The sequence below is a fragment of the Jutongia hominis genome (assembly GCF_014384965.1).
GTDB classification, from domain to species: domain Bacteria; phylum Bacillota; class Clostridia; order Lachnospirales; family Lachnospiraceae; genus Butyribacter; species Butyribacter hominis.
Genome location: NZ_JACRSW010000001.1, coordinates 230,687 through 334,606 on the forward strand (window position 1 = coordinate 230,687; position 103,920 = coordinate 334,606).

The window sequence follows — 103,920 nt, forward strand, 5'->3', positions numbered from 1 at the left end:
AAAGTCTGTTGTCATCTTTGTAAAGCTGACAAAACCTAAAACTAAAAGCATAACGACACCAACCAATACCACAAACGGCTTCTTTACACTAAATCTTGACATATCTTTTCCTTTCCTGCTGCATGAGCTTTTAATGCATACTTTTTTAATCCCTTTTGATCAAAAGTTTTTGCACTTTCATTTTTACGATACACATAAAAAAGGCAAAGGTCAATAATCCCTTTGCCGCTTTAAGGAAACAGAAAGGATATCTTAATCTTTCCTATCATCTAAGACTGTTTTTTCATATTGTCTTATCATTCTACAGGAAATACTTTCAAATCCTTCTAAACATCAATCAAAAAACCACGTTTCAAAGCGTTCTTTATCTTCAAAAAATCCGATCATCTCTCTTGTCAGGCTGATCCCGTCATCTGCTGCCGGGATCTTTCCTCTTTCATGCCATTCTGCCAAAGAAAGCTCGTTTGGATCAAGCGATATCTTGGCTTCTCCCTTAAGGCTCACAAAAAAGCCATATAAAATGTTACTGTCAATCCCCCATGGCTGGCTTTTATAATATTTCGGCTTTCCAATATGCAAGCCGACTTCTTCAAACACTTCTCTTGCAACGGTTTCTTCCGCTGTCTCACCGAATTCCGTAAAACCGGCAAGCAGAGCATATTTTTTATATTCTCTTCCGGCATATTTGGATAACAATAACCTGTCCCGATCGACAACACCTATGATCACAGCCGGAGCAATCTTGGGATAGATCATATTCCCACATCCGGGACAATATAACATTCGTTCTTTCTGACTATGAATTGTCGTTGTTGCACATCTTCCGCAAAAGCGGTTATCGCGATACCATCCTGCTAAATGCCATGCACTCATTACAGCAAAGCAGATTTCTTTCGAAATCAGCTGACGGATCGTAGAAAGTGCTTCATAACCATATCCCTCAACCTGTTCTTTTTCCTGCATATATTCTGCTTTTTTGATAAAATAACGGGTTTGATCGATTGAAAAAGCATATTGAAACTTTTCTTCCTTTTGCTCTTTTAACTCGCAAAAAGACGGAATGATCAATTCATTTTGATCATTTCGCTGTATCAAAACACTTCTTTCATCAAACAACACCACTTTATCTTTTGCTGTGATCGTGTCAAAACAGATCGGATTATAAAACTTCTTTGGTGCTATATCCTGTATCACAAAAATTCCTCTTTTCCTTGCTTATGTACTATCGAAAATCCAGCCGAAAGAAGCCGTTTAGAGAAGATGCCGAGAGTACATACTTATCTGTATATATATTCTGTTATTTTAAAATTGATACGCAATCTGAATATCATTTTCCTGAACGGTCACATCTGCGAGTACGCCATTGATCATCGGCATCATCGGAGGGATGTGTCCGATATCAAGATCCATGATGATCGGAACGTGATATTTACTTAAAACGCCTGTCACTGCATCGTATTGGTTCAATCCAAACAGTTCCTCACCAAAACATAACGGTCTTCCTACCAGAAAACCTTTTGCCTGTTCAAACCAGCCTGCATGATCAAGCTGCCAGAGTGTTCTTCGAATATCCATCACATTCAGGTCACAGGCTTCAAAATACCAGATAATTCCATCCTTTGCATATTTCTGATTAAATTCTTTTACTTTGTCATAACCGGTTCCGACTAATTTGCCAAGACAGTCCAGACAGCCGCCGAGTATCCTGCCACGCATTTTGCTGTCCTGATCCGGAACCTTGACTAAAATGCGATCCTGTGTCAGATAATAAGGTTCTAACGGATGTTCTTCATCTTTCTTTGATTCTTTTTCCCACTTCGGATATCCCGTAAAAATATGTTTCTTTCCTTCGAGAAGCAGCATCGCATCCTCGACAGAAGCATACCATGGTTCCATACCAAATGCCGGAGCACACGGTCCGTAAACAGATGCCGTATCACAAAGTGTAGTCAGCAAAAAAGTCATATTGGTATTATCAGAAAATCCCATATACCATTTTGGTTCTTCTGATGCAATCTGCTCAAACGCTACATGATCTAATACTTCACACATCAATTCACCGCCACCGCAGGATAAGATCACATCGACATCCTTTTTTGCAAAAAAATCATTCAATTCCGCCCCGCATAACTTTGGTTCATTGCTGATACCGATTCCTTTGCCTTCGTAACAATTCGGGCCGGACAAAAGCCGGTATCCTCTCTGCTTTAATATATCCTGTGCATGATCAAATGCACTTTTATAGGGTTCGATGTTGCATCCATAAGAAGGTGCAACAAAACCGATCGTTCCATTTTCTTTTAAAAACTCCGGTATTCTCATGCCTGTCCTCCTTTGTCAAATCCAAGCTGTTTCTTTGCTGCCCGCAGTCTGCGGTCAAATTCACGATAAAAATCATCATCACTATGTACTGCCTGCTTTTGCAATACAGGATATGGTGCCGCAAAAAACGTCTGTAAAAAGAACATATCCCAGCGTTTCAAAAGATCTTTGGGCATACGTTGAGCCAGAAGCTGAAAATCCCTAATAAAGTAATGCCAATCGGATACGAACTTCTCATATGCATCCAGATTCGATATACCAAGCCACTTTGTGATCTTGACCTTGGTTCGTCTTTCTTTATGGCACTCCTGCGTTTGTAAAATATAGACAAAGCTTTCCTTTTCATATAATCTTCCAAGCGGAAACAACCTGCAAAATCCCGGTCGGAATGCATGGATCAAGCACCTTCCTTCTTCATTTAAGAACGTGCATTTTTCTTCTTTTCCGCTCAGCTTCAAATGAGGAAGGATCATCCCCTGTTCGGAATGCAATTCGATCGAATTGCCGATCATGTCTTCAAAGCTTTGCTGCAAATTCTGTGATAACATATGAATATCCCATGGATCCAATACAATACTTTCTCCCATTCCCTGACAGCACGCACTACATCCATCACAGTCATTGCATCCTAAACGTACCATATCGTTTTTATGGTATTTTTTTCCATCTGTAATTTCTTCTAATGAAACATTTCTTTCCATTTTCGTACCTCGTTACTCAACCCATGATTGGATCAATGCAATCTCTTTTGCATAGCCGTCATCTTCATTTGGTGTCTCTAAAATAAATGGTTTGCCCTGTAATGCCGGATGGCAGGCGATCCGCTTCATGGCTTCTGCCCCGATCTCTCCCTGACCGATCTTTTGATGTCTGTCTTTATGTGCTCCTAACAGATTCATACTATCATTAAAATGAACCGCACAAAGGCGATCCAGACCGATCACACGATCAAACTCGGTCAACACACCATCCAGATCGTTGACAATATCATAACCGCCATCCCATGTATGACAGGTATCAAAACATACACCGACCTTCTCTGATAATACCACACGATCAATGATCTCACGGAGTTCTTCAAAGTTTCTGCCGACCTCGCTTCCTTTGCCTGCCATTGTTTCTAATAAAACGATCGTAGACTGCTCGGCTGTTAACGCTTCATTTAACGTTTCTGCGATCAATTCAATTCCTTTTTCCACTCCCTGTCCGACATGAGAACCCGGATGGAAATTATAATAATTTCCCGGAACATATTCCATTCTCTTCATATCATCAAAAAACATTTCTTTTGAAAAACGACGCACATCTTCTTTTGCCGCACAAAGATTCATTGTATAGGGTGCATGGGCAACTAATTTTCCAAAATTGTGTTCTTTTGCATATGTAAGGAACTTTTCAATATCCTTTTCATCGATTGCTTTTGCTTTTCCTCCTCTTGGATTTCTGGTAAAAAATGCAAATGTATTGCCTCCCAGTTCTACTTCTTTTCTTCCCATTGCAGCAAATCCTTTAGATGCTGATAAATGATTTCCAATATAAAACATATCCTTTTTCCTTCCTTACTCTTATAATAAAACCTGTTTACATAATTCTTCTAATGTATAGATATCTTCAAATAAAAATTCATCTTCAAGATATTCAATATTTACTTCCGAATGCTCTACTTCTTTTGCATAGATCCTTGTAAGATCTACCCGGTCTTCTTTGGTAAAAGTATTCTGCTTTTCTAAATAACGGCACAGACCCATATCCTGCACCAATAAAAAAGCGGCTACGATACACTGGGCTTTTCCCCAGAAATTATTATCATCCAGACAACGGATCAGAAACAAAAATGCATTGTATACGATCCAGTGTTCCTGTTCATATGCTCTTTTATTTTCTTGTAAATCATGCAGGAATATTTCTTTTTCTTCCAGATAAGACTTTTCTATATTTATAGAAGATTGATCTTTTTGAAAACAAACCTTTACTTTTCCAAAGTTTTCTTCCCATTCCCGATCAATACTTTCCATCCCGCCAAACGATTCCATTCTCTTTTGGTAATACGAAAAAGCTTCTTCTGTAGCTGCCATTCGATCTGCTTTCTTTTCGCTTTGAATCTGCTCGCAAAAAGCATCTGCTTTTTGACAGATTGCAAGATAGTCAATCTCAGGAATCGCATCATACGCTTCTTCGTTCATACAAGCTTGCACTTCTTTTGCATAAAATAGAAAAGTAACGATCCTCTGTTCTAACGGATACGTTCGATTCTGAAGAATAGAGATCGAATGATCTCTTGCATAGCGGACATTGTTTGCAATCAAAAGTTCCTCTTTACTTTCATCAAGGTCAATCTCTTCCTCTATCTGTTTTTCCCTGAAAGAAATCTTTTGGGCTGAACCAAATAACAAACGTCCTGCCTCGGCACAGCTTGGGCTCAGCGAAATCTCTCTTGTATGATCATATTCAAAAAAATTTCTTGGCGTATTCGCACAGACATCACAGATCGCATCTTCACCAAGTGTCAGGATCATCTCGCAAAGATTGTCCTGATTCAAAAAAGGACAACGTCTGTCTTCCTTTAAAACGAATCCATGACTTTCATATACGTCTTCATCATCGGTTTCATATTCTCTGATATTTGCCCGTATTTTTTCTCCGAATTCTCCCGGAATCTGCATATATTTTTGATAGCTTTCATCATCAATATCAATTTCCCATCCGGCACAACAGGTATCTTCACACGCTCCTGCAATACAGGCAAATTGTTCATAATATTTAGGATATCGTAATGTTATCATATCGCTTTTCTCTTTTCTTTCGTTACTACGGATCTTTTTTCAAATCTTACCATATCATTCTGTCAAGTACAAGCTTACATATGCATGATCCAATAGATCAAGCCAACAAACCACGAGCTTACAATGCCATATAAAATAACCGGCCCCGCAATCGTAAAAATCTTACAGCCAACGCCAAAAACTTCACCTTCTGTCTGAAACTCAATTGCCGGGGACACAACAGAATTCGCAAAACCCGTGATCGGCACGATACTTCCTGCACCGCCAAACTGTGCCAGCTTTTGATAAATATTAAGTCCTGTCAGAATTATACTGATCGCGATCAAAGTGATCGTTCCGTATAAAGCCGCCAACTCTTTTTCGTTTCCCAGATATTCATAAAAAGAATTCAAGCCCTCTCCGAGCGTACAGATCAGACCACCGACCAAAAAAGCTTTTGCACAATTTGCAAAACAGTTACTTTTGGGTGTCATATTCTCCACATATTGATTATATGCTTCGTTCCTTTTCTTCTGATCTTTGATCGCTAAGATTTCTTCCATCGAAGGTTTTGTACTATCTTTTTCATTCATAACCATATACCGCACGCATCCGCACATTTTAGCGAATGCCATGCTCTCCTTTCTGCATTTCATTGACTGCCAGACCTTTACCACCACACACCACCATTTCCTGAACCATCCTCACAAAAACACTCTTCAACTTCATTGCGTCATATCAGTAGTTTTTTTATTTGTGTTTCTATTTCTTTTGCATTTTGAAGCACTGTTTCGCCTGATAAGAATTTCTAAGATTTTTAGTTTTTTGCCCTGATTATGGGCGCTCTCATCTGATATAGGGGCAAGGCCAGTTCTGATGTACATTGCTGTTGGGGCTCTCTAAGCCCGTCGCCACTTGCACTTCAAAAAACGACTTTCCTTTTGAAGTGCTACGTGTGCGCTACGTGGCTTTGCGAAGCGGGAGCGTGCCCTACACAGCAATGCTACTCAGGCTGAGTCGCCCCTATAGTTATGACCCGCGCCCAATCAGCAAAAAACTAAAAAAATCCAGAAATTCTAATCAGCCGTCGTGTCTATTCAAAATGCAAAAAAGAAATAGAAACACAATTCAAAATTTAACGATATGACGCATTGAAATACTCTTATTTTGTGAGGATGATGATGCAATACGGTGATGTGTTTTGTAAAGATCTGTGCTGTTTATTTTCCGGTGAAGATGAGCTGGTAGAAGCTTCCCAGTGCTTTTCCTAAGGCAAGGGAAAAGATCAGTATCGGAAGACCATGTACCAGTTTCAAACGATGGCACAGGATCGGAATTACTTTTAAAGTCTCCGCCAATGCCATGATCAACGCCCCGGTAAAAATCCCCGAAAAGAAACCGATCACCATACCGCCGATATATCCAATGGGCAAGGGCAGCTGAAAGACAGATACTATCGTTCCTGCGATTCCACCATATGCGATCATATTTTCCAAAGAATACAGATACTTAGCAAGTCCCATCCTCCCGGCAAGTCTTGGCAGTATTCCAAGAATTGAAATAAAGGCAAATACGCCTCCTGCCACACCAACGCCTCCTGCAAAACCAACAACAGCAACGCAGATATTTGCAAACCATTCCATATGCTTTTCCTCCTGCTATTTTTTTGTTTCGTTTTCGCGGTCAGCATTCTTTATGATCGCTTTATTCATCTCTTCCTCATAGTTTCGCATTTCAATATGGATCGGTGTCGGATCATTTTTTAGCTTACTTCCTTTAAAATGATTGTAAAACCCCAGAATGCCGACAAAGATCCCAATACTATAGGCAGTTTCCATGATCGCACTATCCTTTTTATGTCCTAAGATCAGACGGTACAGATTATCAAAAACATCTCCCACACTGACATCGGTATTAAATGTCATGATCGTAAATGCAGATCCGAGAAAAACAATCAAAGATACCAAGATTAATTTGCACCTTTCCATTACTTTTTGGTCAGCTTTTGGCATTTTATATTCCAGAATAAAATCACTCTCTCCGATCGATTCAATCTGTATTCCCGGACATTCTTTTTGTACCTGTCTGATAATCTTCATCACCGAGAATACGATCTTCTCATTTTTATCCCCTTTGACCGTATACAGGATCATATCACCGATACGCTTTGCAAGACAGTCCTCTTCACAATAGATTTCTGCGACATCCTTTAAATAAATTTTTCGATTCACCACCTGTACTTCCTGCGGCAGTTTCAAGTATACAACGTCCATATCTTTCCTCCATCTTTACGATCTTTCCATTTGAATATCTCTTCGGGTCATTTTGTGCTTCTTTCAAAAAACACATAGCTACTAATGTTAATATTCCAAGCACAACAATAAGACATACCTGTTTCTTTTTCGTGATCTGCATCATTTCTCCTTTCTAGTGCAACCTCTGCGCTCCTTTTAAAATTCAAGCAGCTTGTATTACTTTTGATACGATTTACAAACAAGTATGTCTTTTTTTTATTTTTTTATTCTTTTATTCCTTTTTCATTAGGATAACAGTATGAAATATCTCCCATATGCATGAAAAACTACTGCCTCTTATATGCTTTTACACTAACTACCATTTGTTTTATAATTGTGCTTTTTTTCGCATCTGTGTGAGTATCTTTTTTTCCATCCGGCTGACCTGTACCTGGCTGATCCCTAACTGCTTTGCAACCTGCATCTGTGTCATATCATGAAAATAGCGATATTCGATCAATTTGCGGGATGTTGCATCAAGTTCTTTAAGCAGTTGTTCTAACAGCATATGGTTTAACAATTCTTCTTTTTCGTAATCTGCACTAACTCCGTTTTCTCCGATTGTATTTTGCGAGGAAACATTATTTCCGGCATATCCTAAGCTTGTTGTCTTATCAAAAACAACCTGATCTGCCATCGTAACCGCTCTTCCTTCCGACTCAAAGATCGTCCGGTAGATCGAATCTACTTCCGTATTTGCTTCTAAGGCAAGAACTATCTCCTCACGCGATAATTCTGTTGCTGCGGCTACTTCTTCAAGCGTTGCATTTCTGCCATTCTCCTGACTGATCTTTTCTGCCGTCCTTCGGACTTTATAGCTTTGTTCTTTTAATGTCCTGCTGACTTTGATCATGCCATCATCCCTTAGAAAACGTTTGATTTCCCCTGTTATCATTGGTACTGCATAGGTTGAAAATTTCACTTGAAACTGTACATCAAAGCGGTCAATCGCCTTGATCAGACCGATACATCCAATCTGAAAGATGTCTTCCTGGTCATATCCACGTCCTGCAAATCGTTTGACAATACTCCATACCAGCCCGACATTTTCCTCTACTATCTGATTTCTAGACTGCCTGTCCCCTTTTTGTGCCTTTTGTAAAAGTTCCATTATCTCCATAATGCTGCCTTTACAGGGGTTCTACGCTTTCCTGCTCCTTTCCTATTTCTTTATCCATTTCTACTAATGTGCCCTCTCCGACTTTGGAAGTCACTTTCAAATGATCCATAAATGCATCCATAAATGCAAATCCCATCCCGGAACGTTCCCATTCCGGTTTTGTTGTATATAACGGTTCCATTGCTTTGTCAATATCCTCAATACCTATTCCCCAGTCCTGTACCGAAATATGTATCGTTTTCCCTTTAATCGTACAATGGATCTCGATCTTCCCTTTTTCTTTTCCATATCCATGAATGATACTGTTTGTTACCGCTTCGGATACTGCTGTTTTTACATCGGCTAATTCTTCAAATGTCGGATCAAGCCTTGTCATATAAGCTGCTACAACTGTTCTTGCAAAACTTTCATTTTCAGAAATGTTATTGATTATGAGTTTCATACTGCCTTTCCTCCTTTGGTCAATGCTTCCACTGCATCCTTGGCTGTGTCATATTTCTCAATGATCTTATACAAACCGGACAGCCCGAAAATTCTGTTTACCATTTCTCCTACATGGCTGACTGCGGCTTTTCCTCCCAGAAACATTACTTTTTTATAACGCCCCATGATCAGACCAATGCCGGAACTATCCATAAAATCAACATCTGTAAAATCAAACACAATATGCCTTATATTTCCGGCTTCGATCAGACGATCCGAATAATCCCGTAACAATGTTACCGTATGATGATCCAAATCATTTGAGATATAGATCACCAGACAATTTTGTATAACTTCATAATGTACCATTTTGCTATTTTTCTGCATTTTCATACTGCCTCCTGTTCTTTTTAACGTACAACTGTTTTCTATTCCATAAAAAAGTGCAAAGCCAGCGCTTTGCTATGTGTACCGCTACTGTACGAGCATTTTCCTATTCCATAAAAAAGTGCAAAGCCAGCGCTTTGCTATGTGTACCGCTACTGTACGAGCATTTTCCTATTCCATAAAAAAGCGAAAAAAACTGCCAGAGTTTACATATTCTGTATCCTCTGACAGTTTCCTATCATTGTCTCTTTTGTATCTGTTATTGCTAACCTGATCTTTTCTTTTTTCTATGCCATACTGCCTAGTCTGTCCTTTTTCTTTTACTCTCCTAATTCACGTAACCGTCTTTTTGCTTCGCCGGCTCGTGCGGAAGTAGAATAATCATTAATAATCTTATTGTAATATTCTTTTGCTTTATCCTCATCTGATTTTTGCTGGTAACAGCGTCCTAAGAAATACATTGCATCCACATTGGTATCATCATACTCTAATGCCTGCGTTAAGATTTCAATAGCTTTATCATAATCTTTCTTGCCTACATATTCCCCCTGTCCATTATAAGCATCACGTCCCTGTTCAAAAAGTTTTGTGGATGCCTGCTTATATGTGTCGTCCTTCATCGTGTTATACAACTTCTTAAGGGATGCGTTCTCAACACTGTCTACATTGACTTTCTTGAGGCTCTGTGCTGTTTTCAGATAGTCTTTCTTATCATAGAAATAGCGAATTGCCAAAGCTAACGCTTCATAAGAATCCTTTAAGTTTGTTCCGGAGTCTCCGCCTTTTAGCTCGTCATTCTCTTTCTTTAATGTCTCTAACTCTTTTTCCAGCTGTTTCTTTTCATTCTTTATAGTAGAAACATTACTGCTGTTTGTTGCTTTTTCTTCGCTGTATTTGTTGAATTCCGAATTTGCCTGATTCGTCTTCTTTGCCTGAATATGCGGTATGATCAGAAATCCCATTAAAGCGATACCGATCACGACACCAACGATCACATTAATAAACGGAAGTACGGAAGGCTTTTCTTCTTTATATGGTGTGATCGTCTTATATGCATCTACGTCTACCCTTGGAAGCGTCTTTCTCGGCTCCGGTTTCTCTTCTGCTTTCTTAACGATCGGCTCACCTTTCAAATGAACATCGGAAAGTTCCTCCAGGTAACGGATCGTTGTAGTATTCGTCACATCCACCTTTTGAATAGCGGTCAAAAGACGTTTTGCCCGAATACGCTGATCTTTCTTTCCACTCATCATATACAAAAGAGCCAGCAGCTGATGTGCACGCACGAACTTAGGATTCAGGCTGACAACCTTCTTTAACTGAATGATCGCCATATCACCGTCTCCATGCTGTGCGGAATATAATGCAGAATTATACTTTTTGATCGTCTGGTTATACGAGTCTAACTTGTTTGGTGTTGACTGTATAGCATTCATATATTGATCGGCATCATTATTCTTTTCCTGAAAATTCTTGCTGATCACCCACTCACTTAAAGCAGATACGATCTCTCCTTCTTCAAAATAGATCAAACCAAGCAGGTTTCTCGCATTTGTATTCAGTTTGTTAAACTCCAGGCTCTGTTTTAAGGATCGGATCGCACCGGATAAATCTCTTACCTTTGCCTGTTCTAATCCTTTGTTATAATAAATATTAGATAAACTGATAACTTTGCGGTAGGTTTTTAAATCCTGTCCGCAATTATCACATCGGTCTTTCATAAATGCTACTTTTGCATTACATCTTGGACAGTTCATGATTCCTCCACCCACTCTACTGATTTATTTTTCTCTTTTTTCTTTGCTTCTGACAAAATGCTCTGAACCAGGTCCGTTACATCTGTCGTACTGTTTCCATAAATGGCATCCTCTGCCTGTTCAATATCCAAACTTGGCTGAAATTTTGCTAATTCTGCCTCAAAATCCATCTTACTCTACCTCCATAAAATCCTCAACTGTTTTTAATCGCAATGTTCGACATGCGGCATCTCTATCTTAGAAATTAACTGATCTCGATCACATTTCCTTTCACAGTGATCACTGCATCATACGCCTCATCGGAAATAACCGCTTTTACACCATTCATCATAATGCTGGTTCCCGGATATAACGCTTTTTGCACTTTGATCTTTGCCTGCGAACATCTCGCAATCTGATCCATGATCTTCTTATTCTTTTTAAGATTTTCTGTCAATTGTGTTTCTTTTTCTATTTTTCCACGTAAAAGCTTTCTTTTTTGCATCTCTAACTGCCGGTTCTCACCTGCCTGTAATGCTTCATCAACTTTTTTCATAACTGCATTGATCTTATCATATTCCTTTTTCAGATCTTTTTGGTCTTTTTCATTTGCTAACAAAGTTGCATACAGATCAACATCACTTCCGACCTGCAAAATGGTTTTTACTTCTGACATATTGCCAATGATCGTTGCCGTAACCTGACGCTGCGTTCTTATGCATCCGCCAATGATAATACCAAATTTGCCGGATACGACAATATCCTGTACTGCCGTTATATCACTATTCATGATCGCATTCGCATGTACATCCATACCGGATTCGATCGTCACTCTTTCAAAAAACTTTCCCGATACAGAGCCCCCGGCAATAATCTTTCCTTTGCCATTTCCCTGCATACCGTTTTTCATAACAACAGATCCGCCTGCATAAATCTGGCAGGCTTCCACATAACCGTCAACAATGACATCTCCTTTTGCCGAGGCAACAACAACACCTGTCAGCACATTACCGCGAATATGGATATTTCCTGAAAAGTTAATATCTCCGGTAGCAAGTGACACATCACCATCAATCAGCAGCTCATTTTCTACAAGCAGTCTTTCATCTTTGTAAGTCACCCTTCCCTGTGTCTTAGCAAAGTATTCGTTGCCCTCTGCATAAAATCCTTTTCCCTTTAAACGGGCAAGATCTTTTCCTTTTTTGGCAACAATGATCTCATTAGAAAAACTAAGACCATCTTCACCCTGAACTGCCGGATGGTAAATGGCAATCTTTTCTCCTTCGTCTACAAAAGGAACATTACCATATTCCGAATAGTCAACCGATCCATCCTTTAAAATCTTTGGTTTCGTTGATACATCTGTGTCAAAAAGAAATTCAAACCAGCCGTCTTTTCCATCCACAGGCTTTTTACTTTGTGCAACTTTATATCTTTTTGTGGCATCTTTTTCCGCAAGCATTTTATCAATCTCAGCATAATCAATACCTGTTGTAACACCGATATCTTTTAGATATTTCAATACTTTTTCTTTTGAAAATGACATGGTAGGATTTTTTATTGTGACATAAACTTCCGTGTTGTCGTCTGAAAACACAAGTTCAATTCCATTTACTATGCTTTGTGTCTGTATTGTATTCATATGCCTCACCCCTTCCATATCATAAGCATCAACACATCCCAAAAAAGCCCCTCTAAGAAACGACCATAAACCTCTCGCCACTATATCATCATTATATATAAGATTCTTCTATAATGCAAGGACAACAGCAAACTGTACTATTTTTGTACTTTTTCTGCTAAAAAATTGACATAATTTCTTTTTACACTCCAAATATCATCTGGAAAGCAGGTACTTGATTGAAAAGCTGTTTTGCCAAAACAAACCATTGAAAAATGTACTTTTCCTATCTGATTCCTAAAAGATATCGTATCTGCTTTCTATGATCTTTCAAAAATATTTGTATTTCTATTCTTTTCAATAGAAATAACGCATCTGTGTCAAAGCACACAATGTACAGATCGTCTACCAATAATGTGTGCAGAAATGAGGATTACATATGAAATATCAAACTAAAACACTTGCCTGGCTTTTAGCCGGCACACTTTTTCTTTCTGCTGCCGGAAGTTCTTCCGTACCAAATGTAAAAGCAGCAGATATTACACCGGCTACCGGTGCTAATATTGTTTTGAAAGCATCACCGGCAACATTACCGGCAATTGCGGCAACCACTCCGGCGATCAGTGCATCTCCGTCTGTTTCGCCATCAACAACACCCGGTACATCATCCAGCTCTATACCTAGTGCATCTCCAAGCATTACTCCGAGTGCAACACCTAGTGCAAGTCCTTTACTGACCACTCCGACTACTCCGGTTGTCAGTGCGATCCGTGGCGGTTCAAAACGCGTAAAATTATATTGGAACAAGATTAACGGCGTATCCGGATATAACATTTATTACAGCACTTCTCCAAACGGAACCTATACCTTAGCAAAGAAGATTTCCGGAAACAGTACTGTAAAATATGTAAAAACAGGACTGAACCAGAAACAGACATATTATTTTAAAATGACATCTTATGTAACAAATAACGGATATACAACAGAAAGTGCATTTACAAAAGTTTTATCCGCAAAAACCGTATCCGTATCTTCTACTTCAAAAGGTGCAAAAAAATATGCTAATAAGACAAAATTCAAAAAATCTGCTGCTTATAAAAAATACAAAGCATTGTCTTCTTATATGACTTATTCAAAATCTTTTGCGATCCCCGGATTAAAAAATACGAATGTCGCAGGTTTTGCTTCTAAGACAATGATTCCAAAAGCAATCTGCCAGGCAGGTGGATATATGTTAGTATCTGCATACGATTCTACCAAAAAAGATGAATCGGTCATCTATATTCTGAATCGAGCTTCACATTCTTATATCACAACATTAGTTCTTCCAAATAAAGCGAATGTAAGCTGCATGGCATATGATGGTAAGAATATCTGGATCTCAAAAGGAGACAAAGTCGCATACTTCCCATTCTCTGCCATCACAAAAGCAGTTACAAGCGGTGGCAGCTATTCTACATTAAACGCTTATACGCGCTACTTTGCGGTTCAGACAAAAGTCAATATCATGACATATTATAATAATACACTTTGGATCGGTGCGACAAACAATACAGCTTCAAGCAAAATGTATGGTTACAGCATTGTTACCCAGAACAACTTATGTTATCTGACAAGCAAATATACCATGGCAATCCCATCCCGTACAACCGGTGTGGCTTTTGACAAAAACGGCTATATGTATATGACTGTCAGCTACGCAACAAACTCTTCAAAGACTAACTACATTTCTAAACTGTATAAATTCAAACCGGATCTGAATGCACCAAATAAATCCAATCAGATCCTAAAGGGAAGCAAGTTAAAAACTTTAACCCTTCCGCCAAAAGCAGAAAATGTATGTGTCTATGGAAGTTACTTATATACAATCTATTCAGGAAGCATGTATTCTTCTTGCAAATATCCGGTAGACCGTGTTGTGGCAACAAAGCTTTCTTCTTTATAGAAATGATCACAAAGCAGAGTTTTTCCGATAGAAATTTTTTAATCATTCCGTAAAAGAAAAATCAAAACAGACAGATCCTATCATTAAATCGATAAGACCTGTCTGTTTTCTTTTTATACGTTCTGCCATTCCACATCAGAACAATAAACTTTGTTGCTCTACCTGAATCCTTGATGCGATCATTGTGCTTGGTTCTGCTCCACGCATATGATCCCCTTTCAGATATTGCATGCTTTTCCCAAAATTGGCTGTTACCAGATTCAATACATAAATATTATCAAAACAGCTGTAGATTGAATCACCGCCAAGACCGGACAAGCAGATCAATTGCGTATTGGTTTTCTTTGCCATATCCATCAAAGGTTTTAACAGATGTTTGGCATTCGTCTGTGCAAACGGATTATCCATAACTAACACCTTTCCTTCATTGCGGTTTGCAAAAAGGTCGGTATCATCCCATCGCATATACTGTAACAGACTGCTTAAAATGATAAATGCCGACAGGAAACCTTCTCCACCCGAATTTTTCGCAACATCAGACCAGCTGATCTGGTATTCTTTCTGCTCTTCAATCTTGTAAAGGAGAATCTCAACATTTCCGGTACCGACGACCGTATCATACAGATTGTTTGTGTTGATATAAACTCCTGTCATTTCTTCTAAGTTTTCGTTTTTGTCTAATAACGCAAGTCCTTTTTGTGTTACGATAGTCATCAGATCCTCGAGATTGATCCGATAAGCTTCTTCATTCTGTTTCCAATCCGGCAAATGGATCTTTAACATTTTGATTTCTTTGCCATGAATCGTGATCGTTGAATTACGATCGATCTTTCCAAGGTTTTGATGAATATTTTTTACATATTCCAATAAAAGTCCTGCTAAATGTTCGCGTTCTTTCTGAATCATTGCAATATCGATCTTTAACTTTTCCGACAGGCTTTCATAAGACTCTATGATCATTTCAAGCTGTCGCAAGAAAGCAGATGCATCCAAAGTCAGACTACTCAATGCATGCAATGGTTTTGCAAAAAAATCATCCATGAATTCTTTGGTACAAAGCAGAAGATGAAGCTGCTTTGTAATCTGATCACGTGATTCCTGCTCCTTTTTCATACTCTGCATATACTCTTTCCACAATGCACTTCGAAAATCTTCTGTCTGTCTGATTTCCATGGTCAGGAAATCTTCTTTGAAGGTGCATTCCTGACGCATCTTTTTTTCTTTAAAATCAGCAAGTGATTGTATACTGTTTTCGTAAGAAAGCCTTCTTCTTTGCAATTCCTCTTTCTTCCGGTCTAGCAGGATATATTCCTGCCGGTTTTCTTCTTTTCTCTGTTCAAAATTACTGCTTCCTACCTTTTCTTTCGGCAATGGTTCTGTCTGATTACATTTCAGATGAAGTTTCTCTTTCAAATCACTGATACGTGACTTTGCAACCGCAATCTGTGCGACTTCTGTCTGTAAATTTTGTACTAATACATTTTCTTTCTTAGAAAGATCTTCCTGCTTTGCCTCCATCTTTTTTACAAAAGAAGGACGATAGTTTTCCTGTACTTCTTCCTTGGTCAGATGATGTTTCTTTAAAAGCTTCTCTAATGCTTTACTATGTCTTTCCAAACGAATCTTTGCCTTTGCAAGCTGTTCTTCTAACATTGCTTTTTCCTGATGTGAATCCATTCCTAATGCTTCAAAACCGGCTTTGCATTCTGCTAATACATCCTCTGAAAGAAGTGTGACTTCTTCTGTCTCTTTATCATTTTGATAAGAAGAATATTTCTCTTTTTCTTTCTGCAATTTTTCAAGCGAAAGCTCCTGTAAAAAAATCGCCTGCTCTTCTTCTTTGCATTGCTCCCGTAAAGAAAGCAGTTCTTTTTGCTGCTCGCTGTTTTGCTGTGATGACAGATTCAGACGTTCTGACAAAGTATCTTTTTTCTCTCGCTGCTTTTGATAACTTTTATAGGCAGCAAGCCATTCTTGTAATGCCTCTTCCTGTTGCATCGCTAATTGCAATTCTTTTTGTGTTTCTAACAGTTCTTCCTGCTTTGCTTTTTGTTCTTCAAAAAGAGTATTGCTCTTCTTATTCAATAAATGCTCTTCTCCCTGTAAAGCCTCTTCTTTCTTTTTTAATTGCTGCCACTCTTTTTGCACCCGTTTTAAGCTGTCTGCCTCTAATGTCTGTTTGCCGATCATATCTTTTTGTGCAAGATATTTTTCATATTCTTCATTGCGAATCGTCCACTTTTCCTGTATTTTTTTGATCCTTTTGTCATAACTTTTTTCTTTTTCTTCTCTCTCTTCTTTGGTAAGTATGACATCTTCAAAAAAGGTATAAAAATGAATAGAATCTATCGTAGTCAGCCCTTTTTGTGTAGAGAAACGATACTGTTCTAACTTCTCCCACTCCACGATCGGCAGTGGAAAGGCAAGCATTCTTTTTTCTCCTGCCAAAGCAAGCTTTTGTACTTCTTCTTTCTTCATCAAAAGTGCATAAGGCAGAAAAGGATTTTGTGCAAATAATTCTTTTTTCTTTTTACTGTCCGAAATGTTTTGTTCGATCCATTGTGCTGCATAAACAACCGGGATCTCCTGTTGTTCTAAAAAAGAAACAAATTCCTGTGAAAGCGTTGTTGTCACACCTGTTTTCAAGTTTTCTTTTCCCTGTAACAAGACTTCCTTTTCACGTTCTAAGTTTCTTTTGACAGCAGCTGTTTTATCAATCTTTTTTTGAATTTCATCTAACAAAAGACCGGTATCATAAAAAGCAGATTCCGATAATTCTAAATGTTGCAAAATATCTGCCCGGCTTTGATATTCCTGCTCGATATCTTCTCTTTTTGCAGCCGCTCTTTCTATCTGCTTAAAAAGATCTAACTGTCTGCTGCGCAGATCTTCTAACGCACGGCTTGTATGATAAAATGCTTCTTCAGTCTGGTTCTTTTGTTGCAATACAAGTAAGCGTTTTTGCTTCTTATCCTGCTTTTTTTGTGCAATTTCTTCCTGCATCTGACGAACTGCCTGCTCTGAATATTCTCCTAAGATATTTCGAACCAAAGCTTTATCATATTGCTTTGCAAATTGCTCTTCTGCTGTATCAAAAGACCGGATCGCTTCGTTGCATTTTGCGATTTCAAGCTGTATGCTTTGTTGTTCTTTCTTGGCTTCCTCTGTCATATGAGTAAGCTCTTTTTCTTTTTCTACATCCGTAGAATATTCCTTTTTCTGCTGTTCTAACTCTGTTTCTTTTTTCTGTGCCAATGCAAGATATTGCGCAGCCAGAATGGCACCCAGACGCTCTCTTTCGGCATCTTTTTGTGTCCTGTCTTTGTTTGAAAATTCCAAATGACTCGAAAATGTTTTGATATCTTCTCTGGCATCTTTTTGTTCTTTGAACAGCTCATAGGCATCGGATATTGCTTTTTCTTTTTGTACTTTTCTTTGCTCTGTAAAAAGCTGCTCCTGCTCTTTTTGCAATGCTTCTTTTTGTCTTTCATGATCCAAAAGAAGGTCCTGCTGTCGATAGATATCATATGAGATCTGCTCATACAATACCTGTGTCGAACGTTCTTTCAGAGCATCCATCTGTGAGAAAGTCTGCTTTTCCTGTTCCTGTACTTTCTGACAAAGACAGACTAATTCCCGGTAAAATGCAGTCAGTCTGTCCTCTTTGTCATAACGACTTTTTGTCATCGAAAGATATTCTTTTGCATCCTGCTGTAAGGCAGATGCCTCTTTTTGAAACGAAGATACATTTTCTAAACGTTCAATCTTTGTCTGGTTTTCACGGTATTGACGAATATATTTCATCATCAAAGTCTGAAATTCCCGCACGCGGTTAGTCTCTTTGTTTAATTTATTTTCAATCGCATCTAAGAACCACTTTTCCACCAATCCTTTTTCTTCCTTACAATCGGCAAAAAGTTCGGAAAGACCTGATTCTTTGAGATTAATCTTCTTAATGATCCCTTCCCACTCTTTATAATGAATTCCATATTGATGAAGTTGATCAAAGTATTGTCTTGCGCGTGCCGGCTGGCTCATATCATAGACAAAAAACTCTGTTGGAAATTCTTTCTTATAATTTTCAAAAAGCTTCTTACATTGCACAAAACCTTTTAACGTCATATGATCTTCTTTTTTGTCAATGACCGGGAAATGATACAGATCACGCTCACAATTTTCCCTGTAATAGCTGATAAACTGGATGATCTCTAATTTCTCCGGATTTTGTAATTTCGACACATTTTGGTTCTTTCGGACCATCATGCCGGTCAGGACATAGCCTTCTTTTGCATCCAGTTCCCATTCTACGAGAATGAATGTCGGTTTATTAGTCTGAAAGTAACTTTCAAACGGACGATCTTTTGTATCACGATATCTTTTATGTACAAAAGGAGCTGTCATCATCTGTACCAGAACCGTTTTCCCGCCACCATTACGTAAAGATAACAACGTATTTTCTCCATTCATCCGAAATGTCTCATCGGCAATCCGGATCGAATCATTGTTATAATTCAGATTGATCAGACGAATTGCATTGATCTTACTCATTGTCATCCTCCTTCCATACCGCAAGCACTTTTTGTACCCGGTCATAATGGTTCTGGTTCAAAAGATTCCAGTCCATAAAACGGTCTAACTTTTTCGTTGTCATGATCATTTCATCACGTTCTACATAATGGATCAGTCCCTGCTTTTGTAAAAATTGCAGAACATGATAAACAAAGCCTTCTTTTGTGGTACGTGCTTTAGAACCATGCTCATCACTTCGTAATGCGCTATAAGCTTCTAACATATTAATGAAAGCAAGTCCTGTCTTTTCTTCTTCCTCCGGTTCCATATTTTCTCCGGCTTCGACTAAATAATCCGACACAAGATTCAAAAGTTCTCCGACTTTCATATATTCTCTTGATTTACTGCTGCTTCCCTGACCATCATAAAATTCCGTCAACAGCACTAAGATCACAAATTGAGACAGGTAATAATCTTTGTCTGTTGCATTCGAACGACAAAGCTGTGCTTTTAATTCCTGTTTTGTAAATCCTAAATATTCATTTTCTTCTTTAGGGATCAGATAGATCACATCTCCATAACGTTCCACCTGACTTTCGGCTGCCGTCGCCTGACTTTTTACAAGATTCATCACATGATTATTTTGTGTATAGACACGAAAAAGTTCTTTCTCATTTTCTTCTTTGATCTCATGCTCTTTTAACAACAGATAAAAGATTTCCTGACTCTGCTGTATCTCTTCCATTTCATATGCCATAAAATTTTTGCATTCCTTTCTCAAGTTGTAAACGGTAAATCACAAATACAAAGTTTTTTCTCTTTCCATTTTCCGTTCATTCAGGTTGCGATATTGCTTTACACAAAACATTTTTTAATGTCTGTTAAAGTTATGCTATCGTAATACTTACATTCGAGCAGCGTATCGTAGTAAGAGCATTCTCCCGATCCGGTACATTTTCAAAAGTAACTGTTTCCTGTGGTTCCATTCTTTCGACTATAATGTCTGTAGCACTCCAGCCCTGTTCTTTTATAATCTCATAAATCATTTCCTGTAAATGAAATTGCAAAGAATTGTCATCAAAACTTTCCTTTTTCTCCTGCTGTAGTGCAACAAGGTCGATTTCTTTGTTTCGGATCAGTTCTACCATGATTTCTTTAAAAATACCGACCTCACAAACAATCTTTTTCTGAATAGCAGCTTCCCGACCGGCAATCTCTTTTAAGGTAATTGTCTTTTTTATATATGCAAGTTCCAGCATCATTTGCAGGCTTTCTTTATACTTTTGCAGACGTTTTCTTGCTTTTCGTTCTTTCTCGGCTTCAAACTCTTTTGCATCGAATTCGATCAATTCCTGTGTCTCTTCTTCCTTTTCTTTTCGGATCGCTTTTTGCGGTTCGAGACAGCGGTTTAAGTTATAGATCTTCTTAGGATCCTGCATAAAAAGCGGACGAAGAAAATATTCGAGATTGGTAAGCCTTCCCGGATGCTCGATCACTTTGTCAAAAAGTTCTTTGCGCAGAGAAAAACGTTTGATCATAGCCATCTGTGACAACTGTTCTAATTCCCTGGTATATAATTCTTTTAAGTCAAAATGCATTCCGAGGATCTTTTGGTGTTTTGCCAATGCATCTTGCAAATATCGTTCGATCTTTTGTAGATCGGAAAGCTTTTTGGCATCTTCTTTTCCTAATACTTTTACATTGATATTTGCCTGTTCTAACTCCAGTGTGCGCTTGCGAACCAGCTTTGCAAATCCTTCAAATTCATCCTGTGTATGTTCGATCGTTTCCAAGTTTTCTTCCAATAATTTCTGATATTCCGCTACCGAATATTCCAAGGCGTTGCGTCGTATCCTGTTTAATGCTTCCTCGTTCTTTTGAAGGCGGATCTGTAACAGATTAAAGATATGTTTGATCTCTTCTAATGCCCGGTCATAAGTAGAACGTTCCAGATGCATCCGAAAGATCATCTCATGCACACTAAGCTTCATATTTCCTTCCATTTCTAATGTAGAAAGGATTAAGTTATACCCCTGATCGGTCAGCTTATATGAGGTTCTTTTGGTCTGATCTTCCAGATAAACAACTCTGTTTTCGATATAACTGATATACGTATCGATATACTCTTTTTTCTCAAAATCAAAACACGGAAAATACATTGCCCGGCCTTCATCCGATAAGACAACGTTTACAATAAAATCTGCCAATGCATTGCTTTGTTCAAAAGAATACCGCTTTCTGAAAAAATGATTGCATATATCATCCAGATAAGCGGCAATATCATCTATTGTACAGATTTCTTCTTCTAACGACTGCTCCATCATATAGAGTAATACAGAAAAAATGATATTAAGCTGCTCTTCCACAGACTCAATATCAAATGTTTTCCATGTTGTTTTCTGCCAACTGTTTTTCATAAGCATCGCATACATTCCGACGCTGTTCATTCTTTTGGCAAATTGCTGCAAAAAATCATATTCCATTTCTCTTTTTCTTCTCCTGTAGGATCAATACATACCAATAAGAAGGAAAAGCATAAACACTCTATGATCTCCTTTTCTCTGGCGGTATATTTTATGTTTTCTAAGCAGACGGATTCGTTTCATAAAATGCTTTCGTGCCTGTACCATTTCTCTGGCCAGCGCCAAATGCTCTGCCACACGAGCCGTTTGTCCTTCTTTTATCATGTCGAAACTGTCTGTATCAAAGATACGCAAAAATTCTGTAACCTGACGGCTTGCATTATGCTTTTTCTTCTGAAAAAGACGCAGTCTGTCCCAGAATTCATGCAACAAACTGACATTGTTACCCACAGCATTATCTCCATGCTGACGGTATTTGATATGTGGTGTCTCATCATAAACGACACTGCCATAGCAGGTTGCGATCAGATACAGCCACCAGTCATGCATAAAGGTATACTCCGGCAATTCTTTTATAGCCATCTGACGCAGTGTCCGATTAAAGACAGCTGTACAGCCGGTTACAATATTTTCGATCAATGCATTGCCAAACCCTGTACGCATCACAGGCCGCTTGATCTGGGAGTCCAGTTCTTCTAACTTCTCATTGACCGGCATTGGTTTACAGCAATACAGATAAGGTCTGCTGTCTTCTTTTTGCTCTAACTTCTGAATGCTGCTGATACCGGAAGATATCTTGTCAGGCATCCAGAAATCATCCTGATCGGCGAACGCATAATAAGATGCCGTATCGTCTGCTCTTTGCAACAATTCAAAAAAGCTTTGTATCACACCTTTGTTTTCACCCTGATACCATTCTATCTGTGTAGAATACTTCTTGGCATACTCTTCTAATATCTTTTGCGTTCCGTCTTTTGAACCATCATCACGAACAAGCAATGTGCATTCGATCCCTTTATCTTTGCAATCCTGCTCTAGGATCGAATCAAGCTGCTCCTTTAAATATCTTTCCCCATTATACGTTGACATTAATATCTGTATCTTATCCAATGCTTTTTCCATCCTCTGCTTTATTAAAAGTTATTTCCGTTCCAGCCCCAGTTGGCTACTTCTTCATATTTAACATAAATACGGTCTGCCGGAATTTGTAATTCTTCTTCAAAGATCTTACAGATCGCACCTGTCATCCGATCATAGACATCTGCACTTGCCGAGCCAAAGATCTTGACTTCTACAAAAGCGGTTTCCTTGTCCCGGTTTCCTTTAAAATACAGATCATATCCATCTTCAAAACCGACCATCAGCCAGCTTTCCGATTTGCCGGGAATGATCGCGATTGCTTCTCCTAAACGGCTTTTTACTCTTTCTTTTGTTTCCGGTGACATCTTTACGGTTACTTTTGAATTAATAAATGGCATATTATAGTCCTCCTTTTTCTATATACTCTTGAAATCTTCTCGAAACAAATTCTTTCGACTGAATTTTCGACAGACTGCTTCCATTTTTGTATATCAAAAATCCTTCTCAAAATTTTTCATTAAAACGATTCTAAAAATATATTTTTTTAGAATTAACATCCTGTTATACTTTTTACATTCTCTGTCTTTTGTATATCCATATTGTGCTATACTTTTTACCTTTTAAACTTCTTCATAATGTGGTTGCATTCTTTCTGCAAGACTGCCATCACCATATGGTAATGTATCCATCACTTCCTCGATCGTATTACTTTCTTCTAAGCATTGCATGGTCTCTTCATGCGGTGCGACAAAGATTCCGTTGACAAAATATTCGCCTCTCTTTTCATCAGGCAAAAAAGCAAGCTTAGGCTCTCCTTCTGCTTCAAACTGTGCATCAACACCATCTTTGTTGCCACGGGCATCGACAAAGATCCATTCCATATCCAGATAGATCGCATTGAACGCATGCAAACAATACGCATTCTCTCTTCTTGAAAAATGAAGATATTCAAAGCAGATTCCACATGGAATTCCTATACTTCGAAGCATTGCTGCCAACAGATTGGCTTTTGCATGACAGATACCTGTTTTTTCTTTTAAGACCTCTGACGCTTTTACGGTAACAACGTCTGCTCCGATATCAAACGAATGAGAAATCTCATCCCTGACAAATGTAAAAACAGCTTTTGCCGCATCTTTTTGCCATTGCTGAAAACCGGTCTCTACATGCTCCCAGTATTTCTCGCATTCTTTTTTCGTCTTTGGCATTATATCGGCATGTTCTTTTTCCCATTCTTTACGCAGATTGGCAAGCTCTTTTTCTGTCATCATGACCATTTGGGCATATTGTTCCTGAAAAAGCGAGATTCCATCCAGATATTCGCTGTAATTCTTTTGTAATGCTTCATCAATAGGAGCGATCACTTCTTTTGTCTTTTCTATGATCGCAGGATCTGAATGATCGATATGAATCGTTTCCATCAGATAATTTTTGATCTGATCAGTCTCTGGCTTCATCTCCTCTAAAAATTCAATCGATGCATTGGATATCTTTCTTCTGATAAAACTACCAATACAAAAGCCTACAAGCAATCCCAAAAAGAGATAGCTGATAAATTTACCCAGATTATTAAAATCTGCCCAGAATGCATATAGCATACCGATACTCATACCGATATTCATACCAAGTATCGCATGGCTTCCACTCTTGATACTGTGTACACCGGACACTGTTTGCTGTGGCATACCTTTTCCCCTTTCCGCTTACTTCTTCTATTCTTCTAATTATACTAAATCGGATTTTCCTTTGCAATCCAAAGAGAAGAAAAACTGCCACTTTACCGTTTCATGCAAAGCAGCAGTCTTTTAACGTCATCATCACTCGGATGGATTATTTCTTTTTGGTGTTCTCTTCTTCTGTTACTTCGATCGGACGGATTCTCTTTGTACGGATCTCTTCACAGATATCGTTGATAAATACAGAAAGAGCTTTCTGGCCTTCGTCACCGGCAAAACGGCTTCTGACAGACACTTTGCCTTCTTCTTCCTCTTTTGCACCTACTACAAGCATATAAGGAAGTTTATCCAGACGTGCCTCACGGATCTTATAGCCGATCTTTTCAGAACGGTTATCCATTGTTGCATCAATACCGTTTTTCTTTAATTCATCCAATACTTTCTGACCATATTCTGCATATTTTTCAGAAATAGGAAGGACACGTACCTGTTCGGGACATAACCATGTAGGGAACTTTCCGGCATATTTTTCGATCAGCCATGCAAGGGTACGCTCATAACAGCCGATGGATGTTCTATGAATGATATAAGGACGTTTCTTATCACCATTCTGGTCAATATAATACATATCAAAACGCTCTGCAAGGAACATATCAAGCTGGATCGTGATCATTGTATCTTCTTTACCATATACGTTCTTTGCCTGAATATCGAGCTTAGGACCGTAGAAAGCTGCTTCTCCGGCTTCTTCTGTATATTCCAGACCGATCTCATCTAAAATCTCACGCATTGCACCTTCGACACGATCCCATTCCTCGGCACCGCCAAGATATTTATCCGGACTTTCAGGATCCCATTTTGACATACGGTATGTTACATCTTCTTCTAATCCTAATGTCTCTAAGCAATATTTTGCAAGTTTAACACAGTTTTTAAATTCTTCGTCAATCTGTTCCGGCATACAGATCAGATGACCTTCTGAAATCGTAAACTGACGAACACGGGTCAGACCATGCATTTCACCGGAATCTTCATTACGGAATAGCGTAGATGTCTCACCCATACGATATGGAAGATCACGATATGATTTCTGGCTGGCTTTATATACATAATACTGGAACGGACATGTCATAGGACGAAGAGCAAAGATATCTTTTCCTGATACGCTGTTTCCGTTTTCATCTTCATCGTCTTCACCAAGAATGAACATACCGTCTTTGTAATGTCCCCAGTGATCTGAGATCTTGTACAGATCTGATTTTGCCATCAAAGGTGTTTTGGTACGGACATAGCCCCATTCGTTATCCTCTAAATCTTCAATCCAGCGTTGCATTTTCTGAATGATCTTCACACCCTTTGGCATGATCAAAGGAAGTCCCTGACCAATTACATCCACTGTTGTGAAAAGCTCCATCTCACGGCCGAGTTTGTTATGATCTCTCTTTTTGATCTCTTCTAAATGTTCTAAGTAAGCATCCAGATCTGCTTTTTTATTAAATGCAGTACCATAGATTCGGGTCAGCATCTTGTTCTTTTCATCGCCTCTCCAGTATGCACCGGAAGAAGATGTCAGCTTAAATGCTTTGATCGTCTTAGTTGACATCAGATGTGGTCCCGCACAGAACTCAATAAAATCGCCCTGCTGGTAGAATGTCAATGTGTCAGTATCAGGATGTTCTTTGATCATTTCTACTTTATATGGTTCATCACGCTTTGTCATTAATTCGATCGCTTCTTCTTTGGATAACTCGAAACGCTCTAATTTATCGCCTTTCTTGATGATCTTTTTCATCTCTTTTTCGATCGCATCCAAAGCAGCACGATCTAAGCTTTCCATATCAAAATCATAATAGTAACCATTGTCGATCGCAGGTCCGATCGTAAGCTTTGCATCAGGATATAAATTCTTAACCGCCTGGGCAAGCACATGAGCACAGGTATGGCGATATGCTTTCTTTCCTTCCTCAGAATCAAATGTCAAAATATTTAAGGTACAGTCTTTATCAATAATAGTTCGTAAGTCAACTACATTGCCATCTACTTCTGCCACACAGGCAACTCTTGCAAGTCCTTCACTAATGTCTTTTGCTATGTCAATCGCTGCCATAGCCTGATCATACTCTTTAAAAGAGCCATCTTTTAACGTAATCTTCATCTTTTTTTCCTCCATTTCTGTTAAGACAAAATGTAACGTCAATATTTTACGTTTTCAGAATTGCTATAACAATTCCTACTGATGCACCACCACTATACGAGCATTTTCCCATTCCATGAAAAAAGTCCCTTCTGACAAAACTTGCCAGAAGGGACGAATACTCTTCGCGGTTCCACCCTTATTCGATGAAAACAGCTTTTTTCTGCATCATCGCAACTTCACAGACGATAACGGTGTCTTCCGGGCTGGATTGGAGCCACTCCGAGGTAGTCTTCAATTATTTTGTGCTAAGATGCTCACAGCAAGCCATGTTCTGACTGCATCTCTCTCTAAAGCCACGCATATAATCTACTCTTCTCATCAACGCATTGTAGTTATCTTATAGCAGATATTTTTCTTTGTCAAGCGTTTTCTCAACGATTATACAAGCGTTTTCTCAACGATTATACAAACGGCACATTTTCTTTAAAAAACGTATATGATCCGCCGTAAACTGATTTGGTAACATTCTCCATTTCCAGTTGGTACCAACCGTTGACGGGCAGTTCATCCTTGCACTGTTGTCTAATGCTAGGATATCCTGCATCTGGAAAACTGCCGTTTTTGCAATACTGGCATAACCGCAGCGGATCATTGCTCTCGGAAGATCTTCTTTCTTACTGATCCCAAGATATTGCTTTACAAACTTGATCTCTTCGTCGCTTTTTTCTTTATAATATCCGACAATCGTATCATTGTCATGCGTACCGCCATATACAATGCAATTCTCAGATGCATAATTATGTGGCAGATATTCATTTGCTCCATTTTCATCATCAAATGCAAAAAGAAGGATTTTCATACCCGGCCATCCGGTCTTTTGGATCAATGCTCTGACATTTTCCCCGACAACACCAAGATCTTCGGCAATGATCGAAGCTCCTTTCGTTGCTTTTTTGATCACTTTGGTCAGCTTTTTGCCCGGTCCTTTTTTCCATTTACCATTGATTGCAGTCCGGCTGTCTGCCGGGATCGACCAGTAATTTACAATTCCAATAAAATGATCAATGCGGATCACATCGTACAGATTCGCATTCGAACGCATTCTCTGATACCACCATGCAAAACCTGTGTGTTCCATTTTCTTCCAGTTATAGATGGGATTGCCCCACAACTGTCCATCTTCGCTAAAGCAGTCCGGGGGCACTCCGGCTACATGAATCGGCTTCTTTCGCTCGTCTAGTTCAAAAAGCTCTCCATGTGCCCAGACATCCGCACTGTCAAGCGCCATATAAAGAGGAATGTCTCCAATGATCTTAATGTCTTTTTTATTTGCATATTTTTTAAGCTTTTTCCACTGGGAATAAAACTTATACTGACAGAATTTCCAAAAGCCAATCTCACTCTGTAACAGTTTCGTATAATGTGCTACCGCAGATTTTTTGTGCATACGGATCTCATCTTCCCATTGATCCCATTCTATACCGCCAAAATAAAATTTGAGTGCCATATATAAGCTGTAATCTTCCAGCCAGTAGGTATTTTCTTTGACAAATTTGCGATATTCCTTTTCTTTCTGAAAAGAACTTGCTTTGTATGCCTTTTTTAACACCGAGAAACGATTGTTATATATTTTTTCATAATCCACATATGCTAAGGAGTCACCCCAGTCATATGCTTCCATATCCTCTTTTTTTAAAAGTCCTTCTTCTTCTAACATCTCAAGATCAATAAAATACGGATTTCCCGCAAATGCCGAAAAAGACTGGTACGGACTGTCTCCGTAACTGGTCGGTCCTACCGGAAGTACCTGCCAGTACCGCTGGTTTGCTTTTGCTAACTGATCTACAAAATGATACGCTTCTTTTCCTAACGTACCAATTCCATATTTAGAAGGTAAACTACTGATCGCCAGTAACACTCCCGCTGCTCTGTCTTTCATATATCTCCTTTCTTCTATCCTGTCAGACAACTCCTTTATACTGCTTATTTTTTATATCGCATCCTATCCTCATTGTACTGCTGTCTGATTCCTTTTATGATTTTAACAATGATCAGATCCTGTAACCTCGGTTATCTGCATCATCTGAAAGCAACACTTCATTTAATGCACCTTTTCCATATGTTAATCCTGCATAAAGCTGTTGTGTATTTTCCATAACCGGTGCCGAATCGTCTTCTTTTGCGACTTCGATAAATGCATCCTTTAATTTTCCCATTACTTCACGCACTGTATCTGCATGAACCATTTTTCTTCGGATCGCCGAAAAGATCAACTGTTCATAAACATAGCGATACAGATTCATCAGGTTCTGAGCAACCTCATAACGTTTATCTAAGCTTCCCATCAATTCCTGCAAAAAGCCTTCTGCTCTCTTGATCTCTTTGACACCCTCTTCAAGTTTTCCTTTCTTGAATGCCTGCTCTGCTTCATCCATCGCAATAAAAAACAATTCATAAATAATAACTACTAATTCGCTCCGATTCGCCTGTGCGACTCTTGCTGTATATTCTTTTTTCTGTGTCTGTGTCATATCAATCCTCTTTTCCATTTCAATATACTCTCAGATCTTCTATACGAAAATTTTTGAGAGTACATTCTATGCAAAACATCTTATGTCTATCCTATTGCCTGCTGCCGACAAACATTCCGAAAACTCCGGGCATTCTCTGATATAGCAAAGTGCCAAAAGAGAAATGATATCCTCTTTTGACACTTCTGTTTCCAACGCACATTTCCACTTTACAAAGCACCTGCCTCTTTTTATGCAGTAAATGATGCTCCTACCACAGTGGCTATTGCCCGTTCTTTCCTATAATGATCAACCCTGTAACAGACTCATGATCTGCTGTGGACGGTTATTTGCCTGAGCAAGCATAGAAGTAGCTGCCTGTGACAATACCGATGACTGTGTATATTCTGTCATTGCAACTGCCATATCGGTATCCAGAATTCTTGACATCGAATCTGTCATATTCTCACTGCTGACATCCAGGCTGGATACGGTTGTCTCCAAACGATTCTCATATGCCCCCAGGCGGGAACGATATGCAGATATCTGTGCACTTGCATCACTAAATACTGTAATTGCGTTGGATGCTCCCTGCTGTGAGCATACATTTGCCATGTTATCTCCATCTGCTTCTCTTAAGCCAAGTGTAAGACAGGAAAGTTCAGGAAAATCAATCCTGATATCCTGATGTTCATTTGCACCGATCTGTAATTGCATGGAACCGCCATCATAAACATGTAATTCGCTGGTCTGACCTACTGCACCTGCCGGATTGATACGCACTTTCATCTCGAAACCGGAATTATCCGAAATCGTAACCAACTCACCATTACCATGATAAGCAATACCGTCAGTCAAAATATTACCATTCCGGTCTGTCAGTTTTACCTGTGCATCCGTACCGCGTGTCACCTGCGTTTCCGTATCATTAAATGATCTGTATGTGATCGACTGCAACGAACCTGCAGCCTTGGTTGCCAGATTAAATGAATTGGCAGCATTACCTGTCGACACATCAATCTCCATCTTGTTACAAACTGCCAAAACCTTTTCTTTTACATCATCAGAGGTATCGGTTGATTCAATCTCGATTGAAACTCCATTGATCTCAATTGTAGATTTACCATCAGCAGGAATCGTATATTCAATCGATGCAGTTGCATTTGATGCCTGTCCGGTCAGTTCAATATCATAATCAGCTGCCTTAACCTGCTCTGATACGCTGGCTACACTAAAGATATAGTTCGTTGATGTTGTCGCTCTAGAAGAAGATCCGTCAAGCAGACCTTTTCCGTTAAACTCTGTTGTGCTGGCAATACGATCAATCTCATCCATTAAAGAGTTCATTTCTTTTTGCATCGAATCTCTATCATCAATAACATATGTATCACTGGCTGCCTGTACACTTAATTCACGAAGTCTCTGTACTACCTTTTGGATCTCTGCTAACGATCCGTCTACTGTCTGGATGATTGACTCACCATCATCTGCATTACGTGATGCCTGATCCAAAGAACGGATCTGCGCACGCATTTTATTGGAAATTGCCAGACCAACAGAATCATCTGCTGCCTTGTTGATCTTATAACCGGAACTTAAACTTTGTAATGCCGAACTCATTCTGCGGTCTGCACGCTTTAAGTTTGTATTTGCCCATTGTGCTGAAATATTATGGTTGATTCTCATGAAATTTTCCTCCCTGTCACTTTGATGTACTCTCGAAATTTTTCGTTCAGAAACTTCCGAGAGATCATTTTGTTTTCATCGCTGTCACAACAGAACGGACAAGTATCTTTGATACACGATATAAGCTTCCTGTATCTGCCTGTCCCTGTGTTATTTTTTCTTTTAGCATCTCATTTCTTGACTTGAAATCCATTCCATAAGAAATGTCCCTGACTTGGTATCCTGCCTGTATCAGATTATTTTCTAAAGCTTCTCTTTGATCTTTCAGCATTTCAAAGCCCTGTCTCTGATCACATAATATCAATCCCTGCACCGTATCCTGTGATACTTTAAATTCGATTGATATGTCACCAAATACCTCATCTTCCATAGATATCTGAATCTTCCCTGATTCCTTGGCTCCACGGATTATTGTTAGATTTAAAGATGTAATTCCATCCTCTGTACGGATCGGAATATCATAACTTTTTTCCTGACGGATCGCACCGATAAAGTGCATCCCACGACTTAACTGCTTTAACTGTTTTAAGTCCTCAATTGTTATATCGGACTGTTCGTATGATTTCGCAAGGACTTCTTCTATAATTTTTTCTGCTTTTTGGCATTGCGCGTCCAAAACTTCTTCGGAATCCATATGCTCTGTAAAGGAATCCACAGTATCATCGAACTCTTCCTGCTTCTCTTTGTCAAGAATGTTCTTTCTCTTATCTGCTTCGCGGTAAACCGAATATCCGTTTTCTAAAACATTGTCTGCTGCAATGATATTCTCAATCGTATTTTCCACATTCAGATTCGAAACGTATTCCTGCACTTGCTCACTATCTGCAAAAACCTCACGGATCTCCTGTGCCTGCTCTTCAAAATATTCTTTTTTGCTGTCATTACCATGGTTATTCTGTTTGGTCTGTTCCCACATTTGCTCAACAGATGTACCAAGAAATGCTTCCATTTCTCCATCTGTCATTTCCTGCAAAATGTCCGGTGAGATATCCTGTACCATTTCCTGTATCATCGTTTGATAATATGCTGCCTGAACACCTTTATCAATCTGGTCACTGATACTTTCCTTCGTCTTATTTACATCTGTAAATCCATGTTCCTCATCGATCACCTGATCAATGCCATTTCCCTTCTTGATCCTGCCTTGTGTCAAAAGACTGCCAAGCGTCACATCCGAACCCGTTTCAAGAACAGCTCCGATCTGTGCGCCATCCATAGATTGTAATTGGTTCAGCAAACGGTACATGCCGATATAACCGCTTCGTTCTTCCTGTGTGATCTCTCCCTTTTTCTCTAATTGCCAGATAAATCGGGAATATTTTTCTTCTTTTGTCACACCGTTTTCTTCATTGATCCGTTCTAATTCCCGGTTCAATTCATCAATCGGCATATCGAGCGGATTCTTTCCTTCACGGATCAAAGATAACACGGTTGTCGGCCTACATTGTTCGAGAAGATGATTTACTTTCTGATCCAAAATTTTAACTTCATCGATGTTTTCCTTTGTGATCTCCATGCTGTTATAACCAAGAATACGAACAGCACGTTCATTTGTCTTTGTATCTTCCAGTCCAAGATCCTGTAAGATGGAAGAAATGTTTCCAAAAGCTTTTTGGATCGAATCACCAAGATCAGGACGTACCTGCGTGCTGACCGTTTCATAAGTTCCAAGCCACTCTGTTTTCTGAAGCACTTTGCTCCCTGTCGCTGCATGCAATTCGTTGACTGTTAAAAGAAGCTGCTTTCTGACACTGCTTCCAAGCACCGCTGCATGAGCATTCGCAATATCGTCTGTCTTTGCTAATGTTTCTTGCAAAAGTTCCAGAGAGCCATCGGTATCCGATACATTCTGATCCGAAGATACCTGACTGTTATAATATGCTTTTTCCATTTCACGCAGACTTTGTATGATATTTTCCAGTGAAGCCGTATCAATGGAAATTCCTTTCTGCTCCATTGTCAGAACAGAAGATACCGTAAGCTTTTGCTGGATCTCGGCAAGCTGTCGTTTCAACGTTACCTGCATCATTTCTTCCTGTGTCATTCCATTGGCATATACCGTAGGGATCGCGATCTCTTTCGCTGCATCTGCAGTTTCCGGCTGCATCTTCAAAAGCAGTTCGAGATTCACTTCTATTTCAACACTGCCTCCTGTCTGCTGTACCATACCATTCTGTAACTGTTCCCACTCTGTCTGTGCATTTTTTAACACATAATCAGCTGTCTTTATCAATGCTTCATCTGTCACATCATTAAAAGCATTAACAACCGATACCGCTGCCGTAAATTGGCTGTCATCCATAACGGCATCTTTGGGCTGTGCTCCGGAAAGCATCGCATAAATAATCTGTGTCAGCACATTCTGCGGTGTCATATTTGCCTGAATATCTTCTAATATGCTCAATTTATCCAGTGAATTCTGATTGATCGGAAATTCATTGGCAAAAAGCCATTTTGCATTCTCATAATCTGTCTGCGATGTATGACCGGAATCTGCAAGGATCTTTTCAATCTGATCCTGATATGCTGTAAATTCCTGTTCCTGTGTTTCGCCGGATACGGACCGGTTATTCCCAAAATATTTACCCTGATACAGGTTTTCAATCGTAGGAGAAAGATCCTGACCGACAATATACGCTTTCGTACTGTCATCAATGGAAAGTGCTTCCCTGCTCATGCCCATTGCGGTCATGACTTTTGCCATATTATTCTCTGTCGTTGGAATGCCTGCATCTTCTAAAGCATTGCGGACCTGTGCTTCTGTCTTCTGGCTTGCAAATCCTTCTGCCTGCATCTTTTTGCGGCTTTCTTCTACTTCCTGTCTTTGCTCTTTATAATCCTGTAAACGGTCTGCTTTCCATTCTTTCTGCTCTTTAATGCGTTCTACGGCTCTTTCGATACATTCCTGATTCGTCTTTTCAAAAGAACCCTCTGACTCTTCTACTTCCCGATAATCTTCTCCGTTTAAGATGGCAAGGCTTTCACTTTTTTGTGTCTTATCCTGTGCTGTCTTCTGACTGTCGGAAAGGGTATCGGCAAAACTCTTTGTACTGTTAGAAACACTCGTACGCTTCATTGCCCGAACCGAACTTGTGTCTGTCACATTGCTCATGTCTTTTAAGGTAATACTGTCTTTTGACACATCTGTGATCTGAAAATCACGCACCTGTCCCTCTTTTGGTTCTTTGACCGCATTCTTTCCAACCGCAATCTCAACACCATTGATCTGAATCGTAATACGATCTGTGACACTTGTCAGTGTTCCCTGTAAGATCTGTCCTTTTTTACCGATGGAAAGGAAATTCTGCTGCCCAAATGTTCCGTTTTCTTCCTTTTCCTGTTTCCTGTAAACTGATATATTCTGAATTTCCATGGCTACCTCTTATCTGTCTGGTTTTACACATTTTCTATTGTATATTTCGACATACCGCAAAAAAGACTTAACAATTTACAGTATCTTTTCTACTTTCATCTTTACATAGTATTTTAGAATACGTTATAATAATTTTATATTCCATGGTCAAATATACATAAAAACGTATGGGGGTACTTAATACTTATGACGAATGATTTATTTCAGGAAAATATATCTGTTCCTGCAGATAAGACACCTGCCCCGTCTGATGTTTTGCAACAAGAGCTTCTTACTGTAAAAGAAGCATTGCAAAAGGCAGAAAAAAGCAGGGATGAATATCGTAGCAAATATCTTCAATTTAAAGCTATTTTTCAAAAACAGACACATGCTTTTTATCTTTATCAGCATCTGACAGATCAAAGTAAGGAAGAACTTAGCGGCATCTTCAAAGGCAAAAACTTTGAAGCATTTTTAGCCTGTGGCGTACAGCCGGCTAATATTGATGCATTATGGGAATATGCACGGCAGGCAGCTCTTGCGGGCAGCTTAGAAGATGTCGAACTCTTAAACCAGATCATCGCTTATTTCGTAAATTTATACAATATCACAAACGATGCACCGATCCTCGGCTTTCAAAATGTTTCGGTCGGAGATGCTTTCGATGTCGACTGGCATATCCGCACACAAAACAGCAAACCGGCAGGAACAATCAGCAAGATCCTTTTAACCGGTCTGACCAATGCCTTTACCGGTGAAGTTATCAAAAAAGCAGTAATTGAGATCACAGATTAATCATTACTACTGTAATTACAGTATTTTTCTATATTTGAGTAAGGTTTTGAAGGAGGTTACTTATGATACTATCTACCAAGCAAGTAGACAACATTGCGATCAGCGAGAATTTATTTCATGATGTAGTGGAGGAACATATCCCTAATCTGATCCACAAACAGACAGAAATGTTAAACACTTTTTTTGACAATCTGACATCTTTTATTGAAGACTATTTAAAAAAGACAGACTGGTTCTATATTGAAAATAAAAATGTTTTATATAATAACAGCATTGTTGCTTTGTTCCCTGATCTAAGCACATTTCCAATCGGTTCATGTCCGTTAAACCATGCCTATGATCCGGTCACTTTTCAGGATGAGTTTGAGGAATATACCGGAACATTAATGACAGCGAACGAATTTAAAAAAGCATTTGCCGGTAAATTTGATATTCTTTATGAATACTGTCCGGAATATCTGGCAGACAGTTATTTTACTGTAATGGATTTCCACAAAGCATTACATGCTGACGGAATCCATACCAAACGTTGGAACGGATTTTCCAAAGCAAATTCCTATCATATCCCGCTGTATCGTCTGAACGGCATGGACAGCGAAACCATTTGTGCAGCCAAAACGATTTATTTCTGGTTAAAAAATGATTTGATCCCGGATTCTTTACCGGAAGATCTTACCGCTTTATATGCCCATGTATTATCTCTGTTTCAGGCAAATGAAAATTGTTTTACATGGACCGGTGACCGCATTGTCATACAGGAAGATATCATTATGCAAAGTGTCTTACAGGGCGATACGGCTTTGATCACAGATGACACCTACCGGAATTCTTTCTTATACGATGCACGAAAAAAGACAATCGCTCTTGATCAGCTGTCAGACAGTACGATCGAACTTGTCAAGGAACATCTTTTATCCTGCGATGCTCTTCGTGCCGACTTTGAACGTTATGATGAAAATATCCTGACTGATCCAAACCGTGGTCATTGGGGCTTATGGCAGGATGAACATTACCAGTCACCATATACTGCAAAAATCCATACTCCATTGATCGCAAGAAACCCGGCTGCCGATATTAATGCAGATGGCATTATCGGAATTGATTTTGGTACAAAAAGCACGGTTGTGGTCTATCAGGATAACACGGAACATATTATCCCGATGCGAATCGGAACAAGCCATTATTCTAAGAAAGCCGATCTTAAACAATACGAAAACCCAACGGTTATGGAATTGATCAATCTCGATCATTTCATGAAAATGTATCGCCAGAAAGATGGCCGCCCTGATACCTTATGGGAGGATCTTACAATCTCACATAGCGCTGTCGGCAGTATGATCAACAGCACAAGCAACGATTATTATGCTTTCTTTAATGAAATAAAACAATGGGCCGGCAGTCAGAAAAAGCAGCTCCGCCTGAAAGACAAATCCGGAAATGATATTTCTTTACCTCCGTTCAGCGAGATCACGGAGACCGATTTTAACCCAATCGAAATTTATGCATACTATATCGGTTTATATATCAACAATATGAACAATGGTATCTTTTTGAACTATTTACTTTCGTTCCCTGTTACATTTGAACAGCCGATCTGTGATAAAGTCATCGAAAGTTTCCGTCGCGGTATTAAAAAGTCACTTCCTGATTCAATTCTGCACAATGAAGAGATCATGAAACATTTCCGTGTGGTAAAAGGTATTTCCGAGCCTGCAGCTTACGCGATCTGTGCATTAGAGCAGTATCATTTTGATCTGGAAGATGATACAAAAGAAGTTTATTACGGTATCTTCGACTTTGGCGGTGGCACGACTGACTTTGACTTTGGTCATTGGCATCTTCCGCTTGAACAGGAAAGCCGCCGTTATGATTATGTCTTAGAATGCTACGGCAGTGGCGGCGATCAGTATCTTGGTGGTGAAAACTTATTACAGCTTATGGCTTTTGAAGTGTTCCGTTTAAACCAGAACAAACTGCGTGAAGACGGGATCACATTCTCCCTCCCACCGGAATGCCATCCATTCCCGGGAAGCGAATCGTTGCTTTCTACTTCACAGGAAGCAAAGTTAAACACACGCCAGTTGATGGAAAAACTCCGTCCTTTCTGGGAACGCGAAGACAATTACCATTCTTTATATCAATCCGGAAAAATTGTCCTTTCTTTGTTTACACGTTCAGGAGAGCAAAAGCTGAATTATGAATTAAATGTCAATATGGCAATTCTTGATAAGCTGCTGCATAAACGTATTGAACTCGGAATTGCAAATTTCTTTGAATGCCTGAAAGCTACGTTTGGGGATCATCTTGGCAAAGAGATCCATAATGTACACATTTTTCTTGCCGGAAACAGCAGCCGTTCAGCCATCTTAACGGAGCTTTTTGAGACATATATGAAGACATATGCAAGAGATCTTCAGAAAACGTATCCGGGTATCACTGATGATTTCTTCTGTCTGCATCCTGCTCTCGGTTCTCCGCTTCCTAATGCAACGGCTAAGAAAGAGAATCCGATCTCCGGCATTGAAGCCGTTAAAAAGCAGCAGGCAGCAAACAAACCACAGGCAAGTATCGAATCATTAGTACAGAGTGTCACCGATATTGAGGATCTGATCCAGAGTGTCAGCGATACAAACGATCCTGCACTTTCTGTATTAAGCGAAGAAGAAGTGCTTTCAACGATCACAAAGCCAAACGGAAAGACCGGTGTTGCTTTTGGTCTTTTAGAAGGCCGTCCGGGCGGACGTATCAAAGTGATCATGCCGCATACGCAGGATGTCGAAAAGAATACTTCTGATATTCGTTTCCGTTTCTATATCGGATACAAAAAGAAAAACAATTTCCAGATGATATCAGATCCTTCTCTTCCATACAACAAATGGACATTCCTATGTGACGCATCGACACAGGATTTTGCAATCTACTATTCTCCACGCTCAGAAGCAGCAAGCGGAACATTAAGTATCTATGAGGTCTATAAGAAGAACTGCCGTTTAGAACAGGCAAAGGAAGGAGCCGGCATTTATTACCGTGCTGTTGCACCTGATGTAATTGAATACGCTGTGATCTCCAATGATGATTTTGATTCCGAAAAAATGGTAGACAATGTCACAAGAGTAGAATTAACATACTAGTATAACGCTATAGATTCTATGCGTGACAAAACCGGAACGAATACGAATCCTTCGATTTAATACATAAGAATCAGAAAAAAGCTCTCTGAAATGTTTATCACATTCCAGAGAGCTTTTTTCTGATTTGTGCTTCTTTCTTCTTCTAACATGCAAGCTATGGAATTTTTCTTTTCCCTTTCCAATATGCAGGATTTGAAAATTTTCTACTCTTCGTTCCAATGCAATCTATGAAGATTGCCTTCCGTCTGCATAGAGAAAAAGTCATTCTGTCTGAGTGCTTCATACAAAATGATCGCAACCGAATTCGATAAATTCAGCGAACGGATATCCTGATTCATCGGAATACGGATTGCTGTGTGTTCATACTCTACAAGAATCTCTTCCGGTATGCCCGCACTTTCTTTTCCAAACATGATATAGGCATCTTTTGAAAAGCTGACATCTGAATATTTATGCTTTGCTTTTGTCGTTGCCATATACATATTACCGACTGCATCGGGATTTTTCTCAAAAAAATCATCCAGGCAATCATAAACGGTTACATCTAACTTATCCCAGTAATCCAGTCCTGCTCTTTTTAACATCTTATCATTGATCTTAAATCCCATCGGTTCGATCAAATGAAGGCGTGTTCCGGTTGCACAGCAGGTTCTCCCTATATTTCCGGTATTTGCCGGCATTTCCGGCTCAAGAAGTACAATATTTATCATCTTTCATCCTCTTTTCTTTTTAACGAAGCCTGTTAATAAAATGTTCTACACGCTCTAATGCTTCTTTTAGATCTTCGATCGAATATGCATAGGAAATTCGCACATAACCTTCCCCTGACGTTCCAAATGCAATTCCCGGAACAACCGCTACTTTTTCCTGTTGCAAAAGACGTGTCGCAAATTCTTCCGAAGTCAATCCAAACTCTTTAATCGATGGAAATACATAAAATGCACCAAATGGCTCAAAACATTGCAAGCCCATTTTGTCAAACCGTCGCATCAGATAATTGCGTCGCTGGTTATAAGCAGTACGCATCCGTTCCACGTCAGCATCCCCTTTTTTTAAAGCAGAGACTGCCGCATACTGACTTGTCGTCGGTGCACACATGATCGCATATTGATGAATCTTTAAGATCTGATCCATGATCACCCGCGGTCCACAGGCATAACCAAGCCGCCATCCTGTCATCGCATACGACTTTGAAAACCCATTGATCACGATCGTTCGTTCTTTCATTCCCGGAAAAGATGCGATCGATACATGATTACTGCCATATGTTAATTCCGAATAGATTTCATCCGAAATTACAAAAAGGTCTTTTTCAATGATCACATCGACAATCTCTTCTAAGTCTTCTTTTGTCATGATCGCACCGGTCGGATTATTCGGAAAAGGCATGACAAGAATTTTTGTCTTATCTGTGATCGCACCCAATAACAGCTCTTTTGTCAGTTTAAATCCATCTTCCTCACGCAATGCGATCGGAACAGGCACGCCATCTGCCAGAACAATACACGGCTCATATGATACATAGCTTGGCTGTGGCAGTAATACTTCATCTCCGGGATTTAGCATGGCACGAAACGCTGCATCGATCGCTTCGCTTCCTCCGATCGTCACAACAATCTCATGACCCGGATCATATGGCAGGTCAAATCTTCGATCTAAATATGCTGCAATCTCTTCTTTTAGTTCTTTTAATCCGGCATTTGAGGTGTAGAAAGTTCTTCCGCGTTCCAAAGAATAGATTCCCTCTTCTCTGATATGCCATGGTGTATCAAAATCCGGTTCTCCGACACCAAGAGAAATTGCATCTTTCATTTCATTTACAATATCAAAGAATTTACGGATACCGGATGGTTCAATTGAAACAATCTTATCGGATAGTGGATTTCTCATGGCGTAATTAACATCCTTTCTGACTCATGCTTCTCATCTGTCATAATAAGACCATGTTCTTTATATTTTTTCAGTACAAAATATGTTGATGTACTGTTCACGGATTCTAACGTTGACAATTTCTCTGATACAAATCTTGCCACTTCTTTCATGCTTTTCCCTTGAATCACCACTGTCAGATCAAAGCCGCCGGACATCAGATATACACTTTCTACTTCTTCAAAACGGTAGATTCTTTCTGCCACTTTATTAAATCCCATATTCCGCTGTGGTGTTACTTTTACTTCTATCAGGGCAGTTACCAGTTCACAATCTGTCTGATCCCAGTTGATCAGCGTCGGATAACCACAGATCACATTGGCATCTTCCATTTCTTTGATCTCTTTTTTGATCGTCTCTTCATCGGTTGCAAGCATTGCAGCCAGATCTTCTGTTGAATAACGACCGTTTTTCTGAATCGCATCTAATATCTGTTTTTTCATTGTAATCCTCATTTCTGCTTTTATACTTTTCCAAAGACGATTTATTCATAAATCTTATATAACTCATCACTTCCTGCAGGTTCTAAGAAACGTGTCTCTTCACCATTGGTGATCACTCTGTCATTCGAATCTGTTGCGCGGCCGATCACGGCGGCAGGAATACCGGATTCCTTTAACCGGTCCACTAAAAGATTACCTTTCGCACATCCAATTAACATCGATCCACTCGACATCATCTGATAGGGATTGATACCAAATACTTCGCACACTTCAATCGTTTCCTGCCGGATCGGAATTTTAGTCAGATCTGCGCTGATTCCGAGATCTGCCGCTGCTCCAATCTCCCACAATGCGCCAAAAATCCCTCCTTCTGTCACATCATGCATCGCACTGACACCGGTTTCTACCGCAATCTTTGCTTCCGGTACGACCGAAAGATATTGATAAAAGTCCGCTGCTGTATCTACAAGTTCCTCCGGCAATGTTTCTAACAGTTTTTCTCTTTTTTGGGCAGCAATGATTGCTGTTCCTTCTAAACCTGCCCATTTTGTCAAAACCAGATCATCTCCAACCTGTAAACCACCGGTCGATACTAACTTTTCTTTTTTGACTTTCCCCACACCTGTTACCGTAACAACCGGCTGGTTGACAACATTAGAAATCTCTGTATGACCACCCATGATCTCAATCTCTAATTCGCGGCAGGCTGCCTCGATCTCGCCCATCAATTCTCTAAGATATTTCTCTCTCTTTCTGGGCGGCAGAATGATACTTGTCATAATTCCAACCGGTTCTGCTCCGGAAGAAGCAATATCATTTGCTGTTACATGCACAGCAAATGTCCCCATTCCTTTTTCTGTTGCCGTGATTGGATCCACGGAAAAGACAAGCACTTCTCCTTCTCCTGCTTCTACCGCACTGCAGTCCTCTCCCACTCCCGGATGTAAAAGAACTTCAGGTCTTCTATGATGGATCTGCTTAAAAACAGACCGTTTTAATATATTCTCAGGTACTTTACCGATTTGCATAATTTTCCTCCTGCTAAATCTCTTATCTCTTTTTTATTGTGTATTTTTTGCAGTTGTTGCACTCTTCGTCGCAGCAGGCTTTTTGGTTGCTGTTGGCTTCTTAGTCACAACCGGTCTTTTTGTTGCTGCCGCTTTCGGCTTAGCTGTCGCTTTTGCTTTTGTCTTGGCAGATGCCGACGGTGATGCAGAAGCTTTTGCCGCTGCAGACGGTGCAGGAGATGATGAAGTGCTGCTGCCGACTGTGATATGCTCCGGCTCTGCTGCATACGAACTGCTGTTGATCAGAATCTTATCGGTTCTTTTGCCATCAACAGTTACAATCTTCCAAAGTTTTGCTTTATAGCCGACATGAGCCGACTGTGTTACCATGCGATACGAAGCAGCTTTCGTCTTATCAACGGTCTCTACTGCTGCTCCGGGCTGTATCGTTTCTATAATCTGTGACTTATATTCTATCTTTCGGTTATTTGCTCTGGTCTCTTCTCCATAGATACGGAATGACAGAATGCCTCCCTGTGCCGAAGCCGCAATATAGACCGGCACTTTCATATTATTTTTAAACTTCATATCTTTGTAGTCACCGGCAATCGCTGCATCTCTTGATACCGGCACATAACTAACTACCATGGAATGCGGAGAACGTTCCACGATTTCTAATTCCGCTTTTAAAACAGCATTATATAATGTGGTTGAAACCTGGCATACACCACCTCCGATTCCTTCTACTACATTTCCGCTCGAATATTCGGCAGCAGCCTGATAACCATTTGCCACGGTACGGTCTTTGATCACTTTAACAACAGAAAATGTTTCGCCCGGATAAAGAACGGTTCCATTGATATAATTTGCGGCTGTCCGAACATTGTTCGCTCTTGCTGCGGTTGATGTTGAATAATCGGTTGAAAAACTTCCGAGCAGATCCTTGCATTTTTCAACCTGTTTTTTGGTGTATTTTGCTTTTGTTATCTTGACAACTGCTGTCACCTGTAATTCCTGCTTTTTCGTATCTTTTAATAATGCATGTTTGATCACGGCAATCGTATCCTCAATCTGAAGCTTTCGTCCGTTGCGCGAATTTGTCGCTTTGAATTTACCGTTTACAAGTTTTAATTTCGCATCTTTCTTATTAATATCATATTTGACACAATTCTCTTCAAGATATTTTCGAAGAACCTTTTCGTCTACCTTGAGCGTTAAGGCAAAATCTTTTTTATCTTTTCCGATATCCTGTATTTCTTTCATGCGTTGAAAAACGTTTCCCTTTTTTCCTACTTCAAATGCTTTTTCGATCACATTTTTATCTTCACACCGGTATCCAAGATCAGAGGCCTGAGCTGTTACCGTCTGATCATCGACTGCAATCTTTACAGTACGGTTCATCAGATATTGCATATAGCCGTCCAGCTCTTTTTGTGCATCCGCTTTTGTCATACCCGATACATCTAATCCACTGATCGATATGCCATCTGCCATCTTCTTTCCGTTGCCAAATCCACCTCTTGTCCCGATCACAACCCCTCCGGCAATACACAGAATCAACAAACATCCTATAAAAAAGGCAATACTTAGTTTCTTATTCTTGTCTGTCATCTTTTTTATGACCCCCCTGTTCTATTTCCATATACTCATTTTTATCATAACTTTTATTCTAACATACCACCTTATTTTCGCAAGTCAAACTTTCTCTTCAAATTCCTACAAATTTCGTGTAAAATATATAACAAAGGCGATGAATATTTTCCTATTCCATAAAAAAGTGCAAAGCCCGCGCTTTGCTATGTGTACCACCACTGTACGAGCAGTTTCCTATTCTATAAAAAAGGCAACGTCAATACGTTGCCTTTACAGGATTTTTATTCTTACATAGCTCCCAGTACAATCGGTACAACCATAGCTACGATAACCAGGATACAGATTGCTGTTGCAATTCTCTTTTGGTTTTTACGATTAAAAAAGTTCATCCTTATGCCTCCTATCATTATTACAAAAGATACTTCATTCGAAAGGAGAAGCCATATGCCAATCTTTCTCATATGCATTATTGTATTCGTTATCTGGTTTCGCGTCAAGATAAAAAAAGCAAACAAGGAAACCAACATACAAAACGCTCAATATTGGGAGCGTGAAGAACAGGCAAACTTTGCCCGCAAAAAAGATATTACCAACTTAGAATATCTGACGGTCGATGACAATGAACTGATGTTAAAAACACCTGCAAATGACGAAGAAGCAGACTTAATACAACAATTAAAAGACTGTTCCCATCGTAAGATGTTAAACCTTTCTGCCTATTCGAATACCGATCTGAAGGAAAAATATGGTGTTGTAAATCTCGAGGAATTGTCAAACTGTGATCAGAATTATCTGTATTTTATCCGCGCATTAAGCAATTGGGGACGCTATCTGTATGAGCATGACGATCCTGACCGTGCCCAAAAAGTCATGGAACTTTCTCTCCGTATCGGCAGTGACATTTCTCATGTATATACGATATTAGCACAGATCTACTTACAACAGGGTAAGGAAGAAAAAGTCGATGAATTGATCGCAAAAGCAGCTTCATCCGATATGGCATTAAAGGATTCGCTGATCCGCAAATTAAAACTATTGAAACTGGAATCCTAATTCTACCGATTATAATTCCTTTCCCGGCACTATCTGTTAAAATCTGTCCTTTTATAGCTCCTGCAGATTCCTGCTAAGTGAAATATAAAATCAGATTTCTGCCTTTTATTTTGCAGCAGGACATTCGTCTTTCAAAAAGCATGTCTCACATTGCGGACTGCGTGCCGTACAGATGGTACGTCCCAATGTGATAATATGGATATTCCATAAGATCCAATGATCCTTTGGCAGTACATGCATCAGATCATATTCAATCTTTTCCGGATCTTTTTCTTTTGTCAGTCCAAGTTTTCTTGAAATTCTTTTGACATGGGTATCTACGACAATACTTGGTTCATTAAAAATATTGCCACGTATCACATTTGCGGTCTTTCTGCCAACACCGGCAAGCGATGTCAATGATTCCAGATCACTTGGTACTTCCCCATGAAATTCCAGCAATAACTTCTGACAGCACGCAATGATATTCTTTGCTTTGTTACGGTAAAAGCCCGTAGAACGGATATCCTGCTCTAACTCTTCCCGATCAGCTTTTGCAAATGCCTCGATCGAAGGATATTTCACAAAAAGATCCTTTGTAACAATATTGACTCTGGCATCTGTACATTGTGCACTTAACATCGTTGCGATTAAAAGCTGCCATGCACTGTCATGCTCCAGATAACAACGGTAATCTGTTCCGTATTCTTTGTCTAACAATGCCAGAATCCTTGCTACTCTTTCTTTCTCTTTTACTGTCATTCTCTTTGCCATAAAAACTCCTTTATAAAAATGTACTCCCGGTATCTTTTCAAAATGAATCCTTTCGGCCGGATTTCTTTATTCGGTTACCTGTTCTCGTACAATTTGCACTTTTGCCTGATAACTCAAAGGGTTCCTCTTTTGATAATCAAACAATACGAGTGTCTTTTTCTCATGCAAAATTCCATCCTGTAAATACTGTACAATATCATAAGAGAACCATTCCATATGTGTCATACGCATGACCTGTTTCCAATTATAATCCGGATAATCAGGAAGATATTTTTCTCTTTGTGCTTCTGATTGGTAAAAGGCCCGGAGTTTCTCTTTCTTTTCTTCTGTCAGCATCCGATTTTCTAAGAAATCCGGTTCTTTTTTCACATTTTCCCTTGCATACAGATCATAGATCAACAATTCCTTTACAATATCCACATTCCGCTGTTCTTTTTTTGCAAAAGCATATAAAATCTCATAGTTTTGCATTCTTGACTGTTTCACGTTAAAGTAACCGTTTTGCGTAAAGAACAGTGCAAGCTTTTCAAAAAACACAAATGCATCCTGTTCCTGCTCCACTAAATAGTGTAAACTGCTTTCAAATTGCAAGCTGTTATAATACCGCTCCACCACTTCTTCAATTCCCTTCAAAGTACGGACATCTTCGTAAGGAAGCCATGTCGTAGACAATACTTCATAAGGCGGTTTTGAGTGATATTGAATGCCATACTCTTTTGCCATCCGGTGCATCGGAGAACCTTTTAATACTTTTAAAAAGCCCAGTTGCAACTGATCCGGCTGCATCGCATATACATCATTAAACGACCTGTGAAAACTTTGCAAATCTTCATAAGGCAGCCCCGCGATCAGATCCAGATGCTGGTGAATATTTCTTTCCTGATGTACCATTGCTACATTTTCTTTTAAGCGGTCAAGATCCATTTTGCGATGAATTGCCTGAATCGTATCGGGATTGGTTGATTGCACACCGATCTCAAACTGTACTAACCCATCACGGAATGTATGGACATATTCAATTTCTTTTTTCGTCAGAATATCTGCCGATAATTCAAAATGAAAATTCGTAATGCCATTATCATGTTCCTTAATATACTGCCAGATTTCCATTGTATGTTTTTCATTGCAATTAAATGTTCTGTCCACAAACTTCACCTGCGGAACTTTTTGATCGAGGAAAAATTGCAATTCTTTTTTGACTAGTTCCATACTGCGAAAACGGACATTTTTCTCTACGGAAGATAAGCAATAACTACAGCCGTACGGACAGCCTCTGCTTGTCTCATAATAAACGATCCGGTTTTTGAGATCTTTCATATCATGGTACGGAAAGACAACGTCATCCAGAGACATACACGGTCTTGCTTTTGTAATGATGATCTCTGTCTTTTCCGATGCATTATCTGATGATTTTATGAATTTCTGTGCCTCTGTATCTTCTTTTCCACTCTGCTTACGATATGCAATCCCTTCTATCTGTTCCAATGTTTTTATAGAATCATTCTTTTGTGCATTGCTCTTTTTCTGATCGTTCGTCTGCTCTGTCTGTTCCTTTTTTGCCCACTCTTCTTTTTGGGGCAATAACACCTGATTTGCTTCTTTCTTTTGATAATAACGCAGCACTTCATAAAAGGACACTTCTCCCTCTCCGACAAAGACACCAGACAGATACGGATTTTGTTCTAAAACTTTGCCGGCATCATAACTGACTTCCGGTCCGCCAAACCAGATTGCGGTATCCGGCAGGATCTTGTGTAGTTCACGTGCCATCTCTTTGATCTCTTCTATATTCCATATATAGCACGAAAAGCCGATCAAATCCGGCTTTTCTTTGTATAACGCTCCCAATATATCATCCATTTCCTGATTGATCGTAAACTCACGATACACAAGTTCATCGGATGAAATTCCTTTCTTCCTGCTATATGCATACAGACAATACACTCCTAAATTGGAATGAATATATTTTGCATTCAACGCAACTAAAACTGCTTTCATGATCTTCCTCATTTCTTCTTATGGCTCATACCAGTTTGCATTCTTTTCTAAAACTTCCGGTGCATCCTTAAAAAACGTACAATCTTCTTTTTGTTCACATTGTCCGCTAAGAGAATGCCGGCATACCATTTTACTTTTTTTATATTCCTGCACTACTCCGTTTTCCTCTACCGCTTCATATTCCACCGGCATAAGACAATGATAGTGATCAACCGGGCAAAACCCTTCTACTAACCATGTTTTTCCCATAATAACCTCTTTCTGACAGCAACGAAACTCTGTTTTTTCAAAAATACCATCGCATTGCTTCTGTTTTATTTTCCACTCTGATCAGTTGTTATGACATGATTCCATCGAGCGGAAAATCTCTGGCATGCTCCCATTTTTCTTTTTTTGTATCATAACTATCGCAAAGCCATTGGTGCAATGCAAGCAGTCCTTCATCGGAATATGCAAACTCTTTGCTTTCTTTCTTCTCATCTGCCGTCTTTTCAAAACAGAAAGGCTCCGGCCAGATTGTTGCTTTCAAATGTTTCTCTTCGTCTGCCACTACACGCTCAACCTGATAACGCATCCCTTGAAAACTGGCTTTTAAAACAGCTCCTTTGTCATAAAATGATTTGATATCATATAAGAATTTCGGATCACGAAACCGTTCTTCTACATTACTCATAGCTGCTCCTTCCTCTCCTCTCAAAAGAATACTTGCAATCTGCTTTTTCCACTGTAATGCCAACAATACAGCTTTTGGCTCTTCTTTATTCCCGCTCCGGTATAAAAGAACCCAGCCTTTGTATCTCCTTTATTCCCACTGTGATGCAAGAACCCAGTTCTCATACGGAGACATATGATCATGTTCTGAGACACATTTTGCCTGTGAGACATACAGCCTTAAATAACTTTCTTTCGCCTGATAGGCTTCTTCTGACACTCTCGGAAGCGTTGCGGCAATCTGTGCTAATCCCTTCACACTATAATGCCTTCCAAAATAATACAATCTGCCATCAGGATACACACGGTAATATGCCTGTGTTGTGATACGATCTGTCAGCTTATGCTGCATATGACCGTATTCACCTTCCGGATTATGTGTTGCGACCAATGACCAGCTCTTATAACGTAATACCGTATCCAGATCCTTCATCATTCCGGCTCTTTGTTCTGACCAGTCTGAACGGACACCGTTGATCTCATCAGGATACGTAAGCATTAAACCGATGTTTCCTGACGCTTTAATAATATTTTCAAACTCTTTTCTGCGTTTTCCGTCATTTCCATGTGTCATGCATACAACGAGATAACCGCCCTCAGATAAATGGGCACCACCCCATAACGTTTCATCATCAGGATGTGCAACAACCATCAGCTTTGTTGCTTTATATGCCCCCAGCGCATCAAGGATCTTGGTACTGATCTGTCCTTTTGTTGCAGCATCCGGTAAAACGGCATCTTGAGCCACACATCCATTGTTATCAAAGAATTGTTTTGCAAACCAGCAATTTCTCTTTAAGATACCATTTGTTCCGGCATAATAACGTGCACTTTCTGTCTGTATCCAGCTGTTTTCAACACGTTTTCCATCCTGTTCAAAGAAATATAAGTTTCCATCTATACGAACGACTCCGGTACGCATCGTATGATCGATATCAAAAAAGTAAGTTGCATGGCTGATCTGATAGAGTCCTGTAACTAAGTATCCCTGTTTATCGGCATAATAGTTTGCATCTTCTGTTTTTATCAACACGCCTTTGAGCCATTTACCGTCAGGATTGCAATAGATTGTCCGTCCCTGGTATATTTGCAAGCCAGTGCGCATTGTGCCATTCTGATCAACCAGATACGTTGCATGATGCAACACAAAATCTGACTTTACCTGCATGGCATTTTGTGGATTAAAATATCGGATCACATCATTTTCTTTGACAAAACCTGTCTTTAATTTTCCATTTGCCGCAATGGCATAGGTCGCATTCTCGAAATCATAACTTTCTTTATCCTTTTGCAATACACCTTTATTCGAAAAGATATAAAAGTTTTTTCCGATTTTTTGCTTACCTGTCAACGCTGCACCATCTTTTTTGTTAAAATAATATTTTTTCTTTTTTACTTTAGTCCAGCCCTTGCGGCAATTTCCTTTTGCATTAAAATAATAATATTTGCCTTCTATTTTTTTTAATTTCTTCCTAACAAAATGCTTTCCTGCCTTGTAACGGTAATTGCCATTGACCTTTACCCATTTTTTGCTGCTTTTACCTTTTACTGTTTTGGCTGCACTTTTTGCTGTGGCTTTTTCCGGTGCAATACTGCACATGCCGGCTGCCATGACAAAGAGCAGACAGGCAAGCACAAACAAAAACTTTCTGCTGCGTTTCATAATAAATGAACCCTCTTTCCCGTTTTCTTTTATCATACGCTCTTTTTACGGAGCATATCTTTCCTTTTTCATAATTCTGACGAATTCTCTGCTATCTTTCATCCAAAACGATCTGACACCTTGATCGTTTCCTATTGTTTTACAATTTACTTTCTTTTGATCGTAGCAGTCTTACTCTTTCCTGCTATCGTTTTCAAATAGCAGCGGACTTTTCCAGCCTTTGCCGGTACTTTTACTGTATAAACAAAGTAACTGCCTTTTGACTGATAGGTACATTTTGTTGTTTTGATCTTCTTTTTAGAAGACTGCACAACCAAAGTTCCCTTTTCCTTAGCACGGATCTGAATCTTCTTTGCTTTCTTATCTGCACTTCCTTTCATAAAGGAAGGCTTTGCAGGCTTAGAAGCACTAACTGTCACTTTCTTCACACCGGCAATCGTTCCGTTGGAATTATCATGCAATGTAATATAGACAGACGAGCCACCTTTTTTCGGACTTGGCAGCGTATAGCTAAAAGAGCCATCTTTGTTCAGATCCAGAGAAGCACTGTTTTCGCCATAACTGATATACGCTGATCCTGTTTTTAATGCAATCTTTCCTTTTACAACACGCGACGTACTTCTTATCTTGCTTACAGAGATCTTACCGCTGCCTGCTGCATTTGAATATTGTGTCTGCGAACCCACACGAACTTTTGTCTTTGCACTCGTACGTGTCTTTCCTTTGTATTTGTCCGATGCAGAAACCGTAACAACAGCACCCTTTTTAAAACCTTTTGTCTTGATCACAAATCTGCCTTTGGCTTTACTTGTTCCGGTATATTTTTTCTTCCCGGATTTTGCGGTAACCTTACATCCCTTTTTACCGGAAGGGATACTTCCTGATACATATTTTTCAAAGTCACAGATTGAATTTACTTTTGGCTGGTTTGGCGCCTTGGAAGATGCCTTTCTTGATGCTTTCAGACTGATCCTTCCACGCTTGTCAATTGAAAAAGCAACTACCTTTGTCTTAGCCGAAATAGTCGGTACTGTCATCGTATAACTGCCATTTACAACTTTATAAGCTTTAGCATTCTTAATCTTTTTGTTCTTATCATATCCTTTGCTTGCTTTATACAATGCTTTGCCGCCATTTGCCGGAACATAAGCTGTCTTTCCTACATAAATGACCATTGTTGTGTTCGTATCATTTAACTTTCCTTTTAACCGGGAAGTTTTGTTTGACACAGCATTCAATGTAGGTGCGTTTGGTCCTCTTCGAAGTACTTTTGTATAAACACTCGCACTGGTTCTTCCCTGTCCGTCTGTCACATAAACAGCGATCGTATTGCCTGCTTTTTGTTTGTCAATCTTGCAGCTGTAAGCTCCTTTTGCATTTGCAGTTGTTGTATAGCTCTTTCCTGCCGCTTTTACATGCACGGTGAGTCCTGCTAAAGCATCTCCTTTTACGATCGTCATCTTATTCGTAAATTTGCTGACAGTTGGTTTTTCTAATGCATTCGGATCAATATTACTGATCGTAATATGCTTTACTGTAGCATTTCCATATGGATCATATGCACGAATCGATAATGTCGTATTAGCAGATACTGTGATCTTATGATCTGTAACTGCTGCCGCCTGTGACCAGATTGCATTGTCTTTTTCGTACTGTCCCTGCAGATAGGTAATACCGGCTACACCACTCTTATCCGATGCCTGTACATAGATTGTAACATTCCGGTTTGTCGCTTCCGTCGTAGATGGTGCCAGGACCAAAAGAGGTCCTGCAGTATCTTCGTTTGCCGCAGTCTTAGCCGTATCAATCTTATAATATGCATAATTCGTTGTCTTTTGTAAGGTTTTTCCATACCATGGATTTAACTTTGCATAAAAATCAGACAATGAGCTGGAACGGAAGATCCTGCAATCTTCATTTCCAAATGTAACAGACCAGTTATCGTCTGCCTGGTCAGAAATTGCACCAAAAGAGCCTAATTCTTTAATATATTCTTTAAAATACATTGCCGTACGATCCCCTTTGGATGTCAGTCTCTGATCATATAATTCAGACAAAACCGCTTTGTTTTTTGATATGTAGTTTGTAACTAAAATAAATTTGGAATCATCCGTAACCGGCTGACCGTTGCAAGTCAGATTGACAATACGACTTGTATTGCTGTTGATCAGTTCGCCATCTACATTGTACATAGCAGGCTTAGATGCATCAATCTGATATTCAATGCCATCAAAGACCTGAAAAGGTCCCCAGCGTTTAAGCCATTTTTCCGCTACAAGTGATGTTGTTCCATATTCCTCTGACAGTTTTTTGATCGTACCGGTAGATGTGATCATTTCATTTTGCTGTGCAAAGATACTGGCTGACCATTCCATCCATTTTCGGAGCTGCTTTCCGGTAATCCAGTATGCATAATCATTGTTATGTTCATATTCCTGCGTATTTAACACATCTTTCATCGTAAAGGAATCCTGAATATCCATATAATCATTTTTACCTTCACTACCATCCATATAATATCCGGTTGCAGAAATTACCGGATAATTTACATAAGCAGCTCCGGCATTACTATGAATAAAATTCATACCAAACCGAATCTTTGCCTCATTATTTAACTGGATCGCATAGTTATCATTTAAAACACCGAAATATCCCTGAAATACACTCCCTGAAGCTACCGAAGCAAGCACTTCCTTAAATGTATTCTTAATGATATTGGCAGACTTTTCATCAACTGCTACAATGTTTTGATCATCCCGGATCGATTCTGAACTTTTTCGCACTTCTGTTGCTGCATGAACAACAGAAACTTTACCATTATCAATCTTTAGTGTCATATCGGCAATACCGATTCCGGCTGCATGATCCGCTACCATCACAACCGGCTTTCCGTTTGTAAGCCCTGTTGTTTTATCTGTATTTGGCAACCGATAAAAAATCTTTGTACTAGCATCGTTTGACGGATAATTACGATGCTGGTGACCAAGCATCACACAGTCTACATTGGCAAGCTTAGAGATCGCATATCCCGGATCTGTTGCACTGTCTCCATCGTTTGCTTCTCCCATACCGCAATGACCGATCACAACAACAATATCCGCTCCGGCACTCTTTAATGCAGCAGCCTGCTCCCGCACTGTCTTTAAGATACTCTCTCCTTCTAACACTCCATCATATTCATAATAGGTAGAAAGTTCCTTCTTTGTCACACCGACAATACCCACTTTAACAGCGACCGTATTTCCTGCCGAAGTTGTCATATTCTTTGTAAGCATCATCGTTCGTTTCCATGGATAATTTCCTGTCGCATATTCTTTTACATTTGCGACAACGCATTTATCATTCAGACCGGACTGTGTCAGCTGGTTTTTAATAAAATCATAACCATAATCAAACTCATGGTTTCCTAATGTAATCGCATCATATCCGATCTTACTCATTGCTTCAAAGATCGGCTGCAAAGTGTTTGATGGCTTTTTGACATCTCCCATTAAAACTTCCGCACCGTAACCGTAAACAGAATCTCCGGCATCCACTGTCAGGCTGGCTCCCTGATTCAGTTCTGCTCTTGCTGCTTTGATCATCGTACTAAGCTTGGCAAGCGAATGTCCTGCATTCTTTCCTGCGATATCATAATCTTCACTTGAAACCTGATTATGCAGATCTGTCGTGGAAATCACTCGCAATGTTGTCGTTTCGGCTGCTTTTGCCTGATTTCCCACTAAAAAAGCAGCTACCATTGCAACTCCTATTCCTATTTTTTTGATTCCTACAATCAGATTATTTCTCATGATCCTAACAAACCTCCTGTTTCTAACTATCATTTTTAAATGGCATTTTCTTTATGGGCGCAAGATACTATAATGAGGGGCGGCTCAGTCCTGCCCCCTTTATCTGATCAGAGCGCCCATCAGGCAAAAATCAGTTTTTCTATGAAACGGTACTGTATTTTTGCAAATGATGTAAAATATGTCCTATTGTTATCTATAATAAATCTTTTGTTCTTACTCTATATCTATCGTCTGTCTTTTGCTTTTTCAGTCAAAAAGACACACTCTTTAATATAGCACGTTATATAAGAAAAGTAAAACCTAAGAAAATCGCAGCAAAATACACTCTCCCATGTTGCAAATTCATGATATAATGAAGCATACCCAAGAAAAGGGAGCGACTGCGAAGCAGGCATTTCCTTTTCAGGTATGCTTCAACGAGCAAATTTTCTGCGTAGCAGAAAGTAAAGCTCTGCAAGAGCGGGTTTGTGAGTTTAACGTAACATTCATGATATAATACACCTAAAAGGAAAGCAAGCGACTGCGAAGCAGGCATTTCCTTTTCAGGTATGCTTCAACGAGCAAATTTTCTGCGTAGCAGAAAGTAAAGCTCTGTAAGAGCGTATTTGCGAGTCTGAATGCCTCCAAAAGTCCAGAAAGGAAGTACTACTATGCATACTATTTTTTCTAATACACACCACCCATTTTCAGTCAAAACTTTTGGTAAAAAGCTTCTTCTGTCTTTTTGTATCGGATGCCTTTTTTCTTCTCTGCTTCTTCATCCGCACCATACCAAAGCGGCTGTTTACAAGAAAGGTTTTACCTACCGGAAACTGACTCCTGCGATCAAAAAAAAGATCACCGGTGTATCGTATCGTAAAAATCCCTATATCACATACAACGATCTGCGTTATATTCGTGTACTTTATTATGATTTTCACGGTGATATCCAATCCGGTGAACTTATTGTAAACAAAAAGATTGTCAAAAAAGTTGTAAAAATCTTTTATCAGCTTTATAAAATGAAATATCCGATCGAACGCATGCAATTGATCGATGCTTACCATGCTGACGATTTAAAATCAATGGCAGCCAATAACACCTCTGCATTCAATTACCGCCCGGTTGCCGGAACGAACAGACTTTCCAATCATTCTTACGGGCTTGCGATCGACATCAACCCACGGATCAACCCATATATTAACAGCCACAAGAAGCTTACTCCGACAAACGGAGCTGTCTATCAATGCCGTGATCCAAAGAAATGCAAAGGAAAATATGCACGTTATATGATCAAAAAGAGCAGTAAGATTACAAAGATCTTTAAGAAATATGGTTTTAGCTGGGGCGGTGACTGGGTGTATAGTAAAGATTACCAGCATTTTGAATATACGAAATAAAAGCAAAAGACGCATATCCTTGCGTAAAATATCATCTTCATGAATGTATCGTGTCAAAAGAGATATCTATTTCATATATTGTAATAGATTTAAAACATATTCAGCCACGATTATTGGAAGATAAAAATATTTTATACAATTTTGCTTCAAAAATTCTGATTTCCCGGCTTATTACCGAAAAAGATACAGGCACAACAATCAATATACTTTTCGATAATAAAACAACAAAAACAGCATCGAAAAACTCTTTACGAGAATATATCATTGCCTATATCGTATATGAAGAAGGACTGGATGTTACTATTCATTTTGAGTATAAGGATTCCGATGCAAGTGATGCCTTTATAATCCAGGCTGCAGATTATGTAGCTAATGCATTATATTCTAAATATGAATATAACAATGAAATTTATGCAAACATATTAGATAAGAAAACACATATCGTACAACATTTTCCATATAAAACGTTTGGAAAATAATATATTGGAGCATTTTTTAAGTTTGTTGTACCAATGTGAAATTTGTGCTTACATACCCATTTCGTTATTTATTTTGTGTTATGAAAGAGATGAATTTTTTCATCTCTTTTTTAATGCATTCATATACGGCAAACAAAACAAAGAGGATCGCGAAAAAAGCGATCCTCTTTGTTTTGTTACTGCCAAATGCCTTTAATCTTTCAAAAGTTGAAACATCTCTATAAAATAATTTTCATTTTTTCTATTTGCGTGTTATTTTGCTACTACGTATTGAACCCATCTCTTAACATTACTGATACCATCAGCTTCAGATGCTGTTATCTTAGTAGCAGACTCTTTGCTCTCAACTTTTTTCAGGTAATATGTATATACTTTTTTACGGTCTGCATAACGATACTGCGTCTTATAAGATGAAACCACCTGTCTTGTAGATTCACTATACCAGCATGGAGCACTTCCATATAAGTTGAAGTAACCTCCCAACTGATTAGAGTACTGTGTTCCTACGCAGCCAAGCTGACCTCCCCAGCCACGTTCCTGATATGTGGTACAAGATTTTCCACCCCATACACCAGAGCATGGTCCGGATGTTCTTCCATCTGCTGACAAATATCTGATGTAGTTATACTGTGTGGTATAACCATTCGGAACTGATCGTGTTTCTACTTTTCTGTAATCATTGCTGCCAACGTAGTTATCTGTCCAACCACTCCAGCCACCATATGGTCCCCATTCATCCGTAACTTTATACAGGGTATAACCATCCATCGAGCTGTTTGGAGATACAATTATACTTGTATGATCATATGTCCACTTTTCGCCGACAATCGTTGCATTATCTGGAACCTCTGATTCCAAAACCCAATCCATCGAACCATACTGTAATTTATTGTAGCTTTCTTCATTAATTGTCACAAGTTTTCCACTTGTAAATTTCAATAATGAATCACCCTCTACTTTACCACAGATCATATAATCACCTGTCAGATCCAGCTTACCAACAATATTACTATTCAATCTTGACAACGAAACATCTTTAGATAATACAACATTAGAACCTGTTGTTTCCAGCTTAATTGTGCCATATAACGAGATGTCTGTCTTATCTGCTGACAGTATCATGGCAAAACCATCTGTTTTTGCCGTAATTCTCGATAAATTTAATTTTGCAGAAGAACATACGATCGGAGTAGATTTATTCTCTGTAAAAGTAATTCCATTCAGAGCTGTTTCCTTCGCATCTGAAGAAATCTTAATTCCCTTATAAGTCTTATTGCCACCGTTTAATTCAAAATAGTCTGTTGATTTTGGAATATCATATGTCTTGTTAGATATTGTATCCTCCATATCAGACAGATTAATGATCAGTTTCTTCGCTCCGGAAGTAACTGCTGCATTGGCCACTTCACTGTTCTTTGCATTAACAGTAACTTTTCCTGCACTGTCAAAGGCTTTTTTTCCAAGCTTTGCAATTTTTTTGCTTACAGTAAAGTCATCTAAACTGCTGCATCCACTAAATGCTTTATCTCCTATCCGTTCTACACCCTCTGCCGTGACATTTTCTAATGACGAGCATCCTTCGAATGCCTGATCCGGTATCTCAGTTATATGCTTGCTAAGCTTAATGGATTTTATCTTATCATGACCGGCAAAAGCATTCTTTTCAATACCAACAATCTTAACAACCGAAGTTGTTCCATCTCCATTGTCAGTTGAAATATAGTCAGGAATATATACATCTGTTCCATCACCGGTATAATCTACGACTGTTCCTGTCTCACTATCATAAACAAGATCTTTGGTTCTGCATAACGCATTGTCAACATACTGGTTCACTTCATACGGAACTTCAAATGGTAGAATTCCATTTTCATAATCGTCAAAGCTATGTGTCTGCTTTGAATAATCAATAAAGTCAAATGTATCATCATCCTGTACACCATATGTATATACATAATATGAACTAGATGCAATGTCATATCCTACTACTGCAAAGACATGAATCGTTCCGGCACATACCATTCTGTAATATCCTTCCGGTGCATTTGCATTAGAATATGTCTTGGTTGTTGTCTTCGTTGTTTCCGTAGAATAAGCCAATGCTGATGAATATTGATTCGACTCTGAAACAGTATTACTATCTGAGTTAGCTAATGTTTCTGTCTGACCTTCCGAATGTGTCTTATTATATCCATAAGTATCACTGACTTTTTTGCTAAGTGCCTGTGAATGTGATGAACTTGAACTCGCTGATACGCTATTTTGAGCACTTGAAGATGTTCCCCATGTTTTAGAACTACTTACTGTTGAAGTATCCTCATGAGATGAAGATACTTCTGAATCAATTTTAGCTGTCAATTTCGCTCCTACTTCACCACTGATATTCCCGGTAAAAGGTCCCTTTTTTGCTCCCAATGAAGCTGACACCTTTGAAGATACTTCACTTCCAACTTCTGTACCTATCTTAGCTGATACACCATTCTTGTCTGTTGTAGAACTATCGTCACTTCCCCCATCTTCTCTACTGCTAAGTGATACCGATGTATCACTGTTTGCACGACCACTCTGATCTACTATCTCCTGGCCACTCTCATCTGTGTGGCTCTGGATCAATGTCATGCTGTCATTCCAGTTTTTCGATAACGTCCATGCCGTTGTCCGTGTTGTTGAATTTGCAACTGCATTCACAATTGATTTTGAAGTAGATTCTGTAATGGTTCCGCTTGATGTGATCGTCTCTGATACAGTAAGACCACTTGTGTTTCCAAAATCCTTGATCGTATATAACGGAACATTTTCCATTTGACCAATCTCATAAGCAAATAAGTACTGACCATTCTTTTCATCTTCAACCACCAGTGGTTTTCCTAACTGCTTGACCGGTCTGGTCTGGTTTCTCTTACTTGTCCAGTTTGCATGTAATGTAATATTTCCGGTTTTACCTAAAGGAATTTTTTCAACAAGGTTGTCCTTTTCATCTGTCCATCCCATAAATGTGTAACCAAACCACTCCGGATTTGTCAACGTTGCACCTTCATTTACTTTATATTTGATGCTGTCTACTTTCGCCAATGGCGAATCAAAAGAAACGGTATACTCTCTGGCAGTCCAATGAGCATACAGATCAATATTGCCTGTTGTACCTGCAGCAATCTGCTTTACTTTGTTTGCACTTGCTCCTTCTCCATCATACCAGCCTTCAAAAATATAGCCTTCACAGCTGATATTCTTCAAAGTTAATCCAGCATCAGAACTGTAAGAATTTGGATTTGAATTTTTAATTTCCTGCTTTTGCAAATATGCATCATCTTCATAAAGATGATAGGTGATAGAATTTTCGTTTGCTAATTTCGGAATCGTTTTCTGTGCTACGATCACCATACCACATTCACTGCAATGTGAACCTTCTGTAAGACCTGTTTTTTCTGTTGTTGCTGCTACAGCAGGATCAATTACCGCAACGTGACCTTTTGCCGGAATTGTTGTATCTTCCTGCGAAATACTGTTAAGACCTTTTGGGTCACTATAATATTTGCCACATGATGTACAGTAATAATACGCTTTATTACCCTGTTCCGTACAGGTTGCATCTTTTGGTTCCACTTCTTTCATTGTATGTGTATGCTTTACCGGTGTTGTTGTACCAAGAGTAACACCATATCCACCCGCAATATATCTACGTACAAGAATAACATCAGATGAATTGATTCTTCCATCTCCATTCACATCACAAGCAGCTTCATTTACTTTTTGCTCATATCCACCAGCAATCTGTCTTCTCATCATAATAACATCGGTTGAATTGATCTTTCCATCTTCATTAAGATCTCCCGGTGTATATTCAGAAATACTGATCTCTCCATCCTCAGCTTTTACCGCAACTGCATTCAGATCAGTATCAACCATATCTCCATCATCACAAGATACGCTGATCTTATAACTGTCTCCGGCTTTTGCCGTATCACTCACCTTAAAAGAAAGTTTTAAGATCGTACCATCTTTGATATCATCTGCTGTTATCTCCTGACCATCCCATACAAACTTACACGGTGATTGTAATTTTCCGGGTTTTGTCAGAACCAGAGAAGAGAACGTATCTCCTGCCGATGCTGCTTTTAGCGTTAAGCCGTCATCATACTTCAAAGTAAGCGTTGCTCCTAATATTCCCGGGTTATCTTTTATCTTAACAGCAACCTCTACTGTTGTGCCGGGTGTTACTGTCTGCCCTTGTACAGAAAGTGTCACTTGTTTCTTCGTTTCCTCTGCTTTTGCATAATAGGATGGACACCCGGTTATGATCATAACAGCAACAAGCAGACCAACTATCATTTTCTTCGCTATTTTCATAAATACTCCTTTCCTGCATATTTTTTAATTCGATGCATCTTTTGTTATCGTTACCGTTCCATTTCGTAACTCCAGATCTATCGGCAACAGATCACCATTCACAATATCTCCGGAATTATAATAAAATCCCACATTATACTTTCCTTCTTTTGCATCTTCCGGAATGTCAAATACCAGCAACAGCATGACACCATCTTTCACATTGTCCTTCGTGATTGCTTCGCCATCCCATGTAAAATTACAATTGTTTTGAAGTGCATTTGCTTTTGTCAATACCAATACATCCTTAAAGGCATCCCCATTTACAGCATTTGCCAATGTCATAGCATTGTCATCATAGTTTATCGCCAGTGTCATGCCAAGAATGCCGGGATTACTGTTAATGTAAACTGGTACCTGCACTGTTTTTGCCCCTGGTTGCGCCACTGCGTCTCCAACAATGATTGCGGGAGTCATATCTTTTTCATATGTTGCCATGATCACTAAATCCTGCGTAACATTGTCATACTCTTTATCCCATGCCCGGAAAATATAGCCAATTCTTTTTGGCACCTCCGGAGCCTCTGCCGCTTTACCGGCTTCTACAGTTTCTTCTTTGAGTACCGTATCGTCATAATCCACAAATCTGACTGTATATACACCATCAGGTCTGGTAGTCGGCTCATTGCTTGGTTGCACGGTCGGCTCTGTTATCGGCTCACTGCTTGGCTGTATGGTCGGTTCTGTTGTTGGTTTACTACTCGACCGTACACTCGGCTCTACCATTGGTTTGTTATCCGGCTTCGTTGTCGGTTGTGCAGTCACTTGTGGTCTCTGCGTCACTTCCGGTGTCCTTGCTGTTAATGATGTTTTTTTTGCCGGTTGCACAATAACACGGCAAAAAGCCTTTACTTTCTTATTGCTCTTAGACACAGCAGTAATTTTTACCGTACCGGCTTTCTTTGCCTTAACAACACCGGAACTGCTAACCGTTGCGATCCGCTTATTACCGGATTTCCATTTCACTTTTTTGGATGCCTTATCAGGCTTTACTTTTTTTACCTTTAACTTAAACGTTTGCCCAACACGCATTTTCTTTGTTTTCAAAGATAAATATATTTTCTTTGTTTTCTTTATCTGCTTTGCATCCGCATTTGATGCAGCACCTGCCATTGTCAGGCACAGGATCAACCCAATCACCAAATATTTTTTTCTCTTAGAAACATGTCTACGCATCATCCTTATCCCTCCTGCTCATATATATTTTTATCCACTAATCTGCGATTGTTACTGTTCCATCGGTAATTAATGGCAATATCGGCAATAAATTCTTATCCACTACATCTCCTTCCTTGCATTTTATTTTTATTTGATACACTCCGGGATCTGTTGTCTTCGGAATGTCAAATACCAATTCTGCTATCTCTCCATCCTGTATTTGATAGTCTTCCAGCTCCTGACCATCCCACACACATTTACAGCCATTTTTTAATCTGCCTGATTTCGTTAATGTCAAAATATCTTTGAAAGCCTTTCCATTCTTAATATCCGTCAATTTGAGCTGTGTGTCATCATAATACAGGGACAATGTCATACCTAATATGCCGGTATTATTGCTTACCTTTACCGGTACTTTCACTTTCGTTTGTCCGGGCTTAGCCTGTACACTTTTTACCGTTATGCTGATTGCGGTATCATCTTCTTTATATACAGCTTTCAGCTCCAGATCAGATTGTATTTTCTCGTAGGAATGATCCCATTTATCAAATCGATAATGCTTTCTGCCTTTGACCGTTGGCGGATTAGCATTTTTCCCCTCTAATACTATTTCTTTTTTCAACACTCGATTGTCATAATCAACAAATGTAACCGTATGCATACGCTGCTTACTTTTCAGCTTTTTATCCAATTTGCCGATTGTGAGATAATTTCCATCAGAAAGCTGCAATACCAGTTCCGTATTATCATTTGTAAAATATCGAATTACTTTCACCATCTCTTTCTTGGTGTAGTTTCTTTCCTTTTTCAAGAAATATTTCGAAATAGTCTGATCACCAATACGACACTTCTTCTGATCAATAACTACATAATCATCCAGCAATGATTTGCACCATTCATCTACCGTTCCATCAAATTTATTTTTGCTTACTGTATATGCAACAGAATCTTTCTTTCCCGTCACGCCAGATGCAAAATGGTTTCGATGCACGATATACGCCTCTCCCAATAGCAGTAAGACAATGCACACACATAACGCTGCTATCATTTTTTTATTCAACTTCATATGTAATGATCACTTCCTAATCTTTACTTTCTTTACCGCGCTCCATTTGCCATATTTCTTAGCTCCACGTTTTTCGTTATAAGCACGGACACGGACATAATATGTTTTGTTCTTCTTCAAGCCTTTGATCGTCTTGAAAGATGTGGCATAATCCATACTGATTGTTTTTTTCTTTTTTGTGAAACTGCGGTTCATCGCATATTGAACCTGAATACCATCTGCAGATAACCATTTCCATGTAATGACCATTTTACACTTCTTGCTATTTTTAACTTTTACCTTGGTTATTTTCTTCGGTGTTTTTGCCGGTGCAAGAAAGCTGCGCAACAACTCCTTTTTCCAACTCTGATCCGGCTTGCTTGTCGGCGTTGCCGATGGTACTGCTGTCGATTGCACATTTGAGTTTGTCGTTGGTACCGTTGTCGCACCCGGTTTGGTGGTTGCATTTGTTCCCGCTGTCACATTCGGCTGTGTTGTTGCGATGCTGTCGCTTCCATTTTCTCCCGGTGTTGGTGTGCCTGCCTTTTGTATATCAACTACCGGTGCACCCACACTGATCTTATTATTCGCCTGATCATATGCATAAATATGTGTTGCATATGTACCTGTTTCATTACTATGATCTGCAATCTTTACTTCATATACCCAATAACCGTCAATCAATGTTCCGGATGCGGCCGGGTTTGTCCCCCAGTCCGGCTGGATGTCATCCTGATCATTTGCCACAGTCCATGTTGGGAATTGCACTCTGACAACGCCAACGTTATCGCTTGCTTTACATCTTACTTTGTAACCCGTCTCGCAAATATCATACACTTCGACATCCGTTATAACCGGTGGTTCTGTATCACTTGATCCTGTTGTGTGAAAAGACCGCATCGTATCCCGATACTCTACACCATTCACAATGCTAAACAATACAAAGTTGTATGTCGTTCCCGGTGTTAATGTAATCTGCATATCGTTATTGATATTGCAATTATAATTTACATAAGAGGATGTAAACGAACATGCTTCTGAATACGATTTGATCAATGTACCGGCTTCGTTATAAAGATAACATCCCACTGCTGTTACATTTGCTCTCGATGGATTCATTACTTTTATATACATTTCTGCATTCGTATCCCACACACCATTCTGGTTAAAGTCCGCAAATGACACATTTGCAGATGGTGTGGTAGATCCTGATCCCCAGTTAGGGCGAATGTATCCCCAGTAAGGGTTTGTAAACTTGTTATATGTAATATTGGTAACCTTTTCAACATAGCCATGACTATTAAAATTCTGATGATAAGTTACTCTGTCTGACTCATAGATCGCTACATGACCATATTGGTTGCCACTGCTTGCACCATATACAAGGATATCTCCCTTTTGCGGAGCTCCGCCCTGCACTCTGGTCCATCCGCTCGGTAACGCATTCGTAGCATAATCCTTTCCATTTCCTCCCGGGCTTTTCGCACCAAGGAACTGATAATAATAACAGATCAGATCGACACACTGTGCTCCGTATACCCCGTCATAATCGAGGCCATTTCCAAGCTGTGAATTCACCCATGCGATCGCTTCATCCTGCGTCTTTGATGTGGCTCCTGCTTTTTGTGGTACCGTAATGGCAGATACCACCAAAGCAAGCATAATGATCACCGCTAAAATCTTATTTTTCTTCATAATCGTTTCCTCCTATCCTGTATTTTTCTTGGATTTTTCAATATCGTAATTGTCTTATATTGAAATAGTCTTATTTTTATCAGTATACAAAACAAAGTCACAATAATTTTTCCATTTTTTTCACTTTTGCCGGCCAGAGGCACTTTACAGTGCGGATATTTGCTGCTTTCAGGCACTTTTTGTCCCGAATTCGGCTTTTTCTGATGATTTTTCTGTTTTTATGATAAATCAGAAGATAGAGTAGCTCCCCATAAGCTTTGTAAGTTCATCATAATTAGTAGGGAATGCATTACTACCATAATATTCTTCCGGTTTTCTGCCATTTGAATACTCGATTATCAGTTCCCATTGAGTACCATCCAAAATATCCGGATTATCATATCTATGTTCCCATTCTCCTATATGAATTGTTCTTAGAATATCTAATAATTCATGCTTGTTTTTAGGGCTGTAGTTTGGCGGCAATCTGAAACTAAAGACTGCTTATCTCGCTTTCCAGCTCATGAATCAACATCTCAATCTGCTCAGCAGATTTTCTTGCAATCTCCTTCTGATAAAAAAGTTCCGAACTAATCATCATATGTTCATTCCCCCTTTATTGCTTTATGTACTCTTGGAATCTTCTGAACATCTTTTCGGCATCAGATACCCATTTTGTAATTGCTTCAAAACGCACAGTTTCTATTTATTAATAATACTGTACCTTTTTCTGCATGTATTTCGACATATGATCCAAAGATACTCCATTCCGGATATATATATGAGAAAGCTGACAATCTTCCTCAAAATCTTCTACTTCATCAAATTCACTAGTTGAAATATACAAATAATCGCTTCCATATCCATCCTCCTCTTCAAAATCAAGATATATATTTTTGATATTGCAACCTAAAGCATGCCATCCTAATACTGTATGTCCTGATTTAAATGTAATATTTTCAAGATAATCATTTGCACACATTGCACCATCGGTGATAGACGAAACATTTGCATTTACCGTAAAACTTGTATCTTTCTTTTTTCTTGGATATACTCTTAAAGACAATTCATCATCATCACGCTTTTTATACATAACACCATCTATACTTACCCAATATGGATTATCTTTTTCAACGTCGATTTTCTCTAAATTTCGAAGACCTCCTCCCAAATCCACAAAGAATCCATCCACAGAACCTATAAAACTTTTCGGATATGCTATTTCTTGTAAATATTGATTACTGGTCATTGCATATTCCGTCATATATTTTATGCCTTCCGGAATAGAATAGCTTGTGTTCTGTAATCCCGCCGGATATAAACATAGCGTCTTTCCATTCTCAGCATACAAAACGTTATTTTTCACTATATACCCACTATCCGGATTATTAATAACGATTTCCTTCAAATTAGAGAAAGCCCACTCATCATGATTAGAACTGCGTGAACCATACCACGTCGAAATCTCCTTACTTGAATCTGAATAATATTTAGGAAATTCAATTTTTTCAATATTACTATTACTATATAAAAATGTATAAGTTGGTGTTCCCTGTACAACTTTTGCCCCTCCTAATGTTTCAGGCAGTGTTAATGTTGTTCCAGAATACTTATCCTCCCATGCCCATTCATCATCAGATGGTATATCCCCACGCATTTCAGTTAATTCTGCTACCGTCCCATCTGTGTAATATGTAAAAAGTCCTTCCTGTCTTTCTTCCGAAATAACCACAAGAACTTCACAACTGCATTGTTTCCATGTGATTTTTAAATTATAGGTACCAAGTTGCTCATAATTGATCTGTGAAAAGTCATAACTTGCATTTTCTGCATATTTATGTCTTTCTTCCGAACCATCCTCATACTGTACATCCACAAATTGCAAGTTAAAATGGCCAATATCAACTTCATTATCTTCTGAACCCTGGTTCTGATTATCAACTAACTTTTCTCCCTTTTGCAAAAAGACATACTTTCTTCCATAGCTACTCCATGTGATTGAAGTCACTTTTTTGCTATCATCCTCAGAATTCTGTGGCTCATTTGTAACAGATGGTGCTGCCGTCTGCTGTACCTGACCTGTGCTGTTATTAATTCCATTTGTCCCCGGCATAGTCGAAGCCGGTGTTGTTACCGGTGTTGGCGTTACTTTCTTTGCTGTCTTTTTTGCCTTTACTTTCACTTTACAGCGAAACTTTTTCTTTCCGACCTTTGCCGTGATCGTAGCTTTTCCAGCCTTCTTACCGGTTACAACTCCTTTTTGACTTACGCTTGCAATCGCTTTTTTGCTGGTAGTCCATTTTACTTTTTTCTTTGTTCCTCTGACTTTTAAAGTCACTTTCTTACCAACTGTGATCGTAGCTGACGATCTGTTTAACTTCATCTTTGCCGCCTGACTCTCGGTAGAAGGTGCAACAATGCTTGCCGTTACCAATACAAGAGACAATCCTAATGCGATTTTTTTCTTACATATCTTCATGTTTTTTTCCTCCTTGATGCATTTACTTTTTGATCTTTATTTTCTTTACTGTGCTCCACTTACCATAAAGTTTCTTAGAGCCGTTACGGTTATATCCTCTCACACGGATATAATAATTCTTTCCTTTCTTCAGTTTCTTAATGCTGTATGATACTTTTGTCGTAGCATATGTCTTTCTGCCCTTTGTAAATTTCTTATTAGTCGCAATCTGGATCTGATATCCATTGGAAGCAAGTTTCTTTAATGAGAGTTTAACCGTTCTCTTTGAAACATTTTTTGCCGATCTGATAACTGCTTTCTTTGGTTTTGTTATTTTGGCAGAAGAAGATGTTGACGAAGAGCCCGGACCTGCCGAAGGCGATGTTGGTTGTGTTGGAGCTGCTGACTGCGTCGGGGTTGTTGGCTGTGTTGACGTTGTTGGCTGCGATGGTTTATCGGATGGTTGTGAAGGTTGGTCATTACCATCGTTTGAAGGCTTCTCTACTCCTATCTTATACATGGCAATATTTACATCCGTCTGAACCGGTGGTACCGTCATCCAATCACTCCATGTCGTCTGATACCCTTCTTTCTCGCACTTGATTCTCCACCATCCTTCCGGTACATCCCATGCATATTTACCATCAGCATTTGTCAACAGTGCATTCTCCTGTTCATACTCTTGTGCATTCCATTTTGTACCATATTCTGTATCGGACGGTTTATTCGTCCAAAAGTCATCGCTGTCATCATAAGGAATCCAGTAAGCCGTAACCGTTGCCCCTTCAATCTTGTCGTTCGTTGTACCATCATATACATATCCGCTTGGATCGATCACAAAATTCAATTTGAATGTCTGACCTTTGATGTTTGCCACACGCATATCATAAATTGTTCCGGATAACGCTGATATAGCACCAAGCAGAACAGAAAATGCCATAACAGGAGCTGCCATAGTAGAGCCTGCAACCAGCATCGGCATGATCATGGTGAGTGCCGTAAATGCCAGCTGATCCTGTCTTAGCTCTAATGCCTTTTGTTTGGCTGCATATTTATCCTGAATAGAATCGGATTTATCAATTTCATCGATCAAATCATAATAATCCATATAAATACCATATGCCTTATAGGCAAAACCAACTGCTTTTGTCACATTGCCCAGAACATTATGTGCCATATCCCATTTCATATATTGTTCTGATCCAAATTCGGACATATCCATATTGAACGAAATAACCTCATCGGCAATCTTTGATCCTACATCAAAAGCATCGTACAAAAGCATATTGATCTTATCAGGATCCGAGAAATCCATATTAAGGATATAGCTTTTTCCATCCACTCCCGGAACGATATATTTTATGATGGTACCATCCATACCACACACCTTATATATCTCCTCGAGCGAACTATACCCTACAGTATCTATATATTTCACACCCGCCTTAATGATTGCTTTATCAAGACCTTGTGCAAATTCCGAAAAAACAAATGTTGCTTTTACTTCTTTATCTGTGTTGACCTCATAATCAATCTTTGCTTTTTCTGTGTCTTTTTTCATGATCTCCTGATATGGCGTAATATCAAAATCCTCAGATGCGTTAACCGATTTCATCTTTTCTCTGTATTCAACACCTATTGTTCCCGGCACATAACTCGTGTTCGTCTCGTCAAAAAATCCACTTGCTACATATAAACCTGATGCGGCATCATAAGTAGCTTCCATGAGTTTCTTTTCATTATTTCTGGTGCTGGTTATATATACCTTTTCTATGTTTTCATTATTGGAAAATCCAGCCTTAAATGTAAACGGAGTATCCGGAACATAATAGATTCTTGGTTTCGTTCCATTCGTGTTCATCACATCACAGGTTTTGATCACATCATGTTCGTTGTATTCCAGCGTTAAACTCTCTAATTCCGGTGCATTTTCCTTGTACCCTACATCTTTTGAAGCCGATATATCCGCATCGTATTCATCAATACAACGTGCCTCGATATAATATGTATAGCAATCCATCGGATCAGCGATTGTTATTTCACCCGACCATGAACCATTCTTTAACGACGTGACTGTTCCCTGCTTTTCTCCGTCTATATAAAGATCAATATCGGTAGATGCCGGTGCGATACCGGAAACCTTTATCTTGCCTTCACTTACCGTATCCGGTGCACTCAAAGTAATTCCTTTAAAAGTCTCATTAACAACATCAATATTTTCTATTGTATTCGATCCGTTTTTATTCGCAGACAGATAGGCATAAGATACTACCTTTTCCTTTGATTTGATCTTTATGCTATAGGAGATTGCTCCCGAATCAGCATTCACAGGAATAGTAAGCTGCCGTCTGCCCTCATCATAATTGTAATTATGGATCATCGTCCCATTGACCTTTATGGAATCCTCTACCAATTCTGTATATTTTGGTATGTATGTAACAACCTTTTGATCTGACAATTCTCCCTTCCATTTGTTTTTCACATCAAAATGAATCGTCATAGGAAGATAACCACTTGATGAAACATTATCCATGCCGGCATAGAAATAAGATTTTTTTCTATCGAGGATTTTATTTTCCGTATCAACAAATTTCTCATCTGAAGGAGCAAATGACAGATTTTGGTCAATACAGCGAATGGCATTGTTTGTATAATAATTGCAATATGCTACAACAGAGTCACATCCCCAAAATACGTTATTGCCTATATCGGTAATTCCATTTGGCAGTTTGATGGTTTGAAGGGAGGTGCAATTACTAAAGGCTCCATCTTCTATTTTTTCTATGGATAACGGAAGTGAGATATTTGTCATATTACTGCATCCATTAAATGCCTCCAAATCAATGGATGTAACACCATCCGGGACAACAAATTCCTTAATCTGTTTGCATCCTTTGAATAATCTCTGTGGTATCTTTTTTATTCCTTTAGCAAAGGAAACATTCTCTAAACCACTATCTGAAAACGGACCTGTAAAATCATATTCCAGTGCTGTTTTCTCAAGGCTTGCCGGTATTTCAATCTGCTTTAACGAGGTACAACTTGCAAAGGCCGCTGAATTGATCGTTTTCAAATTTGGAGATAATTTTACTTCTGCTAACTTTGTATCAAATCGAAACGCTTCATTTTCTATTGCTGTTACCGTATCCGGTATTTCTATTTTTTCTAATGAGGTGCAGTTATAAAAGGCTGACACGCCTATACTTTTAAGAGATGAGGATAACTTTACCTTTTTCAATCCCTTTGCATCTCTAAACGCTCCTTCATCAATCGTTGTTACGCTATCCGGTATCGTGACTGCTGTTAATTTTTCACATCCTCTAAACAGGCGCTGTGCCACTCTTGTTGTTCCCTCTTCAAATGAAACTGCTTCCAGTCCGCTCCCTGAAAACGGACCGGTAAAATCATAATCCAGTGCTGTTTTTTCAAGACTTGCCGGTATTTTGATCTGCTTTAATGAGGTACAACCTGCAAACGCTGCTGAATTAATCGTTTTCAAATTTGAAGATAATTTTACCTCTGCTAACTTTGTATCAAATCGGAATGCTTCATTTTGTATTGCCGTTACTGTATCTGGTATTTCTATTTTTTCTAATGAAGTACAGTTATAAAAGGCTGACACCCCTATGCTTTCAAGAGATGATGGTAACTTTACCTCTTTTAATCCCTTTGCATCTCTAAACGCTCCTTCATCAATCGTTGTTACACTATCCGGTATCGTGACTGCTGTTAATTTTTCACATCCTCTAAACAAGCGCTGTGCCACTCTTGTTGTTCCTTCTTCAAATGAAATTGTTTCCAGTCCACTTTCTGAAAACGGACCGGTAAAATCATAATCCAGTGCTGTTTTTTCAAGACTTGCCGGTATTTCGATCTGCTTTAATGAGGTACAGCCTGCGAATGCCGCTGAATTAATCGTTTTCAAATTTGAAGATAATTTTACTTTGCTTAACTTTGCATCATATCTGAATGCTTCATTTTGTATTGCTGTTACCGTATCCGGCATTTTGATTGTTTCTAATGCAGTACAATTAAAAAAGGCTCCTACATCAATCGTTTTTATACCATTCGGAAGAGCGATCTTTTTTAATTTTTCACACCCCTTAAACAAACGTTGCGCCACTCTTGTTGTTCCCTCTTCAAAAGAAACTGTTTCCAATCCACTCCCTGAAAACGGTCCTGTAAAATCATATTCCAGTGCTGTTTTCTCAAGGCTTGCCGGTATTTCGATCTGCTTCAATGTGGTACAGCCTGCAAACGCTGCTGAATCTATGGTTACAATATTAGAAGATAATTTAACCGATGATAATTTTTTTATATTTCTGAATGCTTCTGTTCCTATTGATATTATATTGTCCTGTATAACCAGATTCGACAAATTTGTATCATTCATAAATGCCCTATTTCCTATAGAAATAACCTTATATCCATCTAAACTTTCAGGAACTGTTATAGATGTCGCTAATCCTGTATACCGGGTGATCGTTGCTACATTATTTCCTTCTTCATCCTCGCTTAATGTATAGCTGTAATCTCCGTTTGTGTATGTCTTTGTTTCGGCTTTGGCAACACTGCTATTAGCAGGAATACCATTTAAAACAATTGCTACAGTCAGCACTATGCTTGCAATTTTCCTAAACATTTTCATATCCGCTACCTCCTGTACTTCTTTGTATTTTTTCTAATATCTTCTTGTTTTCTGCGTTTATTCCGATAAACTGCAAAAATACTATTTTTATCAGTATACAAAACAAAGTCACGATATTTTTTCCATTTTTTTCACTTTTACCGGGCAGAAGCACTTTCCAAGGCAGATATTTTCTATTTTTAAGCACTTTTTGTCCCGAATTCAGCTTTTAATGATAATTTTTTTCTATTTTCAGGATAAATAGGAATAGATGCAAAATTTAAAAATTTTTTCATAAAAAGTGTAAAACCGCATTTTGTACTTTGCCCCACCGCTATATAAGCATTTTTCACTTCCATTAAAAGAGCCTCTTTTCCTGTGTGACAACCACTTCTTCCGACATACAGGAAAATAATGTACTGCCTGCTGCCGGAAAAGAAGCTTGTCAACACGAGAAAAGAGGCTCTTATTGTGATTGATGATAAAGATACTTTTTACATTTCAGATTCGTTTTTCTAACGGTAATAATAAATTTCCGTTACAACTCCCTTTTTAAATTTGAACTGAAAGCTCTTTGATTTTTTTATCTTTTTTATATACTTGCCAATCTGTGATTTCTTTATTGGCTTTTTGCTAAAATTCTTTTTTACATATATGAATTTTGTGGAAGGTGTAATCTTAAATGTTCTTGTTTTTTTCTTTAAATAGTCATCGGCATTCACCAATTCACAATATGTTATCAATCTTTTTTTATTCAGATCATATTTACCATTTACCTGCCACGGCGAAGAGCTTGCTGCCGACATCTTTAAAGCCGGTGTTGCCAGTATAGACAACATCAATACAAGAACCATACCTAATGCCACTTTCTTCTTACTTATCTTCATATTTTGTCTCCTTTTTTCTACTTAGACTGTTTAAATTTTACTTTTGTGCATAAGCGTGTGTTACCACTTTGAATGAATCATATAATTTTTCATAATCATCATTCGGAACTGATATCCATGCCTGGGTGGTGTCATTTGCATATGCCTCTGCAGATATATTAGAACAACTGATCATTTTACCTGATTTATCATAAAAGTATACAATTCCTTCAACGCTCACATTTTTATCCGATGTGTTTTTTACAGTATAATCCAAACCGATTGAATCTGTCGATTCTTCTATTGATTCTGTAATTGCATTTGTCTTATCTACATAGTTTATATATATATTTACCAGATCCACCTTTGTCGTTGACTTTGTCAGATCTACGCTAAAATATTCCAGAGGCACTGAAATATATTGGTCATATGATTTTCCCGATGCAAGGCAATCAAAATATACACTATTGCTCTGTACTTCTGCATTATTTTCATCTTTCAAAGTACACATTACATTCAACGAATCAATCTGCTGTGTGTTATTATTCGTTACTGTCACTAACACACCATCGGAAAGTTTTGTCATCTTTACAGCACAGTTTGCTGCTAACTGATCTGTAGATACTTTGTTTGTGTTTGACTGTACCGGATTATTGATAACAGGAGCCGGTGTTGGAACAGTTGTCTTTGTTGTATTCTGTGTTGTGTTCTGCGTTGTGTTTCGTGTTGTATTCTGTACTATTTTCTTTTTTGCCTTTACTGTTACTTTACAACGGAATTTTTTCTTGCCAACCTTTGCAGTGATCGTTGCCATTCCGACTTTCTTACCGGTTACAACACCTTTGCCGCTGACACTGGCAATTGCCTTTTTACTGGTAGTCCATTTTACTTTCTTCTTGGTTCCTTTGACTTTCAAAGTCACTTTCTTACCAACTTTGATCGCTGCTGACGATCTGTTCAACTTCATTTTTGCCGCCTGACTCTCGGTAGAAGGAACAGCGATGCTTGCTGATACCAATACCAGAGATAATCCTAATGCGATTTTTTTCTTACATGTTTTCATGTTTCTTCCTCCTTGATGCTTTTATTTTAATGCACTTTTCATGCATTATTGCAAATTGTTTCTTCGTTTCCATCTGTACCCTTTGATTGAAACTTTTCTACTTTAGTTTCAGGAAGGTAACTTTATGTTTTCCTTGCCAATGACACTGACTGCATCGTCATAACACAGTTCCTTCAATATCGTGTTATTGCTTACGTCCAGACTGGTCAGAGACGGGTTCTGCCGGCAATCTAATGATTCTAACAAAGGATTCTGACTCACATCCAGACTGCTTAGCTGATTGGAATAGCAATGCAGGTACGCTAATATCGGGTTGTGGCTTACATCCAGATCCTTCAGTTGATTGGAAAAACAAAATACCGATTCCAATGCAGGATTTTGGCTTAGATCCAGACTGCTCAGCTGATTGGAATAACAATACAGATATGCCAATGCAGGATTATGGCTCACATCCAGATTTGCCAGCTGGTTATAATTACAGAACAATGTTTTCAATGCCACATTACCACTAAGTTCCAAAGTATCCAGCTGATTATCTTCACAATACAATGTTTCTAACGCTGTTAATTTTGAAACATCCAGACTGCCTTTCAATTTGCACGATGTCCATTTTATTCCTGTCAGTCTTCCCTCATTCCATGTGTACTCATCTGCATCCGGGTTATCGCTTACAGCAGCTCCTTTTTGCTTCTGTTCCTGAATAATACTTTGCAAAGCTGCTACATCAGATGCATCTTTTTTAGCAGATGTGTTCGTCGGTGCTGTTGTCGCACCCGGTGTTTTTGTTGCAAGCGGCTTTGTTGTCGTCCCCGGCTGCTTTGTCGTTCTAGGCGATATTGTTACACTCGGTATTATGTTCCAGCTCTTTGCAGCCTTTACGATCACATTGCAAGTGTATTTTTTCTTTCCTGCTTTGACTTGCACCTTTGCTTTTCCTGCTTTGACCGCCACGATCTTAACACTGTTCTTTTTCTTATTGCTCAGTTTAATGTACTTTTTGCCTGAAAGGATCTTCCATGTTGTTTTTTTCTTATTGTTTTTTAACTGAATGGTCTTACTCTTTCCGACTGTGAGTGTGACTTTTTTACTGATTAGTTTCACGGCTTTTGCCGCCTGTGTTGTCTGTCCCGGCACAACAGGCAGCACCATTGCTGCCGTAAGAAGCCACGCTATTTGTTTTTTTGTAATTTTCATATCTATTCGCCCTCCTTTTTTCGTCCTGCGTATTATATGATAACCTTTGATGAGTCAGCACTTACTGTAGCTTGGTGTTTTCCTTACCGACAATGGTGACTGTGTCATCACAGGTCAAAACCCATAACTTCGGATTATTACTCACATCCAGACTACTTAATTCATTATTTTCACAAGACAAATACGTCAATTCGGTATTACTGCTCACATCCAAATTACTTAGCTCATTATCAGAACACACCAAATCCGTCAATGCCGTATTACTGCTCACATCTAAACTACTTAACTCATTATGTTCACAATACAATTCTGTCAAGGATGTATTTCCACTCACATCCAGACTACTTAACTCATTACTATCACAATACAACCACTCCAATTCTATATTACTGCTTACGTCTAAACTACTTAACTGATTATCATTACAATGCAACCACTCCAATGCCGTATTACTGCTTACGTCTAAACTACTTAACTCATTATATTCACAATACAACCACTCCAATTCCGTATTACTGCTTACGTCTAAACTACTTAACTGATTACCACGACAATCCAATGACCACAACAATGTGTTACTGCTCACATCTAAACTACTTAGCTCATTATCACCACAATCCAATGATCTCAACCATGTGTTACTGCTCACATCTAAACTACTTAGCTTATTACTACCACAATACAAATCCGTCAATTCTGTCAAACCACTCACATCAAGGCTGCTTAGCTTATTATCATAGCAATGCAACGCCGTCAATGCCGTCAATCGAGATGTATCCATATCACCTCGTAAATTCTCTCTACTCCATTCTATCCCTACGAGTCTTCCTTCTTCCCATTTGTATTGCTCGGAATCCAGATCTTCACTTACAGTAGCCCCATTTTGCTTCTGTTCCTGAATAATACTTTGTAAAGCTGCTACATCAGATGCATTTTTCCCTACATACGAATCTGTCGGTACTACTGTTGCATCCGGCTTTCCTGTTGTGCTTGGCTGTGTTGTTACCCCTGGTGCTCCTGATGGGATTACACCCGGTTGTTGTGTTGTATCCGAATTCTGTGTTGTACTCGATGCCTTTGTTACAACCGGTGTTTTTGCCGGTTTCTTTACAGCCTTTACGGTCACATTGCAAGTGTATTTTTTCTTTCCTGCTTTGACCTGTACTTTTGCATTTCCTTTCTTTACTGCTACGATCTTAACACTGTTCTTTTTCTTATTGCTCAGGCTAATGTACTTTTTGCCCGAAAGGATCTTCCATGTTGTTTTTTTCTTATTGTTTTTTAATTGAATGGTCTTACTCTTTCCAACTGTGAGTGTGACTTTTTTACTGCTTAGTTTGACGGCTTTTGCCGCCTGTGTTGTCTGTCCCGGCACAACCGATAACACCATTGTTGCCGCAAGCAGCCATGACATTTGTTTTTTCGTTATTTTCATCATCTGCTACCTCCTTGTATACCCGAATTTTTCTTCTAACTGACAGTTCTGAAACTTTATATGCCCAGTAAATAACATTACTGTTCTTTTTCTTAGCACTTTTTTAATAACTGTATTATCAGATTTTTTGTTTCTATCAGTATACAAAATGAAGTCATGATAATTTTTCCATTTTTTTCACTTTTACCGGTCAGAAGCACTTTTAGAGGTAAAAAACGCATTTTTTTGATATTTTTCGCACCGCTTTCACCCTTTTACGGTGTTTTTTCTCTATTTTATAGATATATCATTTTTTCAAAAATACAAAAGAATGCAAGGGCAACACTTTGCCAAAAGTTTAATGTACCATTAAACTTTGCAAGAATCGCTATGGCGATTCTTGATGATATACCAATCCTATACGAGCAATTTCCCATCACACAAAAAAGGCACTAACCTTTTACAGTTAATGCCCTTTTGATGGATCATGATGAAATTCTATTTATGTTTTATCCTTGCAGTTGATGCGACTCCGTGTTTACGAAGCAGCACTTTATATTCTTTATATTTCTTTGCCGGTGTTTTTACAACCACTTTTCGGCTTATTCCTTTGAATGCATTTTTGCCAACATTTTTGTTCGTCAGCTTTGATGATTGTATATTCATATGTCTTAAACTTTTGCAATTCAAGAAAGCGTTCTTCCCTATTTTTGTAATGTTTTTTCCTATTGTTACTTTTTTTAGGCGTTTGCAATTTTTAAAAGCATTCGCTGAAATTTCTGTTACTTTATAAACGTTGCCATTAATTTTTATCGTTTTTGGAATAACAGCCGATGCATTCTTACTATTCCGTGGTTTTTTATATTTCACCGTCTTACTTTTTGAGGTTATTCCGGTTACTATATAGATATTCTTTGCATCTTTTATTTTACTTCCTAACTTTGGTGTTTTGGCTTTGTTTTGCTTAGTTTCTGCCGGGTCGGAAGAAGGCTTTGTGGCAGAAGACTTATGATCTAATGCCTGAAAGAAATGAACCGTATACGAAACATCACCTTGTTCTAATCCTGTAATATCAACCTGAAATGCATCATCCGCATTATATTTTTTTACCGAAGATGGTCTGAATATAATACATCCGATCTGACCGTAATAATCATTATCTACATAAAAAACTCCATCCGACTTTCCTTGAGAAAACTCCCATTTTTTCCCATCATTCTTTCTGGTTAAAGTTACTTTTATTTTGGAAGCATCTACCTTATATCCCATAGAAACCGACCATGCATAATCTGCACCGAAATATTCTACAGGCATATTCTGTGCCGGCCAGGCAACTCCGTATTCCCCGGCAGTGCTGTTATTTCTGTCAAAAGAATAAAGAGCACTATAGGTTCCGTTCTTTCCGCTAACTGCTCCGAATCCCGTTGATTTCATAGATGGATTTAAAACCCATCTTCTATGACCTACTCTGCTAATATTGTACTTGTCTGAATCACACATAAAACCGGATATCAGTACATCATTTAAACTTTGACCGGACCAGCTGGCATAAGAAATATTGGAAGAAGAGGCTCCTTTTAATGCCATGTTATACATATCATCTGACATTCCAGCCGGTTTTTCCGGTTCATGGCTAAGCGTATCATTCAGATAGTTTGCTAAGGAAGCTGCCTGGGCTAATTGATTATAACTGTTATCCAATTGTACCTGATCAGAAATTCCGGCAATGTATCTGACCTGATTTAACATTGCTAACGCTGAATGCAATGTCTTATCCGATAATTTTCCTAAAGAATAGGGTTTTGTAGTAACAGGATTCTCCGAAAACTTCAGTGCGTCATTTACAGTAGCACCGTTATTGGCGATATATGTGCGAATTTCATCCTGCGTATGATATGCTACATTAATCCCTTTTGATGTACTGTCAGCAGAATCGGCATGAACCGATTTCGTAAAACATTTCAGCTCGCTAAAATTGAAAAGAAACGTTAAAACAAGTGACATACATGCTATACTTAAAATTCTTCCTGCGTATTTTTTCGTTATCTTCATCATTTGCTTCCTCCTGTCAGAAATTTTTACGGTTGTTGCCCTTTCGATGGATCATAATGAAATGATCTATTGTGATTTGGTATTTTCTTTACCGATAACATTGACTGTGTCATCACAATACACTATTTTCATGTCTTCCATGTTAAATAGTAAAATATTACTATATTATTAGTATACACAATCGCAGGAAAACCTGTCAACATCAGACATCCCCTTCACTTCTCCAAGTTTCTTCTTCAATCAAGGAATGCCTCATCAACAGAAACAGCATTATCACACTTAGCTTGTGTCAAACCGGTCTGCATCGCTGTATCAAATTCTTCTTTTGACAATGCATCTCTTGTCATCAGCAAATGCACAATACTTCATATAATGATCACATCCTTATAGATTCCTTTATATCTCATGGTAAACAACACATTTTCTATAGCAAAAAAGACCTGAGATTTCTCTCAAGTCTTTTATCAATAACAGGGGTGGAAGGAATCGAACCCTCCTCTGGAGTTTTGGAGACTCTTATTCTACCGATGAACTACACCCCTATATCTTATGGTGTGTCACTCACAAGCGACTTTTGAAGTATACTACATAATAAAAATCCTGTCAAGCTTTTTCTGCATTTTTCTGTTGACCCAAACTGCATTTTTAAGATATCGGGAAACTTCTTTTGCAGGAAAATCTGTACTCTGGATGTTCTTCACTTGAATTGTATTGCTCCACAATCGTTTTGTGGAGCAATACCTTTCTCGATTCACTGCCAATTTCAACTGCATTGCTGAAGTATACAAGTACGCTCCATTTTCAACATATTATATTATTCTCCCTTTTTATTGCGGCATAACTTTACTAATTGAATAATCACTGTCGGTATAAAGCTCAGTCCGATAATCTGCGCAATCGCTGTTGCAGACAAATTCTCCACACTGAACACACTGTGTAAAAACGGAACAAAGATTACCAATGCGAGGAGGCAGACACCAGCTGCAAATGCATATAAACTGTACTTATTAGAACCAAGTCCAATTTCAAAAATGGATTCTTTGCTTCTGCAGTTAAAACCGTGGAACAATCTTGCCATTGTAAGTGTGGCAAATGCCATTGTAGAAGCCTTCGCCGGATTGCCTGCAATTCCAATATGATATGCTGTCATTGTTACAACGGCAATCAGTACGCCTTCTGCTATCATAGTCATTATAAAATCTCTGGTCATTATTCCGGTCTTAGGGTCACGAGGTTTTTCATCCAAAAGTCTTTCATCTGCCGGCTCCATACCAATCGCAAGTGCCGGCAATGAATCCGTCAACAGATTAATGAATAACAGGTGCACAGGTGCAAAAGGTACCGGTAATCCCATAATTGAAGTATACAATACTGAAAAAACACCTGCCGTATTACCTGATAGAAGGAATAATATTGCGTTTTTAATGTTACGGTATACATTTCTACCATTTGCTACAGCTTTAATAATAGTTGCAAAATTATCATCTGATAAAATCATGGCTGCTGCATCCTTGGAAACTTCCGTTCCCGTAATCCCCATTGCAACACCAATATCTGCCTTTTTCAGCGCAGGTGCATCATTTACACCATCACCCGTCATAGATACAATGTTGCCCTTTCTCTGCCATGCTTCTACAATTCTAATTTTATTTTCCGGTGAAACTCTGGCATATACAGATATCTTCGTTATCCTGTCATCAAGCTCTGCGTCTGTCAAAGCATCCAGTTCTGCCCCTGTAAGTGCAATATTGCCATCCTCAAATATGCCTATCCGCTTTGCAATCGCTACTGCTGTTATCTTATGATCGCCTGTAATCATAACCGGACGTATACCCGCTTTCTTTGCATCAGCAACCGCCTCTACAGACTCAGGTCGTGGCGGATCAACCATGGAAATCAATCCAAGGAAAATAAAATTATATTCTGTATCAACACTTAAAGGTTCGTCTGATTCCTTATATGCAAAGGATAACACTCTGAGTCCGTTTTCAGAGAAAATCCGGTTCTGCCTACGAATCTTTTCTTTTTCTGATTCTGTCATAGGGCGAATACCATCCGTGTAACGTACTGATGTACAACGGTCTAGCAGAACATCCACTGCTCCTTTAGTTAAAATTGTGGGAACACCATGAAGACTATACTTGGTACTCATCAGTTTTCTGTCAGAATCGAAAGGAACTTCTTCCATTCTATCCATTGACTTTCTTAATATATCCTCATAAATGCCTGCACTTCCAAAAAATTTACTTGATTCTACCTGAATATTACGGAACATTTCTAACAAGGCATATTCTGTAGGATCTCCGATTCCTTTACCTTCTACTATACTCGAATCATTGGTAAGTACCGCATCATACAGCAGATATCTCTGCGTCTGATCAGTAATGTCTAGCTCTTTAGGTTCATATACCTTACCATCAATATAAATCTGCTGCACTGTCATTTTATTCTGTGTCAGTGTTCCTGTCTTATCAGAGCAGATAACAGATACACATCCAAGACTTTCTACAGCTTTCAAATCTTTGATAATAGCATTTTCCTTAGCCATTTTCTGTGTCCCAAACGCCTGCACAATAGTCACGATAGAGCCTAATGCCTCCGGAATTGCTGCTACTGCCAATGCAACTGCAAACAACAGAGAGTCGAGAATTGTCATTTTGCGATAAATACATAAGCCAAAAACTACTGCGCATATTATCATGATCAACATTGCAAGTCTTCCGCTGAACTTGTCAAGACTCTCCTGTAATGGTGTCTTTCTTTCCTTTGCTGCATTCATGAGTCCGGCAATTTTACCAAGCTCTGTTTTCATACCGGTTCCTGTCACTAGAACCTGTGCACGTCCATAAGTAACAAGACTGCCTGAGTAGACCATATTTACTCTGTCTGCCAATGCCGCTTTTCCTTCAATCACCATATCTGTCTTCTCTACATTGGTAGATTCCCCTGTAAGGGAACTTTCATTTACCTGCAATGAATAATTGTGTAAAATCCGTCCATCTGCTACTATCATGTCCCCGGCTTCCAGCATAACAATATCTCCCGGAACAATTTCTCTGGAAGGAATCTCTTGTTTCACACCATTTCTAATAACTTTGGCATTGGGTGCAGATAATTGTTTGAGACTCTCCAACGAACGCTGCGCCTTGATATGCTGTACCGTTCCGAGAACTGCATTCATAATAAGTACCAGCAATATTACAATGGTACTTTCTACGTTACCTGAAAACATTGAAATAATTGCAGCAATAATCAAAATTACTACAAGCAAATCACAAAACTGGCCTAAAAATACCTCTAGAGTGCTTTTCTTCTTTCCCTCCTGCAGGATATTCTCACCTGTCTGCCTGCGAGTTTCTTCCACCCGGACATTGTTCAAGCCCTGCTCTGTCACGTCAAACTTCTGTAAAAGTTCCTGTGTGGAATAGTTCCAATCTTCTTTTTGTGTCATGCACAACTCCTCCTTATAGATTAGTTTTCCGTTTATTGCTCATATAAGATTCTCTGTTTTGTTTGACGCAAAAAGAGACCCCTATTGTACAACAAACGTACAATAAAAGTCTCGTTCCATTTCTACGAAGTGTACTATCCGGTTATCTGCACGACTTATCTGATATATCGCTCAATAACGTGATGACGAACAGTACAACACCGGACAAACCGATGCGAACTACTCCCTAATATCAAGTTCATCCTAACATATATATTTCTGATATGTCAAATTATTTTCTTAATCCGGCAAGGGCATTTCATCATTCTTTCTTTTCCATAAAGATCCGTGTGATATTCGATAACGGGCTATATTGTTTCTTTCCTTTTCTCTTTTCGTGCGTTCGCACCTGAAAATCATAGCTTTTATATTTGCGTTTGCACAGGATCATAAAACGTGAGTTTTTCTTTGGAATCCGGTCCGTCACAAGCTTTAACCGGATCCATTTTCCTTTTTTGATCCTGTAATAGATCTGAATGCGGTTACCGGCATATCTTTTCAGGCTGATCCAGACATATGATCTCCCATCTGCTGTCTTTCCGCTCCCGCCACGGATCAAAGGTTTCTTTAACAGATAGGTTCCGATTTCTTTTATACGGCTGTATGCACTATAGCTTATCTTACCGCCCTTTTTATAAAATGCTCTGATCCGGTATCTGTATTTCTGACCGGGACGTGCTTTGCTGTCGATATAACGGCAGACTGCTTTTCCCGATACCGTATGCAGCTTTTTAAATGTCTTTTTATCACCTGTGGCACGCCAGACTTCATATCCCGAAGCACCGGTCACCTTATTCCAGCTTATAACCGGACATGCTGCTTTTGTCAATGTAATGGTTCCCAGTGCAGGCTTTTGTAACCGAATGGTTTCTGTCGGATCCGGCTGCTTTGATGGTGACACTGTCTGTAATGGCTGTCTGTCAGAAGTATTGCTGTTATCATTCGGCTGTTTCGTCGGTTCTGTATCAGAAGTCTGTATTGGAGTCGGTGTCGGAGTTGGAGTCGCTGCAGGCGTTACCGATGGTGACGGCATTGGTGTCATAGATGTTTCAGGCTTTTCGGATACAACAGGAGATGCTGTTGGTGATGGCGATGCAGGCGTTTTAGTTGGTGTTGGTTTTGCATCAGATGTCTGTATCGGAGCTGCTGTAGGAGTTTGAGTAATTACAGGCATTATAGATGGTGCCAGAGTTGGTGCTTCCGTTACTTGCGGTGATGGTGTCATAGACGTTTCCGGCTTTTCTGATACACCGGGGAGCGAAGATGCTGTTGGTAATGGTGATACATTCGACTGCCGGATCGGAAAATCCGGTGTCAGGGTATCCATCGATTCCAGAACCAGCTGTTCAAAATCCTCTGTCAATTCCTGCGCTGTTCCTGCACGAAGTGCAAAACCCATATCGGATCCTACACCATAAACATAAAATGCATTTTCTTCTATCTGCGTTCCCGAAGGATAAATAAAATCATTGCAAAACCATGGATAATCATTTGCATACGCTGCTATCTTTTTAACAGTATCCGGCACTTCAAATCTTCTGATACGATAATCATTTTCCAATCCTCTTGTCAGTTTTAGTAATGTATCCTGATTTTTTGTATATAAATAACCAAATTCACTCATAAAATAGGGATTTTCCGGATCAACAGCAATTTCAAACATACTCCCACTAAATGCGTCTGATGAATCAATAGACTCTACACCTTTTCCAATCCAAAGATGATCAACACATGAACTATCGAAGCTTTTACTTGATATTTTTTTAACATGATCAGAAAGATAGAATTTATCGATCGGTGCATCATCCGATGATCGGAATGCATTTGGTGCAATCGTTGTTACAAAATATCTGATTCCATCCTTTTCTACATATTCCGGAATAACAACATCCCTATAATAATTCCACCCTTCTCTCTTAAGTACACTGCCTGTTACTGTAGCTGTCCGTGTTTCTTCATCCAGTTCATATGATATATAATATTTTTCATCCACATTTTTTTCATTCAGAGAAAGTACCTCTTCTCTCTCTGCATTGTCTTCCGGTGTATCCAGCGTAGTCTTAGATAACATGATCCAACCTGTCTTCTCATCAACATATGGCTCCATATCTGTATTATGAAATGTCTCTGTAAATTGAATATGTTCTACCGGAATATGCAGCGATTTCAATAGGAAATGCTTTTTTTGATACTTATATTGTTCCAAATCATTATTAGCACGTAACGTAATCTTCATATCCACATGCGCACTCAGGTATCCTAAAAGTTCTGTATGTATTGTAGGAACATGAATTCTGTTCGGAGCTGAGATGTTATAAATAAGATTGAAAGACACATTTTGATCTTGATAAGAATAAATATTTCCAAGCTTCAGACATTCCTTGGCCCATATTGTATTAAATACCGTGATGCAAAACTCCTCATCATATGTTTTATTTTTTCTAATCTCGACCTTTCGGATACAGTCACTCTTATCGCCACGGCCTGAAAACAATTGTATTTTAAAGTTTGTTCCATTCTCTGCGATCAACTGATCAATCTGTGTCGGCATAGCATGAGAACGCCCCAAAATATCTGTACCATTTTTAAGAATCAATGTATCTGTAACAATTGCACCCACATCCCATCTACCATTTTCAAAGCCAACTTCTATACAGGAATCCTGCGCGCCTACAATCTGAAAACACCATCGCATCTCATGTATCCAGGCATTCTGCACACCAGAACTCATATTATCTCCAACCTTAAGTGTGTGACTTCCGAGGGCTAACACATAACTGCTGTATATTTCTTTTGTCTCAATATCGACATAATCCGCTTCTATATCTGACTGGCATTTCCAATCACCACTGATCTTAATAGTAGACATCGTCCAATTTGAATCCTTCTTTATATATGTTCCTGCAAAAGTAATGCATTTCGCTTTTGGCAATACAACATCACCTTCGATCGTATAAACGCCTTCTGCATTTTCAAAAACAACACGATAAGAGGCATCTTCCTGTTGCATTCCAGCAAAGGCAGCTGCAAGATCTTCATATTCCCCAAGGAGCGTATCATCCTGATAAACCTTGATCAGATCATCGGAATCTGCTTTTGCCGAAATACTGTCAAAAACACCAAAAGAGGCAGAAGGCATCAGAAGTGAAAGCAATAAAGAAAAGCACAAAAAGAATGCCGGTATACCACGCCACCGGCTGGCAGATTGGCGTTCTCTACTTTTCTTTTTGTATTCCTCACCTGATTGTGTTCTTTTCATAAGTGTCTGCTCTCCTGCTTTAAACGATGTTCTGATACATCAAAAATTCAAAACTCTATACGATATTAAATTACACAATATTAACCTTTCTTTCCCACAAAGATCCGTGTAATATTCGATAACGGACTATACTGTTTCTTTCCCTTTCTCTTTTCGTGCGTTCGCACCTGAAAATCATAGCTTTTATATTTGCGTTTGCACAGGATCATAAAACGTGAGTTTTTCTTTGGAATCCGGTCCGTCACAAGCTTTAAACGAATCCATTTTCCTTTTTTGATCCTGTAATAGATCTGAATGCGGTTACCGGCATATCTTTTCAGGCTGATCCAGACATATGATCTTCCATCTGCTGTCTTTCCACTTCCGCCACGGATCAAAGGTTTCTTTAACAGATAGGTTCCGATTTCTTTTGTACGGCTGTATGCACTATAGCTTATCTTACCGCCCTTCTTATAAAATGCTCTGATCCGGTATCTGTATTTCTGACCGGAACGGGCTTTGCTGTCGATATAACGGCAGACTGCTTTTCCCGATACCGTATGCAGCTTTTTAAATGTCGTTTTGTCACCTATGGCACGCCAGACTTCATACCCCGAAGCTGTGTTCACCTTATTCCAGCTTATAACCGGATACGATGCCTTTGTCAATGTGGTCCTTCCCAGTGCAGGCTTTTGTAACCGAATGGGTTCTGTCCGATCCGGCTGCTTTGATAGTGACACTGTCTGCAATGGCTGTCTTGCCAAAGGAGTACCACTGTCATCAGGCTGTTTCGTTGGTTCTGTATCAGACGTTGGTATTGGAGTTATCACCAGAGGTTGAGAAGATGCTGGCGTTTTCGTTGGTGCTGGTTCCGTATCAGAGGTCTGTATCGGAGTTGCTGTTGGTGTGTGCGTAGTTGTAGGTGTTATTGATGGTGCCAGAGTTGGTGCTTCCGTTATTTGCGGTGTTGGTGTCATAGACGTTTCCGGCTTTTCGGATACAACAGGAAGAGAAGATGCTGTTGGTGTTGGTGATGCAGATGATGATGAATTATTTTGAGATTCAATATATTCCTTCGATTTCAAAGCCCATGCACCCTCTTCGTCATCATATTCATCATTTACAGTTTCCAGATAAATATTTTGTCGTAAATCCAGCTGTTCCCATGAAAAATCACACCAAAGATTTTTGAGCATTACATTTTTCGTAATATCCAGTGTTTCAAATAAATTACTACGGCAATCAAGTGTTTCTAATTTTATATTTTCAGAAAGATCCAGTGTTTCCAAAAAATTACTACAGCAATCAAGTGTTTCTAATTTTATATTTTCAGAAAGATCCAATGCTTTTAACTTATTATGGTCACAATATAATTCTTTTAACAATGCATTAGGAGACAAATTTACTGTTGAAATTTTGTTTCCTTCACAATGTAATTTCTGAAGCTTTGGATTATTTGTCAGATCCAGTTCTGTCAACTGATTATAACTACAATCCAGCTCCATCAGTAAAGGATTATTCGATAGATCAAGTGTCTTCATACCATCTTTCCAACTCATACCGCTTTCGAGCTGTCCATACTTTTCCATCGTTGTCTTACAGATTAGTTTTTTCAATTTGGAATTTTGAGAAATATCTAATGTAATGTTTGATTGTTTCAGCACCAACTCTAAAGTAGTCAATTCCGGAAAATCTTTCAGGCAGATATTTCCGCTGAACTTTTTCCCCCATGTCCAATGAATTGCAGCCAAGTGGCCGTCATCATGCCATTCATAGGAGATTGAGACATCATTTATCTCAGCCCCATTTTCTTTTTGTTGTTCCAGCAATGCAAGTAACGCTGCTTCCTCTTCCTTATTATGACTTGCTGCTGTTGATCTCGGTGTTGCTGAAAGCAGTAACGAAGCACACAAAAAGAACGCCAACATACCATGCCACCGGCTGGCAGATTGACGATGCTTTGTTTTTTGGTTGTGCTTTTTTCCAAACCGCATTCTTTTCATAAACATCTTCTTCCTCAGTATCTAACGTAGTATCGCTTGCTTTTCTTGGGCATGTTTTATTATAACATACACCCCCAAAGAAAGATAGGCAAAGTAAAAGAGGAACTGCAAGCAGTTCCTCTTTTGGAGAAGGTATTTTTGTTACTTATGGGGTGTAGCAAAAACTATATAATGTATTGGGGTTTACGAGTGTTAGTATAGCAAGGCTATGGCATGAAGTGTGCACAAATTACTTTTAATTTTGAATTTCTTTTTGTGCATTCTGACACTATATTTAAAAAAGTCGGTTTTAGTCATTGTATTTTTCAACAATGACCAACCGACTTTTGAGCCTGTCTGTGTTTTTCTACGCAAATTATACATTTTCACAGACATAAATTTTCAAACGTTTTGTACGAATATACCACTCCACTACTGCACAAAAACAACTTCCTGTTTTCTAAAAAAATATACGTACTTCTTTGAAACCATTCCGTTTTTATTCCTGCACATCCTCTTCTGAGAGTTTTTCTTCAATCAAAGCTTCTCCCTCTGCAGGTTCCTGCGTATCTTCACCAAAAAGAGCTTCAAACTCTTTGCGGTCGATACGTTCTTTCTCCATCAGCAATGCTGCACACGAATGAAGGATATCCATATGGTCTTCTAAGATCTGCTTTGCTTTTGTGTATGCTTCGTCAATGATCTTCTTGACCTCATGATCGATCGTCTTGGCAACATCTTCACTGTAGCCACGACTTGTATGACCAAAATCACGACCAATAAAGACTTCATCTTCGTCTGCATAATTGATCATTCCGATATCATCTGAGAAACCGTACTTTGTAACCATATCTTTTGCCGTTGCTGTTGCCTGCTTGATATCCTGTGATGCACCGGTTGTCACATCATCAAAGATCAGCGATTCAGCGATACGTCCACCTAAGCTTACGATCACATCCTGCATCATCTTTCCTTTGGTGATAAACATCTCATCGCGATCCGGAAGTGGCATCGTATAACCGGCTGCTCCGCCACCGGTCGGTATAACGGATACCATATGCACCGGTCCGACATCAGGCAGAACATGGAATAAAATAGCATGACCAGCTTCATGATATGCCGTGATCTTTTTATCTTTCTCAGAAATAATCTTACTCTTCTTTTCTTTACCGATACCTACTTTAATGAATGATTTGCTGATATCTTCCTGCTCAATAAACTTACGTCCGTCTTTTGCACAGGCGATCGCAGCCTCGTTCATCAGATTCTCTAAGTCCGCTCCGGTAAATCCAACCGTTGTCTGTGCGATCTTCTTTAGATCGACATCATCCCCTAACGGTTTTCCCTTTGCATGAACCTGTAAGATTTCTTCTCTGCCGCGTACATCCGGGCGGCCTACTGTCACACGACGGTCAAAACGTCCCGGACGAAGAATTGCCGGATCTAAGATATCGACACGGTTTGTCGCTGCCATCACAATAATTCCTTCATTGACACCAAAACCATCCATCTCAACAAGCATCTGGTTTAATGTCTGCTCGCGTTCATCATGACCACCGCCAAGACCGGAACCTCTCTTACGTGCTACCGCATCGATCTCATCGATAAATACGATACAAGGTGCATTTTTCTTAGCTTCCGCAAACATATCTCTGACTCGTGATGCACCGACACCAACAAACATCTCTACAAAGTCAGAACCCGACAGACTAAAAAATGGTACGCCTGCTTCTCCTGCTACTGCCTTTGCAAGTAATGTCTTACCGGTACCGGGAGGTCCTACCAATAAGATTCCTTTTGGAATCCTTGCTCCGATTCCGGTATATTTTGCAGGATTAGCCAGAAAGTCTACAATCTCTTCTAATTCTTCTTTTTCTTCTTTCAGTCCGGCAACATCTTTAAATTTCTTTGCATGCTCTCCCGGATCAATCCTCTGCGCACGGCTTTTTCCAAAATTCATCATCTTGGCATTACCGCCGCTTGCTCCTGCTGACTGGGCAGAAAGGAAAGAAAACAGGAAAAAGATACCGATGATCGCTAAGCCATATGGCAGCAATGTTGTGATCACCCACGATGGTTTCTGGATATCATTGACCACATAATTCTTTTCAATATCTTTATAGCCATCGATCAGATCTCCTATTTTATTCACATCTGACACATAAAAACTTATAGTCTTTTTGCTGTTTAGAACAACTTTGACCTCACCGGTAGGAACTTCTTCATTCGGAAAAACCTCTACGGATTGAACCGTTCCATTCCCTAAGTCTTTTTCAAATTGATAAATATTATAGCTGTTATCAGACCCTTGTCTAAATGCACCTGATACATAAACCGCCATAAAAATAATAGCCAGAATCAGAACATAAAAACCAATTCCGCCTGTTCTTATCTGTTTCTTCATTCCAGATCTCCTTTTATTCTTCTACAAATTCTAATACACCAATGTATGGAAGATTGCGGTATTTCTGTGCATAGTCTAAGCCATAACCTACCACAAAAGCATCCGGGATCACAAATCCGGTATATTCTACTTCTACCTGTGTTTCACGGCGTTCCGGCTTATCAAGTAATGTACAGATTTTAAGACTTGCCGGTCCACGACCCTGAAGCATTTTTCTTGTCAGGCTTAATGTATTACCGGAATCAATGATATCTTCCACGATCAGACAATGAAGACCTTCAATCGGTTCTTCCAAATCTTTTCTGATCTCAAGATTGCCTGAGCTTGATGTACCGTTTCCATAGCTGGATACAACCATAAAGTCCATCGTAACCGGAATGGTTAAATGTTTTGCTAATTCTGTAAAAAAGAAAATACTGCCTTTTAAAATACAGATCAGATGCAATGACTGACCGGCATATTCTTTGTTCAGCTTTTCTGCTATTTCAACAATCTTGTTTTGTACCTGCTCTTCTGAAAACATTTCATGTATTACTTCTTTCATGATATCCTGCCTTTCTCCTGTGATTCCTGATCTCATATTCGCTTTATCGCATGAACCGGATCACATTACACTTTTGTATCTATTTTGCCATACATAATCTTTCGTTATTTGCTGTCTGTGCACACAAAACCCGCGTAGTACTTTCCGTAAGATAATAATACGGACTGACTCTGCCAAGCAATGGGATCCATACAATATGATCTCCGATTGCTAATACAGGTGTTTCCTTACGCTGAGCAGCCGGAATCTTTCCATCAATAAATATCCGGCTTAGTTTCTTTGTATGACCGTTCGCATCGATCCACATATAGTCACCGCTACGTGGATAACGAAATATTGGCATAATACCCATTTTATCATAATCAAAACATTTCGTACAGAGCTTTTTTTGATTGTTTTCTTTCATTTCGCTAATGTCTTTCCGATAGAATGTTACCTGCATCTGTTTCTCATTTTCGATCTGAAATATATATGTCTTTCCTAAAACAAGCTCATCTTCCCAAAATTCTACATGTTTTGATTGTTCTTCCTTCCGGTACAAATACAAATCCTCATAGGAACGCTCTGCGATCATATGATAGGGAAGCATTGCCTTTTTTCCGGTTTCTCCCAGAAAAATCTTTACGGTTTCTTCTACATTTGCTGTTGTGATGTCTTTTTTCCTGCCTGCTGTCTGTTCAAACAACTTCATAATGATCTCTTTTTGCATCACGGATGGCAATTGCACAAAATCTGACCGCCTAATCCGATAACCGTTTATTTGCTCTTCCTGTAGCTGTGTAACGATCCTCTCATAAATTCTATCCCTTTCCCGATCCAGATATTCCATGACTTCCTGCAAATACATCCCGCTTTTGGCAATATGCTGTGCAGCTTTTGGCTGAATGTACTTTTGCATTGCAGGAATAATACAGTTTCGGATTGCATTTCTCGTATAATCATTCTGTCCGTTTGTTTGATCGGTGCAATATGAAATATGTTCTTCCTGTAAAGAGTTTTCAATCTCTTCTCTGTTGCAAAGAAGCAACGGACGGATAATATATCCTCTTTTCGGACGGATTCCGCCAAGACCACGCAGGCTGCTGCCGCGAAGCATTTGAAAAAGTACGGTTTCTGCCTGATCGTTTTGATGATGTGCAATGGCAACCGCATCAAATCCAAGCTCCTGTCTGACTTTTTCAAAACATTGATAACGATAGGTTCTTCCTGCTTCTTCTTCTGTCATTTTCCATTCGGTTGCTCTCTTTGGAATATTTTCGCGGAAAATGGTGCACGGAATTGAGAATCGTTTGCTTAATTCTTTCGTATATTGTTCATCATGAAGTGCCTCCTTCCCACGAATTCCGTGATTAATATGCACAACATGAAGACGAAGTTCCCATCGTTCCATGATTTCCTTCAAAAAATAAATCAAAAAGACCGAGTCTGCGCCTCCCGACACACCGACTACAATACCATCTTTCTTATGCAGCAGATCATTTGCTATACAAAACTGCTCGATTTTTTTTTTCATTTGCTCTGTCATCTTTTGCCTCCGATCCGTGTCTATGAAACCATCTTTGTTCTACGCATCCAGGGAATTTTACATTTTGCTTCTAAATTATCATATAGCTTGACCACGAGTACACTCATATCATCCGTACATTCGCCATTCATACGCTCGGTTGCTGCCTGCAGGATGCTGTCTGACAGATCTTTCGGTCCTGCTTTTTGCTCCAGTGCATCCATGATCAGGTTTTCTAATTCATCAATTGCCATATCAAAGCTGTCGGCAATCCCATCTGTCATCATTATAACATAATCGCCTGCATTTATACCAGATTTGCCGGTATATGGCTCGATTTCTGCCATAACACCTATAGGTAAAGCTTCCCCCTGAATCTCATACAGCTTCCCATCCCGGTACAAATAGGTAATGCTTGCACCGCATTTGACAAACTGGCAGGTCTTTTGATATAGGTTGAGCAAAGCAATATCTGCCGTTGCAAAATTAATATGTTCCTGTTTTGTCACATAATATGAGTTGATCAGACGCAGGGCTGTCACCTCCGAAAAACCGATTTCTGTCATCTGTTCTAACATTTCGATCAAACGCTCGCTTTCTGCATTTGCACGATCTCCACTTCCCATCCCGTCTGATAAAGCAACTAATAATTCACCATCCGGCAGATAATAGTTTGAAAAGGTATCTCCACAGCGTTCTTCACCATCTTTAGAAAGTCTGCTGATTCCTGTTACCGCAGTAAGCTGTGCCCCTTCTTCGAAAACAAATTCTTCTGCCTTTTTAGAAAATACTTTGCGGCATTCTTCTCTTGGAACGATCGCACATTCCAGCATTCCTGAAAGAATGTCACTGACTTCACGCGTTGTCACAAATCGACCATGGCCGGTCTTTCCTTTCATATGTATTTCCAAGCGCCCGTCACATTTTTCATAAAAGGCAACCTTTTCTACAAGAACTCTTTTTTTCCGCAGTGCCCGTTCTAACTGACCGACCATTTCGTCCGGTAATTTTTGCACAACCGGAAGATCTCTTGAAAGATCATTCACGATCTGTCCGACTTCGATCATCTGTCTTGCGATCAACTGACGGCTTTGCTGCATCCGCTTTTGATATCCCGCTGCCATATTGGTCAGGTGAATGCTTTGGTTTGCCTGTGTTAAAAAACGCTCTTTATGAATACAGCCTTTGACAAATTCCTGTGGCATAATCTCTAGAGATAATCTTCCCCGCTTTTTGGCATCCTCTAAGATATCACGCATTTCCGGACGGAAAAGCGAAACAAAACTATGACAGGTTGTCGCATTTTCACATCTTGCACAGACCTGCTTAGACATTGCTTCTAATAATTTTGTTGTTTCTCCCGGTATCTTTTCCTCTTTTTCTTCATTTTCCACACAAAGCATATCGCCTAATTGTATAAAATATTTTGCAAAATCCTGAAGCTTATGCTGCATCATTTTTTGCACGCAATCATTTTCCACGCCATTGACCGACTGCTTGGACCAAAGTGCAAAATGCCAAAGCAGTTTTTCAGGAAACGCCATAAAAAACACACCGGAAGCTGCAATTTCTCTTTCGTATGTTATTGCAGAAAAATTCATTTCAAAAACATAGAAAAGTACTGCCGCTATTGCCATAAAGCTCACCCCGGTCAGCCATTTCCCCTGTTCACGAAGCATACCGATACAAATCCCCAGTAATACCAATATACCGATCATATAACGTTCCTGCCCATTTGCAATCAAAACACATCCACCGATTGCACCGGCTACCGCACCGGCACCAATTCCAAAACAATAGCTGCATAGCAACGTAACAAATGCAGTGATCGCTAAGATGATTGAAAAGCCTGCAACAACAATATCCGGTATTCCAAGCAAAAAAAATGCACCCAGAAAAGCCAGTCCCATTACCTTTTCTTCGCTAAGTTGTGCTATCATCCGCTCTTTTAACAGTACATGTACTCCTTCCTGAAATACTCTTGTCATCACAAAAACTAAACCGGTTTCCAAAAAAGCCAATAAGATTTCCTGTGTATCATGTGGCATCAGATACAGCCAGAATGCCTTCATGAGCCCGGATGCAAAGGTGATAATCGCTGCATAATACCATTTTTTCATATGAATGTTGCGTCTTTGCAACAGATCGACAGCGAGAAGCAAAGCAGCTATCGCCATTGCATACCCCATGATCTTTTCCGGAGCAAATACCGTATACATTCCCAAAAGAATACCGGCTGCAACCGGAATCTTTGCACCTCCCTCGGCATAGCCTGCAGCAAAATAAGCTACTCCGGCCGGATTGATTCCAAACAGATCGACTCGTCCAATAAAAAATCCTATGCAAATCTGTAACAGCATTCTTTTTTGTATCTCTTTCATCTTTGTTCTCCATTCCCGAAGTACATGATCTGATGCACTTCCTGCTTTATTTACAGGTTTTATAACCTGTCCTCATTCCGTGACATCCAGTATAATCATACCAAAATGCAAATTATGTCATAATTGCTGTAGACTTTTTAAAATCGTTCGACACCAGAACAAAAAAAGAAGAGACCGTACACAAACTGATCTCTTCTATTTACTGTCTTCCGGTTCAAATATGATCTCATCTTTATAAACAAGTCCTAACTTATCTCTTGCTATCTCTTCGACATATTCATCGGTCTTAACATATTTTTTAAATTCTTTTAAATCTTCTTTGTCTTTCTTTAACTGTTTCTTCTGCTTCTTTAATTCCTGCAGCTGACAGGCATATTCTTTTCCCTGGGCTTTCAGTACAGACTGTTTATAGCCAAGAGTCATACATATTGCCAATGTTACAAGCAAAACGCCCATTACAGTCGTTTTTTTTAGCTTTTTTCTTTTTCTCCTTCTCACAGTCTCACCAACTTCCCATCATCATACTATATATTGCATCAAAAACATATGTTCGTACACAATATTGTGTCTTTGTTTTCCATTCTCCCGTATATCGCCAAACCCTTATTTCATAAGGCTTTGCAATACTTTGTCTAGTTCTTTTACTATATACTATTTCTACGAATTTTGCAACATTTTTCTTATAGTTTTTTCGTGAATTTTTCGTGATGTTTAGACAATTTTTACGTTTTTTTCCGGCTCTTTTTTTGTTCTTTCTGCTTCAACCTGTTCTCTTTTCTTTTTTGTTTCCAGTGATCCCATCTTCGTCTTGGTTTGTATAAAATTTTTGCTAACGCAAACCGAACCGGTCTTCCGAGGCCTTTTTCATACAGAATACCTCCGCTGAGTGTTGCTAACATTCCATACCAGCGGATCACACCATCATTGTAGATAAATAAGACTATAAATGCCGGTATAGCCGCAAGACACCAGTATAAAATATCTTCTACCCAGATCACCCATTTTTTGTGAGTAAAGATCCATCTTATGATATGCAGCAGTTCATACCCGAACAGCAGTGCCATTCCAAGGCAGACAGACAACAGCAAAAAACGGACCTGTCCAAGAATCAGTGCGATCACTGAAACATCCTCCCAAAGAAGCCTGCTGCTTTTTTCGCTGTTTCTTCCCTGTCAGAATAAGCCAGACTGTCAATCTTTCCATCAACGTCTACTTCTCCCTTTTCCAACGACAAGCGGTTTACATGAAGTTCATCTCCCCGGATCAGTAATATACCTTGTTCGGTCTCAAGATATACTTCCTTTGCATCAAATGACAATACATCTCTTACGCCTGACATAACTGCTGTTTTTCTTGCATTGAGATATACTTTATGTACTCCTGTCGTCCGTCTGTCTTCATATGCTCTTTCATCCATCAAAAAAACTCCCCCTATACCCATCTTGTGTTTTGTCTAATGTAGTATATGAAGGAGTTGTTTTAATTATAACACTTTATATAATTCTTTTGCTTCCTCTTTTTTATAAGTCTCCTCAATGCTCAAGACTTCTACTTTCACTCTCTTGTCACCAAATGCAATTTCAATTACATCTCCGACTTTTACATTTAAAGAAGCTTTTGCCACTTTTCCGTTGACCATAATTCTTCCCGCATCGCAAGCTTCATTTGCTACCGGCCGTCTTTTGATCAGACGGGAAACCTTTAAATATTTGTCCAAACGCATATAAACCCTCCTGTACGAGCATTTTCCTATTCCATAAAAAAGTGCAAAGCCAGCGCTTTGCTATGTGTACCGCTACTGTACGAGCATTTTCCTATTCCATAAAAAAGAGACTGTATCGCTACAGCCTCTTTCCATTTTCACATGATAAACTAATCCTAGTTTACAGCATCCTTTAAAGCTTTTCCAGCTTTGAACTTAGGAGCCTTAGAAGCTTTGATCTGCATCTTCTCACCAGTTAATGGGTTTCTTCCTTCTCTGGCAGCTCTTTCAGTAACTTCGAAAGTACCGAATCCAACTAACTGAATCTTCTCACCCTTCTTTAACTCTTCTGTAACAACATCGATGAAAGCCTTGAGTGCCTTCTCTGAATCTTTCTTTGAAAGTTCAGCCTGTTCAGCCATAGCTGCAACTAACTCTGTCTTATTCATGGATAAATCCTCCTCAAAATATATTTCCGTAAAAACTTACAAATCTATTTATACCCTCATTATGCCCATTTGTCAAGGCTTTTCGAGCATCCTTCGACTTATTTTCATTATTTTATACAAAATCACATACAAAAACCAGCAAAACATTCTCAAATCCTTATACAAGAAGGTATTTCTCTCTTTCTTCCATCAATTTATCATACTTCGAAAGAAGTCCTTCATCCGTTCCGGCACGCAGTGGTTCTACGATCTCATCGATCACATTATAAAGAGAAGTCAGCCCCAGATTGGCGATCACACCCTTTAAAGCATGTGCACAATCAAACGCAGCCGGAATGTCATGATTATTTAAGTCATTCTTTAATTGTACAAATCCTAGATCTCCCATAAATTTATCGTAACAGGAAAAATAAAATTCTTCATCATTCAAAAAACGATCCATAGCTCCTGTTACATCACAGCCTAATGCTGCTAATTTTTCTAATCTGTTACTCATTGATCGCAATCTCCTCATCTTATTGTATCTCCCACATGAAAATTATAGCAAAGCAAGCTAAAGAGTCAATGTGGTTTCAGATCGTTTTTCGTTGTTAAAAGCCCTATTTTCAGCAAGCTTTTCTTTACTCCATCTGTCTTCCCAAAAAATCTGCTGCAAAAGCCGCTAACTTTTCCTGCACCCGACTGCTCTCTTTCTCTGTTGTTTTTGATAATAAGATCACACCGCCCGCAACATCCCCTTCTACGATTACAGGACACATAACTTCATATGAATATTTCTTATCTTCATTTGCAACCTGCACGTAATCCTTTGAATCTCCCTGTGCCATTATCTTCTTTCTCCCAAGGATTGTCTTTTCCATTTCACGGCTTAACATTTTATGCTCAAAGTCCTTTTTTCCACCTTGTGAAGTGGCCACGATGCAATCCCGGTCTGCTACCGCAACCACGCACCCTGAAGTAAGTGACAATGATTCCGCATAGGGCTGTGCTAACGCCTTGAGCTCCTGTATCGGAGAATATTTTTTCAAAATGATCTCACCTGCATTTTCTGTATAGATCTCTAAGCTGTCGCCTTCACGAATGCGAAGTGTCTTTCGAATTTCTTTTGGGATCACAACACGCCCTAAATCATCTATTCGTCTTACAATTCCTGTAGCTTTCATAATAATCCTCCTCGTTTTTTGAAAGGAAAACCCCAAAATTTTAATAAATAAAAGAATTTTCGTCTTTTCCACAATTATACTGTAAGTGTAGTATGTGAAAATCAGAAGGATTTATGCGTGCCAAACACCGTCAGAACAATTTTATTTTTTCAGCATTTTTTTATAAGACCAATCGATCATAAATGCCCCTAAAGGTGCTGTCAAAACGATTGCAAGCACCGCAACCGTCAAAACCGTATCGCCACAGGCAAATCCCAATGCCAGCGGGATTCCGCCAATCGCAGCCTGTACGGTTGCTTTGGGTGTATATGCCATCATCGTAAATGCTCTCTCTTTTGCATTAAGCTTCGTCTTTAATAAACATGCAAAAACACCTGTCATACGGAATAACAACGCCCCGATAATAACAAGTAAAGCTCTCACTCCGACATGTCTCAGATAATGCACATTGACCGTAGCACCGACTAAAACAAACAAAAAGACTTCGGCTGCTACCCAGAGCTTGCTGTATTTTGTCGATAATCTTTGGGCAACGACTTCTCTTTTCTGCTTTAAGCCGATACCGATAAACATAATGGCGATCAATGCCGAAAATGTGATCTGTGTCGTAAGATGATCTTCTGCTGTCACCAGCAAGAAAGATACACTTAACAATAATAATACTTTTATCGTATCTCTGATATGTACTTTTTCAAAATAAAATGCCATGCCCGTTCCTAATAGCAATCCGACCATAATTCCAAGAAAGATAGACACCGGAATATTGACAAAACGGATCAAAGAAGCTCCCTGTCCCTGCATCATACCGGTGAATGTCGAGAATAATACGATCACATAGACATCATCAACCGATGCTCCTGCCAGTATCAACTGTGGAATGCCTTTTTTCACTCCATAGCCTTCTTCCATCAGCTTTACCATTCTCGGAACAACAACTGCCGGTGAAACCGCAGCTAACACAGCACCTAAAATAGCCGCTTCTAATACGGTCAGTCCCATGATCTTTGGTGCAAGTAAAATAATACCGATCAATTCAAAACTTGCCGGCACAAAGCACATCATAACAGCAGGTCTTCCAATCTTTTTTAAACCTGACAGATCAAGCCCCAGACCGGCTCTTGTCAAAATAATGATCAATGCGATCTTTCGCAGATCCGGTGAGATCTGAAGAATATTTTTGTCTAACAGGTTCGAAACATACGGACCTAAGAGCATGCCGGTCACTAACATTCCAAGCAGACTCGGAAGCTTTACTTTCTGACAGATCCATCCAAGTAACATTCCTACGATAAGTATCATTGCAATACTAAATAACATTTTCTTTTCCTCCTCAGATAAAATGTGCTCTCGGTAAAGAGTTGCTAAAGCAATTCTTGTTGGTGTACCGCTACTGTACGAGCAGTTTCCTATTCCGCAAAAAAAGCCGACAACTTCTGCGTAAAAATGCAGAAGTCATCAGCTTATATAAGCGGTTTTAGTATCATTACTATGGGAGAACTTCATTCCCTTTTTTATCAAGCAAATTCTAAATTCTATTTAAACTCGAAAAAGGAAATTGCCTGCTTCGCAGACGCTCCCTTTTCTTTTGTACATTTTATTGTAGCACAAATTTTTTTCTTCTACAACCGGTAAAAATGCGGATCAGGCAGAGGATAAAGCAAAGTAAAAAGCCCACAACAGAAACGTATTTTCCAACACGCAGTCCCGGCGACTCATAGACAAGCTTTATCCGGTGCGTTCCGGCAGTCAATGAAGTACCGATAAATGCGTAGTTGATATCTTCTATTTTCGCTTTTTTGCCATCGACAAACAAAGAAAAACCATCAGCATTTGGTATCGACGTAACCAGTTTGCCATCTTCTGCACTGTCTACAGTACCTTGCAAGATGTCACCGGTTGTCCAGTTATCTGTTATTTTCATTTTATTATGATACAGCTTTTTAACACTCGCTTCACTGATCTTAGCTGCATAACATTTCACATTGTAGATCTGATAATCACCTTTTCCAAAAGAAATATGGAGCTTTTTTAAGTTTTGCTTACAGGCAACCGCAAAACGGAACGTTTTATTTCGATTGTAGTAAACATGCGAACGATCGGTCAGTTTGTTCTTTTCATTTTCGATACGGATTGACATATCCTGCTTCTTTCGATTATTTTTCACATCAAATTCTACAAAAAGATAATTCGCACCTCTCTTTGGAATCTGTATATTTGCTTTAACGGTTGCATTTCCTTTTGAAACAATGTGATATCCGTTCTCTTCTTCATCAATCGTAAGAAGTTTTGACTGTATCGAACCAAGATCAAAAGAAACCGGGCTGACTTCCTGTTGCATCTGATGAACAATTGCTTCTGATGTTTTCTGAAGATTTTCTGTCTGCCGGTTTGTCACAGTCCCATGCAAAAAGGCAATCTGATTATAAGGATATTCCAAAAGTTCATATTGTTTTTCATCAAGCAGGGTGTTCGTCACATAACCGAGCGGTGCCACCTCTCCATTATCATAAACTACATTTTTTCCCTCTTTTTTGCACACTTTGGCATCTAATTTCTGATTCGAGATCAGATATTTGACCCCCATCATCTTTAAAAAGACACGGTTATTTGTCATTCCCTGCATCAAAATGTTGCGATGCGGCTCATTCAAGCCGAAAACATGCTTGCGGAAAGCATCATATTTGGCTGCATAGGCAGAAGAATAAATGGTTGAAATGCTTTGTTCCATATCATAAATGCGATTGATATTTACAAAATTCTCCTGATCGCTCCCTCTGGTTTCAATACGATATCCATACAAATCCTGATCTTTTAATTCTTTGATCAGGCTCTGGTATTCCTGAGCATCAATCTCAGCAAAAAGCTGCTCTGATACCATGTTATTTTGCATTCCATGAAAGCCCGTACTAAATGTACCCATCAGAACAAAGACAGGTACCACGATGCAAGCCATTTTTCTGGTCTTCTCATACAGGAAGTGGCAAAGAAACATTAAAACCGCATCAAACAGAATGAAATATTGTAATTCTTTTATCTTGAAATCACAATAGATGGCTGCCAAAAAAACAGTAATGCCAAAACAAAACGATACTGCTCTTGGCGATAGCAGTCGGTCTCTCATTTTCATCAGGAAATATGCCATCCAGTATAACAGTAATGGCAAAAACGGAATCAGAACCTTTCCACGCAGATACAAACCACCATTTAACAGGTATTCAAAAAACGGCACGAAAAGAACCAATAACAGGCTATATCCTAAGAAGCGTTCCCATGCTTTTTTATAAAAGATCACACCAAAAACTGCTGTCAGCAATAAAGTCGTCAATCCGATCCCATATCCGGAATATACCAGATGTGTCCATTTGACATCAGGGATCAGCAATTCTGCCAAAGTCACTGCCTGCTTTGAATCACTGCTTCTTCCCAGCAATGTAAATGCAGTCGGTACCAAAAGCACACCACTCATCAAAAGGCTGGTCAGGACATAAATAGCTGTCCGAAGTTCTAAAAGGAGAAACTCCTTTAAACGGAATGGAACCGTCTCTCTGATCGCATAAGCAATCTGATACAATGCAAGTGCAAACAAGCCGCCAATACTGAAATAATAACTTGTCATAACCATCAAAAAAATGGAAAAGCAAAGCATCAATGGCTTCTTTTTCTGCATAAAGCGATCCACACCCATAAAAGCCAGGATCAGAAACGGCATATAATTAACAAACATCCATTGTGTATACGACTGAAAAAGAACCGGTGTTGCAAAAAGATACATCACAGCCATAGAACAGCTTAATCTGCCGCGAAAACCTTTTGACCGCAGCCAGTGATATAACAAAAGCACCGATGACAGAATACAGATAACCGATATTACCGAAAGGTATGTGTCCATTGTTACAAACGGAAGCAGATACGAAGGTAAGATCAGCGGACTGAGCAGTCCATAATAAGAAAAGTTAAAAATGTTTTGTCCGCCACCAATGTTTGATGCAAAAGATGGGATCAGCTTCCCGGTTTTATAAAAAAGTTTTCGAAAATAATCCGGAAAAACAGAATGCTGGCTCATCCAGTCTACATCCGATGCAAAGCATCCATAGCGAAAAAGGAACATACTGATCACAACTGCCAGACAGCAGAATAAAAAAATCTCCTCAATATGATCCCGTACCCATTGTTTCATAATATCCTCAATTCCTCTCCTCATAAATCTTTCTAATCCATTGTTTCCCTACGGAAGATTCATTTTCCTGCCGATTCCTCAGGATCTGATTTCTCATCACTTCAAAGAGTGTAACACATTTTTGACACATTTGCACAAAAACAGAAAAAAATTAAGGAAACCATAAGACTATGTAAAGAAAAGAGACATGTTCTTATATTGTCTCCCACTACCGGAAAGGATCCGTCTTTTGGAAAATACAATATCATCTGATGTCTCTTTTTATCTTTTCTTTCTATTTGTTTTTCTTTTACTGACTATTTTTAGCTGTTAGAAAGCATATTTCCCTTTGTATCGCTGTCCAGCCATTTTGTATTATTCCTCTTTTCTTATTATGAACATTATTGTTTTATCGTTCTTTTTTTACTACAAAGCTTTATACCTTGTCTTTCTTTTTTGTTAGGAATATTACGCCTTATCATTCCTTTTTGCCAAGAGGCTTTATGCCTTATCATTCTTTTGTACAAAATGCCATGCATCTTTGCACATCCGTTCTAAGTCATATTCCGCCTTCCAGCCAAGTTCTTCATAAGCTTTCTGCGCATTAGCATAGCAAACCGCAATATCTCCGGCACGTCTTCCCTGAATCTGATATGGGATCGTAATGCCATTTGCTTTTTCAAAAGCTTTGACAATGTCCAAAACACTATAACCGATACCTGTACCAAGGTTATAAATAGATACACCACTCTTTTGCATGATCGCTTCTACTGCATTGACATGGCCTTTCGCCAGATCCACAACATGGATATAATCTCTTACCCCTGTTCCGTCCGGCGTATCATAATCATCGCCAAAGACGCGCAGATATGGCAGTTTTCCGATCGCAACCTGTGTAATATAAGGCATCAGGTTATTAGGAATACCATTCGGACTTTCTCCAATCAATCCGCTCTCATGGGCACCGATCGGGTTGAAATAACGTAACAGGATCACATGCCAGTCAGGATCTGCCTTACAAAAATCGGTCAGGATCTGTTCTAACATCAACTTTGTCGTTCCATATGGGTTGGTTGTATGCAAAGGAAAATCTTCTTTGATCGGAACAGTCTTTGGTGCACCATAAACAGTTGCCGATGAACTAAAGATCATCTTCTTACAATCATATTCCTTCATAAGTTCACACAGGTTCAATGTTCCGGTGATATTATTTTGATAATATAACAATGGTTTTTCAACAGATTCTCCGACTGCTTTTAAGCCTGCAAAATGAATCACTGCGTCAATCTTATTTTCTTCAAAGATCGGACGCATCGATTCTTTGTCTCGCATATCTGCCTGATAAAATGTAATCTCTTTGCCTGTGATCTCTTTGATCTTATCGACAACATCTATTTTGGCATTATACAGATTATCAAATACAACAACTTCCATTCCCTGCTTCAAAAGTTCCACACATGTATGGGAACCAATATAACCAATACCGCCTGTCACTAATATTTTCATAGAAAATCCCCTTTTCCAGTCTAATGTACTTTCGGTGATTTTTCATTCAAAAGATTCCGAGAATACATTTTATATTTTATTTATCGCTTAGTTGAATTTTTTCTTCTGCTCTTCTATGAATGCCGGATCAGAAAAATAATCAATCTTCATAGCACTCTTTACTTCCTTGACTGTCTGAGCTGCGATCTTTTGTGCTTCTTCGCTTCCCTTTTTCAGAATTTCATAAACGCCTTCGATATCCTTTTCATATTCTTTTCTTCTGGCACGAATCGGACTAAGCTCTTCCTGAAGGACATTGTTTAAGAATTTCTTGACTTTGACATCACCAAGACCACCTCGCTGATAATGAGCTTTTAATTCATCCAGATTTGCATATTCCGGCAGATATTCCGCGAAATGATCGTCATTACAAAATGCATCCAGATAAGTAAAGACCGTATTGCCTTCTAACTTGCCCGGATCTTCAATACGGATATGATCCGGATCGGTATACATTGACATTACTTTCTTACGGACTTCGGCTTCTTCTTCGGAAAGGTAGATACAGTTTCCTAATGATTTACTCATCTTCGCTTTGCCATCGATACCCGGAAGACGCAGACACGCTTCATTTTCCGGAAGTAAGATCTTTGGATCTACTAAAGTCTCGCCATATACGGAATTAAACTTATGAACGATCTCTTTTGTCTGTTCTACCATTGGCATCTGGTCTTCTCCGGCCGGTACGGTTGTTGCCTTAAAAGCGGTAATATCGGCTGCCTGACTGATCGGATAGGTATAGAAACCAACCGGAATGCTTGTCTCAAAGTTTCGCATCTTAATCTCTGCTTTTACGGTAGGATTGCGCTGTAAACGTGACACCGTAACAAGATTCATATAATAAAAGCTTAATTCTGTCAGTTCTGCAATATGAGACTGTACAAAAATATTTGACTTTGTCGGATCAATGCCTACCGATAAATAATCCAGTGCAACTTCCATGATATTATCACGGATCTTTGCCGGATTATCAGCATTGTCTGTTAATGCCTGTGCATCTGCGATCATAATAAAAATCTTGTCATATTCTCCTGAATTTTGTAATTCTACTCTTCTTTTTAAAGATCCTACATAATGGCCTACATGAAGCTTACCGGTAGGACGATCTCCTGTTAATATAATTTTTTCCATCATTTTCCTCATTTCCATTACTCTATTGTGATGTCACCTGTTCCCTGTCTGTGCGAAGAACAAGCCACCTTGCTACGAAGTAATTTTTATAAATATACATCTTTTATGCATTCTTTATTAGTATAACACAACTGTACAAAAAAGGGGAGAGAAAAAGTGCAAGGCCGGCACTTTGTCAAAAGTTTAATGATGCATTAAATAACAATGAGTACGAAAAAACACCCCGGAACCGAAATTCCGAGGTGTAACATACTTTTCTGAAACGTCGTATAACGTACTGGATTGTAAAATAATTATCTCTTTGTCAACGTTTTGATATCTTGAAAAGCCCATAAATAGGGGATTTGTGTGTCCCAGTGTTGCATATATGTTGTATGCGGTTGACTGTCCACACATTCCCAAGACTACTCATTACTTTGACAAAGAAAGGACTACTACTATGAAAATACATTTTGCTTACTATAATCAATACAAGAACGGAATTGACATTGCTTTTGCTGATAATACACTTCTATTCTTATCCTATGCTGAAGCTGAAAAGAATCTCCATACTACGCCTAACTCTCAAAGGCTTATTGATAACCTTGCGATTGATAATCCTCTTATGTATGCTGCACCTGCTCTTGATTGTGAGTTGCAGGATTGGGCTGATGCTATGGATGAGGATTGGTGCTAATATTGACTATTACTAGACATTCCTTTTCATACGGAGAGTTAAAATTTTATTACCCACACTCTGTACGAAATATCTTTAATAAAAAAGTCTGCCCAATCACAAAATCACCCTAATTATCAAATATAATCAACTCTTTCAATTGTTCTATAAATTCAATTATCTCATCATTATCTGTATTTTTAATATTATTAATTATATCCTCTGGTTTTTTATAATTATTATGTATAATAAAGTTACGAATACTTTCCCGTCCAGGATAAACCAGTACCTTTTCTTTTCGTTTTATTTGAAATCTACACAATTCTTGTAATTCAATTACACACTCATTAAATTGACATATTCTAAGTTGCTCTAATAAAGAAAATCTATCAGTATATACATCATCCCAAAACAAATATCCCTTCATTGTCAAAAACTCTATTATTTTAGGCGACATTTGCATTTCTATTATTTTTTTTGATTTTTTTAAATTAAATATTGTAGTAAGTACAGAATTTGCTATCTGTTCATCTGTTACCCCCATACACTTATAAATTATCTTTTGATTATTTAACATAAGAATAATCGTTCTACTGTCATCTTTACAAAATACTTCTGATTTTACATCTGTGGCACAATTATTATTAATTCCTTTTATGCATTCTTTTATTTCCTCATACGTTTTTTTACCTAGATTTCTAATTTTCATCAAATCACTATCTGAAAGATTCAATAGCTGATCTGATTTTGTTATTCCTGCTCGTTTTAAACATATACATGCCCTTACAGATAATCCCAATTTATCTAAATCAATTTGCTTTAAAGTTTGGTTTATTTTTATATTATATCTACTACAAATTTTATCAAAATATACAAATTCTTTTGGGAAAAACAGAGAGTGCATTTAGGTGTGTTAATAATAGCGAATATTTAGAAAGACTTAAGAAAAATTTATTGAATGAGGTGATTAAGCTATTAAGTAAAAATGAAA

76 protein-coding genes, 1 tRNA gene and 1 riboswitch (1 of these 78 running past the window's edge) are annotated in these 103,920 nt (G+C 39.0%); of the genes, 7 read left to right on the forward strand and 70 right to left on the reverse strand.

Features of this window, described 5'->3' with window-relative positions:
* From H8700_RS00935 to H8700_RS01005, 15 genes are all read right to left on the reverse strand, one after another.
* On the reverse strand, positions 1-102 hold the start of the coding sequence (locus H8700_RS00935; RefSeq protein ID WP_249302321.1) for an efflux RND transporter permease subunit. It extends 3,987 nt beyond the left edge of the window; only the first 102 of its 4,089 coding nucleotides appear in the window; its start codon is at positions 100-102; the stop codon falls past the left edge of the window.
* A gap of 231 nt (positions 103-333) precedes the next feature.
* A complete protein-coding gene (locus H8700_RS12265) occupies positions 334-1,194 on the reverse strand; it encodes an NAD(+) diphosphatase (RefSeq protein WP_249302324.1) in 861 nt (286 codons plus the stop codon).
* A gap of 108 nt (positions 1,195-1,302) precedes the next feature.
* Complete coding sequence (locus tag H8700_RS00945; protein ID WP_249302326.1) at positions 1,303-2,322, reverse strand: S66 family peptidase; 1,020 nt, start codon at positions 2,320-2,322, stop codon at positions 1,303-1,305.
* Entirely contained in the window at positions 2,319-3,023 is a 705-nt protein-coding gene (locus H8700_RS00950) for a YkgJ family cysteine cluster protein (RefSeq protein ID WP_249302328.1), read from the reverse strand. Before H8700_RS00950 ends, H8700_RS00945 begins: the two co-directional genes overlap by 4 nt.
* A gap of 12 nt (positions 3,024-3,035) precedes the next feature.
* Positions 3,036-3,866: a deoxyribonuclease IV gene (locus H8700_RS00955; protein ID WP_249302330.1), complete on the reverse strand. Its 831-nt coding sequence runs from the start codon at positions 3,864-3,866 to the stop codon at positions 3,036-3,038.
* Between the two features lie 21 nt (positions 3,867-3,887).
* Complete coding sequence (fliB, locus tag H8700_RS00960) at positions 3,888-5,105, reverse strand: flagellin lysine-N-methylase (RefSeq protein WP_249302332.1); 1,218 nt, start codon at positions 5,103-5,105, stop codon at positions 3,888-3,890.
* Positions 5,106-5,179: 74 nt separating this feature from the next.
* A complete protein-coding gene (gene spoVAC / locus H8700_RS00965) occupies positions 5,180-5,647 on the reverse strand; it encodes a stage V sporulation protein AC (RefSeq protein WP_249302452.1) in 468 nt (155 codons plus the stop codon).
* Between the two features lie 657 nt (positions 5,648-6,304).
* A complete protein-coding gene (locus tag H8700_RS00970) occupies positions 6,305-6,727 on the reverse strand; it encodes a stage V sporulation protein AB (protein WP_249302333.1) in 423 nt (140 codons plus the stop codon).
* 15 nt (positions 6,728-6,742) lie between these two features.
* Complete coding sequence (locus H8700_RS00975; protein WP_249302334.1) at positions 6,743-7,357, reverse strand: stage V sporulation protein AA; 615 nt, start codon at positions 7,355-7,357, stop codon at positions 6,743-6,745.
* A 349-nt stretch (positions 7,358-7,706) separates the two neighbouring features.
* Positions 7,707-8,498, reverse strand: coding sequence for a sigma-70 family RNA polymerase sigma factor (locus H8700_RS00980; protein ID WP_283242144.1), 792 nt, complete (start codon positions 8,496-8,498; stop codon positions 7,707-7,709).
* A gap of 10 nt (positions 8,499-8,508) precedes the next feature.
* Positions 8,509-8,940 carry an anti-sigma F factor gene (spoIIAB, locus tag H8700_RS00985; protein WP_022141406.1) on the reverse strand — a complete coding sequence of 144 codons (432 nt, stop codon included), beginning with the start codon at positions 8,938-8,940 and terminating at the stop codon, positions 8,509-8,511.
* Entirely contained in the window at positions 8,937-9,314 is a 378-nt protein-coding gene (locus H8700_RS00990; protein WP_249302335.1) for an STAS domain-containing protein, read from the reverse strand. The genes spoIIAB and H8700_RS00990 overlap by 4 nt, the downstream gene beginning before the upstream one ends.
* A gap of 314 nt (positions 9,315-9,628) precedes the next feature.
* Positions 9,629-11,065, reverse strand: a complete 1,437-nt coding sequence (locus tag H8700_RS00995; protein ID WP_249302337.1) for a tetratricopeptide repeat protein — start codon at positions 11,063-11,065, stop codon at positions 9,629-9,631.
* On the reverse strand, positions 11,062-11,235 hold the full coding sequence (locus H8700_RS01000; protein ID WP_022141409.1) for a hypothetical protein: 174 nt from the start codon (positions 11,233-11,235) through the stop codon (positions 11,062-11,064). Before H8700_RS01000 ends, H8700_RS00995 begins: the two co-directional genes overlap by 4 nt.
* A gap of 74 nt (positions 11,236-11,309) precedes the next feature.
* Complete coding sequence (locus H8700_RS01005; RefSeq protein WP_249302338.1) at positions 11,310-12,686, reverse strand: flagellar assembly protein A; 1,377 nt, start codon at positions 12,684-12,686, stop codon at positions 11,310-11,312.
* A 418-nt stretch (positions 12,687-13,104) separates the two neighbouring features.
* Here H8700_RS01005 and H8700_RS01010 point away from each other — a divergent pair, with 418 nt between their 5' ends.
* The gene (locus tag H8700_RS01010; protein ID WP_249302339.1) at positions 13,105-14,610 is read left to right on the forward strand and encodes a hypothetical protein; all 1,506 of its coding nucleotides are present in this window, start codon (positions 13,105-13,107) and stop codon (positions 14,608-14,610) included.
* A 135-nt stretch (positions 14,611-14,745) separates the two neighbouring features.
* Here the strand turns inward: H8700_RS01010 and H8700_RS01015 are convergent, their stop codons facing one another.
* The 11 genes from H8700_RS01015 to H8700_RS01065 all read right to left on the reverse strand — a co-directional run bounded on the left by H8700_RS01015 (position 14,746) and on the right by H8700_RS01065 (position 33,944).
* Complete coding sequence (locus H8700_RS01015) at positions 14,746-19,158, reverse strand: coiled-coil domain-containing protein (protein ID WP_249302340.1); 4,413 nt, start codon at positions 19,156-19,158, stop codon at positions 14,746-14,748.
* Positions 19,151-19,876, reverse strand: a complete 726-nt coding sequence (locus H8700_RS01020; protein ID WP_249302341.1) for a DUF6063 family protein — start codon at positions 19,874-19,876, stop codon at positions 19,151-19,153. The genes H8700_RS01015 and H8700_RS01020 overlap by 8 nt, the downstream gene beginning before the upstream one ends.
* Positions 19,877-20,006: 130 nt before the next feature.
* A complete protein-coding gene (locus tag H8700_RS01025) occupies positions 20,007-21,602 on the reverse strand; it encodes a ligand-binding sensor domain-containing protein (protein ID WP_249302342.1) in 1,596 nt (531 codons plus the stop codon).
* Positions 21,603-21,626: 24 nt separating this feature from the next.
* Entirely contained in the window at positions 21,627-22,592 is a 966-nt protein-coding gene (locus H8700_RS01030; RefSeq protein WP_249302344.1) for a glycosyltransferase family 2 protein, read from the reverse strand.
* 23 nt (positions 22,593-22,615) lie between these two features.
* Positions 22,616-22,960, reverse strand: coding sequence for a phenylpyruvate tautomerase MIF-related protein (locus tag H8700_RS01035; RefSeq protein ID WP_249302346.1), 345 nt, complete (start codon positions 22,958-22,960; stop codon positions 22,616-22,618).
* A gap of 222 nt (positions 22,961-23,182) precedes the next feature.
* On the reverse strand, positions 23,183-24,247 hold the full coding sequence (locus H8700_RS01040; protein WP_249302348.1) for a transglutaminase-like domain-containing protein: 1,065 nt from the start codon (positions 24,245-24,247) through the stop codon (positions 23,183-23,185).
* 145 nt (positions 24,248-24,392) lie between these two features.
* Entirely contained in the window at positions 24,393-26,393 is a 2,001-nt protein-coding gene (gene thrS / locus H8700_RS01045) for a threonine--tRNA ligase (RefSeq protein ID WP_249302350.1), read from the reverse strand.
* 436 nt (positions 26,394-26,829) lie between these two features.
* Positions 26,830-28,314 (reverse strand): 4-alpha-glucanotransferase, encoded by a 1,485-nt coding sequence (gene malQ / locus H8700_RS01050; protein WP_249302352.1) that lies wholly within the window; start codon positions 28,312-28,314, stop codon positions 26,830-26,832.
* Positions 28,315-28,426: 112 nt separating this feature from the next.
* On the reverse strand, positions 28,427-28,906 hold the full coding sequence (locus H8700_RS01055) for a flagellar export chaperone FliS (protein ID WP_249302354.1): 480 nt from the start codon (positions 28,904-28,906) through the stop codon (positions 28,427-28,429).
* A 288-nt stretch (positions 28,907-29,194) separates the two neighbouring features.
* Complete coding sequence (locus tag H8700_RS01060; RefSeq protein ID WP_249302356.1) at positions 29,195-30,571, reverse strand: flagellin N-terminal helical domain-containing protein; 1,377 nt, start codon at positions 30,569-30,571, stop codon at positions 29,195-29,197.
* Between the two features lie 64 nt (positions 30,572-30,635).
* Positions 30,636-33,944 (reverse strand): DUF6240 domain-containing protein, encoded by a 3,309-nt coding sequence (locus tag H8700_RS01065; RefSeq protein WP_249302358.1) that lies wholly within the window; start codon positions 33,942-33,944, stop codon positions 30,636-30,638.
* A 186-nt stretch (positions 33,945-34,130) separates the two neighbouring features.
* Between H8700_RS01065 and H8700_RS01070 the strand changes: the two genes are divergently transcribed.
* The gene (locus H8700_RS01070; RefSeq protein ID WP_022141423.1) at positions 34,131-34,718 is read left to right on the forward strand and encodes a hypothetical protein; all 588 of its coding nucleotides are present in this window, start codon (positions 34,131-34,133) and stop codon (positions 34,716-34,718) included.
* A gap of 62 nt (positions 34,719-34,780) precedes the next feature.
* Entirely contained in the window at positions 34,781-37,849 is a 3,069-nt protein-coding gene (locus H8700_RS01075) for a hypothetical protein (RefSeq protein WP_249302360.1), read from the forward strand.
* 203 nt (positions 37,850-38,052) lie between these two features.
* Here the strand turns inward: H8700_RS01075 and trmL are convergent, their stop codons facing one another.
* Genes trmL through H8700_RS01100 form a run of 5 tightly spaced genes read right to left on the reverse strand, consistent with a single transcriptional unit; the run spans position 38,053 to position 42,839 of the window.
* The gene (gene trmL, locus H8700_RS01080; protein ID WP_249302362.1) at positions 38,053-38,559 is read right to left on the reverse strand and encodes a tRNA (uridine(34)/cytosine(34)/5-carboxymethylaminomethyluridine(34)-2'-O)-methyltransferase TrmL; all 507 of its coding nucleotides are present in this window, start codon (positions 38,557-38,559) and stop codon (positions 38,053-38,055) included.
* Positions 38,560-38,578: 19 nt separating this feature from the next.
* Positions 38,579-39,739: an aminotransferase class I/II-fold pyridoxal phosphate-dependent enzyme gene (locus H8700_RS01085; RefSeq protein ID WP_249302364.1), complete on the reverse strand. Its 1,161-nt coding sequence runs from the start codon at positions 39,737-39,739 to the stop codon at positions 38,579-38,581.
* Complete coding sequence (locus H8700_RS01090) at positions 39,736-40,221, reverse strand: Lrp/AsnC family transcriptional regulator (protein WP_249302366.1); 486 nt, start codon at positions 40,219-40,221, stop codon at positions 39,736-39,738. Before H8700_RS01090 ends, H8700_RS01085 begins: the two co-directional genes overlap by 4 nt.
* Positions 40,222-40,262: 41 nt before the next feature.
* Entirely contained in the window at positions 40,263-41,249 is a 987-nt protein-coding gene (locus H8700_RS01095) for an AIR synthase family protein (protein ID WP_249302368.1), read from the reverse strand.
* A 33-nt stretch (positions 41,250-41,282) separates the two neighbouring features.
* Entirely contained in the window at positions 41,283-42,839 is a 1,557-nt protein-coding gene (locus tag H8700_RS01100) for a VanW family protein (RefSeq protein WP_249302370.1), read from the reverse strand.
* Between the two features lie 426 nt (positions 42,840-43,265).
* Here H8700_RS01100 and H8700_RS01105 point away from each other — a divergent pair, with 426 nt between their 5' ends.
* Complete coding sequence (locus H8700_RS01105; RefSeq protein ID WP_249302372.1) at positions 43,266-43,874, forward strand: tetratricopeptide repeat protein; 609 nt, start codon at positions 43,266-43,268, stop codon at positions 43,872-43,874.
* A gap of 105 nt (positions 43,875-43,979) precedes the next feature.
* Here the strand turns inward: H8700_RS01105 and nth are convergent, their stop codons facing one another.
* The 6 genes from nth to H8700_RS01135 form a co-directional block, all read right to left on the reverse strand.
* Positions 43,980-44,627, reverse strand: coding sequence for an endonuclease III (nth, locus tag H8700_RS01110; RefSeq protein ID WP_249302374.1), 648 nt, complete (start codon positions 44,625-44,627; stop codon positions 43,980-43,982).
* 66 nt (positions 44,628-44,693) lie between these two features.
* Entirely contained in the window at positions 44,694-46,625 is a 1,932-nt protein-coding gene (locus H8700_RS01115) for a B12-binding domain-containing radical SAM protein (RefSeq protein ID WP_249302376.1), read from the reverse strand.
* Between the two features lie 18 nt (positions 46,626-46,643).
* Positions 46,644-46,874, reverse strand: coding sequence for a hypothetical protein (locus H8700_RS01120; RefSeq protein ID WP_249302379.1), 231 nt, complete (start codon positions 46,872-46,874; stop codon positions 46,644-46,646).
* 88 nt (positions 46,875-46,962) lie between these two features.
* Positions 46,963-47,298 (reverse strand): GNAT family acetyltransferase, encoded by a 336-nt coding sequence (locus H8700_RS01125; protein WP_249302381.1) that lies wholly within the window; start codon positions 47,296-47,298, stop codon positions 46,963-46,965.
* Positions 47,299-47,427: 129 nt separating this feature from the next.
* Complete coding sequence (locus H8700_RS01130; RefSeq protein ID WP_249302383.1) at positions 47,428-48,999, reverse strand: PIG-L family deacetylase; 1,572 nt, start codon at positions 48,997-48,999, stop codon at positions 47,428-47,430.
* A gap of 146 nt (positions 49,000-49,145) precedes the next feature.
* Positions 49,146-52,790: an Ig-like domain-containing protein gene (locus H8700_RS01135; RefSeq protein ID WP_249302387.1), complete on the reverse strand. Its 3,645-nt coding sequence runs from the start codon at positions 52,788-52,790 to the stop codon at positions 49,146-49,148.
* A gap of 650 nt (positions 52,791-53,440) precedes the next feature.
* Here H8700_RS01135 and H8700_RS01140 point away from each other — a divergent pair.
* Positions 53,441-54,169: a M15 family metallopeptidase gene (locus H8700_RS01140; RefSeq protein ID WP_249302389.1), complete on the forward strand. Its 729-nt coding sequence runs from the start codon at positions 53,441-53,443 to the stop codon at positions 54,167-54,169.
* Positions 54,170-54,219: 50 nt separating this feature from the next.
* On the forward strand, positions 54,220-54,648 hold the full coding sequence (locus H8700_RS01145) for a DUF3800 domain-containing protein (protein WP_249302391.1): 429 nt from the start codon (positions 54,220-54,222) through the stop codon (positions 54,646-54,648).
* Between the two features lie 252 nt (positions 54,649-54,900).
* On the opposite strand, the gene H8700_RS01150 is transcribed toward H8700_RS01145, so the two are convergent.
* From H8700_RS01150 to trpS, 32 genes are all read right to left on the reverse strand, one after another.
* Positions 54,901-58,995, reverse strand: coding sequence for a leucine-rich repeat protein (locus H8700_RS01150; protein ID WP_249302393.1), 4,095 nt, complete (start codon positions 58,993-58,995; stop codon positions 54,901-54,903).
* A gap of 24 nt (positions 58,996-59,019) precedes the next feature.
* Entirely contained in the window at positions 59,020-60,213 is a 1,194-nt protein-coding gene (locus tag H8700_RS01155) for an Ig-like domain-containing protein (RefSeq protein ID WP_249302395.1), read from the reverse strand.
* 34 nt (positions 60,214-60,247) lie between these two features.
* Positions 60,248-61,258 carry a cohesin domain-containing protein gene (locus H8700_RS01160; RefSeq protein ID WP_249302397.1) on the reverse strand — a complete coding sequence of 337 codons (1,011 nt, stop codon included), beginning with the start codon at positions 61,256-61,258 and terminating at the stop codon, positions 60,248-60,250.
* A 9-nt stretch (positions 61,259-61,267) separates the two neighbouring features.
* Positions 61,268-62,932, reverse strand: coding sequence for a CHAP domain-containing protein (locus tag H8700_RS01165; RefSeq protein ID WP_249302399.1), 1,665 nt, complete (start codon positions 62,930-62,932; stop codon positions 61,268-61,270).
* A 228-nt stretch (positions 62,933-63,160) separates the two neighbouring features.
* A complete protein-coding gene (locus H8700_RS01170) occupies positions 63,161-63,397 on the reverse strand; it encodes a hypothetical protein (protein ID WP_249302401.1) in 237 nt (78 codons plus the stop codon).
* A gap of 223 nt (positions 63,398-63,620) precedes the next feature.
* Positions 63,621-65,390 (reverse strand): Ig-like domain-containing protein, encoded by a 1,770-nt coding sequence (locus tag H8700_RS01175; protein ID WP_249302404.1) that lies wholly within the window; start codon positions 65,388-65,390, stop codon positions 63,621-63,623.
* Positions 65,391-65,412: 22 nt separating this feature from the next.
* Positions 65,413-70,017: a fibronectin type III domain-containing protein gene (locus H8700_RS01180; RefSeq protein WP_249302406.1), complete on the reverse strand. Its 4,605-nt coding sequence runs from the start codon at positions 70,015-70,017 to the stop codon at positions 65,413-65,415.
* Positions 70,018-70,196: 179 nt separating this feature from the next.
* On the reverse strand, positions 70,197-70,355 hold the full coding sequence (locus H8700_RS01185) for a hypothetical protein (RefSeq protein ID WP_249302408.1): 159 nt from the start codon (positions 70,353-70,355) through the stop codon (positions 70,197-70,199).
* Positions 70,356-70,511: 156 nt separating this feature from the next.
* A complete protein-coding gene (locus tag H8700_RS01190) occupies positions 70,512-70,883 on the reverse strand; it encodes a hypothetical protein (protein ID WP_249302410.1) in 372 nt (123 codons plus the stop codon).
* A 37-nt stretch (positions 70,884-70,920) separates the two neighbouring features.
* The gene (locus H8700_RS01195) at positions 70,921-71,925 is read right to left on the reverse strand and encodes an Ig-like domain-containing protein (protein WP_249302412.1); all 1,005 of its coding nucleotides are present in this window, start codon (positions 71,923-71,925) and stop codon (positions 70,921-70,923) included.
* Positions 71,926-72,033: 108 nt separating this feature from the next.
* Positions 72,034-73,119, reverse strand: a complete 1,086-nt coding sequence (locus H8700_RS01200) for a leucine-rich repeat domain-containing protein (protein WP_249302414.1) — start codon at positions 73,117-73,119, stop codon at positions 72,034-72,036.
* A gap of 61 nt (positions 73,120-73,180) precedes the next feature.
* Positions 73,181-74,557: a leucine-rich repeat domain-containing protein gene (locus tag H8700_RS01205; protein WP_249302416.1), complete on the reverse strand. Its 1,377-nt coding sequence runs from the start codon at positions 74,555-74,557 to the stop codon at positions 73,181-73,183.
* Between the two features lie 474 nt (positions 74,558-75,031).
* A complete protein-coding gene (locus tag H8700_RS01210) occupies positions 75,032-76,588 on the reverse strand; it encodes a leucine-rich repeat protein (protein WP_249302417.1) in 1,557 nt (518 codons plus the stop codon).
* A gap of 468 nt (positions 76,589-77,056) precedes the next feature.
* Positions 77,057-77,127, reverse strand: a tRNA-Trp gene (locus tag H8700_RS01215).
* A 272-nt stretch (positions 77,128-77,399) separates the two neighbouring features.
* Complete coding sequence (locus H8700_RS01220; protein ID WP_249302418.1) at positions 77,400-80,036, reverse strand: cation-translocating P-type ATPase; 2,637 nt, start codon at positions 80,034-80,036, stop codon at positions 77,400-77,402.
* A gap of 301 nt (positions 80,037-80,337) precedes the next feature.
* A complete protein-coding gene (locus tag H8700_RS01225) occupies positions 80,338-83,334 on the reverse strand; it encodes a hypothetical protein (RefSeq protein WP_249302419.1) in 2,997 nt (998 codons plus the stop codon).
* Positions 83,335-83,414: 80 nt separating this feature from the next.
* Entirely contained in the window at positions 83,415-85,316 is a 1,902-nt protein-coding gene (locus H8700_RS01230; protein WP_249302420.1) for a leucine-rich repeat domain-containing protein, read from the reverse strand.
* A 478-nt stretch (positions 85,317-85,794) separates the two neighbouring features.
* The gene (ftsH, locus tag H8700_RS01235) at positions 85,795-87,699 is read right to left on the reverse strand and encodes an ATP-dependent zinc metalloprotease FtsH (protein WP_022141566.1); all 1,905 of its coding nucleotides are present in this window, start codon (positions 87,697-87,699) and stop codon (positions 85,795-85,797) included.
* 13 nt (positions 87,700-87,712) lie between these two features.
* Positions 87,713-88,243 (reverse strand): hypoxanthine phosphoribosyltransferase, encoded by a 531-nt coding sequence (hpt, locus tag H8700_RS01240; protein WP_022141567.1) that lies wholly within the window; start codon positions 88,241-88,243, stop codon positions 87,713-87,715.
* Between the two features lie 79 nt (positions 88,244-88,322).
* Positions 88,323-89,768, reverse strand: coding sequence for a tRNA lysidine(34) synthetase TilS (gene tilS / locus H8700_RS01245; protein WP_022141568.1), 1,446 nt, complete (start codon positions 89,766-89,768; stop codon positions 88,323-88,325).
* 20 nt (positions 89,769-89,788) lie between these two features.
* Positions 89,789-92,191 (reverse strand): SpoIIE family protein phosphatase, encoded by a 2,403-nt coding sequence (locus H8700_RS01250; RefSeq protein WP_330606259.1) that lies wholly within the window; start codon positions 92,189-92,191, stop codon positions 89,789-89,791.
* A 132-nt stretch (positions 92,192-92,323) separates the two neighbouring features.
* Positions 92,324-92,626: a septum formation initiator family protein gene (locus H8700_RS01255; RefSeq protein WP_249302422.1), complete on the reverse strand. Its 303-nt coding sequence runs from the start codon at positions 92,624-92,626 to the stop codon at positions 92,324-92,326.
* A 224-nt stretch (positions 92,627-92,850) separates the two neighbouring features.
* Complete coding sequence (gene yabQ / locus H8700_RS01260; protein ID WP_022141571.1) at positions 92,851-93,249, reverse strand: spore cortex biosynthesis protein YabQ; 399 nt, start codon at positions 93,247-93,249, stop codon at positions 92,851-92,853.
* Positions 93,246-93,545 carry a sporulation protein YabP gene (gene yabP / locus H8700_RS01265; protein ID WP_022141572.1) on the reverse strand — a complete coding sequence of 100 codons (300 nt, stop codon included), beginning with the start codon at positions 93,543-93,545 and terminating at the stop codon, positions 93,246-93,248. Before yabP ends, yabQ begins: the two co-directional genes overlap by 4 nt.
* Positions 93,546-93,611: 66 nt before the next feature.
* Positions 93,612-93,851, reverse strand: coding sequence for an RNA-binding S4 domain-containing protein (locus H8700_RS01270; RefSeq protein ID WP_022141573.1), 240 nt, complete (start codon positions 93,849-93,851; stop codon positions 93,612-93,614).
* Positions 93,852-94,006: 155 nt separating this feature from the next.
* Positions 94,007-94,279, reverse strand: coding sequence for a non-specific DNA-binding protein Hbs (hbs, locus tag H8700_RS01275; protein ID WP_022141574.1), 273 nt, complete (start codon positions 94,277-94,279; stop codon positions 94,007-94,009).
* 157 nt (positions 94,280-94,436) lie between these two features.
* A complete protein-coding gene (locus H8700_RS01280; RefSeq protein ID WP_022141575.1) occupies positions 94,437-94,775 on the reverse strand; it encodes an Hpt domain-containing protein in 339 nt (112 codons plus the stop codon).
* Positions 94,776-94,899: 124 nt separating this feature from the next.
* Entirely contained in the window at positions 94,900-95,442 is a 543-nt protein-coding gene (locus H8700_RS01285) for a stage V sporulation T C-terminal domain-containing protein (protein ID WP_249302433.1), read from the reverse strand.
* Positions 95,443-95,583: 141 nt separating this feature from the next.
* Positions 95,584-96,759, reverse strand: a complete 1,176-nt coding sequence (locus H8700_RS01290) for a cation:proton antiporter (protein WP_249302435.1) — start codon at positions 96,757-96,759, stop codon at positions 95,584-95,586.
* A 122-nt stretch (positions 96,760-96,881) separates the two neighbouring features.
* A riboswitch (Fluoride riboswitch) is annotated at positions 96,882-96,958 on the reverse strand.
* A 78-nt stretch (positions 96,959-97,036) separates the two neighbouring features.
* Positions 97,037-99,619: a YfhO family protein gene (locus tag H8700_RS01295; RefSeq protein ID WP_249302438.1), complete on the reverse strand. Its 2,583-nt coding sequence runs from the start codon at positions 99,617-99,619 to the stop codon at positions 97,037-97,039.
* Between the two features lie 480 nt (positions 99,620-100,099).
* A complete protein-coding gene (galE, locus tag H8700_RS01300; protein WP_022141579.1) occupies positions 100,100-101,104 on the reverse strand; it encodes a UDP-glucose 4-epimerase GalE in 1,005 nt (334 codons plus the stop codon).
* A gap of 87 nt (positions 101,105-101,191) precedes the next feature.
* Positions 101,192-102,274, reverse strand: coding sequence for a tryptophan--tRNA ligase (gene trpS / locus H8700_RS01305; protein WP_022141580.1), 1,083 nt, complete (start codon positions 102,272-102,274; stop codon positions 101,192-101,194).
* Between the two features lie 439 nt (positions 102,275-102,713).
* Between trpS and H8700_RS01310 the strand changes: the two genes are divergently transcribed.
* Positions 102,714-102,950: a DUF6061 family protein gene (locus H8700_RS01310; protein ID WP_249302441.1), complete on the forward strand. Its 237-nt coding sequence runs from the start codon at positions 102,714-102,716 to the stop codon at positions 102,948-102,950.
* A gap of 109 nt (positions 102,951-103,059) precedes the next feature.
* Here H8700_RS01310 and H8700_RS01315 read toward each other — a convergent pair whose 3' ends face one another.
* A complete protein-coding gene (locus H8700_RS01315) occupies positions 103,060-103,833 on the reverse strand; it encodes a DNA-directed RNA polymerase subunit alpha C-terminal domain-containing protein (RefSeq protein ID WP_249302444.1) in 774 nt (257 codons plus the stop codon).
* Between the last annotated feature and the right edge of the window lie 87 nt (positions 103,834-103,920).

What these genes read in the sequence shown, in the direction of transcription:
- H8700_RS01270 (WP_022141573.1), bottom strand. Translation starts at nt 93,851, where the DNA reads ATGCGTTTGGACAAATATTTAAAGGTTTCCCGTCTGATCAAAAGACGG.
- H8700_RS01180 (WP_249302406.1), bottom strand. Translation starts at nt 70,017, where the DNA reads ATGAAAATGTTTAGGAAAATTGCAAGCATAGTGCTGACTGTAGCAATT.
- hpt (WP_022141567.1), bottom strand. Translation starts at nt 88,243, where the DNA reads ATGAAAGAAGTAATACATGAAATGTTTTCAGAAGAGCAGGTACAAAAC.
- H8700_RS01060 (WP_249302356.1), bottom strand. Translation starts at nt 30,571, where the DNA reads ATGAGAATCAACCATAATATTTCAGCACAATGGGCAAATACAAACTTA.
- tilS (WP_022141568.1), bottom strand. Translation starts at nt 89,768, where the DNA reads ATGACAGAGCAAATGAAAAAAAAAATCGAGCAGTTTTGTATAGCAAAT.
- H8700_RS01295 (WP_249302438.1), bottom strand. Translation starts at nt 99,619, where the DNA reads ATGAAACAATGGGTACGGGATCATATTGAGGAGATTTTTTTATTCTGC.
- H8700_RS01175 (WP_249302404.1), bottom strand. Translation starts at nt 65,390, where the DNA reads ATGAAGATATGTAAGAAAAAAATCGCATTAGGATTGTCTCTTGTATTG.
- H8700_RS01075 (WP_249302360.1), top strand. Translation starts at nt 34,781, where the DNA reads ATGATACTATCTACCAAGCAAGTAGACAACATTGCGATCAGCGAGAAT.
- H8700_RS01095 (WP_249302368.1), bottom strand. Translation starts at nt 41,249, where the DNA reads ATGCAAATCGGTAAAGTACCTGAGAATATATTAAAACGGTCTGTTTTT.
- H8700_RS01015 (WP_249302340.1), bottom strand. Translation starts at nt 19,158, where the DNA reads ATGAGTAAGATCAATGCAATTCGTCTGATCAATCTGAATTATAACAAT.
- H8700_RS01035 (WP_249302346.1), bottom strand. Translation starts at nt 22,960, where the DNA reads ATGCCATTTATTAATTCAAAAGTAACCGTAAAGATGTCACCGGAAACA.
- H8700_RS01155 (WP_249302395.1), bottom strand. Translation starts at nt 60,213, where the DNA reads ATGATGCGTAGACATGTTTCTAAGAGAAAAAAATATTTGGTGATTGGG.
- ftsH (WP_022141566.1), bottom strand. Translation starts at nt 87,699, where the DNA reads ATGAAGAAACAGATAAGAACAGGCGGAATTGGTTTTTATGTTCTGATT.
- H8700_RS01315 (WP_249302444.1), bottom strand. Translation starts at nt 103,833, where the DNA reads ATGCACTCTCTGTTTTTCCCAAAAGAATTTGTATATTTTGATAAAATT.
- H8700_RS01040 (WP_249302348.1), bottom strand. Translation starts at nt 24,247, where the DNA reads ATGCCACAGCAAACAGTGTCCGGTGTACACAGTATCAAGAGTGGAAGC.
- H8700_RS01230 (WP_249302420.1), bottom strand. Translation starts at nt 85,316, where the DNA reads ATGAAAAGAATGCGGTTTGGAAAAAAGCACAACCAAAAAACAAAGCAT.
- H8700_RS01000 (WP_022141409.1), bottom strand. Translation starts at nt 11,235, where the DNA reads ATGGATTTTGAGGCAGAATTAGCAAAATTTCAGCCAAGTTTGGATATT.
- H8700_RS01290 (WP_249302435.1), bottom strand. Translation starts at nt 96,759, where the DNA reads ATGTTATTTAGTATTGCAATGATACTTATCGTAGGAATGTTACTTGGA.
- H8700_RS01150 (WP_249302393.1), bottom strand. Translation starts at nt 58,995, where the DNA reads ATGAAAATAGCGAAGAAAATGATAGTTGGTCTGCTTGTTGCTGTTATG.
- H8700_RS01165 (WP_249302399.1), bottom strand. Translation starts at nt 62,932, where the DNA reads ATGAAGAAAAATAAGATTTTAGCGGTGATCATTATGCTTGCTTTGGTG.
- H8700_RS01205 (WP_249302416.1), bottom strand. Translation starts at nt 74,557, where the DNA reads ATGATGAAAATAACGAAAAAACAAATGTCATGGCTGCTTGCGGCAACA.
- H8700_RS01005 (WP_249302338.1), bottom strand. Translation starts at nt 12,686, where the DNA reads ATGAATACAATACAGACACAAAGCATAGTAAATGGAATTGAACTTGTG.
- H8700_RS00995 (WP_249302337.1), bottom strand. Translation starts at nt 11,065, where the DNA reads ATGAACTGTCCAAGATGTAATGCAAAAGTAGCATTTATGAAAGACCGA.
- H8700_RS01225 (WP_249302419.1), bottom strand. Translation starts at nt 83,334, where the DNA reads ATGAAAAGAACACAATCAGGTGAGGAATACAAAAAGAAAAGTAGAGAA.
- H8700_RS01085 (WP_249302364.1), bottom strand. Translation starts at nt 39,739, where the DNA reads ATGAGAAATCCACTATCCGATAAGATTGTTTCAATTGAACCATCCGGT.
- H8700_RS00980 (WP_283242144.1), bottom strand. Translation starts at nt 8,498, where the DNA reads ATGGAGATAATGGAACTTTTACAAAAGGCACAAAAAGGGGACAGGCAG.
- H8700_RS01195 (WP_249302412.1), bottom strand. Translation starts at nt 71,925, where the DNA reads ATGAAAACATGTAAGAAAAAAATCGCATTAGGATTATCTCTGGTATTG.
- H8700_RS01210 (WP_249302417.1), bottom strand. Translation starts at nt 76,588, where the DNA reads ATGATGAAGATAACGAAAAAATACGCAGGAAGAATTTTAAGTATAGCA.
- H8700_RS00950 (WP_249302328.1), bottom strand. Translation starts at nt 3,023, where the DNA reads ATGGAAAGAAATGTTTCATTAGAAGAAATTACAGATGGAAAAAAATAC.
- H8700_RS01135 (WP_249302387.1), bottom strand. Translation starts at nt 52,790, where the DNA reads ATGAGAAATAATCTGATTGTAGGAATCAAAAAAATAGGAATAGGAGTT.
- H8700_RS01020 (WP_249302341.1), bottom strand. Translation starts at nt 19,876, where the DNA reads ATGGCATATGAAATGGAAGAGATACAGCAGAGTCAGGAAATCTTTTAT.
- H8700_RS01115 (WP_249302376.1), bottom strand. Translation starts at nt 46,625, where the DNA reads ATGAAAGCAGTTTTAGTTGCGTTGAATGCAAAATATATTCATTCCAAT.
- H8700_RS01055 (WP_249302354.1), bottom strand. Translation starts at nt 28,906, where the DNA reads ATGACACAGACACAGAAAAAAGAATATACAGCAAGAGTCGCACAGGCG.
- malQ (WP_249302352.1), bottom strand. Translation starts at nt 28,314, where the DNA reads ATGAAAGACAGAGCAGCGGGAGTGTTACTGGCGATCAGTAGTTTACCT.
- H8700_RS01025 (WP_249302342.1), bottom strand. Translation starts at nt 21,602, where the DNA reads ATGGAATATGATTTTTTGCAGCAATTTGCCAAAAGAATGAACAGCGTC.
- H8700_RS01190 (WP_249302410.1), bottom strand. Translation starts at nt 70,883, where the DNA reads ATGAAGATAAGTAAGAAGAAAGTGGCATTAGGTATGGTTCTTGTATTG.
- yabP (WP_022141572.1), bottom strand. Translation starts at nt 93,545, where the DNA reads ATGGATGAAAGAGCATATGAAGACAGACGGACGACAGGAGTACATAAA.
- H8700_RS01070 (WP_022141423.1), top strand. Translation starts at nt 34,131, where the DNA reads ATGACGAATGATTTATTTCAGGAAAATATATCTGTTCCTGCAGATAAG.
- H8700_RS00975 (WP_249302334.1), bottom strand. Translation starts at nt 7,357, where the DNA reads ATGGACGTTGTATACTTGAAACTGCCGCAGGAAGTACAGGTGGTGAAT.
- H8700_RS01140 (WP_249302389.1), top strand. Translation starts at nt 53,441, where the DNA reads ATGCATACTATTTTTTCTAATACACACCACCCATTTTCAGTCAAAACT.
- H8700_RS01185 (WP_249302408.1), bottom strand. Translation starts at nt 70,355, where the DNA reads ATGGAAGTGAAAAATGCTTATATAGCGGTGGGGCAAAGTACAAAATGC.
- H8700_RS01200 (WP_249302414.1), bottom strand. Translation starts at nt 73,119, where the DNA reads ATGAAAATTACAAAAAAACAAATAGCGTGGCTTCTTACGGCAGCAATG.
- spoVAC (WP_249302452.1), bottom strand. Translation starts at nt 5,647, where the DNA reads ATGGAAGAAATCTTAGCGATCAAAGATCAGAAGAAAAGGAACGAAGCA.
- H8700_RS01310 (WP_249302441.1), top strand. Translation starts at nt 102,714, where the DNA reads ATGAAAATACATTTTGCTTACTATAATCAATACAAGAACGGAATTGAC.
- trmL (WP_249302362.1), bottom strand. Translation starts at nt 38,559, where the DNA reads ATGATAAATATTGTACTTCTTGAGCCGGAAATGCCGGCAAATACCGGA.
- H8700_RS01160 (WP_249302397.1), bottom strand. Translation starts at nt 61,258, where the DNA reads ATGAAGTTGAATAAAAAAATGATAGCAGCGTTATGTGTGTGCATTGTC.
- H8700_RS01010 (WP_249302339.1), top strand. Translation starts at nt 13,105, where the DNA reads ATGAAATATCAAACTAAAACACTTGCCTGGCTTTTAGCCGGCACACTT.
- trpS (WP_022141580.1), bottom strand. Translation starts at nt 102,274, where the DNA reads ATGGAAAAAATTATATTAACAGGAGATCGTCCTACCGGTAAGCTTCAT.
- H8700_RS01285 (WP_249302433.1), bottom strand. Translation starts at nt 95,442, where the DNA reads ATGAAAGCTACAGGAATTGTAAGACGAATAGATGATTTAGGGCGTGTT.
- H8700_RS01220 (WP_249302418.1), bottom strand. Translation starts at nt 80,036, where the DNA reads ATGACACAAAAAGAAGATTGGAACTATTCCACACAGGAACTTTTACAG.
- H8700_RS00955 (WP_249302330.1), bottom strand. Translation starts at nt 3,866, where the DNA reads ATGTTTTATATTGGAAATCATTTATCAGCATCTAAAGGATTTGCTGCA.
- H8700_RS01120 (WP_249302379.1), bottom strand. Translation starts at nt 46,874, where the DNA reads ATGGGAAAAACATGGTTAGTAGAAGGGTTTTGCCCGGTTGATCACTAT.
- spoIIAB (WP_022141406.1), bottom strand. Translation starts at nt 8,940, where the DNA reads ATGAAACTCATAATCAATAACATTTCTGAAAATGAAAGTTTTGCAAGA.
- H8700_RS01130 (WP_249302383.1), bottom strand. Translation starts at nt 48,999, where the DNA reads ATGAAACGCAGCAGAAAGTTTTTGTTTGTGCTTGCCTGTCTGCTCTTT.
- H8700_RS01280 (WP_022141575.1), bottom strand. Translation starts at nt 94,775, where the DNA reads ATGAGTAACAGATTAGAAAAATTAGCAGCATTAGGCTGTGATGTAACA.
- H8700_RS00970 (WP_249302333.1), bottom strand. Translation starts at nt 6,727, where the DNA reads ATGGAATGGTTTGCAAATATCTGCGTTGCTGTTGTTGGTTTTGCAGGA.
- thrS (WP_249302350.1), bottom strand. Translation starts at nt 26,393, where the DNA reads ATGAAGATTACGTTAAAAGATGGCTCTTTTAAAGAGTATGATCAGGCT.
- hbs (WP_022141574.1), bottom strand. Translation starts at nt 94,279, where the DNA reads ATGAATAAGACAGAGTTAGTTGCAGCTATGGCTGAACAGGCTGAACTT.
- H8700_RS01100 (WP_249302370.1), bottom strand. Translation starts at nt 42,839, where the DNA reads ATGACAGACAAGAATAAGAAACTAAGTATTGCCTTTTTTATAGGATGT.
- H8700_RS01090 (WP_249302366.1), bottom strand. Translation starts at nt 40,221, where the DNA reads ATGAAAAAACAGATATTAGATGCGATTCAGAAAAACGGTCGTTATTCA.
- nth (WP_249302374.1), bottom strand. Translation starts at nt 44,627, where the DNA reads ATGGCAAAGAGAATGACAGTAAAAGAGAAAGAAAGAGTAGCAAGGATT.
- H8700_RS01105 (WP_249302372.1), top strand. Translation starts at nt 43,266, where the DNA reads ATGCCAATCTTTCTCATATGCATTATTGTATTCGTTATCTGGTTTCGC.
- H8700_RS00990 (WP_249302335.1), bottom strand. Translation starts at nt 9,314, where the DNA reads ATGAAAATGCAGAAAAATAGCAAAATGGTACATTATGAAGTTATACAA.
- H8700_RS01125 (WP_249302381.1), bottom strand. Translation starts at nt 47,298, where the DNA reads ATGAGTAATGTAGAAGAACGGTTTCGTGATCCGAAATTCTTATATGAT.
- galE (WP_022141579.1), bottom strand. Translation starts at nt 101,104, where the DNA reads ATGAAAATATTAGTGACAGGCGGTATTGGTTATATTGGTTCCCATACA.
- fliB (WP_249302332.1), bottom strand. Translation starts at nt 5,105, where the DNA reads ATGATAACATTACGATATCCTAAATATTATGAACAATTTGCCTGTATT.
- H8700_RS00945 (WP_249302326.1), bottom strand. Translation starts at nt 2,322, where the DNA reads ATGAGAATACCGGAGTTTTTAAAAGAAAATGGAACGATCGGTTTTGTT.
- H8700_RS01065 (WP_249302358.1), bottom strand. Translation starts at nt 33,944, where the DNA reads ATGGAAATTCAGAATATATCAGTTTACAGGAAACAGGAAAAGGAAGAA.